The sequence below is a fragment of the Pseudomonas sp. NPDC087358 genome, from assembly GCF_044900785.1.
Classification (GTDB): Bacteria; Pseudomonadota; Gammaproteobacteria; order Pseudomonadales; family Pseudomonadaceae; genus Aquipseudomonas.
In genome coordinates this window covers 264,496-377,918 of the sequence record NZ_JBJDOA010000007.1, presented here as the reverse complement: position 1 = coordinate 377,918, position 113,423 = coordinate 264,496, and the positions used below count along the sequence as shown (strand labels likewise).

General features: G+C 59.5%; 102 protein-coding genes, 2 tRNA genes and 2 pseudogenes (2 of these 106 only partly in view). 53 read left to right on the top strand and 53 right to left on the bottom strand.

The genetic code is table 11. The features are described 5' to 3' along the window. On the bottom strand, positions 1-43 hold the 5' portion of the coding sequence (locus tag ACI2KS_RS18890) for an alpha/beta hydrolase (RefSeq protein WP_404622491.1). Its footprint begins 899 nt before the window's first position; the window shows 43 of its 942 coding nt (coding positions 1-43); it begins with the start codon at positions 41-43; its stop codon lies beyond the left edge, outside the window. A 108-nt stretch (positions 44-151) separates the two neighbouring features. Between ACI2KS_RS18890 and ACI2KS_RS18885 the strand changes: the two genes are divergently transcribed. Continuing rightward, a complete protein-coding gene (locus ACI2KS_RS18885; protein ID WP_404622490.1) occupies positions 152-739 on the top strand; it encodes a DUF6436 domain-containing protein in 588 nt (195 codons plus the stop codon). Between the two features lie 87 nt (positions 740-826). Here the strand turns inward: ACI2KS_RS18885 and ACI2KS_RS18880 are convergent, their stop codons facing one another. After that, positions 827-1,741, bottom strand: a complete 915-nt coding sequence (locus ACI2KS_RS18880; protein ID WP_404622489.1) for a ParB/Srx family N-terminal domain-containing protein — start codon at positions 1,739-1,741, stop codon at positions 827-829. 159 nt (positions 1,742-1,900) lie between these two features. Between ACI2KS_RS18880 and ACI2KS_RS18875 the strand changes: the two genes are divergently transcribed. Then, a complete protein-coding gene (locus ACI2KS_RS18875) occupies positions 1,901-4,288 on the top strand; it encodes a penicillin acylase family protein (RefSeq protein ID WP_404622488.1) in 2,388 nt (795 codons plus the stop codon). 402 nt (positions 4,289-4,690) lie between these two features. On the opposite strand, the gene ACI2KS_RS18870 is transcribed toward ACI2KS_RS18875, so the two are convergent. The 8 genes from ACI2KS_RS18870 to ACI2KS_RS18835 form a co-directional block, all read right to left on the bottom strand. After that, positions 4,691-5,581, bottom strand: a complete 891-nt coding sequence (locus tag ACI2KS_RS18870) for an ABC transporter permease subunit (RefSeq protein WP_404622487.1) — start codon at positions 5,579-5,581, stop codon at positions 4,691-4,693. After that, on the bottom strand, positions 5,578-6,498 hold the full coding sequence (locus tag ACI2KS_RS18865; RefSeq protein ID WP_404622486.1) for an ABC transporter permease subunit: 921 nt from the start codon (positions 6,496-6,498) through the stop codon (positions 5,578-5,580). The genes ACI2KS_RS18870 and ACI2KS_RS18865 overlap by 4 nt, the downstream gene beginning before the upstream one ends. Further along, positions 6,495-7,637 carry a polyamine ABC transporter ATP-binding protein gene (gene potA / locus ACI2KS_RS18860; protein WP_404622485.1) on the bottom strand — a complete coding sequence of 381 codons (1,143 nt, stop codon included), beginning with the start codon at positions 7,635-7,637 and terminating at the stop codon, positions 6,495-6,497. The genes ACI2KS_RS18865 and potA overlap by 4 nt, the downstream gene beginning before the upstream one ends. 56 nt (positions 7,638-7,693) lie before the next feature. Then, positions 7,694-8,788 carry a polyamine ABC transporter substrate-binding protein gene (locus tag ACI2KS_RS18855; protein WP_404622484.1) on the bottom strand — a complete coding sequence of 365 codons (1,095 nt, stop codon included), beginning with the start codon at positions 8,786-8,788 and terminating at the stop codon, positions 7,694-7,696. A gap of 310 nt (positions 8,789-9,098) precedes the next feature. Further along, positions 9,099-10,196, bottom strand: coding sequence for a polyamine ABC transporter substrate-binding protein (locus tag ACI2KS_RS18850; protein ID WP_404622483.1), 1,098 nt, complete (start codon positions 10,194-10,196; stop codon positions 9,099-9,101). A gap of 266 nt (positions 10,197-10,462) precedes the next feature. Next, the gene (locus ACI2KS_RS18845; RefSeq protein ID WP_404622482.1) at positions 10,463-11,827 is read right to left on the bottom strand and encodes an aspartate aminotransferase family protein; all 1,365 of its coding nucleotides are present in this window, start codon (positions 11,825-11,827) and stop codon (positions 10,463-10,465) included. 72 nt (positions 11,828-11,899) lie between these two features. After that, positions 11,900-13,258, bottom strand: a complete 1,359-nt coding sequence (locus ACI2KS_RS18840; protein ID WP_404622481.1) for a glutamine synthetase family protein — start codon at positions 13,256-13,258, stop codon at positions 11,900-11,902. A 48-nt stretch (positions 13,259-13,306) separates the two neighbouring features. After that, complete coding sequence (locus ACI2KS_RS18835; RefSeq protein WP_404622480.1) at positions 13,307-14,095, bottom strand: gamma-glutamyl-gamma-aminobutyrate hydrolase family protein; 789 nt, start codon at positions 14,093-14,095, stop codon at positions 13,307-13,309. A gap of 277 nt (positions 14,096-14,372) precedes the next feature. Between ACI2KS_RS18835 and ACI2KS_RS18830 the strand changes: the two genes are divergently transcribed. Together ACI2KS_RS18830 and ACI2KS_RS18825 are read left to right on the top strand one after the other, a co-directional pair. Further along, positions 14,373-15,749 (top strand): glutamine synthetase family protein, encoded by a 1,377-nt coding sequence (locus ACI2KS_RS18830; protein ID WP_404622479.1) that lies wholly within the window; start codon positions 14,373-14,375, stop codon positions 15,747-15,749. A 254-nt stretch (positions 15,750-16,003) separates the two neighbouring features. After that, complete coding sequence (locus ACI2KS_RS18825; RefSeq protein WP_404622478.1) at positions 16,004-16,642, top strand: TetR/AcrR family transcriptional regulator; 639 nt, start codon at positions 16,004-16,006, stop codon at positions 16,640-16,642. A gap of 33 nt (positions 16,643-16,675) precedes the next feature. Here the strand turns inward: ACI2KS_RS18825 and ACI2KS_RS18820 are convergent, their stop codons facing one another. The 7 genes from ACI2KS_RS18820 to ACI2KS_RS18790 form a co-directional block, all read right to left on the bottom strand. Continuing rightward, the gene (locus ACI2KS_RS18820; RefSeq protein WP_404622477.1) at positions 16,676-17,986 is read right to left on the bottom strand and encodes a hypothetical protein; all 1,311 of its coding nucleotides are present in this window, start codon (positions 17,984-17,986) and stop codon (positions 16,676-16,678) included. A gap of 275 nt (positions 17,987-18,261) precedes the next feature. Beyond that, positions 18,262-18,477, bottom strand: coding sequence for a molybdopterin-binding protein (locus tag ACI2KS_RS18815; RefSeq protein WP_037016233.1), 216 nt, complete (start codon positions 18,475-18,477; stop codon positions 18,262-18,264). Between the two features lie 49 nt (positions 18,478-18,526). Next, the gene (ssuB, locus tag ACI2KS_RS18810) at positions 18,527-19,336 is read right to left on the bottom strand and encodes an aliphatic sulfonates ABC transporter ATP-binding protein (RefSeq protein WP_404622476.1); all 810 of its coding nucleotides are present in this window, start codon (positions 19,334-19,336) and stop codon (positions 18,527-18,529) included. Further along, positions 19,333-20,121 (bottom strand): aliphatic sulfonate ABC transporter permease SsuC, encoded by a 789-nt coding sequence (gene ssuC / locus ACI2KS_RS18805; protein WP_404622475.1) that lies wholly within the window; start codon positions 20,119-20,121, stop codon positions 19,333-19,335. Before ssuC ends, ssuB begins: the two co-directional genes overlap by 4 nt. A gap of 27 nt (positions 20,122-20,148) precedes the next feature. After that, on the bottom strand, positions 20,149-21,114 hold the full coding sequence (locus ACI2KS_RS18800) for a sulfonate ABC transporter substrate-binding protein (protein ID WP_404622474.1): 966 nt from the start codon (positions 21,112-21,114) through the stop codon (positions 20,149-20,151). Between the two features lie 836 nt (positions 21,115-21,950). Then, positions 21,951-22,589 carry a peroxiredoxin gene (locus ACI2KS_RS18795; RefSeq protein ID WP_404622473.1) on the bottom strand — a complete coding sequence of 213 codons (639 nt, stop codon included), beginning with the start codon at positions 22,587-22,589 and terminating at the stop codon, positions 21,951-21,953. A 148-nt stretch (positions 22,590-22,737) separates the two neighbouring features. Further along, a complete protein-coding gene (locus ACI2KS_RS18790; protein WP_404622472.1) occupies positions 22,738-24,108 on the bottom strand; it encodes an OprD family outer membrane porin in 1,371 nt (456 codons plus the stop codon). Between the two features lie 818 nt (positions 24,109-24,926). On the opposite strand from ACI2KS_RS18790, the gene tauA reads away from it, so the two are divergent. From tauA to tauD, 4 genes are all read left to right on the top strand, one after another. Then, positions 24,927-25,904 carry a taurine ABC transporter substrate-binding protein gene (gene tauA / locus ACI2KS_RS18785; RefSeq protein ID WP_404622471.1) on the top strand — a complete coding sequence of 326 codons (978 nt, stop codon included), beginning with the start codon at positions 24,927-24,929 and terminating at the stop codon, positions 25,902-25,904. A 156-nt stretch (positions 25,905-26,060) separates the two neighbouring features. Further along, complete coding sequence (gene tauB / locus ACI2KS_RS18780; protein WP_404622470.1) at positions 26,061-26,852, top strand: taurine ABC transporter ATP-binding subunit; 792 nt, start codon at positions 26,061-26,063, stop codon at positions 26,850-26,852. Between the two features lie 77 nt (positions 26,853-26,929). Further along, complete coding sequence (gene tauC, locus ACI2KS_RS18775) at positions 26,930-27,700, top strand: taurine ABC transporter permease TauC (RefSeq protein WP_404622517.1); 771 nt, start codon at positions 26,930-26,932, stop codon at positions 27,698-27,700. Between the two features lie 64 nt (positions 27,701-27,764). Further along, on the top strand, positions 27,765-28,598 hold the full coding sequence (tauD, locus tag ACI2KS_RS18770; protein WP_404622469.1) for a taurine dioxygenase: 834 nt from the start codon (positions 27,765-27,767) through the stop codon (positions 28,596-28,598). Positions 28,599-28,696: 98 nt separating this feature from the next. Here the strand turns inward: tauD and ACI2KS_RS18765 are convergent, their stop codons facing one another. Next, positions 28,697-34,354, bottom strand: coding sequence for a dermonecrotic toxin domain-containing protein (locus ACI2KS_RS18765; RefSeq protein WP_404622468.1), 5,658 nt, complete (start codon positions 34,352-34,354; stop codon positions 28,697-28,699). Between the two features lie 474 nt (positions 34,355-34,828). Then, positions 34,829-35,269: a hypothetical protein gene (locus tag ACI2KS_RS18760; protein ID WP_404622467.1), complete on the bottom strand. Its 441-nt coding sequence runs from the start codon at positions 35,267-35,269 to the stop codon at positions 34,829-34,831. Between ACI2KS_RS18760 and ACI2KS_RS18755 the strand changes: the two genes are divergently transcribed. Then, entirely contained in the window at positions 35,268-35,723 is a 456-nt protein-coding gene (locus ACI2KS_RS18755) for a tRNA (cytidine(34)-2'-O)-methyltransferase (protein ID WP_404622466.1), read from the top strand. The genes ACI2KS_RS18760 and ACI2KS_RS18755 overlap by 2 nt on opposite strands. A 195-nt stretch (positions 35,724-35,918) precedes the next feature. On the opposite strand, the gene secB is transcribed toward ACI2KS_RS18755, so the two are convergent. The 3 genes from secB to ACI2KS_RS18740 are packed head-to-tail and all read right to left on the bottom strand — an operon-like array spanning position 35,919 to position 37,121. Further along, positions 35,919-36,410 carry a protein-export chaperone SecB gene (gene secB, locus ACI2KS_RS18750; protein ID WP_404622465.1) on the bottom strand — a complete coding sequence of 164 codons (492 nt, stop codon included), beginning with the start codon at positions 36,408-36,410 and terminating at the stop codon, positions 35,919-35,921. 41 nt (positions 36,411-36,451) lie between these two features. Continuing rightward, positions 36,452-36,706 (bottom strand): glutaredoxin 3, encoded by a 255-nt coding sequence (grxC, locus tag ACI2KS_RS18745; protein ID WP_404622464.1) that lies wholly within the window; start codon positions 36,704-36,706, stop codon positions 36,452-36,454. A 1-nt stretch (position 36,707) separates the two neighbouring features. Beyond that, positions 36,708-37,121: a rhodanese-like domain-containing protein gene (locus tag ACI2KS_RS18740; RefSeq protein WP_404622516.1), complete on the bottom strand. Its 414-nt coding sequence runs from the start codon at positions 37,119-37,121 to the stop codon at positions 36,708-36,710. Between the two features lie 145 nt (positions 37,122-37,266). On the opposite strand from ACI2KS_RS18740, the gene gpmI reads away from it, so the two are divergent. From gpmI to ACI2KS_RS18720, 4 genes are all read left to right on the top strand, one after another. After that, positions 37,267-38,802, top strand: coding sequence for a 2,3-bisphosphoglycerate-independent phosphoglycerate mutase (gpmI, locus tag ACI2KS_RS18735; RefSeq protein WP_404622463.1), 1,536 nt, complete (start codon positions 37,267-37,269; stop codon positions 38,800-38,802). 140 nt (positions 38,803-38,942) lie between these two features. Continuing rightward, complete coding sequence (locus ACI2KS_RS18730) at positions 38,943-40,253, top strand: murein hydrolase activator EnvC family protein (RefSeq protein ID WP_404622462.1); 1,311 nt, start codon at positions 38,943-38,945, stop codon at positions 40,251-40,253. A 30-nt stretch (positions 40,254-40,283) separates the two neighbouring features. After that, a complete protein-coding gene (locus ACI2KS_RS18725; protein ID WP_404622461.1) occupies positions 40,284-41,615 on the top strand; it encodes a S41 family peptidase in 1,332 nt (443 codons plus the stop codon). A gap of 1 nt (position 41,616) precedes the next feature. Further along, complete coding sequence (locus ACI2KS_RS18720) at positions 41,617-42,429, top strand: divergent polysaccharide deacetylase family protein (protein WP_404622460.1); 813 nt, start codon at positions 41,617-41,619, stop codon at positions 42,427-42,429. A 210-nt stretch (positions 42,430-42,639) separates the two neighbouring features. On the opposite strand, the gene ACI2KS_RS18715 is transcribed toward ACI2KS_RS18720, so the two are convergent. From ACI2KS_RS18715 to ACI2KS_RS18685, 7 genes are all read right to left on the bottom strand, one after another. Further along, positions 42,640-43,395, bottom strand: a complete 756-nt coding sequence (locus ACI2KS_RS18715) for a substrate-binding periplasmic protein (protein WP_404622459.1) — start codon at positions 43,393-43,395, stop codon at positions 42,640-42,642. A 277-nt stretch (positions 43,396-43,672) separates the two neighbouring features. Continuing rightward, positions 43,673-44,443, bottom strand: coding sequence for an imidazole glycerol phosphate synthase subunit HisF (gene hisF, locus ACI2KS_RS18710; RefSeq protein WP_404622458.1), 771 nt, complete (start codon positions 44,441-44,443; stop codon positions 43,673-43,675). Between the two features lie 172 nt (positions 44,444-44,615). After that, the gene (gene hisA, locus ACI2KS_RS18705) at positions 44,616-45,353 is read right to left on the bottom strand and encodes a 1-(5-phosphoribosyl)-5-[(5-phosphoribosylamino)methylideneamino]imidazole-4-carboxamide isomerase (protein ID WP_404622457.1); all 738 of its coding nucleotides are present in this window, start codon (positions 45,351-45,353) and stop codon (positions 44,616-44,618) included. Positions 45,354-45,456: 103 nt separating this feature from the next. Further along, positions 45,457-45,714 carry a DUF2164 domain-containing protein gene (locus tag ACI2KS_RS18700; RefSeq protein ID WP_404622456.1) on the bottom strand — a complete coding sequence of 86 codons (258 nt, stop codon included), beginning with the start codon at positions 45,712-45,714 and terminating at the stop codon, positions 45,457-45,459. Next, positions 45,714-46,352, bottom strand: a complete 639-nt coding sequence (gene hisH, locus ACI2KS_RS18695) for an imidazole glycerol phosphate synthase subunit HisH (RefSeq protein ID WP_404622455.1) — start codon at positions 46,350-46,352, stop codon at positions 45,714-45,716. Before hisH ends, ACI2KS_RS18700 begins: the two co-directional genes overlap by 1 nt. Then, on the bottom strand, positions 46,352-46,945 hold the full coding sequence (gene hisB / locus ACI2KS_RS18690; protein WP_404622454.1) for an imidazoleglycerol-phosphate dehydratase HisB: 594 nt from the start codon (positions 46,943-46,945) through the stop codon (positions 46,352-46,354). The genes hisH and hisB overlap by 1 nt, the downstream gene beginning before the upstream one ends. 269 nt (positions 46,946-47,214) lie before the next feature. Continuing rightward, the gene (locus tag ACI2KS_RS18685; protein WP_404622453.1) at positions 47,215-48,876 is read right to left on the bottom strand and encodes an OFA family MFS transporter; all 1,662 of its coding nucleotides are present in this window, start codon (positions 48,874-48,876) and stop codon (positions 47,215-47,217) included. A 267-nt stretch (positions 48,877-49,143) separates the two neighbouring features. Between ACI2KS_RS18685 and panM the strand changes: the two genes are divergently transcribed. The 5 genes from panM (at position 49,144) to ACI2KS_RS18660 (ending at position 53,487) form a co-directional block, all read left to right on the top strand. Next, on the top strand, positions 49,144-49,572 hold the full coding sequence (gene panM / locus ACI2KS_RS18680) for an aspartate 1-decarboxylase autocleavage activator PanM (RefSeq protein ID WP_404622452.1): 429 nt from the start codon (positions 49,144-49,146) through the stop codon (positions 49,570-49,572). An 82-nt stretch (positions 49,573-49,654) separates the two neighbouring features. Next, positions 49,655-51,880, top strand: coding sequence for an AsmA family protein (locus ACI2KS_RS18675; RefSeq protein ID WP_404622451.1), 2,226 nt, complete (start codon positions 49,655-49,657; stop codon positions 51,878-51,880). A gap of 92 nt (positions 51,881-51,972) precedes the next feature. After that, the gene (gene mutY / locus ACI2KS_RS18670) at positions 51,973-53,040 is read left to right on the top strand and encodes an A/G-specific adenine glycosylase (protein ID WP_404622450.1); all 1,068 of its coding nucleotides are present in this window, start codon (positions 51,973-51,975) and stop codon (positions 53,038-53,040) included. Next, entirely contained in the window at positions 53,037-53,309 is a 273-nt protein-coding gene (locus ACI2KS_RS18665; protein WP_404622449.1) for an oxidative damage protection protein, read from the top strand. The genes mutY and ACI2KS_RS18665 overlap by 4 nt, the downstream gene beginning before the upstream one ends. Positions 53,310-53,411: 102 nt before the next feature. Then, a tRNA-Phe gene (locus ACI2KS_RS18660) sits at positions 53,412-53,487 on the top strand. Between the two features lie 102 nt (positions 53,488-53,589). Here the strand turns inward: ACI2KS_RS18660 and ACI2KS_RS18655 are convergent. Both ACI2KS_RS18655 and ACI2KS_RS18650 read right to left on the bottom strand, forming a co-directional pair. Next, positions 53,590-53,781 (bottom strand): type II toxin-antitoxin system RelE/ParE family toxin, encoded by a 192-nt coding sequence (locus tag ACI2KS_RS18655; RefSeq protein ID WP_404622515.1) that lies wholly within the window; start codon positions 53,779-53,781, stop codon positions 53,590-53,592. Positions 53,782-53,871: 90 nt separating this feature from the next. Next, positions 53,872-54,117, bottom strand: coding sequence for a type II toxin-antitoxin system ParD family antitoxin (locus ACI2KS_RS18650; RefSeq protein WP_404622448.1), 246 nt, complete (start codon positions 54,115-54,117; stop codon positions 53,872-53,874). 185 nt (positions 54,118-54,302) lie between these two features. Here ACI2KS_RS18650 and ACI2KS_RS18645 point away from each other — a divergent pair, with 185 nt between their 5' ends. The 3 genes from ACI2KS_RS18645 to ACI2KS_RS18635 all read left to right on the top strand — a co-directional run bounded on the left by ACI2KS_RS18645 (position 54,303) and on the right by ACI2KS_RS18635 (position 55,783). Continuing rightward, a complete protein-coding gene (locus ACI2KS_RS18645; protein WP_404622447.1) occupies positions 54,303-54,593 on the top strand; it encodes a hypothetical protein in 291 nt (96 codons plus the stop codon). A gap of 64 nt (positions 54,594-54,657) precedes the next feature. Beyond that, complete coding sequence (locus ACI2KS_RS18640) at positions 54,658-55,149, top strand: hypothetical protein (RefSeq protein ID WP_404622446.1); 492 nt, start codon at positions 54,658-54,660, stop codon at positions 55,147-55,149. A 91-nt stretch (positions 55,150-55,240) separates the two neighbouring features. Then, a complete protein-coding gene (locus ACI2KS_RS18635; RefSeq protein ID WP_404622445.1) occupies positions 55,241-55,783 on the top strand; it encodes a cytochrome b in 543 nt (180 codons plus the stop codon). A 300-nt stretch (positions 55,784-56,083) separates the two neighbouring features. Here the strand turns inward: ACI2KS_RS18635 and gabP are convergent, their stop codons facing one another. Further along, positions 56,084-57,475, bottom strand: coding sequence for a GABA permease (gene gabP / locus ACI2KS_RS18630; protein WP_404622444.1), 1,392 nt, complete (start codon positions 57,473-57,475; stop codon positions 56,084-56,086). Positions 57,476-57,898: 423 nt separating this feature from the next. On the opposite strand from gabP, the gene ACI2KS_RS18625 reads away from it, so the two are divergent. From ACI2KS_RS18625 to ACI2KS_RS18580, 10 genes and pseudogenes are all read left to right on the top strand, one after another. Further along, positions 57,899-58,672 carry an ABC transporter ATP-binding protein gene (locus ACI2KS_RS18625; RefSeq protein WP_404622443.1) on the top strand — a complete coding sequence of 258 codons (774 nt, stop codon included), beginning with the start codon at positions 57,899-57,901 and terminating at the stop codon, positions 58,670-58,672. Positions 58,673-58,685: 13 nt separating this feature from the next. Further along, on the top strand, positions 58,686-59,450 hold the full coding sequence (locus ACI2KS_RS18620; RefSeq protein WP_404622442.1) for an ABC transporter substrate-binding protein: 765 nt from the start codon (positions 58,686-58,688) through the stop codon (positions 59,448-59,450). A gap of 67 nt (positions 59,451-59,517) precedes the next feature. After that, entirely contained in the window at positions 59,518-60,213 is a 696-nt protein-coding gene (locus tag ACI2KS_RS18615; protein ID WP_404622441.1) for an ABC transporter permease, read from the top strand. Further along, the gene (locus tag ACI2KS_RS18610) at positions 60,210-60,899 is read left to right on the top strand and encodes an ABC transporter permease (protein WP_404622440.1); all 690 of its coding nucleotides are present in this window, start codon (positions 60,210-60,212) and stop codon (positions 60,897-60,899) included. Before ACI2KS_RS18615 ends, ACI2KS_RS18610 begins: the two co-directional genes overlap by 4 nt. 63 nt (positions 60,900-60,962) lie before the next feature. After that, positions 60,963-62,234 (top strand): methyltransferase, encoded by a 1,272-nt coding sequence (locus ACI2KS_RS18605; protein WP_404622514.1) that lies wholly within the window; start codon positions 60,963-60,965, stop codon positions 62,232-62,234. A gap of 266 nt (positions 62,235-62,500) precedes the next feature. Continuing rightward, positions 62,501-62,576, top strand: a tRNA-Thr gene (locus tag ACI2KS_RS18600). A gap of 1,699 nt (positions 62,577-64,275) precedes the next feature. Next, a pseudogene (locus tag ACI2KS_RS18595) lies at positions 64,276-65,251 on the top strand (integrase domain-containing protein). Continuing rightward, positions 65,248-65,523 (top strand): annotated as a pseudogene (locus ACI2KS_RS18590) (hypothetical protein). The pseudogenes ACI2KS_RS18595 and ACI2KS_RS18590 overlap by 4 nt, the downstream one beginning before the upstream one ends. Before the next feature lie 250 nt (positions 65,524-65,773). Continuing rightward, a complete protein-coding gene (locus tag ACI2KS_RS18585) occupies positions 65,774-66,280 on the top strand; it encodes a hypothetical protein (protein WP_404622439.1) in 507 nt (168 codons plus the stop codon). 469 nt (positions 66,281-66,749) lie between these two features. Next, entirely contained in the window at positions 66,750-67,496 is a 747-nt protein-coding gene (locus tag ACI2KS_RS18580; protein WP_404622438.1) for an HIRAN domain-containing protein, read from the top strand. Between the two features lie 105 nt (positions 67,497-67,601). Here the strand turns inward: ACI2KS_RS18580 and ACI2KS_RS18575 are convergent, their stop codons facing one another. Further along, complete coding sequence (locus ACI2KS_RS18575; protein WP_404622437.1) at positions 67,602-69,200, bottom strand: hypothetical protein; 1,599 nt, start codon at positions 69,198-69,200, stop codon at positions 67,602-67,604. A gap of 441 nt (positions 69,201-69,641) precedes the next feature. Between ACI2KS_RS18575 and ACI2KS_RS18570 the strand changes: the two genes are divergently transcribed. The 4 genes from ACI2KS_RS18570 to ACI2KS_RS18555 all read left to right on the top strand — a co-directional run bounded on the left by ACI2KS_RS18570 (position 69,642) and on the right by ACI2KS_RS18555 (position 73,137). Further along, on the top strand, positions 69,642-70,238 hold the full coding sequence (locus ACI2KS_RS18570) for a hypothetical protein (RefSeq protein WP_404622436.1): 597 nt from the start codon (positions 69,642-69,644) through the stop codon (positions 70,236-70,238). Between the two features lie 454 nt (positions 70,239-70,692). Then, a complete protein-coding gene (locus ACI2KS_RS18565) occupies positions 70,693-70,998 on the top strand; it encodes a DUF6124 family protein (protein ID WP_404622435.1) in 306 nt (101 codons plus the stop codon). Positions 70,999-71,632: 634 nt separating this feature from the next. After that, complete coding sequence (locus tag ACI2KS_RS18560) at positions 71,633-72,043, top strand: DUF3597 domain-containing protein (protein WP_404622434.1); 411 nt, start codon at positions 71,633-71,635, stop codon at positions 72,041-72,043. A 77-nt stretch (positions 72,044-72,120) separates the two neighbouring features. Continuing rightward, positions 72,121-73,137, top strand: a complete 1,017-nt coding sequence (locus tag ACI2KS_RS18555) for a hypothetical protein (protein ID WP_404622433.1) — start codon at positions 72,121-72,123, stop codon at positions 73,135-73,137. A gap of 651 nt (positions 73,138-73,788) precedes the next feature. Here ACI2KS_RS18555 and ACI2KS_RS18550 read toward each other — a convergent pair. The 5 genes from ACI2KS_RS18550 to ACI2KS_RS18530 all read right to left on the bottom strand — a co-directional run bounded on the left by ACI2KS_RS18550 (position 73,789) and on the right by ACI2KS_RS18530 (position 78,927). After that, on the bottom strand, positions 73,789-75,126 hold the full coding sequence (locus ACI2KS_RS18550) for an MFS transporter (protein ID WP_404622432.1): 1,338 nt from the start codon (positions 75,124-75,126) through the stop codon (positions 73,789-73,791). 193 nt (positions 75,127-75,319) lie between these two features. Continuing rightward, on the bottom strand, positions 75,320-76,249 hold the full coding sequence (locus ACI2KS_RS18545; protein WP_404622431.1) for a hydroxymethylglutaryl-CoA lyase: 930 nt from the start codon (positions 76,247-76,249) through the stop codon (positions 75,320-75,322). After that, positions 76,246-77,439 (bottom strand): CaiB/BaiF CoA transferase family protein, encoded by a 1,194-nt coding sequence (locus ACI2KS_RS18540; RefSeq protein WP_404622430.1) that lies wholly within the window; start codon positions 77,437-77,439, stop codon positions 76,246-76,248. Before ACI2KS_RS18540 ends, ACI2KS_RS18545 begins: the two co-directional genes overlap by 4 nt. 105 nt (positions 77,440-77,544) lie before the next feature. Then, positions 77,545-78,456 carry a LysR family transcriptional regulator gene (locus ACI2KS_RS18535; protein ID WP_404622429.1) on the bottom strand — a complete coding sequence of 304 codons (912 nt, stop codon included), beginning with the start codon at positions 78,454-78,456 and terminating at the stop codon, positions 77,545-77,547. A gap of 141 nt (positions 78,457-78,597) precedes the next feature. Continuing rightward, entirely contained in the window at positions 78,598-78,927 is a 330-nt protein-coding gene (locus ACI2KS_RS18530) for a helix-turn-helix domain-containing protein (RefSeq protein ID WP_404622428.1), read from the bottom strand. Between the two features lie 178 nt (positions 78,928-79,105). On the opposite strand from ACI2KS_RS18530, the gene ACI2KS_RS18525 reads away from it, so the two are divergent. From ACI2KS_RS18525 to ACI2KS_RS18515, 3 genes are all read left to right on the top strand, one after another. Beyond that, complete coding sequence (locus tag ACI2KS_RS18525; protein ID WP_404622427.1) at positions 79,106-79,414, top strand: hypothetical protein; 309 nt, start codon at positions 79,106-79,108, stop codon at positions 79,412-79,414. 278 nt (positions 79,415-79,692) lie between these two features. Continuing rightward, positions 79,693-80,013 (top strand): hypothetical protein, encoded by a 321-nt coding sequence (locus ACI2KS_RS18520; RefSeq protein WP_404622426.1) that lies wholly within the window; start codon positions 79,693-79,695, stop codon positions 80,011-80,013. A 153-nt stretch (positions 80,014-80,166) separates the two neighbouring features. Beyond that, positions 80,167-80,916 carry a substrate-binding periplasmic protein gene (locus ACI2KS_RS18515; protein WP_404622425.1) on the top strand — a complete coding sequence of 250 codons (750 nt, stop codon included), beginning with the start codon at positions 80,167-80,169 and terminating at the stop codon, positions 80,914-80,916. Between the two features lie 337 nt (positions 80,917-81,253). On the opposite strand, the gene ACI2KS_RS18510 is transcribed toward ACI2KS_RS18515, so the two are convergent. The 10 genes from ACI2KS_RS18510 to ACI2KS_RS18465 all read right to left on the bottom strand — a co-directional run bounded on the left by ACI2KS_RS18510 (position 81,254) and on the right by ACI2KS_RS18465 (position 91,824). Continuing rightward, positions 81,254-82,213 carry a zinc-binding alcohol dehydrogenase family protein gene (locus ACI2KS_RS18510; RefSeq protein WP_404622424.1) on the bottom strand — a complete coding sequence of 320 codons (960 nt, stop codon included), beginning with the start codon at positions 82,211-82,213 and terminating at the stop codon, positions 81,254-81,256. Between the two features lie 40 nt (positions 82,214-82,253). Then, positions 82,254-82,427, bottom strand: a complete 174-nt coding sequence (locus ACI2KS_RS18505; protein WP_404622423.1) for a DUF1427 family protein — start codon at positions 82,425-82,427, stop codon at positions 82,254-82,256. Between the two features lie 246 nt (positions 82,428-82,673). Continuing rightward, a complete protein-coding gene (locus tag ACI2KS_RS18500) occupies positions 82,674-83,450 on the bottom strand; it encodes an AraC family transcriptional regulator (RefSeq protein ID WP_404622422.1) in 777 nt (258 codons plus the stop codon). Between the two features lie 70 nt (positions 83,451-83,520). Beyond that, entirely contained in the window at positions 83,521-83,973 is a 453-nt protein-coding gene (locus ACI2KS_RS18495) for a hypothetical protein (RefSeq protein ID WP_404622421.1), read from the bottom strand. After that, positions 83,973-84,557 (bottom strand): Panacea domain-containing protein, encoded by a 585-nt coding sequence (locus ACI2KS_RS18490; protein WP_404622420.1) that lies wholly within the window; start codon positions 84,555-84,557, stop codon positions 83,973-83,975. The genes ACI2KS_RS18495 and ACI2KS_RS18490 overlap by 1 nt, the downstream gene beginning before the upstream one ends. A 201-nt stretch (positions 84,558-84,758) precedes the next feature. After that, on the bottom strand, positions 84,759-86,027 hold the full coding sequence (locus ACI2KS_RS18485; protein ID WP_404622419.1) for an OprD family porin: 1,269 nt from the start codon (positions 86,025-86,027) through the stop codon (positions 84,759-84,761). Between the two features lie 250 nt (positions 86,028-86,277). Further along, positions 86,278-86,460 carry a hypothetical protein gene (locus ACI2KS_RS18480; protein WP_404622418.1) on the bottom strand — a complete coding sequence of 61 codons (183 nt, stop codon included), beginning with the start codon at positions 86,458-86,460 and terminating at the stop codon, positions 86,278-86,280. 201 nt (positions 86,461-86,661) lie between these two features. After that, complete coding sequence (gene aguA, locus ACI2KS_RS18475; protein ID WP_404622417.1) at positions 86,662-87,768, bottom strand: agmatine deiminase; 1,107 nt, start codon at positions 87,766-87,768, stop codon at positions 86,662-86,664. 5 nt (positions 87,769-87,773) lie between these two features. Continuing rightward, positions 87,774-88,652 carry an N-carbamoylputrescine amidase gene (gene aguB, locus ACI2KS_RS18470; RefSeq protein WP_404622416.1) on the bottom strand — a complete coding sequence of 293 codons (879 nt, stop codon included), beginning with the start codon at positions 88,650-88,652 and terminating at the stop codon, positions 87,774-87,776. Between the two features lie 253 nt (positions 88,653-88,905). Next, positions 88,906-91,824 carry an aminotransferase gene (locus ACI2KS_RS18465; protein WP_404622415.1) on the bottom strand — a complete coding sequence of 973 codons (2,919 nt, stop codon included), beginning with the start codon at positions 91,822-91,824 and terminating at the stop codon, positions 88,906-88,908. A gap of 281 nt (positions 91,825-92,105) precedes the next feature. Here ACI2KS_RS18465 and rfbB point away from each other — a divergent pair, with 281 nt between their 5' ends. From rfbB to ACI2KS_RS18430, 7 genes are all read left to right on the top strand, one after another. Continuing rightward, positions 92,106-93,185 carry a dTDP-glucose 4,6-dehydratase gene (gene rfbB / locus ACI2KS_RS18460; RefSeq protein ID WP_404622414.1) on the top strand — a complete coding sequence of 360 codons (1,080 nt, stop codon included), beginning with the start codon at positions 92,106-92,108 and terminating at the stop codon, positions 93,183-93,185. Further along, entirely contained in the window at positions 93,182-94,057 is an 876-nt protein-coding gene (rfbA, locus tag ACI2KS_RS18455) for a glucose-1-phosphate thymidylyltransferase RfbA (RefSeq protein WP_404622413.1), read from the top strand. Before rfbB ends, rfbA begins: the two co-directional genes overlap by 4 nt. After that, positions 94,054-94,599 carry a dTDP-4-dehydrorhamnose 3,5-epimerase gene (rfbC, locus tag ACI2KS_RS18450; protein WP_404622412.1) on the top strand — a complete coding sequence of 182 codons (546 nt, stop codon included), beginning with the start codon at positions 94,054-94,056 and terminating at the stop codon, positions 94,597-94,599. The genes rfbA and rfbC overlap by 4 nt, the downstream gene beginning before the upstream one ends. Next, the gene (gene rfbD / locus ACI2KS_RS18445; RefSeq protein ID WP_404622411.1) at positions 94,596-95,477 is read left to right on the top strand and encodes a dTDP-4-dehydrorhamnose reductase; all 882 of its coding nucleotides are present in this window, start codon (positions 94,596-94,598) and stop codon (positions 95,475-95,477) included. The genes rfbC and rfbD overlap by 4 nt, the downstream gene beginning before the upstream one ends. A 44-nt stretch (positions 95,478-95,521) precedes the next feature. Beyond that, on the top strand, positions 95,522-97,333 hold the full coding sequence (locus ACI2KS_RS18440) for an ATP-binding protein (protein ID WP_404622410.1): 1,812 nt from the start codon (positions 95,522-95,524) through the stop codon (positions 97,331-97,333). Next, positions 97,330-98,709: a sigma-54-dependent transcriptional regulator gene (locus ACI2KS_RS18435; RefSeq protein ID WP_404622409.1), complete on the top strand. Its 1,380-nt coding sequence runs from the start codon at positions 97,330-97,332 to the stop codon at positions 98,707-98,709. The genes ACI2KS_RS18440 and ACI2KS_RS18435 overlap by 4 nt, the downstream gene beginning before the upstream one ends. Positions 98,710-98,841: 132 nt before the next feature. Beyond that, the gene (locus ACI2KS_RS18430; RefSeq protein WP_404622408.1) at positions 98,842-99,303 is read left to right on the top strand and encodes a YiiD C-terminal domain-containing protein; all 462 of its coding nucleotides are present in this window, start codon (positions 98,842-98,844) and stop codon (positions 99,301-99,303) included. A 463-nt stretch (positions 99,304-99,766) separates the two neighbouring features. On the opposite strand, the gene cysQ is transcribed toward ACI2KS_RS18430, so the two are convergent. Then, positions 99,767-100,618, bottom strand: coding sequence for a 3'(2'),5'-bisphosphate nucleotidase CysQ (cysQ, locus tag ACI2KS_RS18425; RefSeq protein ID WP_404622407.1), 852 nt, complete (start codon positions 100,616-100,618; stop codon positions 99,767-99,769). Next, the gene (gene nudE / locus ACI2KS_RS18420; protein WP_404622406.1) at positions 100,615-101,181 is read right to left on the bottom strand and encodes an ADP compounds hydrolase NudE; all 567 of its coding nucleotides are present in this window, start codon (positions 101,179-101,181) and stop codon (positions 100,615-100,617) included. The genes cysQ and nudE overlap by 4 nt, the downstream gene beginning before the upstream one ends. An 89-nt stretch (positions 101,182-101,270) precedes the next feature. Here nudE and yrfG point away from each other — a divergent pair, with 89 nt between their 5' ends. From yrfG to ACI2KS_RS18395, 5 genes are all read left to right on the top strand, one after another. Further along, a complete protein-coding gene (gene yrfG, locus ACI2KS_RS18415; protein WP_404622405.1) occupies positions 101,271-101,933 on the top strand; it encodes a GMP/IMP nucleotidase in 663 nt (220 codons plus the stop codon). 172 nt (positions 101,934-102,105) lie between these two features. Beyond that, entirely contained in the window at positions 102,106-102,993 is an 888-nt protein-coding gene (locus tag ACI2KS_RS18410; RefSeq protein ID WP_404622404.1) for a LysR family transcriptional regulator, read from the top strand. A gap of 95 nt (positions 102,994-103,088) precedes the next feature. Further along, positions 103,089-103,922, top strand: a complete 834-nt coding sequence (fdhD, locus tag ACI2KS_RS18405; RefSeq protein ID WP_404622403.1) for a formate dehydrogenase accessory sulfurtransferase FdhD — start codon at positions 103,089-103,091, stop codon at positions 103,920-103,922. 8 nt (positions 103,923-103,930) lie between these two features. Further along, positions 103,931-106,261 (top strand): FdhF/YdeP family oxidoreductase, encoded by a 2,331-nt coding sequence (locus ACI2KS_RS18400; RefSeq protein ID WP_404622513.1) that lies wholly within the window; start codon positions 103,931-103,933, stop codon positions 106,259-106,261. 360 nt (positions 106,262-106,621) lie between these two features. Next, the gene (locus tag ACI2KS_RS18395; RefSeq protein ID WP_404622402.1) at positions 106,622-107,095 is read left to right on the top strand and encodes a glycine zipper domain-containing protein; all 474 of its coding nucleotides are present in this window, start codon (positions 106,622-106,624) and stop codon (positions 107,093-107,095) included. Between the two features lie 60 nt (positions 107,096-107,155). Here ACI2KS_RS18395 and ACI2KS_RS18390 read toward each other — a convergent pair whose 3' ends face one another. Next, positions 107,156-107,584 carry an acyl-CoA thioesterase gene (locus ACI2KS_RS18390; protein WP_404622401.1) on the bottom strand — a complete coding sequence of 143 codons (429 nt, stop codon included), beginning with the start codon at positions 107,582-107,584 and terminating at the stop codon, positions 107,156-107,158. Between the two features lie 278 nt (positions 107,585-107,862). Between ACI2KS_RS18390 and ACI2KS_RS18385 the strand changes: the two genes are divergently transcribed. Then, positions 107,863-107,946 (top strand): transposase, encoded by an 84-nt coding sequence (locus ACI2KS_RS18385; protein WP_404622512.1) that lies wholly within the window; start codon positions 107,863-107,865, stop codon positions 107,944-107,946. A gap of 205 nt (positions 107,947-108,151) precedes the next feature. Here ACI2KS_RS18385 and ACI2KS_RS18380 read toward each other — a convergent pair whose 3' ends face one another. After that, on the bottom strand, positions 108,152-109,117 hold the full coding sequence (locus ACI2KS_RS18380) for an alpha/beta hydrolase family protein (RefSeq protein ID WP_404622400.1): 966 nt from the start codon (positions 109,115-109,117) through the stop codon (positions 108,152-108,154). 101 nt (positions 109,118-109,218) lie between these two features. Here ACI2KS_RS18380 and ACI2KS_RS18375 point away from each other — a divergent pair, with 101 nt between their 5' ends. Continuing rightward, entirely contained in the window at positions 109,219-110,124 is a 906-nt protein-coding gene (locus tag ACI2KS_RS18375) for an AraC family transcriptional regulator (RefSeq protein WP_404622399.1), read from the top strand. A 506-nt stretch (positions 110,125-110,630) separates the two neighbouring features. On the opposite strand, the gene ACI2KS_RS18370 is transcribed toward ACI2KS_RS18375, so the two are convergent. Then, positions 110,631-112,577, bottom strand: coding sequence for an ATP-dependent DNA helicase RecQ (locus ACI2KS_RS18370; protein ID WP_404622398.1), 1,947 nt, complete (start codon positions 112,575-112,577; stop codon positions 110,631-110,633). 234 nt (positions 112,578-112,811) lie between these two features. Here ACI2KS_RS18370 and ACI2KS_RS18365 point away from each other — a divergent pair, with 234 nt between their 5' ends. Then, positions 112,812-113,423, top strand: the 5' portion of a protein-coding gene (locus ACI2KS_RS18365; protein ID WP_404622397.1) for a hypothetical protein. 198 nt of this gene lie beyond the right edge of the window; 612 of the gene's 810 nt are visible here — the first part of the coding sequence; the start codon lies at positions 112,812-112,814; its stop codon lies off the right edge, out of view.

Sequence of the window (113,423 nt, the reverse complement as noted above, 5' to 3'; positions counted from 1 at the left end):
GCAGACCGGCGCGCAGGTGATCAGGGTCGAACGTGTTGGACATCGGTGTTCCACATCAGGCCAATAAGAATTCAAAACGTGACGCATGCCTGCGAGTTTCTTCTGTCCTCTCAGGCGTGGCAAGCTACGTCACCCAAATCGAAGCCGCCCCATGACTGCTCATTCACGCGCTGGAAATCGCACTGCTGTGTTAGCGCTGATCGCTTTGCTCTGCGCGGCAGGCCTGTGGCTCGGCTACAAGTGGTTTGAGGGGCGTTACGTGCGAGCGTTCAGTGATCAGACCGCGCTATTTGCAGGCGACGTGCTGAGCCTGCCAACCGAGCTGGCAGGGCCTGGGCGTATCCGGGTGGTGCACTTCTGGGACCCGGCCTGCCCCTGCAACGTAGGCAATCAACAGCATCTGAGTGAATTGGTCGCGCATTTTGCCGGGGACAATGGCGTGGACTTTTACGCCGTGCAACGACCAGGCAGCCATGCACCGCTCCCCTCCACGCTCAGCGCCATCAAACCCTTGAGCAGCCTGCCCGGTGCCGAGCGCATCACGGTGAGCCCGGCTGTGGCGATCTGGGATAGGCAAGGCAAGCTGGCCTACTTCGGGCCATACAGCGAAGGGCTGGTGTGCAATTCACAAAACAGTTTCATCGAACCGATCCTGCAAGCACTGAAGGCCGATCGCTCGGTCAGCGTCACGCGCACCATGGCGGTCGGTTGCTATTGCCCCTGGGCGGGCGCTGACTGAGAAATCCTTGCAGCAGTGCGGCTGCACGGCGCTGCCCTCGAAACCGCGACCGCCGACACGCCGTGCTGCTACAGGGCTGCAATCTGTTCAGTGAGTGGCCTTGTAGTCGAGCACGTATGGCAGCTTCTCGTCGGCCACTTTGGTCAGGGCCTTGCGCTTGACCGATTTGAAGCCGCCCAGCTCTCTGGCCGTCAGCCCGCCGCCCACTGCTTTGCTCGATGGCGGCTTGACCATCAGATCGCTGGCCGCCTGCAGCGCCCGGTGATACCCGCTGCGCTCGCTGAGGTTGTAATCGGCCAGCTTCATGCGTGCTCGCAGCCAGTCGGCCCAATAGAACTCCAGGAACTCCGGCGACACCTCTCCTGCGTCTGGCTTGTCGTACGCCGCACCGCGGACGAAATACACGATGCTGCGCATGATGTCGTTGTGCATCGATTGCAGGCCGACGTGAGCGGGCAATTGATCAGGCGAGATGCCCTGCCCGTTGCCGTCCTTGAGCCAGACCTTGTGCGCGGTTTGCATACGTTTCCAGAACGTCGCCATGTCGGCGCTGTCGCTGAAATCATCGGTAACGCGAACTTTCATCTTCATCTGCGGCCCGGCGCCGGGTTGTTCCCACAGGGTGCTGAAGGTGTGATGCCCATCGGTGAGGTAAAGCTGCCCCCCGGGGCCTGCCACCACGGTCTTCATCTCCTGCGGATGCTCGTTCGGCTGATCCTTGCAGCTGAAGCTCTCAGGTTTGAGCGGGTCGGCGCTGCCCTCGACCGGCTTCGCTTGATCCTGGCCATTGCTCTCACAGATCTCATCGAACAGCTTTTGCCGATTTCTGGCAAAGCGCTCGAGCTTGTAATACACCTGGTCGAAGCCGATGACGGCCTGGGTCGGGTGAAGCTGTTCGAGGCTGACTTCGACGACGTCACCCGCCTTGGGACCGGTGAAGGCGAGCGCCTGAGTGCAGAGCAGCGCCAGCAGCAAGGTCAGGGCGCAGGATTGAATTCGCATGATTTTCAACTCAGGGAGGCGTGGATAGCAGCGTAATCGAAATGATCCGCTTCTGCCCAAGGCATGGAAGCGCACTCTCATTCAGTCCACTGGCCCTTCTACCCAGCCATGGGACAAATCTGTAGCCTTGCCGCTTCTCTACCGTTTTGAGCCCCCCGGATGAAACGCAGCCTTTGCGTCATTGCCCTCCTGATCATCCTGATCGCAGGCGGCGGCACCTGGTATGTCCACAGTAAACAACCGCTACGCAATGGCGAAATGAGCCTGGCGAACCTGCAGGCCCCCGTCAGCGTGCGTTATGACGAGCGCGGTGTGCCGCATATCAAGGCCGAGAATCAGGACGATCTGTATCGCGCCCTGGGCTATGTGCATGCTCAGGACCGGCTGTTCCAGATGGAAATACTGCGCAGGCTGGCCCGTGGCGAGCTGGCCGAAATTCTCGGACCCAAGCTTGCGAACACCGACAAGCTGTTCCGCAGCCTGCGCATTCGTGAACACGCCGACCAGTACGTGGCGCGCCAGGACAAGAACACTCCGGCGTGGAAGGCCCTGCAAGCTTATCTGGATGGCGTGAACCAGTTTCAGGCGTCTCATCCCAAGCCAGTCGAATTCGACGTGCTGGGCATCGACAAGCGCCCGTTCACCGCCCAGGACACACTGAGTATCGGCGGCTATCTGGCCTACAGTTTCGCCGCCGCGTTTCGCACCGAACCGCTGCTGACCTATGTGCGCGATCAACTGGGCGCCGATTATCTGAAGGTGTTTGATCTGGACTGGCAAGCGCAAGGTGCGTTGGCGCAGACACCGACCCTGAGCAGCCGCGACTGGAAAGGCCTCAACGACCTGGCATTGCTCAGCCAGCAGGCGCTGCAAGACGCTGGCCTGCCGCAGTTCGAAGGCAGCAACGCCTGGGCGGTCTCGGGCAGTCGCACGCAGAGTGGCAAACCGTTGCTCGCCGGTGATCCGCACATACGCTTCTCGGTGCCAGCGGTCTGGTACGAAGCCCAGCTGTCAGCGCCCGGTTTCGAACTGTATGGGCACTTTCAGGCGCTCAATCCCTTCGCCCTGCTTGGCCATAACCTGGATTTCGGCTGGAGCCTGACCATGTTCCAGAACGACGACCTGGACCTGATCGCCGAAAAGACCAACCCCGAGAACCCCAATCAGGTCTGGTACCACGGCGCCTGGACCGACATGACCTCACGCCCCGAACAGATCAAGGTCAAAGGCGAGCCACCGATCACCTTCACCCTGCGCCAATCGCCTCACGGCCCCATCGTCAACGATGCGCTTGGAGACAACGCGGGCAGCACACCCATTGCCATGTGGTGGTCGTTTCTGGAGTCGGAGAACCCCATTCTGCAGGGCTTTTATGAGGCCAACCGTGCCAACACGCTGGACAAGATGCGCAGCGCCGCCGAGAAGATCCAGTCGCCCGGCCTGAACCTGGTGTACGCCAATGCCAAGGGTGACATCGGCTGGTGGGCCGCTGCGCAATTGCCCAAACGCCCGGCCGGGGTGAATCCGGCCTTTATCCTCGATGGCAGTACCGAGCAGGCGGACAAGCAGGGGTTTTACCCGTTCAGCGCCAACCCGCAGGAAGAAAACCCGGCACGCGGGTACATTGTTTCGGCCAACTTCCAGCCGGTGTCGCCCACCGGGATGGAGATTCCCGGTTATTACAACCTCGCTGAGCGCGGTCGCCAGCTCAACAGGCAACTGAGCGACAACAGCGTGAAATGGAACCTGGAGAACAGCAAGGCGCTGCAACTGGGGACACAGACTGACTACGCTGCGCAGATTCTCAAGCCGCTGATCCCGGTGTTGCGCCGGGTCATCAGCGACCCTGAAGAACATGATCTGATCGAACGCCTGGCCGCCTGGAAAGGTGACTACCCCGTCAATTCAGTCGGCGCGACGTTGTTCAACCAGTTCCTCTACAACCTGACCGTGCAAACCTTCCGTGATGAACTGGGCGACGGACTGTTCGCCACCTTGTTGTCCACGCGGGAGATCGACATGGCCCTGCCCCGCCTGGCCGCCGATGCAGCGTCGCCCTGGTGGAACAACCGTAACTCTCCAGAACCCGAAAGCCGCGACAACACGGTCAAGGTCGCCTGGCATGCCACGGTCTCGCACTTGAAGTCGCTGTATGGGCTTAACCCGGATGAATGGCTCTGGGGCAAGGCCCACACCCTCACCCACGAGCACCCGCTGGGCCGCCAGCCGCCGTTGGACATGCTGTTCAATGTCGGCTCCTTCGCCGCGCCCGGCACCCACGAAGTGCCGAATAACCTGTCGGCAGGCATCGGCACTGCGCCGTGGCCGGTGAGCTATGGCCCCTCCACACGACGCCTGATCGACTTCGCCGACCCTGCCCATGCGCTTGGCATAAACCCGGTCGGGCAGAGCGGTGTGCTGTTCGACGAACACTACGCCGATCAGGCGCAGCGCTACATCAACGGCCAGTACCTGCCAGAGCGGTTCAGTGAGGGGGATGTAGCGGAGCACAGCAAGGAGACATTGAGGTTGGTGCCAGGCAGTTGAGCGCCGGATTGCGATCTGCTTTTGGTTCTGGCCGAAGGCCTGGGAGCGCAGGACAACTCGCTGTTGATTCTGGCCGAAGGCCGTGGGAGCGCGACTTGTCCGCGATCTGCCGGGAACCGGCGGTAGAAACAGACGACCCGGCTCTGTCAGACAGGACCAGATAACTGGATTCACTGCCGGTTCCCGGCAGAGCGTCGGCAGGCCGGACTCCTACGCCATTCGGGCAGAAGCGAAACGATTGGGCCTACAGAATGCTGATCGTCCCCACGCTCCGCGTGGGGATGCCGCCCGGGACGCTCAGCGTCCGATTTGTCGCGACGCAGAGCGTCGGCGTATGCGTTCCCACGCAGAGCGCGGGAACGATCAGAGTGGTGGGCGCGATCAGATGCAGTCAGCGGGAAATCAAACCGACTCAACCACCTTCGCACGGCGTACATCCGGCTGTTTCCAGCCATCGGCTGCCGCTTCTTCGATGGCCAGTTGAATGGCCTTTTTGCGATTGTTTTCGGCGCGGCGGCTGAAGAACCAGACCAGGAAGGTCGCGATCGAGACCGCCAGCAGGATCAGGCTGGCAATCGCGTTGATCTCAGGCTTCACGCCCAGACGCACCGCCGAGAACACTTCCATCGGCAAGGTCGTGGAACCTGGGCCAGACACGAAGCTCGCCAGCACCAGGTCATCCAGCGACAGGGCGAAGGACATCATCGCGCCCGCTGCCAATGATGGCGCGATCATCGGAATGGTGATCAGGAAAAACACCTTCCACGGTCGCGCACCCAGGTCCATCGCAGCTTCCTCGATAGACATGTCCAGCTCGCGCAGGCGTGCCGACACCACCACCGCCACATAGGCCGCACAGAACGTCGTGTGGGCGATCCAGATGGTGACGATGCCACGCTCCTGCGGCCAGCCGATCAGCTGTGCCATGGCCACGAACAGCAGCAACAGCGACAGACCGGTGATCACCTCAGGCATGACCAGCGGCGCCGTCACCAGGCCGCCGAAGAAGGTCTTGCCATTGAAACGCGTGATGCGGGTCAGCACAAAGGCCGCCATGGTGCCCAGCGCCACTGCGGCGACCGAGGTGTACAGGGCGATTTCCAGCGAGCGCATGACGGCGCTCATCAGTTGCGTGTTGTCGAGCAGGCCGACGTACCACTTCACCGACCAGCCGCCCCAGACGGTCACAAGCTTGGAGGCGTTGAACGAATAGATCACCAGGATGACCATGGGCGCGTAGATGAAAACCAGGCCCAGTACCAACATCAGGTTCGAGAATCGGAAGCCTCTCATGCCTTGCCCTCCAGTTCTTTGGACTGACTGCGGTTGAACAGAATGATCGGCACGATGAGGATCAGCAGCATCACCACCGCCAGCGCGGACGCCACCGGCCAGTCGCGGTTGTTGAAGAACTCTTGCCACAGGACCTTACCGATCATCAGCGTCTCCGGGCCGCCCAGCAGTTCAGGAATGACGAACTCGCCGACCACCGGAATGAACACCAGCATGCAGCCGGCGATGACGCCGTTCTTGGACAGCGGCACGGTGATTTTCCAGAAGCTGTTGAAGGTGCTGGAACCCAGGTCCGACGCCGCTTCCAGCAGGCTCTGGTCATGCTTCACCAGGTTGGCGTACAGCGGCAGGATCATGAACGGCAGATACGAGTACACGACCCCGATATAAACCGCCAGGTTGGTGTTGAGGATCTGCAACGGCTCATTGATCACCCCCAGCCACATCAGGAAGGCATTGAGCAGGCCGTTGTTGCTGAGAATACCCATCCAGGCATAGACCCGGATCAGGATCGCGGTCCAGGTCGGCATCATGATCAGCAGCAACAGCACCGTCTGCATCTCCTTGCGGGCGATGGAGATGCCGTAAGCCATCGGATAGCCGATCAGCAGACACAGCAGGGTGCTGAAGAAGGCCATCTTCAATGAGCCCAGGTACGCCGAGATATACAGGTCGTCCCCGGTCAACAACGCGTAGTTGGCGAAGTTGAGCACGATGTCGAGCTTCTGCTCGGCGTAAGTGAAGATCTCGGTGTACGGCGGAATCGCGACGTCCGCTTCAGCGAAACTGATCTTGATGACGATCAGAAACGGCAGCGCGAAGAACAGAAACAGCCAGAGGAAGGGAACCCCGATGACCGCCTGACGGCCATTGGGCGTTATTCGATTGAGCGCACGTTTGATTTTGCGGATTTTCATGAGCGCAATACCACGCCGCTGTCGTCTTCCCACCAGACGAAGACTTCATCGTCCCAGGTAGGCCGCGCACCGCGGCGTTCGGCGTTGGCCACGAACGACTGCACCAGCTTGCCGCAGGCCAGTTGCACGTAGAACACCGAGTGACCACCCAGATACGCGATGTCATGCACCTTGCCGCGCGACCAGTTGTATTCCTGAGCCGGCTGCTCGGTGGTGATCAAAAGCTTTTCCGGGCGGATGGCGTAGGTGATGTGCTTGTCTTCCACCGAGGTACTGATGCCGTGGCCGACGTAGATATTGCGTTCAAGCTCGGGGCTGCGGATCAGCGCGTGGCCTTCCATGTCTTCGATGACTTCACCGTCGAACAGGTTGACGTTGCCAATGAACTCGCACACCAGGCGGCTGGTGGGCGTCTCGTAGATATCCACCGGGCTGCCGATCTGGGCGATCCAGCCCAGGTGCATGATCGCGATGCGCTGGGCCATGGTCATGGCCTCTTCCTGGTCGTGGGTCACCATCACGCAGGTCACGCCCACGCGCTCGATGATCTCCACCAGTTCCAGCTGCATTTGCGAGCGTAGCTTCTTGTCCAGTGCACCCATCGGCTCATCGAGCAGCAACAGCTTCGGCTTCTTGGCCAACGAACGGGCCAGGGCCACACGCTGGCGCTGGCCGCCGGATAACTGATGCGGCTTGCGCTTGGCGTACTGAGTCATCTGCACCAGCTTGAGCATCTCGGCTACGCGAGCCTCGACCTCAGACTTGGCCAATTTGTCCTGCTGCAAACCGAAGGCAATGTTTTGCGCCACGGTCATGTGCGGAAACAACGCGTAGGACTGGAACATCATGTTGATCGGACGTTCGTACGGCGGCATGTCGGTGATGTCGACGCCATCGAGGAAAATACGGCCCTCGGTCGGTCGCTCGAAACCGGCAAGCATGCGCAGCAGCGTGGACTTGCCTGAGCCGGAACCGCCGAGCAAGGCGAAGATCTCGCCCTTGTTGATCTGCAGAGACACATCGTCCACAGCAACCGTCTCGTCGAACTTTTTCGTGACCCGATCGATTTTGACCAGCACCTGTTTAGGTTGCTGACCACCCTCAAGGGCTTTTTTGTAGGCGCCGGAGGCAACTGCCATGGGTGAAACTCCCAACTGTTTTTGCGCCCGGCCAATACGGCCGGGCGCCAAGGTCTTTATTTACCGGTTTTGATCTTGGTCCAGCTGCGCGTCATCACGCGCTGAATCTTCGGTGGCAACTCGGAGTTGACGTACAGGCGGTCCTGGACGTCCTTGGGCGGATAAACCGACTCGTCGTTGCGAATGTCCTTATCCATAAGTTTGTCCGAACCGGGGTTCGGGTTCGCATAACCCACCTGGTCACTGACCTTGGCGATCACGTCGGGCTTGAGGATGTAGTTGATGAAGGCGTGGGCGGCCTTGGTGTCCGGTGCGTCAGCCGGAATCGCCAGCATGTCGAACCACAGGTTGCCGCCTTCCTTGGGAATCGAGTAGGCGATGTTCACGCCCTTGCCGGCTTCTTCGGCACGCGCCTTGGCCTGGAACACATCACCGGAGAAGCCGGCCGCGATGCAGATGTCGCCGTTGGCCAGGTCCGTGATGTATTTCGAGGAGTTGAAGTAGGTCACGTAAGGGCGGACCTTCAGCAGCTTCGCTTCAGCCTTTTTGTAGTCTTCCGGATTGGTGCTGTTCGGGCTCAGGCCCATGTAGTTCAGCACCGCCGGGAGCATTTCGTCAGCCGAATCGAGGAAGGCGACACCGCACTTCTGCAGCTTTTTGATGTTCTCGGGCTCGAACAGCACGGCCCAGGAATCGATGGTATCGACGCCCAGCACTTGCTTGATCTTGTCGACGTTGTAGCCGATGCCGTTGGTGCCCCACAGATACGGCACGGCGTACTGATTGCCCGGGTCGTTTTTATCCAGGCGCTTCATCAGTTCGGGATCGAGGTTGGAGTAGTTGGGGAGTTGCGACTTGTCGAGTTTCTGAAACGCACCGGCCTTGATCTGTTTACCAAGGAAGTGGTTGGAAGGCACTACCACGTCATAACCGGTGTGACCGGCCAGCAGCTTGCCTTCCAGGGTCTCGTTGGAATCGAACACGTCGTATTTGGTCTTGATCCCGGTGGTGGACTCAAAGTCGGCCAACGTCGTGGTGCCGATGTAATCGGACCAGTTATAAATGCGGACGGTGGACTCCGCGAAGGCACCGACGGCGAACGTCAGGCCGGCTCCGAGCAGCAAGCCTTTGGAAAATAAAGAAATAGACACAATTGCAGTCCTTTTTAGTAGGTGGGCCAGTTGCCTGTGCCGACGACAGTAACGACTGCCTATGACAAATCCGGCGCGCAACTTACCTTCGATAAACCCTTCTCGCAAAAAAACTTTGTATTACGGGTGCGTCCTGACTGCTGACACAGGATGCCGGGACATCAATCGACATCCGCCAGCCCCCGATTTTGTAGAAGTGAGCTTGCTCGCGATTGCGGTGTGTCAGTCGACCTATTCGTTTGAAAGACCGCTATCGCGAGCAAGCTCACCCCTACAGTTCGGGTAAGGGCAACGCCCCACCCAGCCAGGCTTATTTGCCCGATTTGATGTTGGTCCAGCTGCGGGTCATGAGGCGCTGAGTCGCTGACGGCAAGTCGGCAATCGCGTACAACTTGGCCAGGACGTCTGCAGGCGGATAAACACCTGGGTCGGACGTGATGTCCTTGTCGACGAACTCGGTTGCAGCCTTGTTGCCGTTCGGGAAGTGAACGGAGTTGGTGATTTCGGCCATGACTTTAGGTTGCAGGATGAAGTTCATGAACTTGTAGGCGCCTTCGACGTTTTCGGCGTCTTTAGGGATGGCGACCATGTCATAGAAGCTGCCGGCACCTTCTTTGGGAATGTTGTAGCTGACCTTGATCTTGCCGCCTGCTTCTTCAGCGCGCGCCTTGGCCTGGTAGACGTCACCCGAATAACCCACGGCTACGCAGATGTTGCCGTTGGCCAGGTCCGAAATGTACTTGGAAGAGTGGAAGTAGGTGACCGAAGGACGAATCTTCTTGAACAGATCTTCGGCTTTCTGGATGTCTTCTTTCTTCTGGCTGTCGGTTGGCAGGCCCAGGTAATGCAGCGCAACCGGCAGCATCTCGGTCGGCGAATCAAGGAAGCTGATACCGCAGGACTTCAGCTTGGCAGCGTTTTCAGGCTTGAACAGCAGATCCCAGGAATTGACCGGAGCGTCGGCGCCCAGGGCTGCCTTGACTTTCTCGGCGTTGAAACCGATACCGATCGAACCCCACATGTACGGGAATGCGTGCTTGTTGTCCGGGTCGCTGATCGACACCGCCTTGAGCAAGGCAGGGTCGAGGTTTTTGTAATTGGACAGCTTGGACTTGTCCAGCTCCTGATAGACACCGGCCTTGATCTGTTTGGCCAGGAAGTTGTTGGACGGTACGACGATGTCATAGCCCGACTTGCCAGCCAGCAGCTTGGCTTCCAGCGTCTCGTTGCTGTCGAAGACGTCGTACACCACTTTGATGCCCGACTCTTTTTCGAAGTCGGCAATGGTGTTGGGTGCGATGTAATCGGACCAGTTGTACACGTGCAGAACTTTGTCATCAGCGTGTGCAGCTGCAGCCACTGCGCCCATCAGGGACAAGGCGAGGAGGGTTTTGCCAAATTTCTTCATTCGTACAGCTCCAATGTTTTATGTTAGCGGCGACTAAAACAACCGTTAGTCTGGCAATTTCCTGGGCTGGCTTACAAGCAGAGCGGCCTGCCATGTTGCATAACTTTCAAAGATTTCATCTGCACGCAAATGCCCTCGCCTTTTGTAGGAGTGAGCTTGCTCGCGATGGCATCGGTACATCCACCACATGGGTGACCGCCACAACGCCATCGCGAGCAAGCTCACTCCTACAGGGATGATGGTTTATCCCACGATCACCCCAACCTCTAGTTCTGCAACGCCTCAAGGGTCAGGTCCAGGCATTTACGTGCTTTTTCCACCAACTCATCGATCTCGGCGAAGCTGATAACCAGCGGCGGCGAGATGATCATCGTGTCGCCCACTGCGCGCATGATCAGCCCGTTGTCGAAGCAGAACGTGCGGCAGATCATGCCTACACCCAGACCGGTATAACGCTCGCGAGTTGCCTTGTCCTTCACCAGTTCGATAGCGCCGAGCATGCCGACGCCGCGAACTTCACCCACCAACGGATGATCGTTCAACTCACGCAAACGCTTTTGCAAATATGGTGCCGTTTCCGATTTCACCCGCTCGACAATCTTCTCGTCACGCAGGATGCGGATGTTTTCAAGGCCTACGGCGGCGGCAACCGGGTGACCGGAATAGGTGAAGCCGTGGTTGAAATCACCGCCGTCGTTGAGCACCTTGACTACTTCGTCACGTACGATCACGCCGCCCATGGGGATGTAGCCCGACGTCAGGCCCTTGGCGATGGTCATCAGGTCAGGCTTGAGGTCGTAGAAATCGCTACCGAACCACTCACCGGTCCGGCCGAAGCCACAAATCACCTCATCGGCCACGAACAGGATGTCGTATCGGGCGAGGATTTCCTTGATCTTCGGCCAGTAGGTGTCCGGCGGAACGATTACGCCGCCTGCACCCTGGATAGGCTCGGCGATGAATGCGCCGACATTGTCCTCACCCACTTCGAGGATTTTCTTTTCCAGTTGCTCGGCAGCCCAGACACCGAACTCATCCGGGGTCATGTCGCCGCCTTCACCGAACCAGTAAGGCTGCGGGATATGCACGATGCCCGGAATCGGCAAGTCGCCCTGCTCATGCATATAGGTCATGCCGCCCAGGCTGGCGCCCGCAACGGTCGAACCGTGATAGCCGTTGATGCGGCTGATGATGACTTTCTTGTTCGGCTGGCCTTTGACCGCCCAGTAATGACGGACCATGCGCAGCACGGTGTCGTTGCCTTCGGAACCTGAGCCGGTGAAGAACACATGGTCCATGCCTTGCGGCGCGATTTCGGAAATCGCCTTGGCCAGCTGCAACGCCGGCGGGTGAGCGGTCTGGAAGAATAGATTGTAATAAGGCAGCTCGCGCATCTGCTTGCTGGCGGCATCGGCCAGTTCGTCACGGCCGTAACCCACCGCGACGCACCACAGGCCGGCCATGCCGTCGAGGATCTTGTTGCCTTCGCTGTCCCACAGGTAAACGCCCTTGGCGTTGGTGATGATGCGCGGGCCTTTCTCTTTGAGCTGCTTGAAGTCGCTGAATGGCGCCAGGTGATGCTCTCTGCTGAGGGCCTGCCATTCGCGGGTCTGTGGATTGTTGGAACTCATGAATCACTCCATTGGCTGGTATCGCGTGTCGGGCGCTGCTGGCCGGATCGGGCCGAGCCGCGCGCGGATTCGTCAGACGGCAAAGAGCAGGAATTCGCGCTCCCACGAACTGATCACACGCTTGAAGTTTTCGTGCTCGGCGCGCTTGACCGCGACGTAACCGGTGATGAATTTCTCACCGAGGTATTTCTCGACGGTCTTGCTGTTTTCCATCCGCTCCAGGGCGTCCTCGATGGTCAGCGGCAAGCGCAGGTTGCGGCGCTCATAACCACGGCCAACCACCGGCGCGCTCGGGTTGAGACCCTCGACCATGCCGATGAAACCGCACAAAAGGCTCGCGGCAATGGCCAGATAGGGGTTGGCATCGGCCCCTGGCAGGCGGTTTTCCACGCGGCGGTTCTGCGGGCCGGCATCCGGGACACGCAGGCCGACGGTGCGGTTCTCTTCGCCCCACTCCACGTTCACTGGCGCCGAGGTGTCCGGCAGGAAGCGGCGGAACGAGTTGACGTTGGGCGCGAACAGCGGCAACAACTCGGGAATCAGCTTCTGCAGGCCGCCAATGTGCTGCAGAAACAGCTGGCTCATGGTCCCGTCTTCATTGGAGAAGATGTTCTTGCCGGTCTCCATGTCGATGATGCTCTGGTGCAGGTGCATGGCACTGCCGGGCTCGCCGGTCATGGGCTTGGCCATGAAGGTCGCGGCCACGTCATGCTTGAGCGCCGCTTCACGCATGGTGCGCTTGAACACCAGAATCTGGTCGGCCAGCGACAGCGCGTCACCGTGACGGAAGTTGATTTCCATCTGCGCGGTGCCGTCTTCATGGATCAGCGTGTCCAGGTCCAGGTTCTGCAGCTCGCACCAGTCGTAGACGTCTTCGAACAGCGGATCGAATTCGTTGGCCGCTTCAATGGAGAAGGACTGACGGCCGGTTTCCGGACGCCCTGAACGGCCAACCGGCGGTTGCAACGGATAGTCTGGGTCGTCGCTGCGCTTGGTCAGGTAGAACTCCATCTCCGGCGCCACGATCGGCTGCCAGCCTTGATCGGCGTAGAGCTTGAGGACTTTCTTGAGCACGTTGCGCGGCGACAGCTCGATAGGGTTGCCCTGCTTGTCGTAGGTGTCGTGAATCACCTGCGCAGTGGGCTCGATGGCCCAGGGCACCAGATACACCGCGTTCTGGTCTGGACGGCAGAACATGTCGATGTCCGCCGGGTCCAGCAACTCGTAATAGATGTCGTCTTCGACGTAGTCGCCGGTCACGGTCTGCAGCAATACGCTTTCCGGCAAGCGCATGCCTTTTTCGGCAATGAACTTGTTGGTCGGAGAGATCTTGCCTCGGGTGATACCGGTGAGGTCGGAGATCATGCACTCGACTTCGGTAATCCTGTGTTCTTTCAACCAATCGGTGAGCTGGTCGAGGTTGGTACTCATAAATACCTCAGGGTTTGGATGTCCTGCGCCCATCGGTGGGCTCAGGCGTTATCTGGACGCGTGTGCGTCGCGTTGTATTGCACGTTTTCGACAGGCATCGCCAAATGCCCGGAAGATTGAAAGATAGTCGGGGTTTTGCATGACCTGCCACTCCGGATGCCATTGAACGCCGAGTGCGAATACATCAGATGAAGCAAAAGCCGCGCCCGAGGGTACCGAAATCGCTTCAATCAGGCCGTCAGGGGCGCTGGCTTCGACGCGCAAACCGGGCGCCAGGTGCTCGATGCCCTGACCATGAATTGAATTGACACGAATTTCCTGTGCCAGTCCCAATCCCGCCAGAACGCCACCGGGCTGGATATGCATCGGGTGGCTGGGAGCGTATTGAATTTCAACGGATTCGTTATCCGGCTCACGGTGGTCCATGAAGGTTCCGGTCTCGTGAACTTTCTGGTGCAAACTGCCGCCAAACGCCACATTGAGCTCCTGAAACCCGCGGCAGATGCCCAGCACCGGTACTCCCGCGGCCACAGCGGCGCGAATAAGGGGTAAGGTGGTGTGGTCGCGTGCAGGATCATGAGCAGTACCCGGCGCGCTGGCAGGACCACTATAGTGATAGGGTTCGACGTTGGATGGAGAGCCGGTGAAGAGCAGACCATCGACCACCGAGAGTATGTCGGCAGGATCGATAAGCTCTGCCAGTGACGGCAGAATCAGCGGCAGGCCCTTGGCAGCAATGGCGACTGCGCGGACGTATTTGTCACCACTGATGTGATAGGCATGCGAGCCAATTTGCTGAGTGCAGGCGGTGACGCCGATCAGCGGAAGGCGAGACATGTGACCCCCGGTATTATTGCTGTTTTGGGTTGCGACCGAGCTTAGCCTTGTTCATTTTTTTACACAACAGGGCCGTAAAAAATAAAATACGCCCCGCTCAAGATCGCAGTCTTCGACGCCTCCAACGCCTTAAATCCGCCCTAAAGTGCGGCAAAAATGGCCATATGGCGCTTTTTTAGGGCAAAACAGGCCTCTCTTGACTTCATCAAGGGTTTCGGATTGACTGAAACCCGTAATGCTCGATGATTGATATTTTCAACAACAAAGGTGTTGCATCATGTCGGTACCCCCGCGTGCCGTTCAGCTCAACGAAGCGAACGCGTTCCTTAAGGAACATCCTGAGGTTCTATACGTTGACCTTCTGATTGCAGATATGAATGGAGTGGTGCGCGGCAAGCGCATCGAACGCACCAGCCTCCATAAGGTTTACGAAAAAGGCATCAACCTCCCTGCTTCTCTTTTCGCACTGGATATCAATGGCTCGACGGTGGAAAGCACCGGCCTGGGTCTGGACATCGGTGACGCTGACCGAATCTGTTATCCAATTCCCGACACTCTGTGCAATGAACCCTGGCAGAAGCGTCCTACCGCACAACTCTTGATGACCATGCACGAACTGGAAGGCGCGCCGTTTTTCGCCGATCCACGTGAAGTGCTGCGCCAGGTGGTGGCCAAGTTCGATGAAATGGGCCTGACCATCTGCGCTGCGTTCGAGCTGGAGTTCTACCTGATCGATCAGGAGAACGTGAACGGTCGTCCACAACCGCCACGCTCGCCGATTTCCGGCAAACGTCCGCACTCGACACAGGTCTACCTGATCGATGACCTGGACGAATACGTCGACTGCCTCCAGGACATTCTGGAAGGCGCCAAAGAGCAAGGCATCCCTGCCGACGCGATCGTCAAGGAAAGTGCCCCGGCGCAGTTCGAAGTGAACCTGCACCACACCGCTGACGCTCTGAAAGCCTGCGACTACGCTGTTCTGCTCAAGCGATTGATCAAGAACATCGCCTACGACCATGAGATGGACACCACCTTCATGGCCAAGCCGTATCCGGGTCAGGCGGGTAATGGTCTGCACGTCCACATCTCGATCCTGGATCGCGATGGCAAAAACATCTTCACCAGTGAGGATCCCGAGCAGAACGCCGCATTACGTCATGCGATCGGCGGTGTGCTCGAGACCCTACCGGCGCAGATGGCGTTCCTTTGCCCGAACGTCAACTCGTATCGCCGTTTCGGCCCGCTGTTCTATACGCCCAACTCGCCGTGCTGGGGTCTGGACAACCGGACAGTAGCCGTGCGCGTGCCCACCGGCTCCGCCGATGCGGTGCGTATCGAGCACCGTGTTGCCGGCGCAGATGCCAACCCGTATCTGTTGATGGCGTCGGTTCTGGCCGGTATTCACCACGGTCTGACCAATGAGATCGAGCCTGGCCCGCCCGTGGAAGGCAACTCCTACGAGCAGAATGAGCAGAGCCTGCCAAACAACTTGCGCGATGCCCTGCGTGAGCTGGACGACAGCGAAGTCATGGCCAAGTACATCGATCCCAAGTACATCGATATCTTCGTCGCCTGCAAGGAAAGTGAGCTGGAGGAGTTCGAGCACTCCATCTCCGACCTTGAGTACAACTGGTATCTGCACACCGTCTGACGGCTGTGTGAAATAAAAAGAACGCCCCCAATCCCTGCGGTTGGGGGCGTTTTTTATATTAGACGGACAGGGCTTGTGCTGACTGGCCGGCCCCATCGCGAGCGAGCTCACTCCTACAGTGGTCGGTGTCAGCCCTGAAGCCGGGTGTTGCAGGGGTGAGCGTGCTCGCGATAGGGGGGGGTGTGCATCAGCTCAGACACTACAACGCCATGCCTCGCGTACAATGCGCCAGACTTCAACGCCGAGACGCTTCGATGACCCGCCCCGCCACCTCCCGCAAACCCCGCGCACGCAGCCAGGCTCGGATCGATTCGATCCTCGATGCTGCACGTACGTTGCTGGCGTCCGACGGGGTGGCGAGCCTGTCGATCTACAGCGTGGCAGAACGCGCAGAGATCCCGCCGTCTTCGGTCTATCACTTCTTTGCCAGCGTTCCAGCCCTGCTCGAAGCGCTGACCGCCGACGTTCACGCAGCCTTTCGCGAAAGCCTGCAGCAGCCCATCGATCACGCCCGTCTGAACCAATGGCACGATCTGTCGCGGCTGGTCGAGACGCGCATGCTGACGATCTACAGCGAAGACGCCGCCGCCCGCCAGCTGATCCTCGCTCAACATGGCCTCACCGAGGTGACCCAGGCCGACCGCCAGCATGACGTCGAACTGGGCAACCTGATGCATGAGCTGTTCGCCCGGCACTTTGAACTGCCAGTCCTGCCCGATGATGTCGAGGTGTTCGCCCTGGCGCTCGAACTCGCCGACCGCGTCTATGCGCGCTCCGTCCAGCTGCACGATGCGATCACCCCGCGCATGGCCGAAGAAGGCAGGCGAGTGTTCGATGCCTATCTGGGGCTGTATCTGCCGCCGTACCTGCCCAAGCGCTCACACAACGTTTAGCTTCACCGATTGCAGGAGCGCACGACGGCAAGCTCAAGCGAGCTGTACGACAAACCCTCTCTGAGAACCGACGTTGTTGTCGTTGCCACCATCCCCGGCCACGACAATGCTGTCTGCTTCAGTTACAGCCAGACTATAGAGATAACTTACCCCGTTGCCAAAGGGCTTATATTTAAAATAACCCTCAGGAGCGAAACTTTTATCGAGCGATCCATCCGGATTAAAACGAACCACCAATAATTCCCGTGTATAACCGGAAGACCTGTAAGTCACGCCTCCTGCCACTACAATTTTCCCGTCCGCCTGTTGAGCTATGCCGCCAAACAGAAAGTCCGTCTCGGTTGAGTCTGGAACTTCAAACAACAGCGGTTTTCCATTATTGAAAGATTCGAGTAGCTTGCCGTGGGCATCCACACACGCTACCAGGCCATGGCTCTTCGTAGGTTTTATAGTCAACAAAGATCCACACGCCGCAAAGCCGCCACCTGCCAGGCGTGTTACATGATTGAATTCCATCTGAAACATTTCACCAACCGGATCACCCGGCGACTCTGAATCAAATACGCTGAATCCGCTGTCACCAAAACTCCGATCCAACGCCCCACTACGATCATATCGGGCGAGGAAGCCAGCAAAGCGAGTGCTGCCACCCCTGAGCGTGCCGGCAGCCACCACCCCGCCATCTGCGGTAGACACCAGTGCCACGCCATGCGCTGTTCGATCGGGATAAGTGATCGTCACGATGCCGCCAGCGAACTCCCTGTTCAGCTGCCCGTCATGCTTGCAACTTATCAGCGCAGATGGACCCGATAAACGCTGACCCACGATGCCGTAAAACCCGCCGTCCTCAGTCGCTACAATAGCCTGCGCTGCGGATTGACCGGCTTCGTGGACCGGCAATTCTTTGTCTGTCAGCCCGGGGGCTCTCTGGATGTAACGCTTTACTGTGTCCGCGTCCGGGTCGAATTGGTGGACAATCTTTCCGTCTTTGCCGAATGACGTGTCCAGCTGTCCATCTTCTTTAAAAGCAACCAGGCCCAACTGCGTCGCATTGGCCAGGGCCGCCACTCCGCCTCCGTCCTTCACAACCAGAAAACCTGCTGCGGTTGAGTTTGCATCGACTTCCAGAGACTCCGCGTGATAGCCATTCTCGCCAAAATTCTCATCAAGGTCGCCCTGACTGTTTACTCGAACGACAACAAGGACGTTCGCTTCGCTGTCCACCAGAAAACGACGATCAGCAGGAGCGAGCGTCACCGTTGTATGATGCTTCTTGGTTTGTGGTTCCGGAAAAGGAACGTTGTATTGATATTTAATTTGCGCTGTATCTGTTTTGCCTGCCATGACAATGATCTCCTTTACTTGGAAAACTTCAGTTCCTCGTTACCGACATGAGCATCAGACAAGTTTCATCTTCGGCTTCGAGACAGATGCAGGTTAGGCGCTATTTTTCGAGTTGCCTACTGTCATAAATGACAGTAGGCAACTCGCCATTAATATGGAAAATCTGAACGGAAACAGAAAGTAATCCCCAGCATTAAAGCGAAGGGAACCCAATCCCAGGGCACAAAAAAACCCCGAAGGGCTCGCACCCTGCGGGGTCGGTCACAGCGCATCGATCACAACTTGGCGATCGACACCTCGGTGGATTTCACGAAGGCAATCACTTCGCTGCCCACGACCAGTTCAAGTTCCTTGACCGAGCGAGTGGTGATGACGGAGGTGACGACACCCGAGGCGGTCTGGACGTCGATTTCGGACAGCACGTCGCCGGTGACGATTTCCTTGATGGTGCCTTTGAACTGGTTGCGGACGTTGATGGCTTTGATAGTCATGGTGTGGCTTCCTGTGTGAGATCAGTTCCGAACGCAGCATGCGCCCGGATCAATTGGCCCAACGCAACTGCGTGGGCAGGGGTGATGACGGTTCGGGTTCAGGCGGGCTGCCGGGTAGCGACAGCACGCGGTTGAGGACTTCGGTTTCCAGCGCTGCCAGTCGATACGAGCCGCGAGCACGTGGCCTGGCCAGGTCGACGTGCAGATCCAGGCCGATGCGGCCCTCTTCGATCAGCAAGACACGGTCGGCGATGGCGACGGCTTCGCTGACGTCATGGGTGACCAGCAATACGGTAAATCCATGCTTGCGCCACAAGCTCTCGATCAATTGCTGCATCTCGATGCGCGTCAGGGCATCCAGCGCCCCCAGCGGCTCGTCCAGCAACAACAGGCGTGGCTGGTGAATCAACGCACGGGCCAGGGCCACGCGCTGCTTCTGCCCACCGGACAACGCCGCCGGCCATTCGTTGGCCCGCTCGGCCAGGCCCACGGCTTCCAGGGCTTCCAGCGCCTTGCCGCGCCAATCGCCACTCAGGCCCAGGCCGACGTTGTCGATGATCTTTTTCCACGGCAGCAGTCGTGCTTCCTGAAACATCAGACGGGTGTCTTCGCGCGCATCGGCCAGCGCTGCGGAGCCTGCCAGCAGCTGCCCGCTGGAGGGCTTGTCGAGACCGGCCAGCAGCCGCAGCAAGGTGCTTTTGCCGCAACCGCTGCGCCCCACCACCGCGACGAACTGGCCGGCCGGAATGTGCAGATCGATGTCTTTCAACACTTCCCGCGAGCCGAAGGTTTTCTTCAGCTTGCGCACTTGTAGGGGGATCCCGCGCAACAGGTTTGCCGGTTGTTGGAGATTGCTCATTGCACGCCACCTTTAGCCACTTGATACGCCGGGTGCCAACGCAGGCAGATCCGTTCCAGACCGCGTGCTGCCAGGTCCGCCAGCTTGCCGAGCACGGCGTACAGAACGATCGCCAGCACCACGACGTCGGTCTGCAGAAACTCCCGGGCATTCATCGCCAGATAGCCGATGCCGGAGCTGGCCGAGATGGTTTCGGCGACGATCAGCGTCAGCCACATGAACCCCAGCGCGAAACGCACGCCGACCAGAATCGAAGGCATGGCGCCCGGCAGGATCACGTGACGAAACAGCGCAAAACCGGACAACCCGTAGCTGCGCGACATCTCCACCAGCGCCGGGTCGATGTTGCGGATGCCGTGATAGGTGTTCAGGTAAATCGGGAACAAGGTGCCCAGCGCCACCAGGAATATCTTGGCGCTCTCGTCGATGCCGAACCACAGGATCACCAGCGGAATCAGCGCCAGATGCGGCACGTTGCGGATCATCTGCACGGAACTGTCGAGCAGGCGTTCGCCCCATTTCGACAGGCCGGTGATGAAACCCAGTGCCAGGCCTATGCCGCCGCCAATGGCGAAACCGATACCGGCGCGCCAGCCACTGATTGCCAGGTGGGTCCAGATTTCGCCGCTGCGCACCAAGGTCACACCGGCTTCGATGACGGCGCTGGGTGCCGGCAGGATTCGCGTCGACAGCCAGCCAGCGCTGACCGCCAGTTGCCAGATCGCCAGCAACAAGACCGGTAGCAGCCAGGGCGCCAGTCTGTGAGTGATTTTTTCCACGCTCATGGAGTTGTCTCCTCTCAAGGCCGGTGCTTACTGTGCTTTGGCAACAGCAGCAGGTGGCGTCCAGATCACATCGGCGATGCTGAGCGGTTTGGGGATCAACTTGAGTTGATAGAAGGTGTCAGCGATTTTCTGCTGCGCGGCGATGGTTTCAGGGGTGATGAACAGCGCCCCGTAGCCCTGGCGCTTGACCGAAATGCGCGTGATGTCTTCAGGCAACCCAAGCAGCGGGGCGACCTGTTGGGTGACCTCCTCCGGATTGGCCTTGGACCACTCGCCCACTGCGCGCACTTGCTCGACCAGGGTCTGGATCACTTTCGGATGCTGCTGTGCGTAGGGTTTGGTCGCCAGATAGAACTGGTTGTTGTCGACGATGCCCTTGCCATCACGCAAGGTGCGCGCTTGCAGTTGCTGCTCGGCAGCAGCCTGGTAGGGGTCCCAGATCACCCAGGCATCGACGCTGCCGCGCTCGAACGCCGCGCGGGCATCGGCTGGCGGCAGGAACACGGTCTGGATATCGGTGTACTTCAGGCCGGCTTCTTCCAACGCACGCACCAACAGGTAATGAACGTTGGAACCCTTGTTGAGCACGACTTTCTTGCCCTTGAGGTCCTTGACCGAGGTGATCGGTGAATCCTTGGGCACCAGGATCGCTTCACTGGTCGGCGCAGGCGGCTCGGAGGCGACATACAGCAGGTCGGCACCTGCGGCTTGAGCGAACACCGGCGGGGTTTCGCCGGTCACGCCGAAGTCGATAGAGCCGACGTTCAGCCCTTCAAGCAGCTGCGGGCCACCAGGGAATTCGGTCCATTGCACCTGCACGCCCTGCTCCGCCAGTTTCTTCTCCAGCGTGCCTTTGGCCTTGAGCAGCACCAGCGTGCCGTATTTCTGATAACCGATACGCAGGGTATCGGCTTGAACTTGACTGATAACGCCGAAGGACACCGCCGCAGCAAACAGAGCGACCAGGCCTTGACGCAAAATGACAGTGCGCATGGCACGCTCCTTTGCTTGTAGCTGACAGGTGGCACCTGCTCGTCCGATAGCGAACCAGTAAGGTGTTCTTGGGATTCATTGCCGGCTATGGCGCCGGGACGAAGAGACCTTAACAGGGCTTTGTTATTCTCTAAAATCATATTTATTCATTTGGTTAGCACCAAATAGAATATGCCTGACAGGGGTCGCTTTAATGGGCGGGCAGTGCCCTATCAGTTGACGGCAAACCCTTTTATAGAAGCCGGCGTTCTGGCGACTGCGGTGGGTCAGCCAAGGGGTTGTTGACTGGCCTGCCGCGTTCGCCAGCAAGCTGGCTCCTACAGGGTTTGCGGCGTTTCGGTGATCTGCGTCTGGACGCGGCTGGCCACAGTCACCGCCGGCTTTTTGCTTCTAGCCGCAGGCCGTGAGCCGCTCCAGCCGTGCGATGGCTTACCTGGTGCTTCTGGCCGCAGGCCGTGGGATGTCTTGCCTGGTGCTTCTGGCCGCAGGTCGTGGGATGTCTTGCCTGGTGCTTCTGGCCGCAAGCCGTGGGATGTCTTGCCAGGTGCTTCTGGCCGCAAGCCGTGGGAGCGTGGCTTGCCCGCGATCTGCCGGGCACCGGCAGCAAAATCAGGCGGCTCGGTGGGTCAGGTACATCGTGGGCGCATGTTTGCTGGCGCGGATCGTCGGCAAGCCGCAGCGCCACCCCGGCGGACTCCCACGCCCTCCGGGCAGAAGCGATCGACCTTTATTACGCCGCCTGCTTTTGCTACTGGCCGCGGCCCTACAATCAGGACTGGCTGAGTCAAAAAAAGGGCCGATGAATCGGCCCGAACGTCGTGGTTGAAAGCGCTGTGTCAGCGGTTGGGCTGGGGCGTCAGGCGCAGGTAGGGCGTGACGGCGGTGTAGCCTTTGGGAAAGCGTTGTTTTATCTCTTCTTCATCCTTGATCGACGGCACGATCACCACGTCATCTCCGTCCTTCCAGTTCGCTGGCGTCGCAACCTTGTGGCTGTCGGTCAACTGCAGTGAGTCGATGACCCGCAGGATCTCGTGAAAGTTGCGGCCGGTGCTGGCCGGATAGGTGATGGTCAGGCGCACCTTCTTGTTCGGGTCGATCACGAACAGGGAGCGCACCGTCAACGTCTCGCTGGCGTTGGGATGAATCAGGTCATACAGGTCCGACACCTTGCGATCGGCATCCGCCAGGATCGGGAAATTCACGATGGTGTTCTGCGTGGAATTGATGTCTTCGATCCATTTCACGTGCGACTCGGCAGAGTCCACTGAAAGTGCGATGGCCTTGACGTTGCGCTTGTCGAACTCGTCCTTGAGTTTCGCCGTGAAGCCAAGCTCGGTGGTGCACACCGGGGTGAAGTCCGCAGGGTGGGAGAACAAGACGCCCCATTTATCCCCTAGCCATTGGTGAAACCTGATCGGCCCCTGGCTGGATTGCTGTTCGAAGTCGGGGGCGATGTCGCCGAGTTTCAAGCCCATACAGTCCTGCTCCTTTGGTTCTGAGTTATCGCCCTACTGTGCATGCCGCCGTTTGAAAACAGAAAGAACGAATGGTCATGGCCTGCGTTCTTTCAGGCATAAAAAAACCCCGCCGAAGTGGGGTTTTTTTCAACTCTACAACCCGGGCTTATTTGAAAGCGTAGGTGTAGTTGAAGATCAGACGAGTCTGATCCTGGTCAGCAATGTGGCTGTTCTGCGCGTTGGTGCCAGAGAAGTCGCCACGGTAGTTGGCGCGACGCAGGGTAGCGCCGAAGCCTTTCAGAGGACCTTCCTGGAACACGTAGTCGATACGCATGTCACGTTCCCACTCCGAGCTGTCGCCCAGATTGCCACGTTGGGATTTGATGTTGCTGCCTTTCAGGTAAGCGAATGCAGCTTTCAGACCTGGAACGCCCAGACGTGCGAAGTCGTAGGAGTATTGACCGAAGTTGGTGGTTTCACCGGCACGGGCAAACTGGTTGATCATCGAGTCAGTGAACAGGTAGAAGCTGGAACCGCCTTCACCGTCCGGACGGCCACGGCCGTCAGCCACGTTACCGTTGCTCATCCATACGAAACCGCCGTCGTCGCCCACGTCCTGGTGACCGAGCATCAGAGCATGGCCGCCGAGGGTGTAGGTGAACATGGCTGTCCAGGTTTTGTTGTCAACTTCGCCGACGTGCTTGGCATAGCCGCCGTTGTTGTTGAACAGGTAGCCTGTTTCGCCGTTCTTGCCATCGGAGCTGCTGTCGAAGTAACGCAGGTCAGTCTTGAACGACTGGTCGTCAGCGATCGGCAGGATGTGCACCAGGCCGAAGAAGTTCTGCTTGTAGTAGTCTTCAAGCTCGGAGTGGTAGGCCTGCAAGGTCAGATCTTTGGTGGCCTTGTAGTCGACACCGGCGAACATGAAGCTGTTGGAGCCTTTAGTGCCGCCAGCAGTCGCCATACCGGCGTAGTTGCTCGATGCACGGCTGGCCGCCTGAGTGAACTTACCTGCGTTGAAGGTAAAGTTATCGAGATCTTTGGACTGGATAGTCCCACCCTGGAAAGTCTGTGGCAGCAGACGACCGTCGTTCGCGACGAGGATCGGCAGGTTAGGCTGCAGCGCAGTACCTACTTTCACTTCGGTCTTGGAGACCTTGGCTTTCAGGTTGGCACCGGTACGCGACCAGCTGTCAACCGAAGAACCGTCGGTGTCAGTCGGGAAGAAGGTGTTGGAAGTGCCGGTGCCGTGGTGAGTGATACCACCGCCCAAGTGGATACCGACCATGCTCTGCACGTCCAGGCCGAAACCTACGGTACCTGGGGTGTAGCCAGAGATGAAGTTGAACAACAGGCCTTCAGCGGTTTCGCGCTGATCCGATGCTTTGGCAGTACCGAACTGTTCACGGTTGTCGTTTTCGAAATACATGGTGCGGGAACTGACGGTCGCTTTGCTGTCGTCAAAAAAACCGGCTGCACCAGCCTGAGTGGCCAACACGCTTACAGATACGGCCAAGGCCAGGGTGGACTTCTTCATTGTGTATCGCTCCTCTTGAATCTAATTTTTGTAGTTCCCCGGCCTTGAGATCGAAGGCTCAAGACCGCGGATGCGCGATTAGCGCTGGACCCGACTCAGTGAGTCAATGGCCCCAAGACTAATTGACTAGACCGCGTTTACAGCTGGCTGCAAGGTAAGGGAAATCCTTTAAACCTAAAAAGACTTTGTAACGCTGCTTTTATGCCAAGCAGTTATATGTCACAAGCCGTTTCAGCCGTCCGTTGCGGAGTGTATCGGCCTCGCCACGTAATTCCCAAAAAATATTTCCAGGCCGTTCGTCAGATCGTTATGTTTTGCCACATCGTACGACCGGAACCAGACCGCTCAGTCACGGTCGTGGTGTGAAACAAGATGAGGATCAATAGCCTAACCTTCTGAAATCGAAGGTTTTTGCACCCTGCTAGACGCAACTGGTGCACTTGTCATCCGTGAAAGCACAATTTTTGTTGAAAATTCCAGGCTCGGCTCATCAGTTGACTGGTGATAGGCACTCGAGCAGCGAAACCCCCTGAAAAAACTGCCTGACAGGCTGGGTATCTGCCCGGCGCAGCAGCGCCCATGCACCCTGCGTAAACCTGTATCGGCCGAGAACCTTCGGCATCCTATTTACAATTTGTGACATTTCGATGAACGGTCATCCTGTGCCCCCATATTTCCACATCTGCGCTTCACGACAGGATCAGCCGTCGCGCTTTCCTCTCTAAGCTCATGCGAAAAGGTTATTTATTTCGGGTTTCTTAGATCAATTAATCTGCGCAGCATTCAGCCCTCGGCCTGCCATGACTCGGAGCGTCACCATGAAACTGTTCAATCCTCTTCGCCTGTTGGCAGCACTTTCGCTGGCAGGCTCGGCGCTGCTAGCCCAGGCGGCTGATTTCACCGTTGCTTACCAGACCACCGTGGACCCGGCGAAGGTTGCACAGGCCGATGGAGCATATGAAAAAGCCACCGGCTCGAAGATTGCCTGGCGCAAGTTTGAAAATGGCGCAGACGTCATCACCGCCATCGCATCGGGCGACGTGCAGATCGGCTACCTGGGTTCCAGCCCGCTGACTGCGGCGGCCACCCGCAAGCTGCCGGTGGAAACCTTCCTGATCGCCACCCAGATCGGCGCCGCCGAAGCACTGGTTGCAAGGAACGGCTCGGGCATCAACGGCCCACAGGATTTGATCGGCAAGAAAATCGCAGTGCCGTTCGTCTCTACCGGCCACTACAGCCTGCTGGCGGCGCTCAAGCACTGGAATATCGATCCGGCCAAGGTGACCATCCTCAATCTGGCCCCGCCGGCCATCGCTGCAGCCTGGAAGCGTGGCGACATCGACGCGACGTATGTCTGGGACCCTGCGCTGGGCGTGGCCAAGGAAACCGGCAAGGTGCTGATCACTTCCGGCGAACTGGCCAAAGTCGGCGCGCCGACATTCGACGCCTGGATCGTGCGCAAGGATTTCGCCGACAAGCACCCGGAAATCGTCAAGGCCTTCGCCAAGACCACCCTTGACGCTTACGCCGACTACCGCAAGGACCCGGCCGCCTGGGTAAGCAACAGCAGCAACGTCGACAAGCTGGTGAAACTCTCAGGCGCCAAGGCCTCTGATATTCCCGGTCTGCTGCAAGGCAACGTTTACCCGCTGGCCGCCGATCAAGTGACCGAATTGGGCGCCCCGACCACCGAGGCGATCGGCAAGACCGCAGCGTTCCTCAAGGAGCAGGGCAAGGTCGACGCGGTACTGGCCGACTACACGCCGTACGTCAGCGCCAAGTTCATCACTCAATAATCGAAACACACCTGCAGGCGCCGGCTTGCTGGCGAACGCGGTGGGTCAGCGCTCCGTGAGTGGCTGCCCTCCCCGGTACGCCAGCAAGCCGGCCCCGACAATACGCGTCGGCCTTGCCACACCTTGCACATCCAACAGAGAAGCGGAGTCATCGCCATGGCCTTGTTACAGCTGGAGCGTATAAGCGCACAGTATCCCGGTGCGGCCGAGCCGGTGCTGTCGGATATTTCCCTGAGCCTGGGCCCGCAGCAGTTGCTGGTGGCGCTCGGCCCGTCCGGCAGTGGCAAGACTTCGCTGCTGAACCTGATCGCAGGTTTCGTCGAGCCCAGTGCCGGCCTGATCACCCTTGACGACGTGCCGGTCAAAGGGCCGGGCGCTGAGCGTGGCGTGGTCTTTCAGGACGACGCCCTGTTGCCCTGGCAGGACGTGCTGGCCAATGTCGGCTTCGGCCTGGAGTTGGCCGGTGTGCCCCGCGCACAACGTGAAGCCAAGGCAAGGGAGATGCTGGCACTGGTGGATCTGGCCGGTTTTGAAAAGCGCCGTATCTGGCAGCTGTCGGGCGGGCAGAAGCAGCGCGTCGGACTGGCCCGCGCCCTCGCCGCCGACCCTCGCGTACTGCTGATGGACGAGCCCTTCGGTGCGCTGGATGCCTTTACCCGTGAACAGATGCAGGAGCTGCTGTTGCAGGTCTGGCAGCGCAGCGCCAAGCCGGTGTTTCTGATCACCCATGACATCGAAGAAGCGGTCTTCCTGGCCACCGACCTGATCTTGCTGGCGCCCAATCCGGGCCGAGTCGTCGAGCACCTGAAGCTGGATTTTGGCCAACGCTACAGCGCAGGTGAATCGGCGCGGGCGATCAAGTCCGATCCGCGGTTCATCGAAACCCGTGAGCACGTGCTGGCCAGGGTGTTTTCCCAGCGCCAGATTATTGCGGAGCAACGGGCATGAGCCATTTTCAAACATCTCCCGCGTCGCTCGCCCAACCTTCGGCGCCGGTCAATGCATCGCCAAAGCCGACCGAGCGTCTGTACCTGAGCACCCGCGCGATCAGCGTGCTGACGCTCGCCGCGTTACTGGCCGCGTGGTGGCTGGTCACGGCATTTGAATGGGTCGAACCTTTATTCCTGCCGCCGCCTTCGGCAGTGCTGGACAAGGCCTGGTTGCTGATGACCAAGGGCTACATGGAATCCACCCTCTGGCAACACCTGGGTGCAAGCCTGCAGCGTATTGGCCTGGCGTTGGGCTTCGCGGTGCTGACCGCGATTCCGGTGGGCATTGCCATCGGCCATAACCGCATCGCCCGTGGCATCTTCGACCCGCTGATCGAGTTCTACCGTCCCATTCCGCCTCTGGCCTACCTGCCGCTGATCGTCATCTGGTGCGGCATCGGCGAATTCTCCAAGGTGCTGCTGATTTATCTGGCGATCTTCGCACCCATCGCGATAGCCACCGCCACCGGCGTGCGCACGGTCGACAGCGCCAAACTGCGCGCCGCGCAATCGTTGGGGGCCAGCCGCTGGCAGCTGATTCGCCATGTGATCCTGCCCAGCGCCCTGCCGGACATTCTCACCGGCGTGCGTATCGGTCTGGGGGTGGGCTGGTCGACGCTGGTGGCCGCCGAACTGATCGCTGCCACCAGCGGCCTGGGCTTCATGGTGCAGTCGGCCGCGCAGTTTCTGGTCACCGATGTCGTGGTGCTGGGGATTCTGGTCATCGCATTGATTGCCTTCGCGCTGGAGATGGGGCTGCGCGCCCTGCAACGCAAGCTGGTGCCCTGGGATGGCCAGAACCATTGATCCAGCAACCCGCGACAGACACTGACTACGCCGACAGCTCGGCGCCGAACCAGCGAGAACTATCATGAGCCTTCACATTACCCCGCTCAGTTGGGCATTGGGCGCCCAGATCAGCGGTATCGACCTGCGCCGGGACCTGACTGCCGATCAGCGCAATGCCCTCGAACAGGCACTGCTCACGCATCAGGTGCTGTTCTTTCGCGAGCAGCCCGTCACGCCGCAACAGCAGGCGCGCTTCGCTGCCAACTTCGGCGACCTGCACATTCATCCGATCTACCCCAACGTGCCGGAACAGCCGCAAGTGCTGGTGCTGGACACCGCCGTGACCGACGTTCGCGACAACGCCATCTGGCACACCGACGTGACCTTCCTGCCAACTCCTGCGCTTGGCGCGGTGCTCAGTGCCAAACAGCTTCCGGCGTACGGCGGCGACACCTTGTGGGCCAGCGGCATCGCGGCCTTCGAGGCGCTGTCCGGCCCCATGCAGGCCCTGCTCGATGGCTTGAGCGCCACCCACGATTTCACCCTCTCCTTCCCGCTGGAGCGCTTTGGCAATACCGCGCAAGATCTCGCCCGATGGGAGGAAACCCGACGCAACAATCCGCCGCTGTCGCATCCGGTGATCCGCACGCATCCGGTCAGCGGGCGCAAGGCGCTGTTCGTCAACGAGGGTTTCACCACGCGCATCAATGAACTGGAGCCTGCCGAAAGTGAGGCCATTCTGAAGATGCTGTTTGCCCATGCGACGCGACCGGAGTTCACCATCCGTTGGCGCTGGCAGGAAAATGACGTGGCGATGTGGGACAACCGCGTGACCCAGCATTACGCCGTGGATGACTATCGGCCGCAGCGCCGGGTGATGCACCGGGCGACGATTGTGGGGGACGTGCCGTTCTGATCGGCGCCGCGCATTTGCCTGCGCGACTCAAGGCCCCTCGCAAAGCAGCCCACTGACCGGCAGCAACAGCCGGCCAGCGGGCAAGGTCTGCGAAACGATCAGCCCTGTTCGAACTCTGCGATATAGGTCAATTCGCGAATCAGCTTGAGCTCTTGCGCCTCGAACGCTCGCTCCAAGGTCGCGTACTCCTCACCCAGCTCGTCGATGGCCCGCCCCGGAAAGCGGTCCGGCAAGGCCACGACGCGTGCCAGATAGTCTTGCTTGAGTGCATCGAAGCGTTCTGCATAGACCTCGCGCAGGTACTGGACCCAGAAGTCGCGCTGTGCCGCGTAGCGCATGAACGGCTCGCTGTATTCACCCAATTGCACCCGCGCAAGGGCGGCATCCAGCTCACCGGGGCGGATGCTGGCATGCACCTGATAGAGCATGTTGCTGGGCGGCAGCGGCAGATCCAGCTCGGACGCCCAGCGCAAGCGATAGGCCAGGCGTACTTCCGCCTCATCGCGACCGCCTGCCTTTTCACGGGCAACGGCGTCCAGTTCATGCAACCGATACAGGCGCCGGGTCAAGCGCAACAAGGTTTGCCCGCGCAGGGTCGCAGGAACATCGCTGACGGACTGGGCGATGAACATCTGGATTTCAATCTGGTTGAACACCAGCCACGCACCGTCGTGACAGGTCTGAAACCCGGTATCAGGCTGCACCAGTGCCTCCTGAGCGATGCCGTTGTACAGCAGGCGACGTTCCTGGTTCTGATCCGCAGCTTCCAGCACTCGCCATACCCGTTCGGCAAAATCGATACGGGTATTTTCCGTGCGATAGGGCGCCGCCTGGGTCAGACGCCCTATCAAGGCCATCAGGTCCGGGGCATCGGCCGCTTGTTCAAGACGTTGCCACAGCTCGCGGTGCGCCTGGTTTTCTTCCACTGAGGCCAGCAGCCATGGCTCGACGTCGGCAGCCTGGTGAGGGGAAGGCGCACGCGGACTGTGCAAAGCCCCGGAAGAATCCGAGTCAGACAGATCAACGTAGGAATCAGAGTCGGAGTAATGGCGCTCCGGCGACATCGCGGCGATGTCGTCGGGCAAATCCAGGGCGAAGCTATAGGCGCTGTGGTAGTGCTCGGACAGGTGAGCCCGGCGCAGCGTTTCGTAGGTCAAGGGGTTGCCGCGCACGGCAATCTCGGTTTGTGCGTGGTCATTACGCGGATTGTGCAGGATATGCTCGGGCAGTTCAGTCAGCTGGTTGTTATCCAGCATCAGCCCCTCCAGTGGCATCAAACCTTCCACCCATTGCGGCCAGTGATCCAGCCCGGTGCTGTTCAGGCACAGCCAACGCAGAGTGCCTGGCATAGCCGACACATCCGTTATGGCCATCAGTCGGTTGCCGGTCAGGTCCAATGTTTCGAGGTGACGCAGCCGCGCGAAAAAATCCATCGCCTGTTGATCGATGTTGCGCCCCTGATCCGTCAGGCCAAGGCTGGTGAGACCTGGCAGCTCCGCCAGGGCCGACGGCAGGTCCGGCATAGGTTGGGTTCGGCCGACTATTTCCAGGCTGGTCAGTTGCCGAAAGTTGGCCAGCAACCGGTTCAATTGCGCGGTATCAGCCCTGACGTGAGCCAGTTGCAGGCCACGAACGCGCAGGTAGAAAAACGCGGGCAGCTGGCGGGGAAAATCGTCCAGGGAAATGCGCTCCAGCATCAGCACCGCATAGGTCTGGCCCTCGCTGTAGGCGCGCCAGTAATCGATAAGGGTCTGGCCGATCAGCCGTCTGACCTCGACAGTCGCCTCGCTCAACGGCCTGGATGAACTGGAGGCTTGAGCCCAACTGTCGATGGCCTCTTGCAGTTGCGTGTGCTCCTGCCTCAGCAGGTCGATCTGGGCTTGCAGACTGGGTGCGATATCCAGATCGAAATGAAAACGGCTGTCGGGCCTTTGGTTCAGGCGCATTCTGATGAGCGCCACGCGCGACAGCGGGTTGCCCTGCAACGATACCCGGGTCGCTGGGTGGGCCGTCGGCGGATTGACCAGAATATCCCAGGGTATCTCGGTGATGCGATTGTGCCGCAGCGACAACTCCTCGATCTGCGCCGAGGGCAGACCGTCAAGCCAGGACGGCCAGGCATCAAGCCCTATGCTGTCCAGACCCAGATAGCGCAAGCGCAGGTTGATCAGGTTGGCGGGCGTGATGAAGCTGGCCTCGTTGCCGCTCAGGTCCAGCCATTGCAGATGCTCGAGTGTGCTCAACGACTGCACCTCTAGCGCGCTGATCCAGATGCGTTGGTTGATCAAGCGCAAGGTGCGCAGTGCCGGAAAGCTGTGCGCCACCAGATAAGGCAATTGAAAGACCAACGGCTCGACGACGGCGGTCGACAAAGCAGTGCGGTTTATCTCAAGCGAAGTAATGTGCGGGAATTGCGTGAAGAACTCGCCCAGGGCCAGCCGATCCTCCACCGCCTGGGAAATGGGCGCAGGCGTGGTGGTGGAGGATCGGCTGATGGAGACGTCAACCAACTCCAATCCACTGACACGCTGCAGGAAAAAGTCAGGCAAGGCTTGCGGAAAATCGCTCAGGACAATGTTCTGCAGGCGCAAAGGAGACAGGGTCGGGGCCATTTCGGGCAAGGTGTTTTCCGACCAGTGTCGCCAGATGGCGTCGTGAATGCCGTTGCGGCTGGCCAGGCGCAGGTTCAGATCGATCATCGCCTCGGAGTCGTCACCCCAGGCATTCATGCTGTGGTCCAGCGCCATGCGCTCATCCAGCACCTGAATCAATCGCTGATGAATCTGCTGGCGATGCATACCTGCACCCTCAAGGGTGGTCAGGATCTGTTCTGGCGACATGTCAGCGCGGGCCACGCCAACGTGGCGGATCATGTCCAGCAAGGTCTCGCGGGCGATGAATCCCTGCATCGCTCCCCTGCCGCTCAGGGGATAACCGGCGCGACCATCGCCCAGACGCATGGGCGATTTCTGTCCAGGCGCAGGCGGTTGCATCTTCAACACGGTGCGCAGGGTTTGTCGTGGCAGCAGTGGACCGTCCTCCACCGCCCGTTTGAGCTTCGGGCCGTCCCAGGTACCGGGAAAGCCCAGGGCAACGCGTGACGCGTCGGGCAATGCATGCAACACCGATGCATAGATATCGTCGCGGCCATGCAAGCCGACGCCTTGCTCGTCGAGGGTTTCATAGCCGTCGGGGTATTTGACCAGGGTCTTGCGCACGGCGGCGTCTGCAGGTCCGAGCGCATCGATCAGGGCTCCTTGAAACCAACCCTCCCGCACTTCCAGACGAAGCGTGGAAGGCCAACCCGCAAGGCGTTCAAGGCTGTGCAGGATCAGCAGGTCGGTGTCCGGATTGTTCACCGAATCAAGGAACAGCCCCTCGTAGGCCCGCGCCAACCTGACCTGCTGCTGATACACGCGTATCTCCTCTGCCACCGGCAACGGCACACGACCTTGAACCAGTTTCGCGAGCTGCGCCGGGGACGCCTGGCGGACCAGCTCATCCACCACCACCGTCGGCAGGCCCGGATAGCTGCGGGTTATCGTCATGCCGCCGGGTTGCTGAATGTGCGACGCCGCGCGATAGCGCGCATCGAATAAAGCTGCATTACCCGCGGCGGTCGCACCGGGCTGAGGGTTGCGCTGGATCTGCTGATCCAGACCAAAGCGCTGCAGGGTGTCGTCCAGCAACGCGGGCGGACGTTGGTTTTCAACCAGCATCTTTCGCAAGACAGCTTCACGGGTATCACTGACCTGCAGGATGCGCCGCGCTGCCACATCAGAAAACTCGGCAGCGGTGTGCCCAAGGCGTCGGAATAATTTGAGCCCTTCCCACTCCAGCGGCTGATCGACGGGATGCAGCCAGGCGCCGGCCCCATTGTGGCGCAGCGCTGGTTGGTAGCTCAGCGCATCCGTCGGGTGCTGCATACGGAACTGGCCGTCGGAAGGTGTCTGCATGACCGAATACACCTGGCCCTCGACCGAGATCCAGGTTTTTTCCTGGTAGTGATAAAGGCCGAATTCATCGGGCTTCAACCCTTCGGGTAGCACCGTATCGTGGGCGAAGGGCGCGACGTCGGGCTTCCACAGGCGAGTTCTTCCGTCGGGCAGCTCGACCTCTTCGAGCGCCTCGATGAACGAAGGTGTTTCGACGCTGATCTTTTCCCGCGCCGGGGTTGCGCCACTTTGATGGGCAGCGCCAAGCGCGGCCATCAGCGCCATGTTCTCCACCACATCCATCAGGTAACCCCAGCCCTGCTCCCATTCGCCACGGGTCCAGCTGTCGATCCCTTCGAACACCTCGGTGGTCAGCTGAGCGGCGGTCACGGCCATCATCACCGCGCCTACCTGCGGCACAACGAAACCCAGCAGGTTCAATGCCTGCATGGCCAGGCTTGCGAAGTAGTGGATTCGTTCGGCAGCGGTTTTCTGATTTTCATCCGCGGTCGGCACGGCATGAAACAACGCATCATCCCTGAGCACGCTGGCTTTTTGCTCGGTAATGGCGGTCAGAAGCCCGGTGGCAAGCGGGCGCTCGCGCAGGTGGAGTCTGGCTTGCGGGTCGACTTGCTGCTCATACCAGCCCATGTCCTTGTTCCAGACACGGGGTCGCAGGCACTGGTCCAGCCGTGCGAACAATTCGGCGCGATGGCGGGCCGGGACGAAGCGCTGAAAAAAATCCAGATAACCGTCGATCAACATCCTGTCGCGCAGCGCCCGTGTGAATGCCGCGCTGGACTCGTATTCCTTGAGCGGGCACACCGGATCATCAGGGATGTAAACGACGACCCGTTGCACGCTGTCCGACGCTTCCCGCGCCTTGCCGATGGCCACGATGCCGGTCAGATCAGTCTCCCACAGGCGCAGCAAACCACAGGTGACGGGCTGGCCGTCCAGCTTGCTGTCGGTGCCATTGCGCGCGACGTCCAGCAAGACCGTGTATAGGCTCTCGCTGATGTCGCGCTTCATATAAGCCAGATGAACCTGGACCGCGAAAGCCGATTGTTCGACCCGCTTGAAAAGCCCTCGGCGATTGAATGTCGCGGCATCAGCGGCGTCGCCGGGACTCGAAGGCGGATCAAGGAAGGCGTCGACCCGCTGCTGGTACTTGCCGCCCAGGTCCAGCTCGCGACACAGGGTTGCGAAAGCGTGGGGCGCAATCTCCAGGGCCGTTCCCGTCACGCCGACCCCGACGACGGGATAACGGTCATAGACAGCGGCCTTCTGGCGCTCACCCAGGTCCAGTGCGCCGGAGACGGTTTCCCACTCCTCGAAGTTCTGCAAGGCAGCGTGCAACAGGGTTTGAGTTGCGGCCTTGAGCGACTTTTCAAGCTCGACCAGCGGATCCCGGGAGGCAGCGGCAAATGAATCATCGACATGAACTCTGCTGGCATGGAACAGCCATGTCTTGCGCACATCCAGTTGCAGGTTGAATCGCTGTTTTATGGCCTCGACCAGTAAGGGTTCGGCGAACGCCTCAAGGGCCGGAAACTCTGCCTGAAGCGCGTGGAGCTTTTGCTCGTTGGACTGATGCAGCAGCCAGTCCTGCTGCAAGGCTTGCGCAACATGGGGCATAGACCGCCGGGCCTGTTCGAACCAGGGCAGCCGTTTGCCCCCCGCGCGACGGAGGGCGCCATGGACATCCGGCGAGGCGTTGATCAGCCAGCCAGGGATCTTGTTTTTGACAGAAGTGAAATGCCCGCTGGATTCGATGGGCACACGCAGGGAATTTAATGAAGGCACGAGTGGCGCAGACATGGACGAAAGCCTTGAAACTTTGAATGGGCAATCAAGCTTATTCAGAAAGCCGCCCACTAAAAGCTCAAATAACTAATGCCAAAAGGCCTGAATTCGTCAGGATTTATAATAGATAAAATATATAGATACCACCCTAACCATAGCTTTAATGATTGCGGCGGCACAGAACAGATGATGAGGGCAGCCATCGCGGCTGAAAACGGGCAGTGCATCACTTTGGCGATTTAATACAGAAAACGCACAAAGACCGTGCAGCGAAAATGCAGGGTCAAGAACCCCAACCGAGCCCACTTAACCGGTGAAACTTCATAAGACAAACAGGTCGCGAGCCCGAAAGTCCCGGCCAGCGCGGGTTTAAAGCATGTTGTGGATTTATTTGGCAGCTGTCGATCAAAACTGGCACGCGCTCTGCAATAGCTTACATATCACCAGTTTTGGGGACCTTGGTACAGGCAGGCCGGGGATTCCCCTCTTTTATTCCTCTCGCAGACTCACCTCGAGTCTCCAGCGCCCGTCCTGAGTTGCACCGCGCCAGTCGCCGTGTAATGGACGGGCCGCCAGCAGGTTCAGCAACAACCCCCTATCGCTTCTTTGCAGCCTCCAGCGCACATCCTTGCCGTTGAGCTTCAGCTCGCCGCGTTGTGCCTGGCCCTGGGCATTGAACAGCAAGGCCACGGCGCCGTCGACCATCTCCCCATGCATCTGCGGTTCCCGGTTGAACCACACCGCGACGCCATCGGGCAAGACTTCGATCTGTTGCAGTTCAATCGGGTCCGGGGTGGTCAGCCGGCCGATCATCAGCCCCACCATGACGCCGACAATCGCCACAGACCCTAAAAACCGTGGCCACAGCTTCGGTCTCGGGTCCTCTTCAGGGGTAGAATGCATCCCGTCCTTTCGTTCGGAGCCGTGCATGTTTCACGTCATCCTTTTTCAACCAGAAATTCCGCCGAATACCGGCAATATCATCAGGCTCTGCGCCAACAGTGGCTGCAACCTGCATTTGATCGAGCCGTTGGGCTTCGAGCTGGATGACAAGCGCCTGCGCAGGGCGGGCCTGGATTACCACGAGTACGCCACGCTGCACCGTCACGCCGACCTCGCCAGCTGCCTGGAGAGCATCGGCCATCCGCGGCTGTTTGCTTTTACCACAAAGGGCTCACGGGTTTTTCATGACGCCGCTTTCGAGCCAGGCGACGCCTTCCTGTTCGGCCCTGAAAGCCGCGGCCTGCCGCCCGAGGTGCTGGACTCGCTGTCGAGCGACCAACGCCTGCGCCTGCCAATGCGCGAAGGTTGCCGCAGTTTGAACCTGTCGAACACCGTCGCCGTTGCCGTGTATGAGGGCTGGCGACAGTTGGGGTTCAAGTAGATCCGAGACGCTCGCCGCCCTGTAGGAGTGAGCTTGCTGCGATGGGTCCGACCAGACACCGAAGGGTGACTGACATACCGCGATCGCGAGCAAGCTCACGCCTACACTGCCCGGCCCATTCGCCAGCAAGGGATTGCCGGCCAGTCCAAAAAAAAGCGCCCATCACAGGCGCTTTTTTCATTCAGCCAGCCATGCTTACTGAACGGTAGGCGTTGGCGTCTCGCCAGCTTCCTGCATGCGCTGCAGCTCTTGGGCGTACAGGGCATCGAAGTTCACCGGAGCCAGCATCAGCGCAGGGAACGAGCCGCGGACAACCAGGCTGTCGATGGTTTCGCGAGCGTAAGGGAACAGGATGTTCGGGCAGAAAGCGCCCAGGGTGTGGCTCATGGACGCGGCGTCGAGACCCTTGATCAGGAAGATACCGGCTTGCTGGACTTCAGCGATGAAGGCGATTTCGTCGCCGTTCTTCACTTCGACCGACAGGGTCAGCACGACTTCGTAGAAGTCATTTTCCAACTGCTTCTGACGGGTGTTCAGGTCCAGGCCAACGCTCGGCGTCCACTCCTGACGGAAGATCGCCGGGCTTTTTGGCGCTTCGAAGGACAAGTCGCGCACGTAGATACGCTGCAGGGAAAACTGTGGGCCTTCTTCGTTGGAAGTGGCGCCGTTATTCGCTTGATCGGTCATCTCAGATCCTTCTTACTTTTGAGGTCTAGCAGGGTTCGAATTCAGGCTTTGAGCAGCGCGTCGAGCTTGCCGGCGCGCTCCAGAGCGAAGAGGTCGTCGCAGCCGCCGACATGGACCGAACCGATCCATATCTGCGGGACCGACGTGCGCCCGGCCTTTTTGGTCATTTCAGCGCGAATCTGTGGCTTGCCGTCGACGATGATCTCTTCGAAGTCGACGTTCTTGCTCTCCAGCAAATACTTGGCGCGGGAGCAATAAGGGCAATAATCGCTGGAGTAGACGACGACTTGGGCCATTTCACTTCACCAGCGGCAGGTTGTCACCGCGCCACGACGAAACACCGCCGGACAGCTTGGCGGCGGTGAAGCCGGCCTTGAGCAGTTCGCGGGCAACGTGACCGGCGTGCTGACCGGCGGCATCGACGATGATCAGGGTCTTTGGCTTGTACTTTTCAAGCTCGGCCGTGCGCGTCATCACCTTGTCCTGGGGGAAGTTCAGCGCGCCGACGATGTGGCCGCCGGCGTAGTCCTTCTTGGGGCGCACGTCGATGACGACCGCTTCATCGCGGTTGACCAGTGCGGTCAGCTCACCGGTGCTCAGGCTGCGGCCGCCTTTGCTAAGCTCCGTTGCAATCAACAGCGCCAGCAGGATGACAAAAGCGCCAGCCAGTAAATAGTGGTTCGTGGCAAATTCAATCAGGTGAGCAACCATCATCAGGTTCCAGGGCGTTAAAATGTCGGCCAGTATACACAGCACCCAAGGTCGGCCAAAGCCCGTACGGCAGTGACGCCGTTTGAACTTGTACCTAAACTGTCGATCTTTTTTCTACTTCACCTATTAGCCAAGAGTGGGATTCATGACTACCACGCCTAAACCTCTGGTTCTGATCATCCTTGATGGCTTCGGTCACAGCGACAGCCACGACGGCAACGCGGTCTACGAAGCGAAGATGCCGGTCTTCGATCGCCTGTACAAGACCATGCCCAACGGCCTGATCTCCGGTTCCGGGATGGATGTCGGTCTCCCCGACGGGCAGATGGGCAACTCCGAAGTCGGCCACATGAACCTGGGGGCCGGGCGCGTGGTGTATCAGGACTTCACTCGCGTGACCAAGGCGATCCGCGACGGCGAGTTCTTCACCAACCCGACCATCTGCGCAGCAGTGGACAAGGCTGTCGGCGCCGGCAAGGCAGTGCACATCATGGGCCTGCTGTCCGACGGTGGCGTGCACAGCCATGAAGATCACCTGGTGGCGATGGTCGAACTGGCCGCCAGACAAGGCGCCGAGAAGATCTACCTGCACGCATTCCTCGATGGCCGCGACACGCCGCCACGCAGCGCGCACAAATACCTCGACACCATGGAGACCGCCTACAAGCGTCTGGGCAAAGGCCGCACTGCAACGGTCGTCGGTCGCTACTTCGCCATGGACCGCGATAACCGCTGGGACCGCGTCGAATCCGCCTACAACCTGATCGTCGACGGCAAGTCCGAGTTTCACGCCGACAGCGCCAAGGCCGCGCTGGACGCCGCCTACGAGCGTGGCGAGAACGACGAGTTCGTCAAAGCCACCAGCATTGGCGAGAAAATCCAGGTCCAGGACGGCGACGCCGTGGTGTTCATGAACTTCCGCGCCGACCGTGCCCGCGAGCTGACCCGGGTGTTCGTCGAAGACGACTTCAAGGATTTCGCCCGCGCTCGCCAGCCGAAACTGGCCGGCTTCGTGATGCTGACGCAGTACGCCGCAAGCATCCCGGCACCCGCCGCCTTCGTCAAAGGCAGCCTGAATAACGTGCTGGGCGAATACCTGTCGAACAACGGCAAGACCCAGCTGCGTATCGCCGAAACCGAAAAATACGCCCACGTGACCTTCTTTTTCTCCGGCGGCCGCGAAGAGCCATTCCCGGGCGAGGAGCGCATCCTGATTCCATCGCCCAAGGTCGCAACCTACGACCTGCAGCCCGAGATGAGCGCGCCGGAAGTCACCGACAAGATCGTCGACGCCATCGAAAACCAGCGTTTCGACGTGATCGTGGTCAACTATGCCAACGGCGACATGGTCGGCCACAGCGGCATCATGGAAGCGGCGATCAAGGCCGTTGAATGCCTGGACGTGTGCGTCGGTCGCATCACCCAGGCGCTGGAGAAGGTCGGCGGCGAAGCCCTGATCACCGCCGACCACGGCAACGTCGAGCAGATGACTGACGACAAGACCCATCAGCCGCACACCGCGCACACCACCGAGCCGGTACCGTTCGTCTACGTCGGCAAGCGTGACCTGAAGGTCCGCGACGGCGGCGTGCTGGCAGACGTGGCGCCGACCATGCTGATGCTGTTGGGCATGGAAGTACCGGAGGAAATGACCGGCAAATCGATTCTGGTTGCCAAATAAGTCGCGACAACCGGCCCACCAATGCCTGACGGGCCGGTTTTTTGTATGAAATGTCTGAAAGCGGCGCCCTATGAGCGTTTTTTTTGCAGCCTTCGGCGGGCATACTAAGCCCGTCTTCACTCCTGGTATCGCCCAACCCCATGCTTCGCGCCCTGATCGCCTTTGCTTTGATGTGTCTGCTCAATCCGGCTTTCGCCGACGATGAGCGCGCACAGACCCAAAAACAGCTGGATGCCACGCGTCAGGACATTACCGAGCTGAAGAAGGCGCTTGGTCAGTTGCAGGAAGAGAAATCCGGCGTCCAGAAAGATCTGCGCTCCACTGAAACGCAAATGGGCAAGCTGGAAAAGCAGGTGGAGGCCCTGCAAAAAGAACTAAAAAAGAGTGAAAGCGAGCTTCAACGGCTCGACGGTGAGAAAAAAAAACTCCAGAGCGCACGCGTTGAACAGCAACGACTGATCGCGATCCAGGCCCGCGCCGCCTACCAGAATGGCCGCCAGGAATACCTCAAGCTGCTGCTCAACCAGCAGAACCCGGAAAAATTCGCCCGCACCCTTACCTATTACGACTATCTGAGCCAGGCCCGCCTGGAGCAGCTACGCAACTTCAACGAAACCCTGCGCCAGCTGGCCGAAGTCGAGAAAGACATCGACCTGCAGCAAGCGCAATTGCTGGTGCAGAAAAGCTCGCTCGATGACCAGAAAGCCCAGCTTGATACCGTGCGCCAGGAGCGCCAGGTCGCGCTCGCCAAGCTGAACGTGGACTACAAGGCTCGCGATCAGAAGCTACAGGCTCGCCAGCAAGATCAGACAGATCTGACTAAAGTCCTCAAAACCATCGAAGAAACCCTTGCCCGTCAGGCGCGGGAAGCCGAAGAAGCGCGTCAGAAAGCGCTGCTGGCCCAGCAGGAAGCCGAGAAACGCCAACGTGAGCAAGAGGCTCTGGCCAAAAGCCGCAGCAAGGACGACAGCGATGAAGCCCCGCGCAGGCCGGTCAAAGCCCCTGGCGCCATGGTTTCCAGCGCTGGACAGTCCTACGGCGGACCTTTTGAGCAAGCAAAGGGAAAACTTCCTTGGCCTGTCGATGGTCGATTGTTGGCACGTTTCGGTGAAACCCGCGGCGACGACGAGCGAACCAAGTGGGATGGCGTGATGATCAGCGCTGCCGCAGGCAGTCAGGTACACGCTGTGCATGGTGGTCGGGTGGTCTTCGCCGACTGGTTGCGAGGAGCCGGGCTTCTGGTCATTCTCGACCACGGCAACGGTTATTTGAGTCTGTACGGTCACAACCAGAGTCTGTTGAAGGAAGCTGGGGACATTGTAAAAGCCGGGGAAGCGATCTCCACTGTGGGCAACAGTGGTGGCGGTCAGGACACTCCGGCGCTGTATTTCGCTATTCGTCAGCAGGGTCGCCCTAGTGATCCGGCCCAATGGTGTCGCACTCAAGGATAAGTCGACACCTCACTCAGGAGTTCGTAAGACATGCTGTTTTCGTCCCGCCTCACCTCGCTGGCCCTGACTATCGCCGTGATTATTGGCGCCCCGCAGGTATTGGCCGCCGGTGCCGCCCCTGCTCCGACGCCGGCAGCTTCGGCACCCGCCAACGCCGCGAACGTCAAGGCTCCGCTGCCGCTCGACGAGCTGCGCACCTTTGCCGAGGTGATGGACCGGATCAAAGCCGCCTATGTCGAGCCGGTGGATGACAAGACGCTGCTGGAAAATGCCATCAAGGGCATGCTCAGCAACCTCGATCCGCACTCCGCCTACCTGGGCCCGGAAGACTTCCAGGAGCTGCAGGAAAGCACCAGCGGCGAGTTCGGCGGTCTGGGTATCGAAGTGGGCGTGGAAGACGGCTTCATCAAGGTGGTATCGCCCATCGACGACACTCCGGCCTCCAAGGCAGGGGTTGAGGCAGGCGATCTGATCGTCAAGATCAACGGCACGCCGACGCAAGGTCAGACCATGCAGGAAGCGGTCGACAAGATGCGCGGCAAGATCGGCGAGAAGATCACCCTGACGCTGGTGCGCGACGGCGGCAACCCGTTCGACGTGACGCTGGCGCGCGCGACCATTCAGGTCAAGAGCGTCAAGGCGCAGATGATCGAGCCGGGCTACGGCTACATCCGCATCACCCAGTTTCAGGTCAAGACCGGCGAAGAAGTCGGCAAGGCACTGGCCAAACTGCGCAAAGACAACGGCAAGAAGATGAGCGGCCTGATCCTCGACCTGCGCAACAACCCCGGCGGCGTGCTGCAATCGGCGGTTGAGGTAGCCGACCACTTCCTGACCAAGGGCCTGATCGTCTACACCAAAGGCCGCATCGCCAACTCCGAACTGCGCTTCTCGGCAGACCCGGCCGACGCCAGCGAAGGCGCGCCATTGGTGGTGCTGATCAACGGTGGCAGCGCCTCGGCGTCGGAGATTGTCGCAGGTGCCCTGCAAGACCAGAAACGCGGGATCCTGATGGGCACCGACTCGTTCGGCAAAGGCTCGGTGCAGACCGTTCTGCCGCTGGCCAACGACCGGGCACTGAAGATCACCACGGCGCTGTACTACACGCCGAACGGTCGCTCGATTCAGGCCCAGGGCATCAACCCGGACATCGAAGTCAAACGCGCCAAGGTCACCACCGAAGCCGATGGCGAGAACTACAAAGAGGCCGACCTGCTCGGCCACCTGGGCAACGGCAACGGCGGCGCGGACAAACCGACCACCAAGTCCAAGGCTGGCAAGGCGCGTCCTCAAGACGACGATTACCAGCTGAACCAGGCCCTCAGCTTGCTCAAGGGATTGAGTGTGACTCGCGGCAACTGATATGCGCTTTTGGTTGACCGGGCTCGTCTGGGCCCTTGCAGGTATGACAGTGGCTCTGGCGGGTGCCGCACACGCGGCACCCGCCGAATCCTCGCAGACTGACGGCAAGTCGCTGAAGGTCGCTTATCTGAGCCTGATCATCGACGATCTGGGGCAAAGCCCGGAGAAGGACAGTCGCGCGCTGGCCCTGCCGGGTCCGGTGACCCTGGCGATCATGCCGGACACCCCGCACGCCACCGACTTTGCCCGCCAGGCGCACAAGGCCGGCAAAACGGTGATGCTGCACATGCCGATGGACCCAGCCACCGGGCCTTATGCCTGGCATCCCGAGTTGCCCCTGCCTGAGCTGGAATCACGCCTGAACGCGGCGTTGCTGAAAGTCCCCTACGCCGCGGGCATCAACAACCACATGGGCAGCCGCATGACTGCCGAACCGGTGGCGATGACCTGGCTGGTGGCTGAGTTGCAGCGTCGGCACCTGTTTCTGGTGGACAGTCGCACCAGCGCCCGGACCGTCGCCGCGGCCGAGGCACAGAAGATCGGTCTGGCCAGCGTTTCGCGGGATGTCTTCCTCGATGACGACCGCACCGCCGAAGCGATCAACGGGCAGTTGCAGACAGCCATAAAGCTGGCGCACAAGCAGGGTTCGGCGGTAATGATCGGCCACCCTTACCCAGTGACCATGGATGTGCTGGAGCGCGAGCTGCCCAGGCTCAAGGCCCAGGGTATCGAGTGGGTAGAGCTGCGCCACATGATCAGCATCCGCGGCAATCAGGCGATGGCCGGGCACGGCAAGAATGGGGTTTATCGGTAGATTTGCGGCACGCGGTGTTTTGATTCTGGCCGCAGGCCGTGGCAGCCTGGCTTGCCGGCGATCGGCTGCGAAGCAGTCGCCAACCCAGACACCCCGCTCCTCCAGCCATATCTCGCCCGCTGGCTTTGCTGCCGGTGCCCGGCAGATCGTCGGCAAGGTGGAGCGCCACTCCGGCGGACTCCCACGCCCTGCGGGCAGAAACGAGTTGTGTCAGAGATACTTGCCCAGAATCCCGTCGACGACCCCTTCCTTGCGCAACTGATCGAGCGCGGTTTGCAGCTTCTTCACCACCTCGTCAGGGGTGTCTTTGTTCAGCGCCAGGAACAGTTCCGCGCTGTTGAAGCGCAATACGGTCTTGAGCCCGGTCACGCCTTCCTGACGCGCCAGATAGCGGCCAGCCGGATCGCCCGTGGCCCACAGGTCGATCTGTCCGTCGACCAGCTTCTTGGCGTTGTCCTTGTCACTGAGCACGGTGATCGGGTTCATGCCCTGGCGTCCCAGCTCTTCGGCGATGGCATCGCCCTTGTAGGCACCGATCCGGTATTGCCGAGCCTCTTCCAGGGTATTGAGCTGAATCGGGCTGTCGGCACGCGCCAGCATGATCCAGTCATCCGGGCCGATGGGGCCGACCCACTTGAAGAGCTTTTCGCGCTCGGGCAGACGCGCCGTCACGAATACGCCGTAGCCGGGTTTTTCCAGAGCGAGTTTGTAGATGCGGTCCCACGGGAAACGCAGCGTCATGTTGTAGCCGATGCCGGCACGCTTGAAGGTGTCGCGCACGATTTCGACGGCAATGCCCTGGATATTGCTTTCCTGGGCGAAATTCTTGCCGTCGGTGGCCATGTTGTAGGGCGGGAAGTTTTCGGTCAGAAGCACCATCGAATAGGCCGGTGCATCATCGGCCCGGACGGTTCCTGACAGCAACGTAACCACGCTGATCAGCGCAAGAAAAACACCTTTGAACATATCCCTGGCACCCGATCCTGACGACGGCAAGAGAGTGCCGGTAACGCTGGGCGTTGTCCAGTTCGAGAGTGAGCAAGGGTCGTTTTCAGGACAGAGGTATCTGCAAGCGTCTGCGGCAGGTGATGCAGGGGCGATCAGTACAGCTCTGGCGTTGATCGTTCCAACGCTCCGCGTGGGAATGCAGTACCGGACGCTCCGCGTCCCAGTGACGCGGAGCGTCACGCGAGCTGCTCCCATGCAGAGCATGGGAGCGATCAGTACAGGTCTGGCGTGCGATTCAACGAACCACAATCCCCTTGCTGGCCATATACGCCTTGGCCTCGGGCACGGTGTATTCGCCAAAGTGGAAAATGCTCGCGGCCAGGACGGCGCTGGCGTGACCTTCAAGGACACCGGCCGCCAGATGCTCCAGATTGCCGACACCGCCGGAGGCGATCACCGGAATACCCAGCGCATCGCTGATCGCCCGAGTGACGCCTAGATCGAAGCCGTTCTTCATGCCGTCCTGATCCATGCTGGTCAGGAGAATCTCACCGGCGCCCAGGCCTTCCATCTTCTTGGCCCACATTACGGCATCCAGGCCGGTCGGCTTGCGCCCGCCATGGGTGAAGATCTCCCAGCGCGGCTCCTCGCCGGGGCCCGAGACCTTTTTGGCATCAATGGCGACAACGATGCACTGCGATCCGAAGCGTGCAGCCGCTTCCCCCACGAACTCGGGGTTGAACACCGCTGCGGTGTTGATCGACACCTTGTCGGCGCCGGCGTTGAGCAGGTTACGGATGTCTTGTACGGTGCGCACGCCCCCGCCCACGGTCAGCGGGATAAAGACCTGGCTGGCCATGCGCTCGACGGTATGCAACGTGGTGTCGCGACCGTCGACGCTGGCGGTGATGTCGAGAAAGGTAATCTCGTCGGCGCCCTGCTCGTCATAACGACGGGCGATCTCCACCGGGTCTCCGGCGTCGCGAATGTTCTCGAACTTCACGCCCTTGACCACGCGACCGTTGTCGACGTCGAGGCAAGGGATGATGCGCTTGGCGAGGGCCATGGGCCTAATCTCCGAAAACGGTTGGGAATCTGCCCAACAACACAACATTCAATTTGCACCCGATCCCTGTAGGAGTGAGCTTGCTCGCGATTGCTTTACGGCAGGCAGTTACCTGCTGACTGGCATACCGCTATCGCGAGCAAGCTCACTCCTACAAGGGGGCGGTTCGCTATCAGCCTTTGTACGAATCACAGAACGCCTGGGCTTCGGCGACGTCCAGCGTGCCTTCGTAGATCGCGCGGCCGGTGATGGCACCGATGATGCCCGGCGCCTTGGCGTCCAGCAGCGCCTTGATGTCACCCAGGTTGTGGATGCCGCCGGACGCGATGACCGGGATCTTCGTCGCCGCAGCCAGCGCCGCGGTGAACGGCACATTGCAGCCTTGCATCATGCCGTCTTTGGCGATGTCGGTATAAACGATGGCCGAGACGCCGTCTGCTTCGAAGCGCCTGGCCAGGTCGATCACCTGAACCGAGCTGACTTCAGCCCAGCCGTCGGTGGCGACGAAGCCATCCTTGGCGTCCAGGCCGACGATCACCTTGCCCGGAAACGCGCGGCAGGCTTCGGCCACGAACTCAGGCTGCTTGACCGCCTTGGTGCCGATGATCACGTAGCTGACACCGGCCTTGACGTAGTGCTCGATGGTTTCCAGCGAACGAATGCCGCCGCCGATCTGGATCGGCAGGTTCGGATAGCGTTTGGCGATGGCCGTCACTACGTCGCCGTTGACCGGCTGGCCTTCGAACGCGCCGTTCAGATCGACCAGATGCAGACGACGGCAACCGCCTTCAACCCACTTGGCGGCCATGCTCACCGGATCGTCGGAGAACACCGTGGAATCTTCCATGCGACCCTGACGCAGACGCACACAGGCGCCGTCCTTGAGGTCGATAGCGGGAATAATCAGCATGAGCTTTTCCTTCGTCAAAGAGCTGCGAGCTGCAAGCGGTAAGCTGCAAGCAGGTACGCGTAAATCATTGTTGCAGCTTGAAGCTTGGCGCTTGTCACTGCTTTTAATTCTTTTCGAGCGCCCAAACGTCGCTTTCGATGCTTTCGAACCGCTCTTTCAGGTGCGTCTGAACATCAAAGATCGCCCGGTTGTAATAGTGCGGAGCAATTTCGCGGGTGAACAATTCAAGGATTTCCCCCGCCTCGAACGAACCCAGGTCCAGTTCGAAACGGTCCTCCATGAACCGCTTGATCTTGTGACACGCCTCGCTTTCCTGTTCGGCAGTGAGGGTCAGGATCGGCGGCTTGTTCTTCTTGCTCATTACCAGCGACCGTCCCACGCAGCGAAGTTCTGCAGCAATTGCAGGCCATGGGTGTGGCTCTTCTCGGGGTGGAACTGCACCGCAAAGCGCGAGCCGTCAGCCAGCGCGGCGGCGAAATCGTGACCGTAATGACCACGGCCGACGATCTGCCGAGGGTTCGGCGATTCGATGTAGTAGCTGTGCACGAAGTAGAACCGCGCCATGTCGGCGATGTTGTGCCACAACGGGTGGTCGACTGCCTGCGCGACTTCGTTCCAGCCCATGTGCGGGACTTTCAGGTGCTGGCCGTCTTCGTGCAGATCCTTGCCGAAAAACCGCACCTGACCTGGAAACACGCCGATGCAGTCCACGCCATCGTTTTCTTCGCTGCGGTCCATCAGCGCCTGCATGCCGACGCAGATGCCGAGGAACGGGCGATCCTGGCTGACTTCACGCACCAGGCTGTCGAAGCCCAGACGACGGATTTCAGCCATGCAATCGCGGATCGCGCCGACACCGGGGAAGACGATGCGGTCCGCTTCACGAATCACATCGGCGTCACTGGTGATCAGCACACGGCCGGCGCCCACGTGTTCGAGGGCCTTGGCCACCGAGTGCAGGTTGCCCATGCCATAGTCGATAACGGCGACGGTCTGCATTACAGGACGCCCTTGGTCGACGGCATCTGGCCAGCCATGCGGTCGTCCAGCTCAACGGCCATGCGCAGGGCGCGGCCGAATGCCTTGAACACGGTCTCGATCTGGTGGTGGGTGTTGTGCCCACGCAGGTTGTCGATGTGCAGGGTGACATTGGCGTGGTTGACGAAGCCCTGGAAGAACTCCTGGAACAGGTCCACGTCGAAGCCGCCGACGGTCGCGCGGGTATACGGCACGTGCATCTGCAGGCCGGGACGACCGGAGAAATCGATGACCACACGCGACAGCGCTTCATCCAGCGGGACATAGGCGTGGCCGTAGCGACGGATACCCTTTTTGTCGCCAATGGCTTTGCTGAAGGCCTGACCGAGGGTGATACCGACGTCTTCCACGGTGTGGTGGTCGTCGATATGCAGGTCGCCCTTGCTTTCGATATCCAGATCGAACAACCCGTGACGGGCGATCTGGTCGAGCATGTGTTCAAGAAAAGGAACGCCGATATCGAATCGGGCCTTTCCGGTGCCATCCAGGTTGATCGAGGCTTTGATCTGGGTTTCCAGGGTGTCGCGCTCGACGAACGCCTTACGTTCGGCCATCACCAGCTCCGCAAAATCATTGGGCGAAAAGGCGGCCATTATAGGCGTGTGGCGGGGAAACAGAAACATGAAGGGTGATATGACTGACGGACTGAAGGCCACATGCCGAAGATGTACATGTCTGTACAAATGGCCTGTAGGCCTTCGCTTGCTCGCGATTACGGCCTGACACTCAACATCATGGTGACTGTCAAAACGCTATCGCGAGCAAGCTCACTCCTGCATAACCGGCGTCGGCGTGAGATTTTCAGGCCGACGTCGATCAAGGTTTAGTGAAACAACACCGCCGTCTTCTGCAGGGTGATCCACACACCCCACGCCAACGGAATGCCCACGGCCAGCCATGCGAGGATCGCCAGAGGCTTGGTGCCTGCGTCGGCTTTCCACTCCAGCGAGGTGCTGTGGTCGGCGCCAGCATCGTGACCGATAGCCTGCTCGGCCTTGAGCTGGGCGTCGGTCATGAAGTACTTGTCGGCCACCGGGCGCACCAGCATGTTGCAGATAAAACCGAGCACCAGCAGGCCGGCGAGGATGTACAGGGTGATGTCGTAAGCATCGGCGCGCGCAACGCCGTGGCTCAGCTGATACTCACGCAGGTAGTTCACCAGCACCGGACCCAGCACGCCAGCAGCGGCCCAGGCGGTCAGCAGACGACCGTGGATGGCGCCGACCATCTGCGTACCGAACAGGTCGGCCAGGTATGCCGGAACGGTCGCGAAACCGCCGCCGTACATCGACAGCACCACACAGAAAGCCGCCACGAACAGCGCAACACTGCCCAGGTGACCCAGGGTCGGTACCGACGCATAGAGCAAAAAGCCCAGCGCGAAGAACACGAAGTAGGTGGCTTTACGGCCGATGTAATCGGAGAACGAGGCCCAGAAGAAACGACCGCCGATGTTGAACAGGCTCAGCAGACCGGTGAAGCCTGCGGCAATGGCTGCGATGGCCGCCAGTTGCGAAGCGTCGAGTTGGCCGAACGCCTGGTCACTGCCCAGCAGTTTGCCGCCGAACACTTCCTGCAGCAGCGGCGAAGCCATGCCGAGGATGCCGATACCCGCCGAAACGTTCAGGCACAGCACCAGCCAGACCAGACGGAATTGCGGGGTCTTCCATGCCACACTGACGTGCACGTGACGGTTGGTGATCATCGCGCTGTTGTTTTTCTTCGCCGGCGCGGTCCAGCCTTCAGGTTTCCAGCCGGTTGGCGGAACGCGGTACGCCAGGGCGCCACCGATCATGAAGACGAAGTAGATCGCGGCCATGGCCACGAAGCTCTGCCATACGCCAACGCTGTCAGGTGTGGCGAAGTGGCTCATCAGCGCAGTGGCCAGCGGAGCACCGACCATCGCACCACCACCGAAACCCATGATCGCCATGCCGGTGGCCATGCCGCGCTTGTCCGGGAACCACTTGATCAGCGTCGATACCGGCGAGATGTAACCCAGGCCAAGACCGATACCGCCGATCACGCCCGAACCCACCCACATCAGCCAGATCTGGTGGGTATAGACGCCCAGCGCCGAAATCAGCAGACCGCCACACCAGCACAGTGCCGAAACCACACCGGCCTTGCGTGGGCCTGCGTGTTCCAGCCAGCCGCCCCAGATGGCTGCCGAGCAACCCAGGAAGATGAAGAACAGCGTGTAGATCCAGCCGAGCATGGAGATCGGCCAGTCGCAGCTGGAGGAAACCACCTGCTCGAAGAAACCCATGTCAGGTGCGCAGGCAACGGCGCTCTTGATACCGACGGCCTTGGACAGCGGCAGCCAGAATACCGAGAAGCCGTAGGCCATGCCGATACACAGATGGATGGCCAGTGCAGCAGGTGGAACCAGCCAGCGATTGAAGCCACGCTTGGCGATAATGCGTTCTTTGGACAAGAACGCAGGCTGAGCGACAGATCCGCCCAGAGCAGTGCTCGTAGTCATTATGTTTGCCCCTATTTATAGTTGTGTCCCGCAAGAACAGCGACATCGTTTCCGCCACCCCTCTTGATGCACGCAAGCATCGGGAGTTTTATCGGCAGAAAGTCTCGTTACGCGACAATTGGACGCAGCATGAGCCGCGAACGGCGAAAGATTACCATTTGGCGCGGCACAGAAAGCATTCTGCTACTACCTTTTTCGTGCCGTCTGTCATGGTGTGGGACGGTTTGCGCTGTCACCCCCGCCAAACCCATCAGCCAAGGAATCCCAATGCCCATCGTCGTCGAGCAACTGCAATCATTCACGGCTCAAGACCGGCAAGACCTGGCAAAGATTTATCACGACGCACCTGCTGAACTGTTCGTCCCCTTCGCCGATGCCCATGCCTTGATCGAAAACGGCCTGAGCGAGAAAACCCTGATTGCCGCGCGTTTCAACGATCGCCTGCTGGGCGCTGCGCAGCTGATCCGCGATGACCGGCAGTGGCGACTGACCCACCTGTGCGTGCGCAAAGCCACCCGCCGCCGCGGCGTGGCCGAGCGGTTGCTGAGGGAAGCGCTCAAACTGGCTGATGCGGCCGAATGCCAGCTACGCTTGCAGGCATTCATGTCGTCGCCGGCAGCCTGTGCGCTGGCGACCAAGCTTGAGGTGCAACTGGAAAGGCTGGCGTCCACGCAAATACCCAAGGCCAGCGCGTAAGGCTATCCAAGGCCCTGCGCCTGTGTGAGAACGCTATACTCGCGGGCTAAATTTTGAACGACTCGATTACAAGGACTCGCCCATGAAAGCGTTCGGCAAAATCCTGGGACTATTCATTCTCGGGCTGTTGCTGATCATCGTGGCTCTTGGCTTTGCCTTGACCCATCTGTTTGATCCCAACGACTACAAAGACGAGATTCGTAAACTGGTCCGCGACAGGGCCCACGTCGAACTGACCCTCAACGGTGATATTGGCTGGAGCCTTTTCCCCTGGCTGGGACTGGAGCTGCATGACGCCAGCGTCGCCACCCTGAGCGAGCCGACCAAGCCGTTCGCCGACCTGCAGATGCTCGGCCTGTCGGTGCGTGTGCTGCCCCTGCTGCGCAAGGAAGTGCAGATGAGCGACGTGCGGGTCGAGGGCCTGAACCTGATGCTGACCCGCGACGAAAGCGGCCACGGCAATTGGGAAGACATCGGCAAGGCCCCCGCCACCGCCGGCAACCCGGCGCAGCCACCGGCCGCCACCGAGGCCACGCCTGCGGCCGCCGACAAACCGGAAAAAGCCTGGCAGCCGCTCAAGCTGGACATCGACAGCCTGACCGTGAACAACGCCCGTGTTGAGTTCAACGATATTCCCAAGGCCCGGCAGTTCACCGCCGAGAGTATTCAGCTGAGCACCGGGCCGGTGCACAACGCCACCGACATCCCGATAAAACTCACGGCATTTCTGAGCACCAATCAGCCCGTGGTGCGGACCAAGACCGAGCTGACCGGCAAGCTGCGCTTCGACCGTGCGCTCAAGCGTTACCAGCTTGATGACATGCGTTTCTCGGGCGAAGCGGCGGGCGATCCGCTGCAAGGCAAGACCCTGACCTTCGCCGCGCAGGGTCAACTGCTGGTGGACATGTCGGCCAACGTTGCCGAGTGGACCAACCTCAAGCTGTCCGCCAATCAGCTGCGGGCGCTGGGCGAGCTGCATGTGCGGGATCTGGACAAGACCCCGCAACTGAGCGGTGGCCTGTCCATTGCCCAGCTCAACCTGCGCGATTTTCTCGACAACATCGCCCAGCCTGCGCCGGCGATGGGCGACGGCAGCCTGAACCGGTTCGAGATGGTCACCCGCATCGCCGCCAGCCCCAGCAGCGTAGCGCTGGATGATCTGACGTTGAAACTCGATGACAGCACCTTCACCGGCCGCGTTGCGGTGGAAGATTTCGCCAAACAGTCCCTGCGCGTGCAGCTGAAAGCCGACACGTTCGATGCCGACCGTTATCGCCCGCCACAGAGCGACCAGGCGAAAAGCGCCGGGGCCGCACGCAAGTCCGAAGTGCAGGGTTCGGAGGCCGATGCCCTGGCCGCATCCGGCACCTCACCGCTGCCCAATCAGCCCACCCAGGGCGCATGGAGCGATGCCCGGCTGTTGCCGCTGGAGCGCATGCGCAAGCTGGACATCGACGCCGACCTGAGCTTCGGCAAGCTGACCCTGGAAAAACTGCCGATCCAGAATGCCGCCCTGAAAACCTCTGCGCTGGACGGTGTGGTCAAGCTCGACAGCCTGCGTGGCGATCTCTACAACGGCAATTTTGAAGTCAAAGGCAACCTGGACGTGCGCCCGGAGGTGCCGTTGGCCAGCGTGCAAACGCGCATCGCCAAAGTGCCGGTCGAGCATTTCATCCAGAGCCAGGGCACCACGCCGCCGCTGCGGGGCCTGCTGAACCTCAACAGCAATGTCACCGCCAAGGGCAACAGCGAGAAAGCGCTGGTGGAAAGCCTCAACGGCACGGCCAGCTTCGCCTTGAACGACGGGGTGCTGGTCAACGCCAACCTCGAACAGCAACTGTGCCGGGGTATCTCGACGCTCAACCGCAAGACCCTGAGCGGCGACCCGCGCGGCAAGGACACGCCTTTCCAGCAACTCAACGGCAATCTGGTGTTTCACAATGGCGTGGCAAGCAACCCGGACCTGAAGGTGCGCACGCCCGGCCTGACCGTCAACGGCGACGGCGACATCGACCTGCGGGTGATGGGCATGAACTACCGCGTCGGCGTGATCATCGAAGGCGACAAGAGCGACATGCCAGACCCTGCCTGCGAAGTGAACCCGCGCTTCGTCGGCATCGAATGGCCAATCCTCTGCCGCGGCCCGCTGGAACTGGGCGCCAAGGCCTGCCGCCTGGACAACGAAGGTCTGGGCAAGGTCGCCGCCAAGCTCGCCACCGATCGCATTGGCGACAAGATCGACGAAAAGCTGGGGGACAAGGTCAGTCCCGAGCTCAAGGATGCAATCAAGGGATTGTTCAAGCGATAACCGTGCTGCCGATCAAGAATCGGCAGCACGACACACATCTGAGGATCGGGGGCGACCCCGTCAAACCCCTTTCCCTGAACCCCGGAACCACGATGCAACCTGAGCAGTTTTCCTCCGCCGTCCTCGACTGGTACGACCGTCACGGCCGGCACGATCTCCCTTGGCAACACGACATCACGCCCTATCGCGTCTGGGTGTCGGAAATCATGCTGCAGCAGACTCAGGTCAGCACCGTGCTGGGTTATTTCGACCGCTTCATGGAAGCCCTGCCGACCGTCCAGGCATTGGCCGATGCCCCGGAAGACGAAGTGCTGCACCTGTGGACCGGCCTTGGCTACTACACCCGCGCCCGCAACCTGCACAAAGCGGCGAAGATTGTCGTCGCCGACTATGCCGGCGAATTTCCTCGCGACGTTGAAAAGCTCATCGAACTGCCGGGTATCGGCCTGTCCACCGCTGGCGCAATTGCCAGCATCAGCATGGGCCTGCGCGCGCCGATCCTCGATGGCAACGTCAAACGTGTGCTGGCGCGTTTCACGGCCCAAGAGGGGTATCCGGGTGAGCCTAAGGTAGCGAAGCAGATGTGGGCGACCGCAGAGCGTTTCACGCCGCACAGCCGGGTCAATCACTACACTCAGGCGATGATGGACCTGGGCGCCACGCTCTGCACCCGCAGCAAGCCCAGTTGCCTGCTATGCCCGCTGGAGCGCGGTTGCGAGGCGCACATGCTGGGCCAGGAAACCCGCTATCCGATTCCCAAGCCGCGCAAGACCGTGCCGCAGAAACGCACGCTGATGCCTCTGTTCGCCAACCACGAGGGCGAGATTCTGCTTTATCGGCGTCCCTCCACCGGGTTGTGGGGCGGGCTGTGGAGCCTGCCGGAACTCGACGACTTCGACGACATGCAGCATCTGGCCGATCAGCACGCGCTGGAACTGGGCAAGCATCAGGCAATGCCAGGGCTGGTGCACACCTTCAGCCACTTTCAGCTGACCATCGAACCCTGGCTGGTGCGGGTCGAGGCCGGCGCCCATCACGTGGCCGAGGACGACTGGCTCTGGTATAACCTCGCCACCCCGCCGCGCCTGGGCCTCGCCGCCCCGGTGAAGAAACTGCTGAAAAACGCAGCCGACGTATTGAACGCAGGAGAATCGTCATGACCCGCACCGTAATGTGCCGCAAATACAAAGAACAACTGCCAGGCCTGGAGCGCCCACCCTACCCGGGCGCCAAGGGCGAAGACATCTACAACCACGTCTCGCAGAAAGCCTGGGCCGACTGGCAGAAACACCAGACGCTGCTGATCAACGAGCGCCGCCTGAACATGATGAACGCCGAAGACCGCAAATTCCTGCAGGCCGAGATGGACAAGTACCTGTCGGGCGAGGAATACGCCCAGGCCGAAGGCTACGTGCCGCCGTCCGAATAACCCTTTGCAGACGGTGTTAATCGTAAGCGGAGGAAATAATTCAAATTTTTTTCAACAACACGCTTGACGACCTCCTGAAAAACACGTCTAATGCGCCCCGTTGCCCAGATAGCTCAGTCGGTAGAGCAGGGGATTGAAAATCCCCGTGTCGGCGGTTCGATTCCGTCTCTGGGCACCAAAATACCGAAAACCCCCGCATCGAAAGATGCGGGGGTTTTTTATTGGGCCCGAGAAAAGCGGGGCTCGTCTCAGGGCCCTGTCAGTCGCGACGTGGCTGTAATCAAATGGAGCGCGGCACATCCATTCGATCGTGCAGAACGCGAATGATCGCTATGCCGTAGGCCGTGATGCGAAAGTAAACGATGTGTCGCTCAACGCTGCGACGACGATACCCGGACCGTATGTGATCGCACGCAGGTGCTGTTCGGGGTGACTGCGCCAACTCCGCGAAAGCCGTTGTCATACGGTCGATATAACGATCGGCCTACCCCTCATCCCACTCCTGCACGGTATAGGTCCAGATCGCTTCAAGGTCGCGCTCGGCGGCGGGAGTAAGACGGTATCAGCCATGCGCTCTCGACATCCTGCGCTTGAACTCCTCGGCATTGAACGCAAGAGGCTCCCCGCTTGCTTCACCTTCGATCAGCGCCTGGCGTATCGCTTCGATTTCGCTGCTTCGCGCTTGCTCACGGCGGATCAGGTCGCGAATGTATTCGCTGTCGTTGGTGTAGCCGCCTGCTTGAATTTGCGCTTTGATCCAGGTGTCTTGCTGGTCCGTCACTGTGATGGTCTTACGCACGGTTCCCATGGTAGAACCTCTGTTGGTAGGAGACAGCGCGCAGTTTGTCATACTTTTGATGCGCGACCGAACACGGCGTGGCGAGGGACAGAAAGGTTTTTCGGGTATCAATCCAGTGCATGCGACGTGGCTATTTTGCACCTCGAAGTCGCAGGGCTTTTTTATTGGGCGCAATTCATTACCATTGCAGGCCCATGCAAAAAACCAGCGAGCCCCGCCATGGCTTCCGCAAACAAGCAACACAAACGCGCGAAGCGCGCCTCTACGACATCGACTTCGCCAACTATGTCGAGATTCTCATGAGCACGCTGGGGGCTTACTGGATGTGGGCCCATGGCCTTGACGAACACGCTGCCAGAGCCCGCATCGACAACGAGGATTTCTTCGAGGCGTTTCGTGACGCACTTGGCGAAATCGAAGACGAAGCGGTGTTGCGCACCTACACGACCGCCGGCAACAAACCAGACGAACCCGCTCAAGACTGAATACAATGTGCGCCCGATAATTCCGGGCCATGAAAATGGCTGCACCGAAAAGGAAACTGCCTCCATGGCCTCTCCAGACAAACAGCAAAAACGCGCCCAACGAGCCAAAGCCAAGGCCAAGCAGAACCGTTCGGGCAAGGGCAAGCCCGCCGCCGTCCATCCGGTGCTCAATCATCCGTCCGTCAATGAGCCGTTCGATGACGTTTTCCTCGACCTGAGCAAATTCGACTTTAACGACATCATGGAGAACGGCTTCGAGCCCGCCGATTACGACGACCTGTTCCAGGCCATGAAAGCCGCCGAGTCCATCAGCCTGCTGGCGATGTGCGTGGTCTTCCTGCAATACCCGGTGCTGGAACTGGTCATCGCCGAGGAGGAAGAGGACCCGGCCACCGATTTCCTGATGGCCTTGCTAATCGTCTATCGCGGCATCTTCCATGACGAAGAGGAAGACGTCACCGTCGAGTGGCTGGGCAGCGATACGTTCCAGGATGCTTACAACGAGGCGTCGGACATCCTGCAGCGCAAAAACGCGCGCGACGCAGGCCGCCGGTAATACAGCGCTTTCGATTTGCATGACACCGGTCAAGACGGTAGCTTTGCGCCATCAAGAGAATGAAACTCTTTCTCAATAAAGGCTGACCGTTTTGACACACCTCCACTCCCCTTCGTCCGCGCCTGCAGCGCACGAAGCGAGCGCCTACTCCAAACCGCGAATTGTCCTGCATTGGTTGTCCGCCGCGGTGATCCTCTGGGCGACCTTCAGCGGCTTTGGCGTGGCGCTGCTGGATTCAAGTGACCCGTTTCGACAATGGGTCGAATCATTCAATCCACAGCTGACGAGCCTGTTCATCCCGTTCTTCGGCTGGCGACTGTGGCTGGCGATCAAGTCTTGGCCAAGCCACCTGCGCAGCACCCCCCAGGAACGCCTCGCCAACGTCGCCCACAAGGCGATCTACGCGGCGGCGTCAGGTGTGTTGATCACCGGCGTGTTGATGATGAGCCATCCGGTCACGCTGCTGGCGCTTGTGCCGCTACCTCAGCTGATTCATTCGAAAATGGCGCTACTGCAACTGCATGAGCTGCATCACGTGCTGTGCGCGATTCTGGCGGGATTGGTGGCGCTGCACCTGGCGGCAGTGGTGCTGCATTCGCTGCGTGGGAAGTCGGTATTGGGGAGGATGTTCTAGCCCTGAACTACCCGCTATCGCCGACGAGCCGACAAGTCAGAAAAGATGCGCCGTAAGCCTAAATCGCGAGCAAGCTCACTCCTACCGTTTTTTTGCAGGCCAGAAATCTGCGACGCTACCGATCCCCTGTAGCAGTCCGGCTTGAGTGTCAGCTCTGCGCACCAGCAATGGGCCTGTCCGAAGCAGGGGCAGAATCAGATTTCAGCCACGCCCTGCAAACGCTGGGGATAAAAAAACGGCCACCATCACCCCTGATGGCAGCCGCTCTCTTTAAGCTGACAAAGCCCGCTCAATCACCCATCAATTAAGCACAACCTTTCCTGCTTTCACCGCCTTGCGGCGATTCGAAACGATCAGCCCTGCCGCCACCACTAGAATGCTCAGCAGGCCGGTGGCGATGATTTCCATGCGGTGGCCTTCCTGGAACAGCATGATGGTCAGCACCGCGACGATGAACACGATTACAGCCCAGGTCAGGCCCGGGAACAGCCACATGCGGAAGTCGATCGACTCGCCGGCGGACTCGCGCTTGCGGCGCATGCGCAGTTGCGAGATGGCAATCACCAGGTACACCAGCAGCGCGATGGCGCCGGAGCTGGCGAGCAGGAAGTCGAACACCGCAGCCGGGGCGACGTAGTTGGCGAACACTGCTGCAAACGCTGCGGCGGTGGACAGCAACACGGCCCAGTAAGGAGTGCCGGCCTTGGTGGTGCGCTGGGAAACAGCCGGTGCGTCGCCACGTTTGCCCAAGGAGAAAAGCATGCGCGAGGCAGTGTAGAGCGCCGAGTTCAGGCAGCTGGTCACGGCGACCAGAACCACCAGATCGACGATCAGCTTGGCGTTGGGGATACCCATCAGATCGAGCACGGTCTGGTAGGAGCCCACTTCAGCCAGACGGCTGTCGTTCCAGGGCACCAGTGCGACCACCAGGAAGATCGAGACCAGATAGAACAGGCAGATCCGCCAGATCACCGAGTTGGTGGCCTTGGTGATTTGCTTGCCTGGATCTTTGGATTCCGCCGCGGCGATGGTGACGATCTCGGTACCCATGAACGAGAACATGGTGGTCAGCATGGCCGCCAGCACCGCACCCATGCCGTTAGGCAGGAAGCCCTGAGTGTCGTACAGATGGCTGACGCCGCTGACCTGGCTGTTGGGCAGCAGGCCGAACATTGCCGCAACACCCAGGATCACGAAACCAATGATCGCCAGCACCTTGATCAAGGCGAACCAGAACTCGAACTCGCCGTAGTTCTTGACGCTGAACAGGTTGGTCGCGGTCAGCAGCAAGGTGATGATCAGCGTGAATGCCCAGATCGCCACGTTGGGGAACCAGGCATGAAGGATGGTGGCGGCAGCGTTGGCCTCCAGCGGAATGACCAGCACCCAGAACCACCAGTACAGCCACCCGATGGTGAACCCGGCCCAGTGACCGATCGCACGGTCGGCGTAGGTGGAGAAAGAACCGGTATCGGGCGAGGCGACGGCCATCTCGGCCAGCATGCGCATCACCAACACCACCAGCGTACCGGCGGCAGCGTAGGCCATCAGAACCGCAGGGCCGGCTTCGGCGATGGCGTGGCCGGAGCCGACGAACAGGCCGGCACCGATCACACCTGCAATCGACAGCATGGTGATATGCCGCGACTTGAGCCCCTGATTGAGGTTTGAAGAATTTGGGGTACTGCTCATGGAAGCAACCTTTAGGATTTTTTATACGGATCAGGGCAGGTTTTGGCTTTTCGTAAAAAGATCAGAACGGCCCTGTTATTTATTTTTTACGCAAGAAGTACGCCAAAATAATGCAAAAGCGACGTCGTGCGTGGATACGACCGTTGCAGAGGCGTTCGGTAAGTGCCTGAGAGAAATAGCATTTAGCCATTTCTGTAAGGAGGTGTTACCGAGCGCAACAGGATAGAGACGTTTGCTCGCACCGAAAATACACACAGGCGACGCAATGGCACCAAATCAGCGCACTTTGGCGACCTTTGATCGCACAGATGGCCGAAACACCCTTCCCCACGGCGTTTAAAGCTGGCACCATCGCGCCCTTTTTGCGCAGGCGCTGGCCCACGGCTCCGCGTGATGCGCAACCCGAACACATGAGGACCGCACATGGCCGAGGCCACGCCCGCCCTGGAAATCCGCAACCTGCACAAACGCTACGATCAGCTGGAGGTGCTCAAGGGCATCTCGCTGACTGCGCGCGAAGGCGACGTGATTTCAATTCTGGGCTCATCCGGCTCGGGCAAATCCACGCTGCTGCGTTGCATCAACCTGCTGGAAAATCCGCACAAGGGTGAAATCCTCGTGGCCGGTGAAGCGCTCAAACTCAAAACCACGCGCAAGGGAGAACTGATCGCCGCCGACAACCGTCAGATCAACCGCTTGCGCAGCGAGATCGGATTCGTCTTTCAGAACTTCAACCTGTGGCCGCACATGACCGTGCTCGATAACCTTACCGAGGCGCCGCGCCGGGTACTGGGGCAAAGCAAGGCCGAAGCGATCGAGGTCGCCGAGGCGCTGTTGGCCAAGGTCGGGATTGCCGATAAACGCCACGTGTATCCTGCGCAGCTGTCGGGCGGCCAACAACAGCGCGCGGCCATCGCACGAACACTGGCGATGCAACCTAAAGTCATTCTGTTCGATGAGCCGACTTCCGCGCTGGACCCAGAGATGGTGCAAGAAGTGCTTAATGTCATTCGTGGTCTGGCAGAAGAAGGCCGGACCATGCTGATGGTCACTCATGAAATGAATTTCGCCCGGCAGGTGTCCAGTGAAGTGGTCTTCCTGCATCAAGGGCTGGTAGAAGAACAAGGATCGCCGCAGCAGGTCTTCGATGACCCGCAATCGGCACGCTGCAAACAATTCATGTCCAGCAATCGCTAACGGAGCAACATCGATGCAGACCCTGAAACATTTCCTGCTGGCCGCTGTTGCCACACTGGCAGTGACCACCGGCGCCTTTGCTGCCGACACCCTGAAAATGGGCATCGAAGGTGCGTACCCGCCTTTCAACAACAAGGATGCCAGCGGCCAGGTGGTGGGCTTCGACGTCGAAATCGGCCACGCCCTGTGCGCCAAGATGAAAGTCACCTGCGAAACCGTCACCTCCGACTGGGACGGCATCATCCCGGCCCTCAACGCGCAGAAGTTCGACTTCATCATCTCGTCGATGTCGATCACTGAAGAACGCAAGCAGGCAGTGGACTTCACCAACCCGTACTACTCCAACAAGCTGCAGTTCATCGCACCGAAATCGACCAACCTGAGCGGCGACGCTGCAGCCATCAAGCAAGTCCTGAACGGCAAGTCCATTGGCGCACAGCGTGCGACCCTGTCCGGCACCTGGCTGGAAGACAACTGGGGCGACGACGTCACCGTCAAGCTCTACGACTCCCAGGAAAACGCCTTTCTGGACCTGACCTCCGGCCGTCTCGACGCGGTGCTTGGCGACAAATACGCCAGCTACGAGTGGCTGAAAAGCGAAGCCGGCAAGAACTATGAATTCAAAGGCGAGCCGATGTTTGGCGACGACAAGATCGGCATCGCCGTGCGCAAGGACGACCCGCTGCGCGAGAAGCTCAACGCCGCGCTGAAGGAAATCATCGAAGACGGCACCTACAAGAAGATCAACGACAAGTACTTCCCGTTCAGCATCCTCTGACCCGCCTGACCGACGCCGCCGCTTGCAGACCTGGGCGGCGGCGTCCTTCATCTGACCAAGCAAAGCCATGAACCTCGACCTCCACGGATTCGGCCCGGCACTGGCTGCCGGTGTGCTGATGACCATCCAACTGGCGTTGTCCGCCCTGTGCCTGGGGCTGATCCTCGGCCTGCTCGGCGCGCTGGCGAAAACCTCGCCCAGGCCTGCCCTGCAATGGCTGGGCGGCACCTATTCGACCCTGGTGCGCGGCATCCCGGAATTGCTCTGGGTGTTGCTGATCTACTTCGGCACGGTCAACGCCATGCGCGCCATTGGCCAGCTTTTCGGCCTGCCCAATCTTTCGCTCAGCGCCTTTGCCGCCGGGGTGATCGCCTTGGGCCTGTGCTTCGGTGCCTACGCCACGGAGGTGTTTCGCGGCGCCATCCTGTCGATCCCCAAGGGCCATCGCGAAGCCGGGCTGGCGCTGGGCATGTCGCGCTCACGGATCTTCATCAAGCTGGTGATGCCGCAGATGTGGCGCATCGCCCTGCCGGGCTTGGGCAACCTGTTCATGATCCTGATGAAGGACACCGCACTGGTCTCGGTGATCGGCCTGGAAGAAGTCATGCGCCATGCGCAGATCGCCGTGACCGACACCAAACAACCGTTCACCTTTTATATGGTCGCCGCCTTGCTGTATCTGGGCATGACCGCGTTGTCGATGATCGGCCTGGCATGGCTGGAACGGCGCGCATCGACAGGATTCGTGAGGAGCGCTTCATGAGCTGGGAGTTTGCCCTCAAATGGCTGCCCAAATTGCTGCAGGGTGCGACGCTGACCCTGGAGCTGGTGGCCATCGCCGTGTTCGCCGGCCTGATGCTGGCGATTCCCCTGGGCATTGCCCGGGCATCGCGCAACGCCTATGTGCGCGCCCTGCCCTACGCCTACATCTTCTTCTTTCGCGGCACGCCGTTGCTGGTCCAGCTGTTCCTGGTCTATTACGGTCTGGCGCAGTTCGACCTCATCACCAAAGGCCCGCTGTGGCCTTACTTGCGCGAGCCGTTTTTCTGCGCGGCGCTGACCATGACTCTGCACACCACCGCCTACATCGCCGAGATCCTGCGCGGGGCGATCCAGGCCGTACCACCGGGTGAAATCGAGGCCGCTCGCGCACTGGGCATGTCCAGAGGCAAGGCGCTGCTCTACATCATCCTGCCCCGCGCTGCGCGTATCGGCCTGCCGGCATACAGCAACGAAGTCATCCTCATGCTCAAGGCCAGCGCCCTGGCCAGCACCGTGACCCTGCTCGACATCACCGGCGTGGCCCGCACCATCAACGCCCGTACCTACATGCCGGAACAGAGCTTTTTTCTGGCCGGGATGATCTACCTGCTGATGTCGTTCGTGCTGGTGCAAGGCTTCAAACTGCTGGAGCGGTACCTGCGTGTGGATGCCAGTCAGGGGCGATAGACGACGCCGGACTTGCTCCGGCCACGCCTCCCTGCAGGCGTGAGCTTGCTCGCGATTCACCGTATGCTGCAGCGCATACCCCAACTGCCGTACCCCCCGATGCCTCTACACGCCGCCGCACTCCAAGACCGCTTCCTCGCGCTCGACGCCTTCCTGCTCGCGCACCAGGACCTGTGGCGGCCAAAACCCTTCACCCAGCGCCATCTGCCTTGGGAAGCGCAAAACCCGCTGCTCTCCATCTGGCTGCGGCAACGCTCGCTGGAACAAGCCGAAGCCGCTCACAACCATCCTGAACAGCTCCAGGCGCCGGAGCCCTTCGCCCAACTCGCCCGGCAATCCACAACCCTGAGTGACGTCGGCCGCCTGCCCAGCCACCCGCTCACTGCCATCTCCCCACGCATGAGCGTCGACGTGCCCGGCCGCAAGTGGCAACAGATAGAAGCGTTCGCCAGCAGCCTGAGCTTTGAGCACAGCCCGACTCACTGGCTGGATTGGTGCGCCGGCAAAGGCCACCTCGGTCGCCGCCTCGCCCACGATGGACAAGCGCTGACCTGCCTCGAACACGATGCAGCATTGGTAGACACGGGGCGCCAGCTCAGCGACAAACTCGGCATCCGGGCCGCTCATCTGCAGCAAGACGTCATGGCCGACGACATCGCCGCAAGGCTGCAAGCCCATCACACCCCGGTGGCCCTGCACGCCTGCGGCGACCTCCACGTGCGCCTCATGCAGGTGGCCAGCGCCGCCCAGTGCCAACACATGGCCATCGCCCCGTGCTGCTACAACCGCATCGCCAGCGACCACTACCAAGCGCTGTCGAACCCAGGCCGGGCGTCCGCCCTCACACTGTCCCTCGACGACCTCGGCCTGCCGCTCAGCGAAACCGTCACCGCCGGCGCCCGCGTGCGTCGCCAGCGCGACACCTCCATGGCCCGCCGCCTGGCCTTCGACCTGCTGCAACGACAACTGCGCGGCCTCGACGACTACCTGCCGACCCCCTCGCTGCCCAGCGCCTGGCTCGACAAACCCTTCGCCGACTACTGCCGCGACCTCGCCGAACTCAAACAACTGCCCGCCCCCGGCCACCAGGATTGGCCATCACTGGAAGCCGCTGGCTGGCAACGCCTGGCCCAGGTGCGCAACCTCGAACTGCTGCGCAACCTCTTCCGCCGCCCCCTCGAACTCTGGCTCATCCTCGACCGCGCCCTCTACCTGCAACAACGCGGATACAGCGTAAGCTTCGGCACCTTCTGCGACAGCCACATCACCCCACGCAACCTGCTCATCCTGGGTGAACGAAAACGTTCCACTTCGAGCGTCCTGCCCTGTGGATAACTCTGTTGACGAAATTCCCGACAACGCCCAGAAACCCTGCCTCGCAAACGATTTCCCGAATTGATCACTTTTTGTACAGGTGTTAAATTTCCGAAAAAACAGTAGCTTGCGAACGAATGAGAAGAGTTCCGCAAAATCGACATTGCGCCGCGCACCGAGTCGACAATTGTGAATAACGCTAATCGCTGACGGACATAAGCCCTGCAAAAAAACTTCAATTAGGGCTTTACTCGGCAAATCAAATCCCTATAATCAGCGCCCATCACGCCGGTATAGCTCAGTTGGTAGAGCAACTGACTTGTAATCAGTAGGTCCCGGGTTCGACTCCTGGTGCCGGCACCAAGACTTAACAAAAAAGGCTCACCGAAAGGTGGGCCTTTTTTGTTTGCGTTGTCTGCAGCCGCCGATCATCCCACCCCGGTCTGACGCCGCCAATCGTGTGGGGGCAAGGCTTGCCCGCGGAGAGGCCCCTGCGCGTCACCGCCACGCCTCGATCCATCCACAAATCCAAGGCAAAAAAAATCCGCCTCGGTAAGGAGACGGATTTTCTCGACAACAGCGGTTAGTAGCCTCTGTTGCCCCAGCTCATTGGGCACGACAACAGCCGCCAAGTTAGCGCCCACACAAGCACATGTCAATATTGACGGCATAGGGATGCAAATATCCCCAATAGCATGCTAGTTGAAACAAAAACTTACATAAGACACAACTAGTAACTCAACATAGAAGCACTACGGACGGGGAGGCGCTACCATCGCCGCGCTCACCTGAAGTCGACCATGACGTGAACAGGTTAAAGCATAGATTTCAGCCCCTCTACCACGGGCTAGTAATCCGTGCCGGATTCCGCGTAGCGGGTCATCAACCTGGCCATCTCATTGGGTACGACAACAGGTATCCGAAGGCGTGCATGTTCCGGTAAGCACGCTGGAGGCTTGGCCGCTCTGATCGGAGGCCAAGGTATGTGGAAAGTATTTCTACGCATACTGAGCTTTCTGTGGGCTGCCTCCCGTGCGATACATGCATGGGAGCTCCTGCGGGACAGCATTGACGAACTGCTGTAACTAAGTGTCAGGCTTGCTCTTGATATCTATTGAGGGCAAGCTTTTTGAAGATGCCAATTAAACAAAACTAAACGACATCATCTCAAATGAACAAACTACCGGCCCTTCCTGTCATCGAAATCATCAAAACTGGTAAGACATTCAAGGTGGACTGGGATTATCAAACGGCGCCTGAGAGCAGAGTTCTCGGCGATCGCGAACCGTACTTGCGCCCCTACATAGATGGCGTGATGAGTGCGCTAGACATTCCCCTTAAATCCATCCGATGCGCTTCTGGCAGCACTGGAACCGTGGTCAAGCTCGACGAAGCTACTGCTCGGAAATTAGCCAAATTTAGAAGATTTGCTTTTCCCAATCGTTTCGCGCGAGCACAAGCGCCTGAAACGAGAAGCCAAGCTACCGCCTCACCTACGCGCCGAAGCCCACCAATGTGGATGAGTAAACTTCGGCTGCGGCAACCCCCTTTCTGGCTGCCCAGCAGCAACCTATTCATTTGGCGAAATTCCCTGCGCTACCCGTTGACCGTCTCTTGCTCCGGAAAGAGACGGGCGCTCCTACTATTGCTGCAGCCAATATAGAACGTGGCCTTGCCGCAATCCTCCTCGTGACAATCGGCGTGACAAACACCGAAGTCACCAGCAACAGCGACGTAGATGATGGTGCCGCAGACCAAGGATTGGACTGCACCTGGCTGACAGCCAGGCATGCCCCTGTCATCACATAGCTGCCTTCACCCGACTCAGGATCTCGCGGCGCTGGTTTCGTCAGCCAACGCAGCCTCCACCCGCCCACCGGTAACGGTGCTCAGGAGGCCAGATCATGAGATGCCCATGCTCCCGGACGTAAGGAGCCGCAAGTCCCGCGTAGTGGACATTCTCCACAGGTCGCAGGGGCCTTGATCCCTGATAACACTCAACATTCTTGGCGGGATGACGTGGGGAAAGTTTCAAAGATTTGGCTTCGACAGGAGTTTGATCATGGCATTGGTAGGTAGACGGGATAGGCGCAATTTTGGCTATGGACGGCAACTGAGTTATGCGGGCCGCAAGCGCTGAAAGATCTGTTTGGCGGTGGGCATTACGGGACGGTCAAAGCGCACAGTGATCGCTGGCAGGCGTTTGTTCGGTGGTGTCGGTCGGAGGATGGACCAGGATTTAACGATGCGCAGTAGATTGATCGGCAGACCTTACTGGATTACGCAGGACACTTACGCCAGCAGGGTGCACAAGGAGCTATCGGCATCGCGACCGCGCAAAACCGATTGTCCAGCGTGAACCTAACCATGGCCGCGCTTCGCGGTGATCAGTCCGTGAAAGTACCGAGCCCAAGCAAGGCGTTGGAAATGCAGCGGGCCAGTGTTCGTCGCTCAGTGCCGCAAGGCCAAGACCGCGAACAGGTGAAGCGAATCATCGACGCGCTCTGCGAACAGAATCCCCATGCCGCAGCCGTTATCCAGTTGGCACGTGCCACTGGCATGCGATTGCGCGAGGCGATTCTGGCCGACATACCACGCCTCATGCGCGAAGCCAAACATTACGGCAAGATCAATATCCAGGATGGCACCAAGGGGGCCGCTCAGGTGCCTCGGCACCTCGCTAGATCAGGGCGGATGATCATATTCGCGAGGCGCTGAGATTCGCCGAACAGGTCTCACCCGACGATAGCCGCAACCTACTTGCACCGAACGGAAGCTACCTCGATTTCCAACGGGGAATCGCCCGTCCTGCACGGGACATCCTCCATCAGTACAACCTCAAAGGCTTCCACGAATTGCCGGTAGCCTATGCGTGCAAACGCTATGAGCAAATCACCCACCATCCCGCCCCCATCAACGGTGGCCATTGCTATCAGCTCGACCGACGTCTCGATCAGGAAGCCCGAGTACAAATCAGCTATGAGCTGGGACACAACCGTATCGTCGTGGTGGCCGCTTACATTGGTGGTCGGGTATGAGCAAGGTATTCGATATGGAACTATTCCTGTCAGGCGTCCTAACCGGATCGCACACCACGCGCCAACGCCACCTGCGCCAGGCGAAGGCCATTCAAACAGCGGTCGCTGAGCACTGGCAACGCGCCAACCCATAGACTTGGCAGAGAAAACACCTTGCGTGATTTTTGAATCACCACCTAAACCAGAACACTCAATCGACGTGCTATTACTATTTGCTGACCATGCGATTAGTCACTCGTCGCTTGGGGAAATCTTGGCAGTTCAACTTCTAAACGAAGGTCGGAAAACGGCCATGTCCTGACATTCGTAGCAGGCATAAAACCTCCTGCGTGACTTGCTTCGGTTGCAGATTCCTGCCCTGAGAAATGGCGAGCGTCCCTCCTGTATGAGTTTGGTGCATGCTAGACTCAGTGACACCATGAAGAAGCACCTTTTAGGAGTAACCGATGTTGATCGTAACCGCTTACTAGGCCTCTTGCAGTATTTGAAATACTAGGCTATCCACGTGGACTGGGGCAAGCTATGCAATATGAGGTGTTTGACATTTCAAGCTTCAAACATGAAGAGTTTGAGCCGCTAGGAACAAAAGCAAAATACTGGTGCTCTGATAAATTTGGTAATGACTATCTTTTTAAGTCTATAGAAACTCATGATTCTAAAAACAACACGGTATCACGCGATGGTGAAGACTGGTCAGAAAAAATATCTTGCGAAATTGCAAAAGCACTATTGATTCCATGTGCTGATTATGAATTAGCGCACGATAGAGAAACACGAGGCGTAATCACAAATAATTTCATTACAAGAGATAATGCTTATCTCGTTACGGGTAATGAAATCCTAAAAAACTACAGCGCACCGATAAATATCGAAAACACAAAAAAAACTGAAAAACAAAATATCATGCATGTTTATATTATTCTTCGAAGAATAATTAGAAACAAACCTTTAGGTTTCAATAGCCGTCCCCACATCAAAAGTGCAGCTGATTTTTTTACCGGCTATTTGATGCTCGATGCGCTTGTATAAAATCAAGACCGACATAGCGAAAACTGGGGTTTAATCGTAACGGGGAAAGGACGATTTCATCTTGCCCCATCTTTCGATCATGCAGCTGGTCTTGGTAGAAATGAATCGGACGAAACGAAGACAAACAGGCTCAATTCAACCGATAAGGGCCAGCAGATCACAACTTATGTTCAAAGGGCGAAATCATATTTCTACCTCAGGGAAAAAAGGCTTAGAACTATTAAAGCATTTGAATACTTTGGAATACTTAATCCGAAAGCTGCGCTGAGCTGGATTGAACAACTCGATGGATTGACTGCGGAGATAATGCAAGCTATTATCGCGCCAATACCTGTGGAAATAATGAGCCATGTGTCTAAAAGATTTGCCCTCGAAATGCTTATTTGCAACAGGTCGAATATGATGAAACTTGTACCTTTTTTCAGGGATAACTTGGATCCATCATTTAGAAAGCGGCAGATTAAAACATATGAATAGTGCATTCGTCATTTGGCAAGACCCTGAAACCACAATGTGGGAACCAGTTGCCAAACTGACAGAGTTACATGGCGTTTATATTTTTTCCTACACGCGTGGAGCTCTCCACAAAAATTTTGTGCCTTTTCCACGTATGAGTATTCTGGAAAAAGAATATATCTCCCATGAGTTATTTCCATTTTTTCAGAATCGTATCATTCCAGAACGGCGCCCCGAATATTACACCATGCTTTCTTGGCTCGATATGATGCCTGGCGCTCATGACCCGCTAGAAATTTTAGGTGCATCTGGAGGTTCTAAAAAGACAGACAATTTTAGAATTATCAAGGTGCCGAGAAGAACATTAGGCAATGAATATAGATTGAAATTTTTTATCAGCGGCATTGCTTACATCTCTGATGCAGCGAAGCGAGATCTAATCAGCCTAGATTCGCGAACATTGTTATCTTGTGTAATTGAAGATAAAAACAAAGCAGACTCGAACGCTATTGCCGTTACTAATCCAGCATCTGGACAACGGCTAGGTTATTACCCCCGCTACCTAAATGAAGACTTAATTCGAGCGAACCGCTTGCTAGGAGTGACTGGCAGTGAGTTAGTCACACAGATCCCGGTACTCAAGGTAAACCTCAATGCTCCTGAACAGTACCGTGTGTTTTGTGAGTCAGTTACTCCCTGGCCCGATGGGTTCCGACCATTTGAATCCGACAAGTATAAATCATTAGCCACTTCAGAATGATATTAAACTTGCCATTTAGTCTAAGTGCAAAAAAAATGCTCGGTAAGCTCTAAAAATCCTTCGCGCTCGATATCGCGGAGGATTAATAGTAGAAGCTATGGAGCTTTAAAAATCCAGATGCTTTCCGCAGTGGCCTATGACGATTTTCCTGTCTTTAGCCACCCAATCAAAATGAACTCTTAATGTCTCCGCTAAACTATCTTTAACTCCATGTTTAAGATGTCTTTCCATCAATATTTCATGGCCCCTATAGCTAAACGTCCGACGTTTTTTTCCTTCGTTACTCATGCCCGCCTCGTTCGCAGTAAACGAAGATCCGAACACATTCTTCGCTTGTTGATCCCCTAATCCGTCAGCCATAACTTGCCAATACGAAGAGACTAAACGCGTAAGTAAGTCATAAGCTTTAGTAGTGTGATTGAATCCAGCTTTGTCGGATTCGGCGGCTGACGAGAAAGCTGTTTCCAGCACTACCAACCTATCAGCGTATAAAATACTTACAAGCCTTAATGCATCTTCAACCTTCGCACATCCTGATTTTAGAGCGGTTAAAGTATTTCTGATGCCGTAAAAAACCTCGCCTAGATCATCTTCCTCATACTCATGAGATTGGTGACCAGATATTTTGTGCTTTAACGCTTCGATGGTAGCCTGAGATTTCCGTGCTTCTGCTTCCATTTCTTCTAATTGTTGGTTCAGTGTTTCAAGCTCGTTGCCCTTTGCGAGCAGCTCTCTGTCAGCTTCATCTAGCAAATCAGCAAAATACTTTATTTCATCCGAGCTCTCAGTACTCTTAGCTTGTGCTGCCGCATGGCTTAGTTTGGATCTCAAAACCTCGAAACGTACTGCTTCGAGCGAAACATGCCTTCTTGATAGGGGGATATTGCTTCTGTGGGTAATAGCTGCTAACACCTCAGACTCAATGGTTACATCTTCTCTACCTTTTCCGGGGAAATTATCTGGCATAAAAATGGCTGTTTCGCAATAAACGCCATTCACATTAGGCCGCCCCGGAAATATGAGCCTAGTGGCACCAGCGAAAGCTATAAATCTTCGACCCACAATCTCTTCGAGTCTAAATGTGTCAGCGTTGGGTGGAATAATCACCACCTGAGCTAGCCCTAATACTTGCCGTCTCAGCACTTCAGGATCAGTGAAGAATTCACCATCTTTAGAACTTATCAAAACAATGGGGCTTTTTCGAGAGGGCTTTTCTATTTCTTGCAGAAATGCATCGGCACTTTCCTCAGTAAGATTTTTGAGAAATAGCCCGGGCGTGCCATTGGTTGGTCTACACTTTTCCACTAGCTCAGCCACAAGCTTAGGCCTTGTAACTTTTATAGGTGCAATCACCTTTGCACTAACTTCATCCGTCTTCAGTAAAATCGAGCAATCAACCACTCCCCCGTCTTCAGACTGATGCACACCTACTTCGGTTATCCACTGCCTACCTTTAATGATCTCATCTTGGTGCACAAGTCGGAAACTAAATAGAAAAGGAAAAGCCGCCTGCTTATCCGCGCCCACCGTTGACCACGAACTTATTGAGAAGTCCTTTATCGTAAGACTATTTATTCCTCGCATCAACTTTGCAGGATCGACATATCCTCTTGCTTTGCGCCCCGTCCAGCTCGCGATGATTTTAATTAACTGCTCGACACCCTCTTCGGGCTCAAATTCAAATCTATTTGCATACACAAGCATTTTTTACATCTCCATATGTAGAGCGAAGATGGCATTATGCCTTCATGGGGATGCGCGGGTAAAGATGCGAAAATTCTCCTTTGCTGGCCACGTTTTCTACCTATGCATACGTTTGTGGAGGACGGCCTTGTCACGCATTTAGCCAGACAGCACTTCAGCACTTTTAAAGCTGTCGGCCGGAGCCTGGAGGAGCAATTTCGGGGGGTAGGTCGGCTCATGTGGCGTTTCAACATATAACTGCCCTGTAGGGCTTGCGCTGTTGCAATAAATATCAGGGTTGACGACGTACAGAGAAAGCTAATCACACCCTTGAGCGAGTACTAATAGTGGCTCCTTTTGGCCGGAAGCGTTCCAAAGCGGCCCTACGCGCTGCGTTCGGTCTATAGGTAGAATCCCAACTTCTAACCAGTACGCGCCAGGCGCAGGGAAAGGGAGAACGCCTTGAGTGTGAAGAATAGCTTCGACAATGAGCTGGCAGTTGCCAGCGTCCCGCTGACCGATTGGGCTCCGCCGCTAGTCGAACACCTAGGGCGCTACTTTGAGGTCAGCGAGGGCATACTTCAGCTGGACTATGCCCACCTGTCTGCCGAGAACACCAGCAATACGTCCAGTTGGCTAGGGATAACACTAACCGGTTGTGAGAACTTTACGCTCGAATTCGAATACGCTGCACGGCTGGGCCCCATAGGACTGACCCTCTCAATCCTCGGGCACGGATCTACCGGGATCAAGGGTTCATCGTCCATCCTGGACGAGAAAGCCTATGGGTCTGCTGAGGAGGCCTTCAGGAAGGACGTGCTTCAAGGCGACTCCCGGGCCTTGCGCGAAACCATCATGGCGGCGATCGCGCCCCGTGAGATATGGATGGGTTGCTTGCTTGACGCCCATTCATCTGACCGGTCTCTGTGGTGCTGCGAGGCGTTCGCGGAGGATCGCGATAAAGGGCTGGCGCATGAATTCGAAAGGGCTGACGCCGTGTTGTTCCGGTTCAAGATCCGTACGCGCTTTTGGGTGATTGTCGAGCGGGACGTTGGTTGACGGAATGAAATGGCGCTCCGGGTAATAACAAAGGCGTTTACCGTGACGAAAAAATCCTCGTTTGGACAATCCGCCAAATAACGCTTTTGGCTATCTCAAGACCGGCTCGACGTTTTACAGACACATTCCCCGACAAAACAAACCAGTTCCTGTAGGACGCTTCTGAAATTAAGGGATATCCTCCCGACCGCGTTGCGGCTCTGTGGATCACGGCTTACCCTCTTTCGCGTCGTTGATTCCAGCGACCGGTTTTGACAGACCGTATTCATTAAGACGCAACAATCGCTATCCCGCTGGTGGGTCTTGTATCTGCAGGCGGGGATATGGCGGCTGTCGCGGGGCACACTCGTGTGCGCCAGGTTTCTTGATGACTGGTCTGTCAACCCGTGTACAGCCGCCACCCTTCTTGTTTGACAGCTGGGGGCGGGGGCTTAACTCATCAAGAAGGTTCCCAATGATCCGTTCCACACCGCATCCCCCCGAAACACCCGTCACTCAATCCATCGCCTTCGGCATCAACACTGGCAGCCAGAATCTGTTCACGGTGCAGCAGGGCATCAAGGTCGAAGATGCCTTGGTGCTGGTTTCCGAATACCTGGCGTGCGCAGCTGCCACGGCTTATGAGTCCGCAGACAACACCCCTGCCGAGTTTCGGCCGTTGGCCAGGGCCGTGGTGTTTCAGATCGATGCTGCAAAGGCACTGGTGGAGGCCTCGATTGCTGGTCTCGGCGGCGCACCACGTATGGTGGTCGCCGATTAGCCGCTCTTGCGCTTGAGGACTTCCCGAGGCGTCGTATTCATGCGGCGTCTTTAACGCTTCCCCCCCCCTGTCCGCTGATGCCCTGCGCTGATCTTCACACTCCCCCGCCATCTCCCTCCCGCACCCGCTGCCTGTGCGACAAGCAGGTTTGAAATCCCGGCCGCATCGAATTCCAGCGTGAGTACCGCTCGTCAGTTTTGCGCCGTTGCTCAACATTGCTCGGAACTGTCGCGCGCGAAGGCCACTCAAGTGAGTAGCGGCACGGATTGATTCAAGGTCACCGATGTTATGGACAGCATTAGCACACAAGGTAGTGGCGATCCCATTCCAGGTCTGGAAGTAGTTGCGACCGTCTCCCTGCACCAGCACTGCTGGTGTCATTAGCGTCGAAGACGAGTTCTGTTTTCGAACGTGTTTATTGTCCGATGAACATTGGCTGGATAAGTCTTCTCGCAGGGTCGAGGAAGTTGTGTGCGAGCACGCTTCCAGCCTGGGGAAACTGTCTGTGGCGTTGTTTGCCGCGTTGATGTTGTTGCTCTGACTGATAACTCGGTAAGCAAACGGCCGTCTGCCTGTGTGACTACTCCGGCTAGCGAAACCGAACACCACTACGATTGAAAAAAAGGAATTTGCCATGAGCGTCTTAAGCAAAATTTTAGCGGGCCTTGGGATCGGAGAGACCAAAGCAGATACAACCGCCACCCCGACCACAGCCGATACCTCCGCGAATGCCGGCGTCGGTGGCGCATCGACCGCGCCCGTTTCGTCGTCGCCGCCGTCGACTGGCGCACCGGTGGATATCAATGAAAAGCTCGAGAAAATGGCCGAGAAACATCCCGGAACCAACTGGAAGATTTCAATCGTCGACCTGCTCAAGGTTCTGGACATCGACAGCAGCCTGACCAACCGCCAAAACCTCGCCAAAGAACTCAACTACACCGGCTCTACGGATGATTCAGCCACCATGAACGTCTGGCTGCACAAAGCCGTGCTGAAAAAGGTGTCCGAGAACGGCGGGCAAGTTCCAGCCGACCTGCGCGACTGATTCTGTTAATCCAAAGGAGCTGCGCCTGAGTCAGGCGCGGCATGCAAAACCAGGGAGCTATACCCGAGGAGTTACCCATGATTACAGACGAACGCACCGGCCCAGTGGTTTACCACGACACCCCCGTCACCACGGCCCCGCTGCTCAAACGCATTTCCTGGAGCGCCATCTTTGCAGGCGTCGCGCTTGCGATGGTGGTGTCGCTGATTCTCAACCTGCTGGGTACCGCGATTGGTTCGGCCAGCATCGATCCGCTGCAGGAGGGTAACCCGCTCGATGGTCTGGGCAAGGGCACCGCGATCTGGGTGGTGGTCAGCGGGATTATCTCGCTGTTTGTCGGTGGCTGGATTGCCGGTCGCCTGGCCCAGCGTGAAGGGGCCTTGCATGGCCTGCTGGTCTGGGCGACCACCTCGCTGGTGACCTTGTATCTGGTGTCGAGCGCGGTGAGCGGCATCGTCAGCAGCGGGCTCAACCTGGCGGGCAGTGGTCTGTCCGCGGTCGGCAGCGGTATTTCGCAGATGGCGCCACGCCTTGGCGATACGGTTCAGGACCAACTGCGCAAACAGGGCATCGACTTTAATCTGGATGACATCAAGGGCGAGCTGGAAACAGCGATGCGGCAGACGGGCAAGCCTGAACTGAATCCGGACAACGTCGCCAACGAAGCTCGAGCGACCGGCGACGATGCGAAGAATACCGCGCAAAACAGTGCGCAGAACCCGCAGTCGGCTGATCAACAGCTCAGCGGGCTGATGGATCGGATCAAGGCCAAGGGCGACAAGGCCTGGGATGCCGCTGATCGTCAGGCCTTGGTCAATCTGATCAAGGCGCGCACCGGCAAGACGGATGCCGAAGCCAACAAGATGGTCGACGAGGCTCAGCAGGCTTATCAGCAGGCGTACGCCAAGTATCAGGAACTGAAAGCCGATGCCGAGCGTAAGGCGCGGGAAGCGGCCGATGTCGCTGCCAAGCGAGTCTCGCAGGCAAGCTGGCTGCTGCTGATCACGCTGATTATCTCCGGCGTTGTCGCTGCCGGCGCAGGCATGTTGGGTCGCCGCACCCAGCCTGAGGCCAAGGTGGTCACCACGGTGTAATCCGAGCTGCGCAAGCAAACGCCCCAACGATTTGGGGCGTTTTTTTTTGTCTCCAGTATCGTGCCTGGGCGTGTTCATTTCGCGGTGACGCAGAACATCAGGCCATGCGTTACCACCCGCAGCGTGGGAACAACCATCTGACAGGCAGCACCGGACAAAAAGAAGCCTGCACGGTGGCAGGCTCAAAGGGATTGCGGTGGATCAATTCAGAGGTGCGGCACCGACGCCACCGCCAGTGCGGTTGAAAGCCAGGCCATGGCAAGAAAAAAGAACAGACGGCAGTATTGTTGGTTGGTCATTTTCTATCTCCCTTTGATGGTCAATCTAATCGAGCGTCGAAGTCCGGAAAATATTCAATGGTGATTAGTACTTTCAGGCCTCGGGACCTCTGTACGTTCATCATTGGCTGCTGTTCAACGCATAAGGGAACAAAGACAAACCCACTCAAAAGGTAGGCTTTCAAGGCTATCGGGGGTGTCGGCGGGATCTTGAAGAAAGGAGGATGTTGTTCGTCGGTTCGATCGGGGCGAGGCGCGGCGTCGGGGGTTGTTTACCCGGCTGAGGATGGAAGCCATCAAGGCAGTTATCGCAGCCCGGCTTGCCGACGGTGGCGCTATCGGAAGCGCCACCGCAGGCAGCGGGTGAAGGGGTTTAACCTTCGCTTTTATCCAGCGTGCGCAATTTTTCGGGCAGCGCCCACATCAACAATCCCGCGGCGATCACACTGGTCACTCCGATCACGTAGAGCGCGGGGGTAGTGCTGCCGGTGAGGTCCTTGATACTGCCGACCATCACCGGGCTGATGATGCCGCCGAACTGGCCGAGGGTGTTGATCAGGGCGATCCCTCCGGCGGCACCTGCGCCCGCCCCGGCGAGAAGCTTGGGTGGCAAGGTCCAGAAGGCCGGGATCGAGGCGACGATGCCGCCGCCCAGCATGGCCAGGGAAAGGATCAGCATGCTGGTGTGCTGGGCGAAGATGCCGGCGCTGAAGAAGCCGATGGCGCCCAGTACCACCAGGCCGCAGACGAACTTGCGACGCTCGCCGCTGGCATCGGACAGGCGGCCGATGACCACCATGCTGATCGCTCCGCAGATGTACGGAATGGCGGTGAGCAAGCCGATGATGACCGGGCTTTCGACGCCTGCGCTGCGAATCAGCTGCGGCGCCCAGAAGTTCAGGCCATAGGACGCCACCTGGATCAGGAAGTAGATCAGGCCGAGCATCAGGAAGCCGGGCATTTTCAGCGCGGTGAGCAGCGAGCCGCCGTGTTTGTTGGGCTCATGCTGGGCGATGCGGCTGGTCAGGTAGGTTTTCTCGGCGTCGGTCAGCCAGTGTGCGTCGGCGATGCGGTCCTTGAGGATCATCAACACCGCAACCCCCAGTGCGATGCAAGGCAAGCCACCGAGCAGGAACAGCCAGTGCCAGCCGCGCATCTGCATCACGCCGTCCATGTGGCTGAGCACCAACCCGGAGATCGGCGCCCCGAGCAGCCCGGCGAACGCTGAGGCCAGAAACAGAATGGAGGTGATGCGGCCGCGGTAGGTTTGCGGGAACCACAGCGTCAGGTAATACAACACGCCAGGTGCGAAACCGGCTTCCATGGCGCCAATGATGAAACGCAGCCCATAGAACTGCCACTCGGCGTTGACGAACACCATCAGGGCCGTCGCCACACCCCAGGACATCATGATGCGGGCGATCCAGCGGCGCGCGCCGACCTTGTACAGCATGATGTTGCTGGGTACCTCGAACAGCACGTAGCCGACCACGAACAGACCGGCGCCCAGCCCGTAGGCCGTGTCGCTCAGGCTGAGGTCCGCCTGCAGCTGGAACTTGGCGAAGCTGATGTTGATGCGGTCGAAGAAGGCAAACAGGTAGCAGACCATGATCAACGGCATCAGGCGCCAGGCGACCTTGCGGATCAGCGCCTTTTCGGCACTTACCACCTCGGCGATGCTGCTGTCCGGGTTCAGAACAGAGATAGTCATTGCGGTTACTCCAGTTGGACTTCCCAGGGGGAGCCCTATTGTTTTTGTTGTCTGGACGGACACGCGGTGTGGCGTGTTCGTACGTGTTCAACCCTGTAGGCCTTCGCTTGCTCGCGATGCACTTTGGCGGTAGCGGCAGTGATGCCTGACACACCTGGATCGCTAGCAAGCTCACGACTACAGAGGTGGGGCTTTAGCTGACAGGCGCTGGGTGCAGATCGCAATTGCGTCCGGCCTTGGCCACTTGCCCGGGCATCTCGTGGCCGAGCAACGCGGGCAGACGACGGGACAGCATCAGCAGGTGCGGCAAATCGATGCCGGTGTCGATGCCCATTTCATCGCACATATTCACCAGGTCTTCGGTGCAGATGTTGCCCGATGCGCCCGGCGCGAACGGGCAGCCGCCGAGGCCGCCGAGCGAGGCATCGAAACGCCGTGCGCCAGCTTCATAGGCCGCCAGCACGTTGCTCAATCCCAGGCCCCGGGTGTTGTGAAAGTGCAGGGTCAGCGCCGACGCCGGGATGCGTGTCAGCACCCGTTGCACCAGCCGGTGAACCTGACGCGGGTTGGCCATGCCGGTGGTGTCGGCCAGGGAGATACCCTGCATGCCCAGCTCCAGATAGGCGTCGATGATCTGCAGCACGCGGTCCTCGTCGATCCTGCCTTCGAACGGGCAACCGAAGGTGGTGGCGATGGAGCCATTGAGGCTCAGCGAGCTGCCCGACACCAGTGACACAACGTCGGCGAACGCGCTAAGCGATTGCTCGCAGCGCATGCGCATGTTCGCCAGGTTGTGGGTCTGGCTGGCGGACATCACCAGGTTCAGCTCATCGGCCCCGGCCTCCATGGCCCGCTGCGCGCCCTTGAGATTGGGGATCAGCGCCACATAGGTCACACCGGGTTGGCGGGCGATGCCACGAAACACTTCGTCACCGTCGCGCAGGGCCGGGATGGCTTTGGGCGAGACAAAAGAGCCGGCTTCGATACGGCTGAAACCGGCGAGAGAAAGCTGGTCGATCAATGCGATCTTGTCAGCGGTTTCAACCCAGGTCGGCTCGATCTGAAGACCGTCCCGTGGCGAAACTTCCTGGACGATCAGGCGCTCGGAAAAGTCGGTAATCATTGCACCACCCCGTCGGTCTTGAGTTGCGCGATATCGGCGGCAGTCAGCCCCAGATCACTGAGTACGCTGTCGGTGTGCTGACCCAGTGTCGGCCCTTGCCAGTTGATCGAGCCGGGTGTTTCCGAAAGCTTGGGCACGATGCCCGGCATCTTGATGGTCGTGCCGCCGGGCAGCTGTGCATCGAGAATCATCTCGCGGGCCTGGTAATGCGGATCGGCGACGATATCGGCGACGTTGTAGATGCGCCCTGCCGGCACTTCGGCCTGTTCCAGCGCCTGTAATACCTCGTCGATCGGCAGGCTGGACGACCAGGCACTGATCGCCGCATCGAGCATTTCGCTCTGCGCGGCGCGGCCATCGTTGTGGGCGAACTCAGGGTTGTCAGCCAGGTCGGGGCGGCCGATGGTCTGCATCAGGCGCTTGTAAATCGGATCGCTGTTGCCGGCAATCACCACGTAGCCGCCATCGCCGGTCGGGTAGGTGTTGGACGGCGCAATGCCCGGCAAGGCGCCGCCGCTGCGTTCGCGGACGTGGCCAAGCATGTCGTACTCGGGCACCAGGCTTTCCATGACGTTGAAGACGCTCTCGACCAGCGACACGTCGACGACCTGGCCATCGCCCTGCCCGGTCTTGACCCGCAGCACTGACATCAGCGCGCCCATGACCGCATGCATCGAGGCCAGTGAATCGCCCAGGCTCACCCCGACCCGGGCCGGTGGCGATCCGGGGGTGCCGGTGGTGTAGCGGATGCCGCCCATGGCCTCGCCGATGGCACCAAAGCCTGGGCGATCACGGTAAGGACCGGACTGGCCGTAGCCGGAGATGCGCACCAGGGTCAGCTTGGGATTCAAGGCGTGCAGCACGTCCCAGCCCAGGCCGAGTTTTTCCAGCGCGCCAGGGCGCAGGTTTTCGATCAGCACGTCGGCGTTCTCGGCCAGGCGCTTGACGATCTCGATGCCTTCGGCAGATTTGAGGTTCAGCGACAGGGATTTCTTGTTGCGCGACTGCAGGTACCACCACAGCGAGGTGCCTTCGTGCAGCTTTCGCCATTTACGAAGAGGGTCACCCTGCCCCATCGATTCGATCTTGATCACCTCGGCGCCGAACTCGCCCATCAGGCGTGCGGCGAAGGGCGCGGCGATCAGTGTGCCGATTTCAATTACGCGCACACCGTTCAGGGGGCCTGTCATAGCGGATACCTCAAGTGTTTCTTGGAATTTGCAACCAAGACTAGAGGACCGGGGTTTGGCAAATCCAACCGTATGTTGGCAAGACTCGTTCGCGAAACGCGAAGGCTAGTGATTGTGCTGCTGGAGATGCTCGAACAACAGCAGGCTGACCGGCGATAGCGCGTGCTTGTCGCGCACCACCAGAATCAGCGTGCGCTGCGCCCAGGGGTCACTCAAGGAGACGGCCGTCAGCCCCAGCGGCGTGCCGAGCAGCTCGAAGGCCTTGCGCGGCAAGACGCCGATCCCCATGTTGGCCTGGACCATCCGACACATGGCGTCGAACCCCGGCACATGAATACGCACCCGCAACGGCTTGCCATGGGACCGGGCGGCGGTGTGGGTGCGCATGTTGATGGAGCTGGCGGCGTGCAAGCCGATATGGTCGCTGCCAAGGGTGTCTTCGAACGCCACCTGGTCACGCCTGGCCAGCGGATGGTCGGGACGCATGACCACCACCAGCTCGTCCCGGCGGTAAGGCACGCTGTGCAGGCCTTGGGCGTCAGTGTCTTCGGAGCAGATACCGATGTCCGCGACACCGTCGATCAACCCTTGGACCACGCCGTTGCTGGGCCGCTCTTCAAGGTCGATCTTGACCCGTTCATGGCTGCTGGTGAACTCGTGCAGGTCTTCGGGCAGAAACTGGATGATCGCCGACAGGTTGGCCAGCATGCGCACATAACCGCGCATGCCTTGCAGGTGCTCGTCTAGCTCAAGGCCCATCTTTTCCAGATCGAAGAGCATGCGCCGGGCGTGGTGCAACAGGGTTTCGCCCGCCGCCGTCAGCAGCATGCCCTTGGCGTTGCGCACGAACAGACCAATGCCGAGCACTTCCTCCAGCTCCATCAGGCGCTTGCTCGCGGCTGACACAGCAATCGCCTCACGCGCCGCAGCGCGGGTCAGGGTGCCTTCTTCATGCACTGCAACAAACAGCTTGAGGGTGATCAGATCGAGGCGACGAATGAGATTTTTATGCAACATGGGAAGCTCTCGGCCACTGGGCGAGGGCAAGAATACACGCAAAGCGGGAGGGGGACTTTTCAGTGCCTGGGGAGTGTTTTCACGGCGCGCGGTTTTTATACCGTGTGAGCGGGGCTGTGCACTTGAGTGCTGACAACATGGTTAGCGCTTGATGGGCACAATAGCAATCAAGCCGTGCAATTCAACGGCCAGGGTCAGTATCTGTTTTTTGCCGGGAGAATCGAGCCGATAGAACAGCACCAGCATTCTGGCTTCTTCGTCGTTGGCGCTATAAAAATAGGCAGGGGGAAGATTCAGGGCGGCGGCAATCTGGATGATGGTCAATGAGTTAGGCGTGTGCTTATTGTTCTCGTACTGATTCATCCGCGCGCTGGCGGAGGCTGGATCGATCCCCGATTCGATACCCAGACGCTCCTGGGACAGCCCCGATGCCGTGCGGGCTTCCTTCAATCTCTTACTGAAAACGCTCATTGATCAGCCGCTAAAAGGCTAAGAGACTCTTGGATTCAGCGCGCCCTCATACTAAGACATGCTTAGGATCCAAGAGAAACTGGGCTATGCTCTCCGGCGGATGCCGTTGCGGTAGGCGTAACGTCACACACCACCCTTCCAGTAAGCGGTGGTACTCACGGATCAGAGTGCGCTTGTTATGAATATCGAAGTACAGCTCGCCAGTCTGCAAGACTCGCTCGGTGCAAGTCTGGAGAACGAGACGACTGTGCCGGCAGCGACAGTCCGCAAGTGGCTGAACGAAGTCGATGCAATGAATGTGCAGTTCAGCGAGCTGAGTTCAGCCTTTCAGCGAATTTCCAACGTCAACGCAGCGCTTGCCCTGATGGTGCAGCTGCTCGACTCGGCACATGCCGAAAAATTCGACGCCGACCAGATGTTCTGTCTGATCGACCCACTGCGGGAACGACTCGAACAGGCCATTGATGAGGTACAACTGGCTATTTAGATAGCACGGTTAGCCTGGCGGATGTCGATTCATTCCGGTGCACGGATGAATTCCGCCAGACGGTGCACCCTGCCCGCGCTCGCCTTTGCGCAGCCTCACTTGCACGCAAAAATGCTGTCTGACAAACACAGCATCACGCCGCTCAGACACATTGCTCCAAGCCCGCCCCTTCCTCGACGACGCTGCCTTCAAGTAACGTATAGGCTTATCCGATGGACCATCACCTTTTTACAAGGTGACAGCGCCCCGCAAATCGAAACACGAGAGAAGGTCCAACCGTGCACAAAGTCCGATTGATCAAATACGTCTGGACGCATCCGACACCCGAGATTTCCTCCGAATGGTCGAAGCTGCTGTACGAGGTGGAGTTGCCATTCGTACCGTTTCATAACCTGAACATTCAACTGCCCGACCAACTCGCCTGGCGCATCCGCGACGTTGAATGGAACGTCGAAGAACAGACTTTCCGCTGCCATATCGAAGACCAGTTCATGAATCTGCTGGATGTTGACGACTCCTACGAGGGCTGGCTCGAAATGCTGCTCGAATGCGGCTGGGAACTGAGTGGCCGTTACGCCAACGAGAACAACAAGACCTGACAGTGGAGCATCGCGTCGTGATCCTGACTGCAGAGTCTGATGCGGCAGGCTCGAACGCCCCGGGCAACGTCATGGACCTGTGCAACACTGATTCATGAGCCAGGCAAGAGGCCTGCACCGACAGGCCCTGTATTTACCTTGAGCACTGCTGCCATGAAATGGATTTCCCGCTGTATTCGCTATGCGTCAGGCGCGTTGCTGGCGTGGTCGTCGATCACGCTTGCCGCCCCTACGGTTGATTTTTACTTCCCCGAGGCCCCGCCGCTGACCATGGGCAACCAGGGCGAACAGCACGGCATCGCGGGGGACATCGCCCTCCAGGCCATGGCGATGGCCGGGTATTCCACGCACTTCCTCTCTCCACCCTGGCCTCGGGCGCAGCGTGACGTAGCCGCCGGTAAGGACATGCTCATCGCGCCGCTGACGCGTACCCAGAGTCGGGAAAACAGCTTCACCTGGATCGCCCCGCTGCTCACGATGGACCGGACTTTTTTCAGTCTGGACAAACGTGTCGAAAGCTTCGATGAGGCCAGGAGAACCTTCAAGCTGATCGCCGTGGGTATCGGCTCCGCACAGGAAATGCGCCTGCGTGAAGAAGGCTTCCCTGCCGCGCAGATCTATCCGCTGAAGATCGGCGACAACCCGGCGCAGATGCTGCTCAAGGGGCGCGTTGATGCCTGGTTCAACGGGGTACCCGAGACCCGCTACATCTGGAAGCAGCTCAGCGACCGCCCCCTGGTCATGAGCCGCGTGCTGATGACGGCAAACATCTACCTTGCGTGTTCAAAGGACTGCGATCCGCAACTGGTGGAAGGTTTACGATCAGCGATCGATACGCTGCAGGCGAACGGATCGGCTGGCGGGATCGAAGCGGGGTATCTGAAGGGACTTCCGGTCTGGTGATGGCGTTCACCGGGTCTGCTGGCGCTTCGCGCCAGATCGTCGGCAAGCCGGACTCCCACGCCCTCCGGGCAGAAGCGATCGACATTTATCGCCGCGTGCTTTTGATTCTGGCCAGAGGCCGTGGGAGCTGCCGGGGTGGCGCTCCACCTTGCCAGCGATCTGCCGGGTACCGGCCGTAGAATCAGGCCACCTGGTGTGTCAGGTTCATGCCATTCACAGGGTGTGGATCGTCGGCAAGGTGGAGCGCCACCCCGGCGGACTCCCACGCCCTGCGGGCAGAAGCGGTCGACATCTGTCGCGCTGCGTGCTTTTGATTGGGACCCTGGTTTGCAGCTGATCAGGGCAGCAAAATCACCTTATCGGCCCCACCCTGATTGACCTCGGCATAACGGGCAAGACCCTCCTCCAACGGTGATTCCAGCAGGCCGCTGGGCAGTGGCACGCTTGCATCATCGAACAACTTACCGAATTGCTCCAGCATCCGCGCGCATGCCTCGACGCCGTACAGCAGCGAGTTGATGCCGACCACCGAGCCGCCCTTGCGGTACAACGCCAGCGCTGGCAACTGCACATGGCCATCGACCGGCGCGGCAATGATAGCGATACGGCCGAACGGGGCCAGAGCGGACACAGCGCCAGGCAGCCAGAAGCCTGTGGTATCGAAGATCACGTCAGCGCCGCCGGCAAACACCGCGTTCACTTGCGCGCTCAAGCCTTCAGGCTCGCCCAGCTGGATGGCATTGAATCCTCGTTGCTGCAAGGCCTCGACCTGCTCGGAGCGACGTACCGCCGCCAGCACCTGCGCGCCACGCACCTTGGCCAGGTTGATCGCCGCCGTCCCGACAGCGCCGTTGGCGCCAATCACCAGCAAGCGAGTACCAGCAACGACCAGACTGCGCTCCAGCGCATCCCACGCGGTGGTGTAGGGCACACCAAGGCTGGCGGCCTGGGCAAAGCTCAGCGACGTCGGCTTCAGCGCCACGCCCTTGGCTGAAAGGGTGATGTACTGGGCGTGAGAGCCATCGCGCAGAAAGCCGATCTCCTTGCCGGTGCCCCAGACTTCCTTGCCCACCAGCTCTGCCGGGCCCTGAACCACGACCCCTGCAAAATCCCGCCCGGGCACCCGTGGCAGCGTGGTGTAGGGGAAGCGACCGAGCACATTCTTGACGTCGCTGGGGTTCAGGCCGGCGGCCTTGATCTGTACCAGAACCTCACCTTGAGCAGGGACGGGCGTCGGCAGATCGACGACTTGCAGCGCAGCCAGGTCGCCGGTTCGGGAAAATTGCAGTGCTTTCATGATGTTCTTATCCACAGTCAATAAACGGAAACGGGTCGAATCAGGAGGTCAGGTTGGCGATCAGTTGGCGGCCCATCGGCCAGAGCTGCTCGCCGGCCTGCATGCCCAGCAGACCGACCAGAGCGACCAACGGCGGCGCTGGCGAACGGAAGTCCAGGGCGCCGTACAACAGGCCAACGGCGATACCGATTGCGAGGGAAATGATGTAGCTCATGATGAACTCCGGGGCTTGGCGCAGTGCGGCGAGACTGGGGCACGGCGGCGTTAAGCGATGACCAGAGTGTAAGGACCGGGCGCAGAAGCTACCGGCCAAGTACTTCTGAATTTCGGACAGTGATCAGGGCCTGGTATTTCCGAGTGCTGAAAAACGCCGACTTGTAGCAGTCCGGCTCGCCGGCGGTAGCGATCTCAGGGACTCCAGCGCCGGCAAGCCGTGCTGCTGCACAGACGCGTGACGGGTTCAGCCGGCTTGTTCGCCTAGCGGGTATTGCGAGGGCGCCATGCCCAGTTCGCGGCGGAACATGTCGCTGAAGCTGCTGGGTGAATAGCCCATGGAGCGGGCGATGCTGCTGACCGGCACGCCCTGGATGATTTCCGCCACCGCAGTCGCCAATTGCACCTGCCGCCGCCACTCGGCGAAGCCCATGCCGAGCACTGCCTGAAACAGCCGCGAGAGCGTGCGTACGCTGGCGCCAGCGTTCTCCGCGTGCTGCTCGAACGGCACGTCGATGGAAGGCTCGACCATCACCGCCTGACAGACATTGATCAGGCGCCGGTCGCTGCCGTCAGGCATCGGGACTTTCAGCAGCGAGCGCTTGGCGCGCTTGAGTTCGAGCAACGCCAGGCCCACCAGAGCAGCGTAGTAATCCGATTCCTTGTCCTGCTCGTCCACCAGATTGACGATCAGCTCGCACAACAAGCGGCCCACTTCAAACACCTGAACCGTGGTTTCCAGCGTTTGAGCCAACGCCGGACGCAGATAGATGTTGCGCATCTGCAAGTCAGACACCACGCGTATACCGTGGGGTACGCCCGGCGGCAACCAGACCGCACGCTGCGGTGGCACCACCAGCGCCTCATTGGGCGTCTCGACCCACATTACCCCGGACATCGCATACAACACCTGCCCCCAGTCATGCTCGTGCGGCTCGATATACAGGCCACGCGGATACGTCCGGGACAACGGCCGGACCGCAACGGCGGTGTCGGAAAGATCGGGAGGGGCGGCAAGGGCCATGGGGTGACCGGTCAGGGACTGGAGCCGGCAATGTTACCCAGCTCGTCCAGATGTCGCTACAGATACGGCGTCACGAGCAACCAAGGGCCGCGGCGGTGTCGCCAATCCAGCGTGTTTGCCGCTGGGAGATATCCGGCGACTGCAGGACGCACCTTAGTACCGCACAAAACATCGGGGCCGACAGACGTTGATCGATCAGACGTTTACGACCGCTGCTGGCATGGATAATCAGATCGTCGATATCCAGCGTATCGACGCTGCTGAACTCCACCCAGCTTTCCAGCGGCAGGCTTTCTCCCGCGATGCCTACGTAATATCCAGCACGCGGCGGTCCGAGAGAACATGTAGGGTCGTCGGCAAGGCCATGAGACTTTGAAGTGAAGACGGCGGTGACCAGATCCTGCGACCTCGGGTCCACTGCTAGCACGAGCATGAATTTACGTTTGCACTCCCCTGTGACCTGATCGAAGTAGTAACAATCATCCCGCCAGATTTGCCCGGCCTCAGGCGTAACCGTTGCCATCAGCTACCCGCGTTGATGCGCGCAGCTTCCAGCGCCGACTGATACATCGCCTGCTGCGCTGCTACTTTCAGAAAGGCTGCGCGATCTTGCGCGTCATCGGCAATGGATAAGGCATAGGGGATGACTTCGTGGCTGCCGTGACCGCCCTGCCACACCTTGTCCCATGCACCGTTCTGCTCGTGGGTGACGTCGATCATGCGTGGTGAATAGATGCTTTTGTAGCGATCGGCCAAGGCCTGCATGATCGAAAGCTGGCGCGTGGTGAAGTCATCGGAATCGAATTCGACGCCAGGCAACACCTCGACCTGCATGCGCTCGAAGTCGACAACCCGCTGGGGGACAATCTGCACGGCCCGGGCAAGGTCAGGCCCCAGGTCTTCCCACTCCTCCATCAGGTCCACCGGCACCGGACCGAACTTCCATGCCTGATACTCAAAGCCCGTGACGCTCTTGCCAGTCTGTTTGAAATGTTCGAAATCAAGCAGATAAAGCAGCTTGAACAGTTTGATCTTGCCGCAGCACTCCGTGTTCTCGGCAAAGAAAACAATGGCGTTGATCAGGCGATTACGCGTGGCTTTGGACATGGATATTGGTTTCTGTCTCGGGAAGTCTGGAGCATAGACGGTGCGAGCGGCATTGTACCCCCATCAGCGGGCCGTGCAGGCAATACCCCAATACCACCCGTAACTGGATTTATTGATCACCTGGCATCTCTCCCAAACAAAAACGCCCCGATCTCTGGACCGGGGCGCTCTTTGCAGCTTCAACTCAACAGCCGTCGAACATCAGAAGACGTTGATCGGGTAGTCGACGAAGATGCGGGTTTCATTGCCGCCGACGTTGTACTGGTCAACGTCGTTGGACACACGCAGGAAGGAGTTGCGCAGGCGCACGGACAGGTCTTTGGCCGGGCCGCTTTGAACGACGTAGGTCAGTTGGCTGAACCACTCGCGTTCTTCGCCACGGCCACGGTCGGTGCCGTCGTCGATGTTGTCGCCGCGCACGTACGCCACCTTGTAGCTCAGGCCCGGGGTAACGACGGTGGACAGGTTGACGCCGTAACCCAGCTGCCAGGAGCGCTCGTCCTTGCCGTTGAAGTCCGACCAGTAGGAGTTGGCCAGGTAGATGGAGTTGCCGCCATCACTGGTGCCGCCGTTGTTGCGATAACCACCGTAGACATACCCGGTTTCACCGGTGCTGCGCTGGTGCGCGATGGTGAAGGAGTGGATGCCCACAGCCCATGTCGCCGCCAGGCTCCAGATCTTGTTGTCGCGTGCGTCGTCGACGGCGAAGTCCTTGTCCAGCTTGGTCTTGTAGCCGTTGAAGTCGAACGTCAGCGACTGATCCTCTGGCAGGGCCCAGACGTAGTTCAGGTTCAGGTATTGCTTCTTGAGCACGTCTTGATCATCGGACGCATAGAACGCACCGCTGAAGGCGTCGGTGAATTTATACGCTGCGCCGTAGACGTTGATGCTCTTGAGGTCGCCACTGTCGCGGCCTTCGGCGCTCTTGCGGGTCTGGGCCGTGAAACGGCCAGCCACCAGCTTGAGGTCCTTGATCTCTTCGGAGGTGATCATGGTGCCGGTGTAGCTCTCAGGCAGCAGGCGCGAGTTGTCGTAACTCAACACCGGCAGCTCCGGCATCATGTCGCCGTATTTGAGTACGGTGTTGGATACGCGGAATTTCACCGCGCCGCCGAAGCGCGACAGATCGTCAGCCGCGTTGCCGCTGTCGCCCTGCTTGAAGAAGTCGATACCACCGGCGCCGCTCTTGCCTTTACCGCCGTCCAGACGCGCAGCGTACAGGCCGAACGCATCCACGCCGACACCGACAGTGCCCTGGGTGAAGCCGGACGAATAGTTGGCCATGAACGCCTGGCCCCATTCGGAGCGGTCCTGAGGGCCGTTCTTGTAGTCGCGGTTGATGTAGGCGTTACGAAGGTTGACCTTCAGGCTGCTGTCTTCGACGAAGCCTTTGGAGTCCGCTTGCCCGTCAGCCATTGCGTGACTGGCGGCCAGGATGCCCAGGGCGAGCAGGCCGATACGCTGTTTCATCTTGTTGTCCTTGTAAGCAGATTGATCGCGCGCTGTGGCAAATACCGGACAGGTAATTGCGTCCTGCGAGGCGGTGAAAACGCCCCGCAAGCCCGCACGAAATCATCGCAGTGGACTACTGATGCACGTACATGGCGCTAGGCCACAGGCGGTGGAGGCGCGAATGCTATCCGCGGCCCAGGGGTGTGTCAATTTGATGAACCCCGAATCAACATGCGGCAACAACTCTGCAAACGGCGCCAAAGCGCCTCTATCCATTGTGGATGATGCCCAGCAACGCCTCCATTTCCGCGTCGTTGATCAGACCTGCCGGGTAGCGCCGGGTCAGCATCGCCCGGTAATCGGGCATTTCAATTCTTGGGGCCTGGGTAGTCCTTAACCAGTCCGCCACTATCTGCCGTGCTTCATTGCTCGCAGACAAACCTCGAGTCACACGCGACTCCTGACCTGCGTTCATAGGGACAACCTCTTGCGTCTTGAGCGGCGGAATCTACGGCGCTTTTGTTACAGACGAACGAAGCCGGGAAAGCTTGAGCAGACCCCGCGCGCACGTTCGCCTGGCAAACGAGCAATCGTCAGCCACAAAAAAGCCCATCCTCCGATGGGCTTTGAAGACAGCAAGAAGCGAACCAACTCAGCGGCGATGCGGTGCCGGTTGTTGCTGGGTCAGGCAGTGAATGTTGCCGCCGCCCAGCAATAGCTCACGCCCCGGCACCATCACCACTTCGTGCTCGGGGAACAATTGCTGAAGAATCTGCCGCGCGCTTTCGTCCAGCGGATCGTCGAAACTCGGCGCGATGATCCCGCCATTGACGATCAGAAAGTTCACGTAGGAGCCGGCAAGACGCACCGAAGGGTTGCGTTCCTGGCTGCCGTGCACCTGATCAACGCCCGCGCATTCTTCTTCGGTGGCGAACAAGGGACCCGGGATCGGCATTTTATGCACAATCAATGCTCGGCCTTTGGCGTCTCGCGCGTTTTCCAGCACGCCCATGGCCGCCTGACAGCGCGGATAGTTGGGGTCTTTCGGGTCATCGGTCCAGGCCAGCAGTACCTCGCCCGGTCTTACGTAGCAGCAGAAGTTATCCACATGACCGTCGGTTTCGTCGTTGTACAGGCCGTCCGGCAGCCAGATGATCTTCTCCACCGAGAGATGATCACGCAGCACCGCTTCGATATCTTCGCGGGACAGATGCGGGTTGCGGTTGCGATTGAGCAGGCATTCTTCGGTGGTGATCAGCGTGCCTTCGCCGTCGACATGGATCGAGCCGCCCTCGAGCACGAAACCTGGCGTCACGTAACGCGGGCAACGCTCGATTTCCAGCACCTTGCTCGCCAGCGCCTCATCCAGATTCCACGGCGCGTACAAGCCGCCATCGAAACCGCCCCAGGCGTTGAACCCCCAGTCCACGCCGCGCACTTCGCCCGCATCGTTGATGACGAAAGTCGGGCCGGTGTCGCGTACCCAGGCGTCGTCGTTGCTGATTTCGACGACCCGAATGTTGGGCACGTCGAGGCGGGCGCGAGCGTTGTCGTATTGGGCTGCCGATACCGCCACGGTCACCGGCTCGAACCGGGCTACCGCCTTGGCCACGGCCACGTGCGCGGTCTGCACCGGCTTGCCGCCCAGGCGCCAGTTGTCCGGACGCTCGGGCCAGACCATCCAGGTCTGGGTCTGCGGCGCCCATTCGGCTGGCATGTAGAAGCCGTCGGCGCGCGGTGTGCTGTTGAGGGTGGTCATGCTAATCAAGACTCCAGTGAACCGTCGAGGGTTTTCAATGCGCCATACAGGTTGGGACGACGGTCACGGAAAGAGCCCCAGGCGCTGCGGATGTGTTCCAGCTCGTCGAGGTCGAAGCTGTGCACGAGCACGCCCTCTTCGGTCTGGTTGAGTTCTTCGACTTTTTCGCCAAACTGATTGGCGATGAACGATGAACCGTAAAAAGTGATGTCGTAGCCGTCCTGCTCTTCGTTGCCGATGCGATTGCTGGCAATCAGCGGCATCAGGTTAGCGCCAGCGTGGCCCTGTTGCACGCGCTGCCAGTGATCGCGGGAGCTGATGGTCTTGTCGTGAGGCTCGCTGCCGATGGCGGTCGGGTAGAGCAGGATCTCTGCGCCCTGCAACGCCATGCTGCGCGCGCATTCGGGAAACCACTGGTCCCAGCAGATGCCCACGCCGATCTTCGCGTAGCGGGTGTTCCAGACCTTGAAGCCCGTGTCGCCGGGGTTGAAGTAGTACTTTTCGTGATAGCCGGGACCGTCCGGGATATGGCTCTTGCGGTAGACCCCCAGGTTGCTGCCGTCGGCATCGATGATCGCGATGCTGTTGAAACGCGCACGCCCGGCAAGTTCGAAAAAACTGATCGGCAGCACCACCTGCAATTCTCTGGCGACCTTCTGGAAATGCGCGATTGCAACGTTGGTCTCGGTCGGCGTCGCCAGTTGCAGATAGTCCGGATCAGGTTTCTGGCAGAAGTACGGCGCTTCGAACAACTCCTGAATGAGGATGATCTGAGCACCCTTGGCAGCAGCCTCGCGGACCAGCCTTTCAGCGGTCTCGATGTTGGCCTCCAGATCCCACGAACAGGCCATTTGAGTAGCAGCGACGGTAACGATACGGCTCACGAAAATTCCTCCGGCAGCAGATGCGAAAGGCAGTCAGCGCAAAGACGAACGATGACAATGTGAGCGCCTTTATAGCCGATAAAAATCGGCTTTAGAAGTATCAATCAGTCAAAGCTAGAAAATATAGAGAATTAATACCGATATTAATCCATATAAATCCCCGTAGCAGTCCGGTATGCCGGCGGCAGCGGCCAGGAGATCGCTACCGCCGGCAAACCGGACTGCTGCAGGGGATATGTCGCAATCAAACCAATCACCCCTCCAGCTCACCCAACACCTTCGACACGTTATCAACGAAGAAGTCCACGCTACGGCGGGTGGTGACCATCGGCGGCTTGATCTTGAGAATGTTCAGATGGTCCCCGGTCGGTTGCATGAAAATTCCCAGCTCACGCAGTCGATCACACAGGTAGGCGGTTTCTTCGGTCGCAGGTTCCAGGGACTGACGATCACGGACCAGCTCCAGCCCCAGATAAAAGCCCGAGCCGTGCGCTGCACCCACCAACGGATGTTTATCGATCAGCGCCAGCAAGCGGTCCTTGAAGTAGCCACCGACACGCTGGGCGTTTTCCCACAGCTGCTCTTCTTGCATGACATCCAGCACCGCCATGCCGATGCGGCAACTGACCGGACTGCCGCCCGATGAGGAGAAGAAATAGCCCTCAGCCTCCAGCGCCTCGGCGATCTCGCGGCGAGTGATGACCGCGCCCAGCGGGTGACCGTTGCCCATGCCCTTGGCCATGGTAATGATGTCCGGCACCACACCCTGCTCCTCGAAACCCCAGAAATACTCGCCCAGACGTCCATATCCGACCTGCACCTCGTCGGCGATGCACACCCCGCCTTGGGCACGCACCCGGGCATAGACCTGTTGCAGGTAACCCGGCGGCAGCGAGATTCCGCCCGCATTGCCGTAGACCGGCTCACAGATGAATCCGGCCAGCTGCCGGCCTTGCGCCTGCAAGCGAGCCAGATGCGCCTCGACGCTTTGCAGGTAGAAAGGCGTACTGTCCGCGCCGCGCGCCTCCCCTCGATAGGTATTGGGCGCCGTCACCGGATGCACCCAGTCCGGTCGCGTGCTGAGGGCTTGCGGGTTGTCGGCGATGGAGGTGGAAATGGCATCGGTGGCGACCGACCAGCCGTGATAGGCCTCGAGCACACTCAAGACATCGCGACCGCCGCTGTAGGCCCATGCCAGACGAATCGCCAGATCATTGGCTTCGGTGCCGCTGTTGACCAGAAACACCCGGTCCATGCCTTCAGGCGCCAGCGTGAGCAAGCGCTCGGAGAACTCGGCAATGGCCGCGTAATGAAAACGCGAGTTGGTATTGAGCAGCGACCATTGCTTTGCCGCGACCTGCGCCATGCGTGGATGGCCATGGCCGAGCACCGCAACGTTGTTGAGCATGTCCAGGTAGGAACGGCCCTGCATGTCGATCAGGTGATTGCGCCAGCCGCGCTCGATCTGCGGTGGCGCCTGATAGTAGTGCTTTTGCGAGCGGGCAAAGCTGGCGTCGCGGCGGGCCAGCAGCTGCGCGGCATCTTCAAGCGCCGGCGCATCGCAATCAAAGCCCAGCAGTGATCCGGGCGACGGGCACAGCGCTCGCCAGGCTGGCGCCCGCGAAGGCGTGACAAACAGCGGCGGGCTGACTTCAGGCTCCAGACACAACTGCACGATCAACGAGCCACCACCCTGGCCGATCACATCGCCAGCACCAAACTCGACCCCGGAATCGAAGTCCGAGCGCACCCCCCACAGGCGCAGATTCGACCGCGCGCCGACCAGCATCAGGGCGCCGTCTGCGGTATGCCGCAAGGTCCCGTGAAAGGGCGCGTGGACGGCGGTGCCATGGGGTATCAGCAGTTCGACATGCAGTGCAAAGGTGTCTGGCTCGCGGGCGCTGTCTGGCAACGTTCTCGACAGGCGGTATTCACCGTAGCGACTGGCGGCCAGACCATGCCTATAGGCGGCTTCCTTGAGCAAGTGCTCATCGATGCCGGCTTGCTCCCAGTTGCCGGCGTCGAGATGCTCGCTGAGCACCCCCAGGTCCACAAGCGTGAACGCCTGCCCGCTCAAGCTTGGCAACAAGGGCGAGTACGACTCGGCGACCGCCTGCCCTGTCGCCTGCCCGACGGCGTTGAGAATCGCCGCTTCCATCAGCGCCATCGGCACCGAAGTCGCTACGTCGAAGATGTTCCATTCGCTGTCCAGGTTGGCCTGAATGTAAGCGTTGTCGGGCTCGATGCTGGCCTGCTGCTCGCTGCTGAGCACCAGTACCGCCGAACGCGCAACGATCAGTGGCCACAGCGCCTGCAGCTCTTGGGGCAACAACGGATTGATCGCGTGGTAGGCCTGGATCGCCGGCAGGATGCACAGCGGGTCCCCCTGGGCATGGTGCAACAGCGCCGCGCAGGTTACCGACAGATCGGCAATGCGCCAGGTGCGCACCAGATCACCGAAGTCGATCAGTCCTTGCAGTTGCCACATCGCGTGATCGTCCCGGCTCCAGACCACGTTGTACTCGGTGATGTCCATGTGGATCGCCTGTACCGGCAACGCAGCGATCAACGGCAACAAGCGCGCGTGGGCCAGATCCGCCGCCTTGGCGATGCAGGCACGTTCCTCGGGGTTTTCGATCACCGGCAGCAGATGTTTAATCAATGCGCTGGCATGACGAGGGTCCCATTGCAGGATGCGTTCGAGGCCGGGGTGTTCGAAGTTCGCCAGTGCCACATCGACCCGCGCGCAGAGCCGGGCAAGGCCTGTCACCACCTGCTGGCTCAAATGCTCCACATGCGCCAGCGATCGACCATCGATGAACTCCAGCAACCGCACATGCACCGCGTGACCCGCTACCTCGAGCGACAGCAGGTCCTGCCCGTCGAAGGCTGGCATTACGCTCGGCACGCGCACATCGGACTGATCGCGCAGATGTCGCAACGCCGCATGTTGGGCAGCCAGTTCGATCGGCGAATAATCTCCGTGGCAGATCTTCAGGACGAAGCGCCGGCCATCGCCACAGTCGAGCAGGAAGTTGCGATCCTGATGACTGCCCAGCTCTTTGAGCGAGCCCGCCAGAGCGTAGTGAATCGACAGCAACTCGGCGGCCTGGTCAGTGCTGACCTCAGGGCAAGGCAGACTGGATCGACGAATCAGCGTGGCGAGCGGCATGTCAGAGGTCCCGGCGGGCAAGGTTGGACGCCCAATATCGCCAGTACAGACGAGGTTAAGCAACCCTGCGCGTTATCAGAGTAAAGATTTCGCTTTGCTGATCGATAGATAGCGAGGGCGTTACACCGATGAAACACTCGCGGCGGTTTTATGACGCTTCAGAGGCTCGGCCATCAATTAATTTCATGGCCTCTGGGCACATTGCGCCTTGCGCCGGTCACCGCCCGCCCACAAGCTATGCTTCGTAATCTTGACGTCCATCCAGGGAAGAAGGTTTAGCCATGCGAATACTTGTCACCGGTGGCGCCGGTTTTATCGGTTCTGCGCTGATCCGCCATTTGATCAACAACACCGAACATGACGTACTGAATTTCGACAAACTGACCTACGCTGGCAACCTTGAATCGCTGCAAAGTATCGTGACCAACACCCGGTACGAATTCGTGCAGCAGGATATCGTCGATCAGGCCGCCGTCAGTAAGGTGCTGGAGCGTTTCGCGCCTGATGCGATCATGCACCTGGCCGCGGAGTCGCATGTCGACCGTTCCATCGATGGCCCGTCGGAATTCATCCAGACCAACATCGTCGGCACCTACAGTCTGCTGGAAGCCACGCGTGGCTACTGGCAGGCATTGCCGGACGCCGAGCGGGCTGCGTTCCGCTTCCACCATATCTCTACCGACGAGGTGTATGGCGACCTGCACGGCGTCGATGACCTGTTCACCGAAACCACGCCCTATGCGCCAAGCTCGCCGTACTCGGCCAGCAAGGCCGCATCCGACCACCTGGTCCGCGCCTGGCAGCGCACCTACGGCCTGCCGGTGGTGATCACCAACTGCTCGAACAACTATGGGCCGTTCCACTTCCCGGAGAAACTCATCCCGCTGGTGATCCTCAACGCATTGGCGGGTAAAAAGCTGCCGGTGTATGGCAATGGCCTGCAAGTGCGTGACTGGCTGTTCGTCGAGGACCATGCCCGCGCCTTGTACAAGGTGGTCACCGAGGGCAAGGTCGGCGAGACCTACAACATTGGCGGCCACAACGAGCAGAAGAACATCGACGTCGTGCGTGGTATCTGCGCACTGCTCGAAGAGCTGGCGCCGGAACAACGCAAGGGCGTGGCCAACTATGCCGAGCTGATCACCTACGTGACCGACCGCCCCGGCCATGACATGCGCTACGCCATCGACGCCAGCAAGATCGAACGCGAGCTGGGCTGGAAGCCGCAAGAGACATTCGAATCGGGACTGCGCAAAACCGTGCAGTGGTATCTGGATAACCTTGAGTGGTGCCGCAACGTGCAGGACGGCAGCTACCAGGGCGAACGCTTGGGCACCCACGTGAAGGATTTGATCGCATGACTAAAGGAATCGTATTGGCCGGTGGCTCTGGCACACGCCTGCACCCGATCACGCTCGGCGTATCCAAACAACTGCTGCCGATCTACGACAAACCGATGATCTACTACCCGATCTCGGTGTTGATGCTCGCTGGCATCAAGGAAATCCTGGTCATTTCCACGCCGCTGGACCTCCCGCAGTACAAGGCATTGCTCGGTGACGGCAGCCAGTTCGGCGTGCACTTTCACTACGCCGAGCAACCCAGGCCCGACGGCCTGGCCCAGGCGTTCCTGATCGGCGAAGAGTTCATCGGCGATGACTCGGTGTGCCTGATTCTGGGCGATAACATCTTCCACGGTCAGCACTTCAGCGATCAGCTCAAACGCGCCGCCAACCATGCCGCCGGGGCCACCGTGTTCGGTTACTGGGTCAAGGATCCCGAGCGTTTCGGTGTGATCGATTTCGATGAAGCAGGCCATGCGCTGTCCATCGAAGAAAAACCCAAGGCGCCGAAGTCCAGCTATGCCGTAACCGGTCTGTATTTCTACGACAACGAAGTCATCCAGATCGCCAAGGACGTCAAACCCTCCCCTCGTGGCGAGCTCGAAATCACCGACGTCAACAACGCCTATCTGGAACGTGGCGACCTGCGTGTCGAACGCTTCGGACGCGGCTTTGCCTGGCTGGATACCGGCACCCACGACAGCCTGCTCGATGCCTCGCAGTACGTGCAGACCATCGAGCACCGCCAAGGCTTGAAGGTTGCCTGCCTTGAAGAAATTGCCTTCCAGAACGGCTGGATCGACCGCGCGCACCTGCTGAGCAGGGCTGATTATTTCGGCAAGACCGGTTACGGTCAGTACCTGTTCAAGATTGCGGGGGAAAATCAGTGAAAGTCATCAAGAGCGAGTTGCCTGAAGTGCTGGTCATCGAACCCAAGGTGTTCGGCGATGAGCGCGGGTTCTTTTACGAGAGCTTCAACGCCCAGGCGTTCGCCGAGGCAACAGGGGTCAACACGCCTTTCGTGCAGGACAACCATTCACGCTCGCAAAAGGGCGTGTTGCGCGGCCTGCACTATCAGATCGAAAACGCCCAAGGCAAGCTGGTGCGCGTCACTGCGGGCAGCGTGCTGGACATCGCCGTGGATATCCGTCGCAGCTCGCCGAACTTCGGCAAATGGTTCGGCCTGGAGCTGTCGGCAGAAAACGCGAAACAGCTCTGGATTCCGCCAGGCTTCGCCCATGGTTTCCTGGTGCTGAGTGATTACGCCGAGTTCCTCTACAAGACCACCGACTACTACACACCGTCCGCCGAACGCTGCATCCGCTGGAATGATCCCGAACTTGCCATCGACTGGGGCCTGACCGAGGAGCCCAGGCTCTCGGCCAAGGATCAGGTCGGCAAGCCCCTGGCAGACGCGGACCTGTTCGAATGAGTAGGCCGCCGCGGATTCTGATCAGCGGTCAGCACGGCCAGGTGTCGCAGGCCTTGCAACAGAGCCTGAAGGATCTTGGCGAATTGATCGTGCTGGGCCGCGAGCGGCTGGACCTCAGCCAGCCGGAGTCGATCCGCGCAGTGGTGCGAGAGGTCAAACCGGACCTGATCATCAATGCCGCCGCTCACACGGCGGTGGATCAGGCGCAGAGCGAGCCCGAACTGGCGTTGGCGATCAATGGCACTTCCCCGGGAATTTTCGCCGAGGAAGCCGCCGCGCTGGGGATTCCGTTCATCCACTACTCCACCGACTACGTGTTCGATGGCAGCAAGGATGGAATGTGGAATGAGGCGGACGCGCCCAATCCGCTAGGGGTCTACGGCAGCAGCAAACTGGCCGGTGAGCAGGCAATTGCCGCAGCCGGCGGGCAGTATCTGGTATTGCGCACCAGCTGGGTCTACTCCCTGACCGGTCGCAACTTTCTGCTGACCATGCAGCGCCTGCTGCAAGAGCGCGAAAAACTGAGCATCGTTGCCGATCAGATCGGCGCGCCTACCTGGGCAGGCACCATCGCCCAGAGCACGCGTGAGCTGATCGAACGCTGGCGCGACAGCACGCCGGGCGCCTGGGGTGTCTACCACCTCACCGCCAGTGGCCAGACCTCATGGTTCGGTTTTGCCCAGGCCATTGGCGAGCAACTGACCAAGGCCGGCAAGCCTTGCGCGACCCTGGAGCCCATCCCGTCCAGCGCCTATCCGACCCCGGCGCTGCGCCCGCTCAACTCGCGGCTGGACTGCAGCCTGCTGCAACGCCAATGGGGTGTCACCCAGCCGGACTGGCATGACGCATTGCTGGAGTGCTTAGCACAGCAGCGGTAGGCATAATGCGGCGTACATCCGATATGAACCGGCGTACGCCACCGATGACTTCTTCCGCTCTCCCTCGTCGCCCCCGCTGGCGCAGCCTTGCATTGCTGGCCTTGATCCTGGCGCCGCTGCTGTGGCCGCTCGAACGTCTGGCCGAGCACTACTATCGCAACGAACTGCTGAGCCAGAATCGTCAGACCCTGGACCTGTACGTCGCCAACCTGCTCGGTACCCTGCACCGCTATGAGGTCCTGCCGCAGATCCTCGGCGACCTGCCCGGCCTGCGCGCCACCCTGGCCAACCCCCAGGACACCTCGACCCAGAACAACGCCAATCAGTTGCTGATGAATATCGCCAGCCAGACCGGCGCGGAAGTCATCTACCTGATGGCCCCCAATGGCGACACCCTGGCCGCCTCCAATTGGGACAAGCGCGACAGTTTCGTGGGCCGCAACTTTGCCTTTCGGCCCTACTTCAGCAACGCCATGGCCGGTAATCTCGGACGCTTCTTCGGTTTGGGCACCACCTCGGCCAAGCGCGGTTATTTCTTTGCCGCCGCCGTGCGCGACGGCAACACGGTGATCGGCGTACTGGTGGTCAAGGTCGACCTGGACCTGACCGAGACCCTGTGGGGCAAGACCCCGGAGCAGCTGCTGGTCACCGACCATAACGGCGTGGTCATCCTCACCTCCAACCCTGCCTGGCGTTTTCGCGCGACCCGGCCGCTGAGCGAGGAAGAAAAGCAGGCCATCATTACCGTCATGCCCTACCCGACCCGCGATCCACGGCCGTTGCAGCTGGACCAAAACGGCTGGCTGACGCAGACCCAGCAAATCGATGAGACGGGCTGGAGCGTGAATATCCTGGCGCCCAAGGTGCTGGTCTCCCGGCCCGTGCGCACCGTCGTGGCAATTGGCGGCGCCACCTTGCTGGTGGTGATGCTGCTGTTGGGCATCATGATGCAACGCCGCCGTCATTATCTGGACCGCATCAACTTCGAAGGCGAGGCACGGCGCGAGCTGGAGGTGCGAGTGGTCGAGCGCACCAGTGACCTGGAAGGCCTGAACCGGCGATTGCGCCAGGAAGTGCTGGAGCGCGAACACGCGCAACAGGAGCTGTTCCGGGCACAGGATGAGCTGGTTCAGGCGGGCAAGCTTTCAGCCCTAGGGACGATGTCGGCCAGTATCAGCCATGAACTCAATCAGCCACTGGCAGCCATCCGCAGCTACGCAGAGAACGCCGAGGTGCTGCTCGATCATCAGCGCACCGACGATGCGCGCGGTAATTTGAAGTTGATCAGCGAACTGACCGGGCGCATGGCCTCGATCATCGCGCATCTGCGTGCCTTCGCCCGCCGTGATCGCCACGCACCGGAAAGCGTTGCGCTGCAACCGGCACTGGATGACGCGCTGGCGTTGCTGGCCAAACGCCGACGCGCCATGGAAGTCGAGCTGATACGCGATCTGCCGGATGCCACGCTGTGGGTCCAGGCCGGTGAAACCCGTCTGCGCCAGGTGCTGGGCAATCTGCTGGCCAATGCGCTGGATGCGCTGACCGAGAAAGGTCCGCCGCGCAAACTGTGGATCAGTGCCGAGCACAGCGCCGAGGGCGTCAACCTGTACATTCGCGACAACGGTCCGGGGTTTTCCCGGGAAGCGCTGGAGCATGCCCGCGAGCCGTTCTTCACCACCAAGACCCGTACTCAAGGATTGGGCCTGGGCCTTGCGATCTGCGATACCCTGATGCTCGCACTGGGCGGCGAGCTGCTGTTCGCCAACCACCCGCAAGGCGGCGCGCTGCTCACCCTGCGCATGCGCGCCGGGGCATCGGGAGTCAGCCTTCAACCGCCAGAGGATCTATCTGCATGACCACGGACACCGCCATCGACAGCAGGATTGAGGTTGTGCTGATCGACGACGACCCGCATCTGCGTCAGGCACTGACCCAGACCCTGGATCTGGCCGGTCTGAAAATCCTGCCGTTGGGCGATGCCAAAGGCCTGCAAGCGCGTATCGAGCGCGATTGGCCGGGGGTCATCGTCAGCGACATTCGCATGCCGGGCATCGACGGCCTTGAACTGCTGAACCAGTTGCACGCTCAGGATCCGGACTTGCCGGTGCTGCTGATCACCGGCCACGGCGACGTGCCGCTGGCGGTACAGGCCATGCGCGCGGGGGCCTATGATTTCCTCGAAAAACCGTTCGCCAGCGATGCCCTGCTCGACAGCGTGCGCCGAGCGCTGGCCTTGCGTCGACTGGTGCTGGACAACCGCAGCCTGCGCCTGGAACTGAGCGATCGCCAGCAGTTGAGTACGCGGCTGGTGGGCCTGTCGGCGCCGATGCTGCGTCTGCGCGATCAGATCGGCGCGCTGGCCGCGACCAAGGCCGACGTGTTGATTCTGGGAGAAACCGGCGCCGGTAAGGAGGTCGTCGCCCGGGCACTGCATGACCTGTCCAATCGGCGCAGCGGCCCGTTCGTGGCGATCAACGCCGGGGCACTGGCCGAATCGGTCGTGGAAAGCGAGCTGTTCGGTCATGAGCCGGGCGCCTTCACCGGAGCGCAGAAGCGGCGCATCGGCAAGTTCGAGTTCGCCAACGGCGGTACGCTGTTTCTCGATGAGATCGAGAGTATGAGCATGGACGTGCAGGTCAAGCTGTTGCGTCTATTGCAGGAGCGGGTGGTCGAGCGTCTGGGTGGCAATCAACAGATTGCGCTGGATATCCGGGTCATCGCTGCGACCAAGGAAGACCTGCGCCAGGCCGCCGATCAGGGCCGCTTCCGGGCTGACTTGTATTACCGGCTGAACGTCGCGCCCCTGCGAATCCCGCCACTGCGCGAACGCGGCGAGGATGCGCTGGTGCTGTTCCAGCATTTTGCCGACGCCGCCAGCCTGCGCCACGGCCTGCCTCGTCACGAGCTGCAACCGGGGCAGCGGGCGATGTTGCTGCGTCATAACTGGCCGGGTAACGTACGCGAACTGCAAAACGCCGCGGAGCGCTTCGCCCTGGGCCTTGAGCTGGAGCTCGAAGGTGCTGCACAACAGGACATGCCATCGACCGGTGGTGGCCTCAGTGAACAGGTCGAGGCCTTCGAACGGGCCTTGATCGCCGCCGAACTGACTCGCCCTCACAGTTCGGTACGCAGCCTGGCCGAAGCCCTGGGCGTGCCGCGCAAGACCCTGCACGACAAGCTGCGCAAGCATGGCCTGAACTTCAGCGGCAGCGGTTCCGATGACAATGATTGAGCAAGCACCACACTCACCTGTCGCAACACGACTTGCCGGCGGTGGCGATTTTACCCACCTCACCGCCGGCAAGCCGGACCGCTACAGGTATTGGTGTGTTGGCGAGGTCAGGTACACGACAGAGATAACACCATGACCGAACCCGGTGCCATCCAGACTTTGCAAGCCGTCCTGCATCAGGACATTCCGCTGACCCGGGACATGGGCGTGACGGTCCTTGCCTGGCACGATCACCAGTTGCGCCTGCACCTGCCGCTGGCGCAGAACATCAACCACAAAAGCACGTTGTTCGGCGGCAGCCTCTATTGCGGCGCCGTTCTGGCGGGCTGGGGCTGGCTGTATCTGCGGCTCAAAGAGGCGGGGATCGACGACGGTCATATCGTGATCCAGGAGGGTCAGATCAGCTATCCCCTGCCGGTCAAGCGCGACGGCGTGGCCATCTGTGACGCACCGGACGATGCGACCTGGGACAGGTTCCTGAAGACGTACCAGCGCCGTGGACGGGCGCGGCTGGTGCTGAAGACGCGAATCGTGGCCGAGGGTTCGGACGATTCGGCGGTGGAGTTCGAGGGGCAGTATGTGTTGCATCGTTGACTGCCACCCGCTTCTGCCCGCAGGGCGTGGGGCCTGACCTGCTGGCGACGCAGTTGTAAATGTGAGACCTGGGTTTTTGCCTGACACACCCCGCTGGCTACATTTACTGCCGCTGCGCGCCAGATCGTCTGGCAAGCCAGACTCCCACGCCCTGCGGGCAGAATCATAAGCACGCGGCGCTATGGAGGGATCGTCCCCACGCTCCGCGTGGGAATGCAGCCCGTGACGCTCTGCGTCACCCACAGGCGACGCGGGGCGTCTGGCGAGGTGCTACCGCGCGGAGCGTGGGAGCGATCAAGCACGCGGCGCTATGGAGGGATCGTTCCCACGCTCCGCGTGGGAATGCAGCCCGTGACGCTCTGCGTCACCCACAGGCGACGCGGAGCGTCTGGCGAGGTGCTACCGCGCGGAGCGTGGGAGCGATCGAGGGTCGGTAATCCTGGCTCGCAAGCTCGCCCGTGTGTTATTCCTGCTCCTGCCTTGCCAACTGGATCAGGGCATCACGCCAGGACGCCTCGGCGGGAAGCGCCAGAAAAAACGAATTGAGCAGCGACTCCCGGGCCGGATAGTCGAACGTCTCGCCAGCCAGATTCAACACCACCCCGCCCGCACCCTCGAGCACTCCCTGAGCGGCGGCGGTGTCCCATTGCGAGGTCGGCGCCAGGCGCGGGTAGCAATCGGCAGCGCCTTCAGCCAGCAGACAGAACTTCAGCGAGCTGCCGATGGTGGTCAGCTGCAACTCACCCACCACCGTCGACAAACCGGCGAGCAACGCCTGCTGCTGCGCACTGGAATGGCGCCGGCTGGCAACCACGGTGAATGACTCTCCCGCAGCGGGCTGGTTGCGCACCTTGATGGGCTCGATGTGATCAGCATCGTCACTGCGCCATGCGCCCAACCCCGCACCACCGAAATAACAACGATTGTTGGTCGGCATCGACACCACACCGAACACCACGCGGCCGTTCTCGATCAGCGCGACATTGACGGTGAACTCCTCACTGCCGGAAATGAACTCCTTGGTGCCATCCAGCGGGTCGACCAGCCACCATCGCTGCCATTGACTGCGCTCGCTCAGCGCGATGTCGGCGTCTTCCTCGGACAGAATCCGAATCTGCGCATCCAGCGCTTTCAACCCTGCAACCAGCAATTCATGAGCCGCGAGGTCGGCGGCCGTCACAGGTGAGTCATCGGACTTGGTCGTGACTTCCACGCCTGCTCGCCAGAACGGCAGGATGACGTCGCCTGCACGCCGGCACAGATCGATCACCGGAGCCAGCAACGGATGCGGCAAATCAGCAAAGGTCCGCGTCATGGCTGAAAGGCTCCGCGTTGCGTCAGCAGGTCGCGCGCCAGGTACAGCGCGGCCAGTGCGCGGCCTTCGGAAAACTGAGGGTGTTGCACCAGGCTCGCAAGCTCTCGCAGGTTGATCTTGTCGACACGCATCGGCTCGGGCTCATCGCCCGGCAGGCGCTCTTCGTACAGATCGGTGGCCAACACCACCTGGATTTTCTGGCTCATGTAGCCGGGCGAAAGGGACAGTTCGGTGAGGTGCTCCAACTGCCGCGCGCCGTAGCCCGCCTCCTCCTTGAGCTCACGATTTGCCGCCGCCAGTATGTCTTCGCCGGGCTCGACCAGGCCTTTGGGCAACGACACTTCGTATTCGTCAGTGCCGCCGCAGTATTCCTCCACCAGCACCGCATGCTCGGCGTCGAGCATGGCCACGATCATCACCGCGCCATAGCCATTACCGCGTCCGACCAGACGTTCGTAGACACGTTCGACGCCGTTGGAGAAGCGCAACTGCACTTCCTCGACTCGGAACAGGCGGCTGCTCGCGACGATTTCACGGGCGAGGACGGTGGGTTTCTGGCGCATGACGAGCTCCTTGGCGTAGACGGGGTACTATACCGTGGCTTTTCCGAATGTCTTTGTCGGAAAGAACCCATAAACGCCGAGAGATCCGTATGCCTTCTTTGCCCTGGCGCGATATCGACACCGTTCTGCTGGATATGGACGGCACGCTACTGGACCTGCACTTCGACAATCATTTCTGGCTTGAACACTTACCCCAGCGCTACGCCGAACTGCATGGGGTCAGCCGGGCCATGGCTGAAATGGAGCTGCTGCCGCTGTTCGAAAAGAATGCAGGCACGCTGAACTGGTATTGCACTGATTTCTGGAGCGCCGAGCTGAAACTGTCGGTCAAGGACCTGAAAGTCGAGATCGCCCATCTGATCGCCCTGCGGCCTGACGCCCAGACCTTTCTGGCGGCGCTCAAGCAGGCGGGCAAGCGCGTGATCATGATCACCAACGCCCACCGTGACTCACTGTCGCTGAAGATGGAACGCCTGCAACTGGCGCCGTACTTCGAGCGGCTGATCAGCTCTCACGACTACGGATATCCCAAGGAAAACCCGCAGTTCTGGGACGCCCTGCACGCCGAGATCGACTTTGACCCGGCACGCAGCCTGTTCATCGATGACACCCTGCCGATCCTGCGCAGCGCCGGGCGTTATGGTGTGAAGCACTTGCTGGCAGTGCGCGAGCCGGACAGCCGCAAAGGCCCGAAAGACACCGAGGAGTTTGCCGCGCTCGAGGATTATCGGGCGTTGATAGAGGGGTTGTGACCCGCGATCCAATGTAGAAGTGAGCTTGCTCGCGAGCGGCCAGTACATTCGCTGCATCGCTGTCAGATGTAAAAACATATCGCGAGCAAGCTCACTCCTGCAGTTCAGCACCCCGTGCGACATCCTGTCGCGTTAGAATCGCCGGGCCAGCCCAGTGCCTTGCGGAGTGACAATGGACATCAAACAGCTGAAATTCCTGATCGCCCTCGACGAAACCCGTCACTTCGGGCAGGCCGCTGCGCGGTGTCACATCACTCAGCCAACCTTGTCCATGCGCTTGCGCAGCCTTGAGGAAGAGCTGGATCTGCCGCTGGTCAATCGCGGCCAACGCTTCGAAGGTTTCACCGCTCCCGGCGAGCGCGTGCTGGCCTGGGCGCGCACGGTACTGGCCGCTTATGACGGCTTGCAGGCCGAGGCTGCGGCCTGTCGTGGGCATCTGGTCGGCACCTTGAGACTGGGCGTGGTGCCGCTGTCGAACTTCGACCCGCTGCCATTGCTGCAACGCCTGCACAGCATTCACCCGAACATGCGTTTCGAACTGTCGTCGCTCAGTTCCGAGCAGATCCTCGATCAGCTGGCGAGCAACCGCCTGGATCTGGGCGTGTCGTACCTCGACCGGCTGGACACAGACCGTTTCGACTCGCTGCAGCTGGCCGAAACGCGCATGGGGCTGATGTACGACCGGCGTCACTTCAGTTTTGGCGCTGAGCCGCTGAGTTGGCAAAGCCTGATCGAACTGCCGTTGGGCATGCTCACCAGCGGCATGCACTTTCGCCAGTCCATCGACCATAACTTCCACAGCCGTGGCCTGCAGCCCCAGCCACTGATCCAGACAGACGCCGTGCACCAGCTGTTGCAGGCGGTGCATGGCGGATTCTGCTGCGCGATCATGCCGCTCGACGGCGGGCTGGAAACCCTGACCGAGCATCTGCGCCTGCAGCCTATCGAACAGGCTCAGACGCTCGCGCGACTGGGCTTGATCATGCGCCGCACGGCTCCACGTTCAGCATTGGCGGAGGCGTGCTTTGGCGTGTATCAGAAAATGATCGAGCCATCTTGATCGACGTCATCTATCAAGACATCAGTACTAGCGATTAGACGTTATTCGAGCGCAGGCCTAGGCTTAAGGCCTGAATACTCTGCCGGTACTTCCCGATGCGTGCCAAGCCCACGGAGAGCACGACGCCCGCAAGACAACTGCCCGCGCCTGCCGCAAGCCAGTCTTACAGCTACTCGAACCTGGAACACGATACCTCTGAGCCCAACGTGCTCGCCGAAGAGGTGGCGCTGGCCATTGCCTATAACGGCATCAGCCAGGCTGTGATGCTGGTCACGCCCACCGATCTGGAAGACTTCATCGTCGGGTTCAGCATCGGCAGCGGCATTATCGAGTCGCCCGACGAGATCTACGACATCAAGCTCGGTGGCTGTGGCTCTGCACAAACGGCAGAGGTGGAAATTGCCAGTCGCGCGTTCTGGAACCTCAAGACCCAGCGCCGACAGCTGGCGGGCACCAGCGGCTGCGGACTGTGCGGCGTGGAAGCGGTCGAACAGGCCTTGCCCGAGCTTAAGGTGCTGGCCGGTGCCCCGCTGCCACCAGCCGAATGGCTCAACGGCTTGCGTGAGCGCATGAGCGAGTTCCAGCCGCTGGGCGAGCACTGCGGCGCGGTCCATGCCGCGATGTTCATGAACGCTCAGGGTCAGTTGCTGATGGGCCGCGAAGACATCGGCCGACACAACGCCCTGGACAAGCTGATCGGCGCGCTGATTCGCCAGAACATCCCGGCCACCGGCGGCTTGGCGGTGGTCACCAGCCGCTGCAGCCTGGAGCTGATTCAAAAGGTCCTGCGTGCCGGTATTCAGACCCTGGTCAGCCTGTCCTCGCCCACCGGCCTGGCGCTGCAATGGGCACGCCGTCACAACCTCAATCTCATTCATTTGCCAAAACACAGTGCGCCGCGGGTCTACAGTCCTGCCTTGGAGAATTAAGCGTGAGCATGCACAAACAAGCCGACAAGACCCCCGTTCCTCGCTACAAGCCTTACAAAGGTCCGGCGGGGGGATGGGGCGCCCTGATCAGCGTGACCCAGGCATGGCTGACCAGCGACAACGCGCTGAAAAACCTGCGCATGATGCTCAAGACCAACCAGAACGGCGGTTTCGACTGCCCGGGTTGCGCCTGGGGCGACTCGCCGGAAAGCGGCATGGTCAAGTTCTGTGAGAACGGCGCCAAGGCGGTCAACTGGGAGGCCACCAAGCGCCGCGTCGATCCGTCCTTTTTCGCCCGTTACAGCGTCAGCGCCCTGCTCGAGCAAAGCGACTACTGGCTCGAATACCAGGGCCGCCTGACCGAGCCGATGGTCTATGACGCCGAGTCCGACCGTTACAAGCCCATCGCCTGGGACGATGCTTTCGCGCTGATCGCCAAACACCTGAACAACCTGCCAAGCCCGAACATGGCCGAGTTCTACACCTCCGGCCGGGCCAGCAACGAAGCGGCGTATCTGTATCAGCTGTTCGTCCGCGCCTATGGCACCAACAACTTTCCCGATTGCTCGAACATGTGCCACGAAGCCAGTGGCGTTGCCTTGTCGCAAAGCGTGGGCGTTGGCAAAGGCACTGTAACGTTCGACGATTTCGAACACGCGGACGCGATTTTCGTCCTTGGCCAGAACCCCGGCACCAATCACCCGCGCATGCTGGAACCCCTGCGCGAGGCGGTTCAGCGTGGTGCTCAGGTGGTCTGCGTCAACCCGCTCAAAGAGCGTGGCCTGGAGCGCTTCCAGCATCCGCAACATCCGCTGGAAATGCTCAGCAATGGCTCCGAGCCCACCAACACCGCTTACTTCCGCCCAGCCCTGGGCGGCGACATGGCGCTGTTGCGCGGCATGGCCAAATTCGTACTGCAGTGGGAACGTGATGCCCAGGCCAAGGGCGAGGCGGCCGTGTTCGACCACGCCTTCCTCAATGAACACACCCAGGGCGTGCTGGAATACCTGAACGCTATCGACGATACCTCCTGGGAGTTCATCGTCGAGCAATCGGGGCTGCCGCTGGTCGACATCGAGCGCGCAGCGCGCATGTACGTCAAAGGCAAGAACGTGATCATGTGCTGGGCGATGGGGATCACCCAGCATCGCCATTCGGTGCCGACCATTCAGGAAGTCGCCAACCTGATGCTGCTGCGCGGCAACATCGGACGCCCGGGTGCCGGACTGTGTCCGGTGCGTGGCCACAGCAACGTGCAGGGCGACCGCACCATGGGCATCAACGAGCGCCCACCGGCGTTCTTCCTGGATGCTCTGGAAAAACGTTTCCAGTTCAAGGTTCCGCGCGACAACGGCCACAACGTGGTCGAAGCGATTCATGCAATGCTCGAAGGCCGTTCAAAAGTGTTCATCGGCCTGGGCGGCAACTTCGCGCAGGCAACGCCGGACAGCCCGCGTACGTTTGAAGCGCTGCGCAACTGCGACCTGACCGTACAGATCAGCACCAAGCTCAACCGCAGCCACCTCACCCACGGCAAGGACGCGCTGATCCTGCCGTGCTATGGCCGCACCGACATCGACATCCAGGCTCAGGGCCCGCAAGCGGTGACCGTGGAAGACTCGTTCAGCATGGTCCACGCCTCCAATGGCCAGCTCAAGCCGCTGTCGCGCCATATGCGTTCAGAGCCTGCGATTCTGGCGGGGATCGCCAACGCAACGCTGGGCAAGCAGCCGGTCGACTGGCTGTGGCTGGTGGAAGACTACAGCCGCATCCGTGACCTGATTGCCGACACCATTCCGTCGTTCAAGGACTTCAACGAGAAGATCAAGCACCCGGGCGGGTTCTATCTGGGCAATACCGCGGCTACACGTCGCTGGAATACGCCGAGCGCTCGCGCCAACTTCAAGCCCAACCAACTGCCGGTCGATCTGGTGCACGAGAGCATTCGCGGGACTGGCATCGTGCCGGATCTGATCATGCAGTCGATGCGCTCCCACGATCAGTACAACACCACCATCTATGGCCTGGACGACCGTTATCGCGGGGTCAAGGGTCAGCGAGACGTGATCTTCCTCAACGAGGCCGACATCATTCGCCTGGGCTTCGTACCGGGGCAGAAAGCCGACATCGTGTCGATCTGGGGCGACGATATCGTGCGGCGGGTCAAGGGCTTCACCCTGCTGCCGTTCGATATTCCAGCCGGTCAGGCCGCCGCATACTACCCGGAGGTCAATCCGCTGGTGCCGCTGGAAAGCGTTGGGGACGGCAGCCACACACCGACCTCAAAGTTCGTGGCGATCAAGCTGGAGCGGCACAGCGAAGTGGCGCGGATTATTTGATTAACACCAGACAAAAGCCTGGACCTTCAGGCCTTTGCTCACTATCCAAAGCCCCCCTGTAGGCGTGAGCTTGCTCGCGATGGCGGCATTTCAGGCAACCTTGTCGTCTGACGTATCGCTATCTCGAGCAAGCTCACTCCTACCGATTGTGCGGCAATAATTCCAGGCCACAAAAAAGGCCCGAATCGCATGATTCGGGCCTGTGTGAAGTTATTTATGACTCACCAAACCCACTTAAGTTCCCATTCAAAAACAGTAACTTAGCGTTTTGTATACAAGTCGTGTTATTCGTCGGATTTAGATTGTGACATTTTCTACATAATTGCAGGATCGCGCCGTCATCCCTACGAGCATCCATACATGAAGTATTCCTCGATTCTGTTGTTGACTCTCTCCCTGGCCAGCGGTATCGCCTCAGCTGGCGACAACGTGACGGCTGGTGTAGGCGGCGCATTGGGTGGGGTACTGGGTTCTGTCGTTGGCCAACAAATCGGTGGCAGCACCGGCTCTGCAATTGGTGCAGGCCTGGGTGGTGCGGCCGGTGGCGCAGTGGGTGCGAACAAGCACAACCGCGCTGAAGCGGCCATTGGCGGTGGTCTCGGCGCCGCAGGTGGTAACGTCATCGGCCGCAGCGTCGGTGGCAGCACAGGCAGCCTGATCGGCGCAGCCGCAGGTGGCGGCGCCGGTGGCGCACTGGGTAACTACATGGGCGAGCAGAGTCGTCGTGACGACGATAACCGCCGTGGCTATCGTGGCGATCGCCGTGACTATCACCACGGTCGTGGCCACGCCTATGGTCACCGCAAGCATGGTCGCGACTGGCACCACCGCTGAGTCCAGCCTGCTTCTTCCGAATCAAACTACCGGCCGCCGATAACGCGGCCGGTTGTCGTTTCAGACCATCAACCGTTCCATCGCCAGACGCAGGTCGGCGGGAATCGACACCGGCTGATTCGATGCCCGCTCCACAAACACATGCACGAACCGTCCGGCCGCGCACGCCTGCTCCTCGCCTGCCTTGAACACCGCCAATTCGTACTGCACCGAGCTGTTACCCAGCTTGCCGACCCGCAGACCGATTTCGATCAGGTCCGGGTAGGCAATCGACGCAAAGTAGTCGCAGGATGAACTGACCACAAACCCCACCACCTCGCCGTCGTGGATGTCCAGGCCGCCATGCTCGATCAGGTAGCTGTTCACGGCGCTGTCGAAAAAGCTGTAATAGGTGACATTGTTCACGTGCCCATAGATGTCATTGTCATGCCAGCGCGTGGTGATGGGATGGAAATGGCGATAGTCGTTGCGTGGGTGGGTCTGACTCATGTTGCCTCCTGGCTGCTTCTGATCCTGGTCTGACGACACGTCGCTTACGGACGTGCATGTCCTTTGTCACTGCGCCTATCTCTGTACTTGGCCTTGTTCCTGCCCCTGTAGCAGTCCGGCTGTAACCGTCCGGCAAAGTCACCTACCCGATCCTCACAATAAGGGCGATGTTCTCCACTTAAAAGTACCTGGACACCATTGCCCTTATCTTCAGGATTGCCCTGCGCCAAAGAACCTCTTACCCCAACCCCCTTAAAGCCCAGATTGTCTAGGAATGCCTGCAACCCGGCGCAACCCTAGCCAGCGTTGCCCAGCGCCACGGCATCAACGCCAACTTGGTTCGAAAGTGGATACCTGTTTAACGCGATTCCCTGGCGCCGACGCTGCCCGCTTTCGTTCCGATGAAACTACCATCCCCAGCAAGGCCCGATCAGCAAAATCGATGGGTGCCTGACTGATCGGTGCAATTTATGGCCGCTAGCCGCTTACCGACGAGGAGCGGGTCTCGGTCAACTTCGGAACAACGTCAGTCCCGATCGGCCAGAAGCATCCATTCTATTTCAATAACTAGCGGTGTTCGATGTGCCCCAACGCACTAGCGTGCAGGGCCAACGCTGTGCATGCCGACTGCCACGCTGAATCGTCGCTGTACAGCTCAGAGCGTAGATACGCCCATGCTAGGCGTTGCACAGCTGCCAGACGATCAGGGTTTTCGTCTTGGGTCTCCGCAGCGTCGTAGCCAGCAATCCCCCCCAGTCCGTGCTTACCATCAATCAGTGTCAGCAAGCTTTTGGTTCCCGGACTCCGGTGATAGGGATCGGCATGCCAGTCGGCACCGCGGATAGTTAAGTGCGGGGAGACGTCATTATCCCCCACTACGACCAACGCGGACGTATGCATATGCGCGAAATCAAGGCCCAACGCTGGATAGTGCGCTGCGGCAAACTCGCTTAGATCCTTCCCGCCGCTACCCGGAGGGGCAAGTAATACACCCGCCTTGATACGACGATCACTCATGTCAGTGCCCGCGCCATCAATCTCAGGGTCGCTCACTCGTGCCCCTAACAGCAGACCTATAGTATGACCGCCCAACGAGTGACCTACTGCGCCAACCTTACTGTGATCAATGCGCCCGGCAAGGAACGGCACCTGCGTTTCGATATCGTCTAGACGATCCAGGATGAGCGTCATATCTTCAGTCCGTGAGCGCCAGAACAATGGCCCTCCGGGTGCTTCGGCATCCAGCCCAGCAACCTTGGAATTCAAATGGGTAGGTTGGATGACAACGAAGCCGTGCTCGGCAAGGAAGTTGACCAGCGGGCCATAGCCATCCTTGGAGGGCAAGTAAAGTGATGGGCCATGCCCATGGGAGAGAAGGATGACAGCTAGACCATCGCCAGTAATGGGGGCCGTCACCCGCAACTCAAGAGGAAGTAAGCGAGTATCCGAGGGTAGCGTGACTTGGCTAATGGAAACCGCTGGTACGGTCTGATTGACGGGGATATGGCGGGCCATATTTATCAGGTTGTTCATAAACTCACTCCACACATACGAATTGACAGTGGGCCAAGATATACGCGCGGCTCTGGACTGACTATCATAGTGAGTCCACATAAAATCTCCCATAGTCCAAAATGACCGATCCCCTGGCCGAACTCGTCTCCCTGCTACAACCTTCAATCGCTTACTCAAAGATGATCACCGCCGCCGGCGCATGGCGGGTCAGCCGCTCCGAATCCGGACAGCCATTTTATTGCGCAGTGCTAGCCGGCGAGTGCTGGCTGGCGGTGGAGGGGTACGCTCCCAAATTGCTGCAACGCGACGATTTTGTACTTATTCCTGCGGCATACGACTTCAGGATGTACAGCATGGAACCGGTCTCGGTCGATGCTGTGGACACTGTGCCCGTCGAGCTGCGGCCCAGTGAGTACCACCTCGGCCCTGAGGGGGCCACTGTCGCCTTACGTATGGTGGTTGGTCACTGCTCATTTGCTTCCGCTGATGCGGATCTACTGGTATCGCTGCTACCTCAGGTGCTGCACGTGCGCGCAAATCCCAGGCTTGCCATCGTGGTGCAACTGGTAGGTGATGAGTTCTCTGAGTTGCGTCCGGTTCGTCATACTGTATTGGCAAGACTTATGGATGTGATTTTCATTGAAGCCCTGCGTTCCACAGTCATAAGCACGTACGCGCCGGGATTTCTGTGCGGCTTGGGTGACGAGCGCGTGGCCATGGCCCTGCGCAAATTACACGAAGACCCGGCACGGGCTTGGTCGGTGGCGCAACTGGCAAAAGAGGCTGCACTCTCCCGATCAGGTTTTTTCGAGCGCTTCAACCGTGTGATGGGTGTATCGCCCATGGCTTACCTCTTGACTTGGCGCATGGCGCTGGCCAAACAGTGGTTATGTCAAGGCAAAATGGCTGTTAGCGAGGTGGCGCAGCGTACAGGTTATGGTTCGTCGAGCACCTTTACCGTTGCGTTCATTCGACATACGGGGGTTTCACCGACTAGGTATGGGAGAACGAAGGCGCAGTTATAGCGGCTGGGTAGCTTGATGGTTCGTTCCTCCTGGCGCATCTGTGTAGCGATGCGAAGTCTCGATGTCCGGTGGGATCCCCTACCGATGCTCCATCCGGTAGCGGCACGCCCTCTACCCAAAATGTCTGCAACTCTAAAATTGACAGCGAGCGACTGCTCGAAGCGTGAGCAGATACCGGACGGAGCCGATGCAGAGCAACGGCGAGCTTCCACCATAGGAGGTCGCGGAGTAGATCCAAAACGTTAGGAGATACTACGCGCAGGTTCCTACGGTTGATTGGGTTGCGGTCAACACTGCGTTACCACCTAGGGGAGGCACCCGAATACCTCAGGGACGTGCTGACCCGGATGCCGATGCCAGTTCTAATTTTGCCGATAAGTGGCATTGAACAGTTGCTACCGCATAACCGGCGCCAACTAACCATGCAAGGTGGGTTCGTCTGACGCTTACGTCCGGCTTGCCAGCGGTAGCGGTTCAGAACTCGCCATCCCCGGCATGTCGTGCAGCTACTGATGCGCGAGCGGGTCGCCATGGCGCTGGACCCATTCGCGTACCTCTGCGTACCGATAATCCTCAAGCGCTGCAAAGCCTGCGATATTCCGCGCCTTGAGTTTGGTGAACAACGGCACGCTGATCCCGCAGAGAAACCGGGTCAGGCATTCGGCGCTGGGCTCAGCGCCACGGGCTTGGCGATGTTTGTTGATGAACTCACCGCACATCCCGTCGAAGTCCTGTTGATCGAGCGCAACCAGCGCAGGCGCTTCAGGCAGATGCGCAACCTGGCCGGAGCATACCGAACAGTGTCCACAGCGCTCAGGAGCCCGGTTATCGCCGAAGTACTGCGCCAGCCGGTGGCTCAGGCACTGCTCGCTAGCAAACAGAGCCAGCATGGCGTGAATGCGCGCTACCTCGGTGGTCTCGTGGTGCACAAAGTAATCGTGCAGCTCCTCGCTTAAAGCCTGCGGATCGAAATCCGTCGCCTGCAAGCTGTACACCTCAGTCATCTGCTTGCTTTCAAGCTCGATCCAGCCCTTCTCCTGAAAGAAATCCAGCGCCGTCACTACACGCGCACGTTCAGCCTGATATAGCTGGTACATCGCCTCGAAGTTGACCGTGGCCCAGGTTCTCGCGCGGCTGGAAGTCTCGACCAACGCCTGCACGAATTGTTGACGCTCGCCCTGGAATTGCTGCACCAGCGTTTGCGGCTCTATCAGGTATTTGAAGCGATATTCGGCAAAGTACGAATAACGCGGGGCGATGATCCCGCGCAGCTCAAGCTGCACCAGCAGGGTCTTGAGCGGCAGTTGGCGAATGTTGCTCAAGTCCGAAAGCGGCAACAGCAGAAACTCCCACTGCCCCTCGCTGCGAGCGCCGAGCAGATCATCGAGCACCCGGCGAATGCCTTCGCACTCCGGCGTGTCGCCATACACGAAGTTCTCCAGGACGTTGAGGCTGTCACGGTTGGCCAGCACCAGACACTGCGAAACGGCACCGTCGCGTCCCGCCCGACCGATCTCCTGGCTGTAGTTTTCGATGGATTTGGGCAGGTCGAAATGCACGACGTTGCGGATATCGCTCTTGTCGATGCCCATGCCGAACGCGATGGTGGCGACGATGCAGTTCAGTCGCCCGTCCATGAACTGGCGCTGAATCGACTCGCGCTTATCGTGAGGCAGACCCGCGTGATAGGCCTGGGCCGGCAGTCCGTTTTGCGCCAGGTGTGCGGCGACGAACTCCGCCGTTTTCTGCAGCGTGACATACACAATGCTCGGCTGGCCGGCGCGCTCGCCAAGCCACTGCACCAGACGGCGACGCTTGTCACGGCCCGGCGTGGGCTCGACCAGCAGCGTAAGGTTTGGCCGATAAAAGCCTGTGGTCACCACATCGTGCGGGGCAATGGCGAACTTGCTCTGCATGTCGGCGATCACCTGCGGCGTGGCGGTGGCCGTCAGCAACAATGCTTGTGGGATATTAAACTCGCGCTGGTAGTCCGGAAGCTTGAGGTAATCCGGCCGGAAGTTATGCCCCCACTCGGAGATACAGTGCGCCTCATCGACCACCAGCAAGGAAATCGGCACCTGAGTGATGAAATGCCGGAAGCGTTCATTTTTCAGGCGCTCGACCGAAATCATCAGGATTTTCAACTCGCCCGAACGCGCGCGGGCCATGACGTCGGCGACATCCTCGCGGCTTTGCGCTGAATCTATGCTGGCGGCAGCGATGCCATGACGTTGCAGGAACGCCAGTTGGTCCTGGATGAGTGCCAATAACGGCGAAACCACCAGCGTCAGATGCGGCAGCAACAACGCTGGCAGTTGGTAGCACAGCGACTTGCCGGAGCCTGTCGGAAAAATCGCTGCTGCGGACCGGCCCGCCAGAACCGCGCTGATCGCGGCCTCTTGTCCGAGACGAAACTGCCGATAACCGAAAACCTGCTCAAGAGTTTGATGCATTGGCTGCCACTCCATGGGCCGTCGAAAGGTGCTGACCTTAACGCGGCGGGTTCGGGCGCAATACCCCTGAACCATTACAGAAATGCCAAACAGCATACATCCCGGACACGGTATCGATACGCAGTACTAGCAAAACAGCATTGCGGCGTTTAACCTCGCCGCCCGATACATCCACGCCCCCCCTCCGGACACACCCAAGAACGTCCGAGAACCGCGGCAGGCCAAGGAGAGGCAATGCAATCCACACAACCGCCCAAGGACGACGGGCAAATCGTCATGCAACGTCTGACACCCGATCAGTTTGACGTCGTACTCGGCTCGCATCCCGCCAAACGAAATGTCCCACCGTCTACAAAGAGCTGGCCCCTCAGCAGTGTGGTCATTTGTCTGGCGCTGCTGGCGACGATTATCTATCTCGCGTTTCAGATGTTTCATACGCCAAAGATCGCCCAGGTTTCCATCGCCCCGCCGCCGGTCATTGAAACCATCAGCGAGCAACCGACCCTGAGCCCTGTACCCGACATTCGCACGACGGAACAGGTGGTCTACGTTGCACCCAAGCTGGAAACAGCCCAGCCAGTGGCCGCCAAACCGCTGGATGACTGCCTGAAAGAAGGCAACGTAATCGATCGCGAGGTCATCGACTGCCGCTTCGGCGAAGCCCAGCCGGCGGACTACAACGCCCCTCGCCCGCAAGGCATGGTATCCGACCGCTATATGGCGCAATACAAATCAACCGCCCCCCGACCCAAGGCCGAAACTGGCCGGCGCTATGAAGTGGCCGGAGTGTTCATCCGCGAAATCGACGGCCGCAACCGCTACGAAGCCCGCTACCGGATCTACAAC

What these genes read in the sequence shown, in the direction of transcription:
- ACI2KS_RS18885 (WP_404622490.1), top strand. Translation starts at nt 152, where the DNA reads ATGACTGCTCATTCACGCGCTGGAAATCGCACTGCTGTGTTAGCGCTG.
- ACI2KS_RS18880 (WP_404622489.1), bottom strand. Translation starts at nt 1,741, where the DNA reads ATGCGAATTCAATCCTGCGCCCTGACCTTGCTGCTGGCGCTGCTCTGC.
- ACI2KS_RS18875 (WP_404622488.1), top strand. Translation starts at nt 1,901, where the DNA reads ATGAAACGCAGCCTTTGCGTCATTGCCCTCCTGATCATCCTGATCGCA.
- ACI2KS_RS18870 (WP_404622487.1), bottom strand. Translation starts at nt 5,581, where the DNA reads ATGAGAGGCTTCCGATTCTCGAACCTGATGTTGGTACTGGGCCTGGTT.
- ACI2KS_RS18865 (WP_404622486.1), bottom strand. Translation starts at nt 6,498, where the DNA reads ATGAAAATCCGCAAAATCAAACGTGCGCTCAATCGAATAACGCCCAAT.
- potA (WP_404622485.1), bottom strand. Translation starts at nt 7,637, where the DNA reads ATGGCAGTTGCCTCCGGCGCCTACAAAAAAGCCCTTGAGGGTGGTCAG.
- ACI2KS_RS18850 (WP_404622483.1), bottom strand. Translation starts at nt 10,196, where the DNA reads ATGAAGAAATTTGGCAAAACCCTCCTCGCCTTGTCCCTGATGGGCGCA.
- ACI2KS_RS18845 (WP_404622482.1), bottom strand. Translation starts at nt 11,827, where the DNA reads ATGAGTTCCAACAATCCACAGACCCGCGAATGGCAGGCCCTCAGCAGA.
- ACI2KS_RS18840 (WP_404622481.1), bottom strand. Translation starts at nt 13,258, where the DNA reads ATGAGTACCAACCTCGACCAGCTCACCGATTGGTTGAAAGAACACAGG.
- ACI2KS_RS18835 (WP_404622480.1), bottom strand. Translation starts at nt 14,095, where the DNA reads ATGTCTCGCCTTCCGCTGATCGGCGTCACCGCCTGCACTCAGCAAATT.
- ACI2KS_RS18830 (WP_404622479.1), top strand. Translation starts at nt 14,373, where the DNA reads ATGTCGGTACCCCCGCGTGCCGTTCAGCTCAACGAAGCGAACGCGTTC.
- ACI2KS_RS18825 (WP_404622478.1), top strand. Translation starts at nt 16,004, where the DNA reads ATGACCCGCCCCGCCACCTCCCGCAAACCCCGCGCACGCAGCCAGGCT.
- ACI2KS_RS18820 (WP_404622477.1), bottom strand. Translation starts at nt 17,986, where the DNA reads ATGGCAGGCAAAACAGATACAGCGCAAATTAAATATCAATACAACGTT.
- ACI2KS_RS18815 (WP_037016233.1), bottom strand. Translation starts at nt 18,477, where the DNA reads ATGACTATCAAAGCCATCAACGTCCGCAACCAGTTCAAAGGCACCATC.
- ssuB (WP_404622476.1), bottom strand. Translation starts at nt 19,336, where the DNA reads ATGAGCAATCTCCAACAACCGGCAAACCTGTTGCGCGGGATCCCCCTA.
- ssuC (WP_404622475.1), bottom strand. Translation starts at nt 20,121, where the DNA reads ATGAGCGTGGAAAAAATCACTCACAGACTGGCGCCCTGGCTGCTACCG.
- ACI2KS_RS18800 (WP_404622474.1), bottom strand. Translation starts at nt 21,114, where the DNA reads ATGCGCACTGTCATTTTGCGTCAAGGCCTGGTCGCTCTGTTTGCTGCG.
- ACI2KS_RS18795 (WP_404622473.1), bottom strand. Translation starts at nt 22,589, where the DNA reads ATGGGCTTGAAACTCGGCGACATCGCCCCCGACTTCGAACAGCAATCC.
- ACI2KS_RS18790 (WP_404622472.1), bottom strand. Translation starts at nt 24,108, where the DNA reads ATGAAGAAGTCCACCCTGGCCTTGGCCGTATCTGTAAGCGTGTTGGCC.
- tauA (WP_404622471.1), top strand. Translation starts at nt 24,927, where the DNA reads ATGAAACTGTTCAATCCTCTTCGCCTGTTGGCAGCACTTTCGCTGGCA.
- tauB (WP_404622470.1), top strand. Translation starts at nt 26,061, where the DNA reads ATGGCCTTGTTACAGCTGGAGCGTATAAGCGCACAGTATCCCGGTGCG.
- tauD (WP_404622469.1), top strand. Translation starts at nt 27,765, where the DNA reads ATGAGCCTTCACATTACCCCGCTCAGTTGGGCATTGGGCGCCCAGATC.
- ACI2KS_RS18765 (WP_404622468.1), bottom strand. Translation starts at nt 34,354, where the DNA reads ATGTCTGCGCCACTCGTGCCTTCATTAAATTCCCTGCGTGTGCCCATC.
- ACI2KS_RS18755 (WP_404622466.1), top strand. Translation starts at nt 35,268, where the DNA reads ATGTTTCACGTCATCCTTTTTCAACCAGAAATTCCGCCGAATACCGGC.
- ACI2KS_RS18760 (WP_404622467.1), bottom strand. Translation starts at nt 35,269, where the DNA reads ATGCACGGCTCCGAACGAAAGGACGGGATGCATTCTACCCCTGAAGAG.
- secB (WP_404622465.1), bottom strand. Translation starts at nt 36,410, where the DNA reads ATGACCGATCAAGCGAATAACGGCGCCACTTCCAACGAAGAAGGCCCA.
- grxC (WP_404622464.1), bottom strand. Translation starts at nt 36,706, where the DNA reads ATGGCCCAAGTCGTCGTCTACTCCAGCGATTATTGCCCTTATTGCTCC.
- ACI2KS_RS18740 (WP_404622516.1), bottom strand. Translation starts at nt 37,121, where the DNA reads ATGGTTGCTCACCTGATTGAATTTGCCACGAACCACTATTTACTGGCT.
- gpmI (WP_404622463.1), top strand. Translation starts at nt 37,267, where the DNA reads ATGACTACCACGCCTAAACCTCTGGTTCTGATCATCCTTGATGGCTTC.
- ACI2KS_RS18730 (WP_404622462.1), top strand. Translation starts at nt 38,943, where the DNA reads ATGCTTCGCGCCCTGATCGCCTTTGCTTTGATGTGTCTGCTCAATCCG.
- ACI2KS_RS18725 (WP_404622461.1), top strand. Translation starts at nt 40,284, where the DNA reads ATGCTGTTTTCGTCCCGCCTCACCTCGCTGGCCCTGACTATCGCCGTG.
- ACI2KS_RS18720 (WP_404622460.1), top strand. Translation starts at nt 41,617, where the DNA reads ATGCGCTTTTGGTTGACCGGGCTCGTCTGGGCCCTTGCAGGTATGACA.
- ACI2KS_RS18715 (WP_404622459.1), bottom strand. Translation starts at nt 43,395, where the DNA reads ATGTTCAAAGGTGTTTTTCTTGCGCTGATCAGCGTGGTTACGTTGCTG.
- hisF (WP_404622458.1), bottom strand. Translation starts at nt 44,443, where the DNA reads ATGGCCCTCGCCAAGCGCATCATCCCTTGCCTCGACGTCGACAACGGT.
- hisA (WP_404622457.1), bottom strand. Translation starts at nt 45,353, where the DNA reads ATGCTGATTATTCCCGCTATCGACCTCAAGGACGGCGCCTGTGTGCGT.
- ACI2KS_RS18700 (WP_404622456.1), bottom strand. Translation starts at nt 45,714, where the DNA reads ATGAGCAAGAAGAACAAGCCGCCGATCCTGACCCTCACTGCCGAACAG.
- hisH (WP_404622455.1), bottom strand. Translation starts at nt 46,352, where the DNA reads ATGCAGACCGTCGCCGTTATCGACTATGGCATGGGCAACCTGCACTCG.
- hisB (WP_404622454.1), bottom strand. Translation starts at nt 46,945, where the DNA reads ATGGCCGAACGTAAGGCGTTCGTCGAGCGCGACACCCTGGAAACCCAG.
- ACI2KS_RS18685 (WP_404622453.1), bottom strand. Translation starts at nt 48,876, where the DNA reads ATGACTACGAGCACTGCTCTGGGCGGATCTGTCGCTCAGCCTGCGTTC.
- panM (WP_404622452.1), top strand. Translation starts at nt 49,144, where the DNA reads ATGCCCATCGTCGTCGAGCAACTGCAATCATTCACGGCTCAAGACCGG.
- ACI2KS_RS18675 (WP_404622451.1), top strand. Translation starts at nt 49,655, where the DNA reads ATGAAAGCGTTCGGCAAAATCCTGGGACTATTCATTCTCGGGCTGTTG.
- mutY (WP_404622450.1), top strand. Translation starts at nt 51,973, where the DNA reads ATGCAACCTGAGCAGTTTTCCTCCGCCGTCCTCGACTGGTACGACCGT.
- ACI2KS_RS18665 (WP_404622449.1), top strand. Translation starts at nt 53,037, where the DNA reads ATGACCCGCACCGTAATGTGCCGCAAATACAAAGAACAACTGCCAGGC.
- ACI2KS_RS18650 (WP_404622448.1), bottom strand. Translation starts at nt 54,117, where the DNA reads ATGGGAACCGTGCGTAAGACCATCACAGTGACGGACCAGCAAGACACC.
- ACI2KS_RS18645 (WP_404622447.1), top strand. Translation starts at nt 54,303, where the DNA reads ATGCAAAAAACCAGCGAGCCCCGCCATGGCTTCCGCAAACAAGCAACA.
- ACI2KS_RS18640 (WP_404622446.1), top strand. Translation starts at nt 54,658, where the DNA reads ATGGCCTCTCCAGACAAACAGCAAAAACGCGCCCAACGAGCCAAAGCC.
- gabP (WP_404622444.1), bottom strand. Translation starts at nt 57,475, where the DNA reads ATGAGCAGTACCCCAAATTCTTCAAACCTCAATCAGGGGCTCAAGTCG.
- ACI2KS_RS18625 (WP_404622443.1), top strand. Translation starts at nt 57,899, where the DNA reads ATGGCCGAGGCCACGCCCGCCCTGGAAATCCGCAACCTGCACAAACGC.
- ACI2KS_RS18620 (WP_404622442.1), top strand. Translation starts at nt 58,686, where the DNA reads ATGCAGACCCTGAAACATTTCCTGCTGGCCGCTGTTGCCACACTGGCA.
- ACI2KS_RS18615 (WP_404622441.1), top strand. Translation starts at nt 59,518, where the DNA reads ATGAACCTCGACCTCCACGGATTCGGCCCGGCACTGGCTGCCGGTGTG.
- ACI2KS_RS18610 (WP_404622440.1), top strand. Translation starts at nt 60,210, where the DNA reads ATGAGCTGGGAGTTTGCCCTCAAATGGCTGCCCAAATTGCTGCAGGGT.
- ACI2KS_RS18605 (WP_404622514.1), top strand. Translation starts at nt 60,963, where the DNA reads ATGCTGCAGCGCATACCCCAACTGCCGTACCCCCCGATGCCTCTACAC.
- ACI2KS_RS18585 (WP_404622439.1), top strand. Translation starts at nt 65,774, where the DNA reads ATGCAATATGAGGTGTTTGACATTTCAAGCTTCAAACATGAAGAGTTT.
- ACI2KS_RS18580 (WP_404622438.1), top strand. Translation starts at nt 66,750, where the DNA reads ATGAATAGTGCATTCGTCATTTGGCAAGACCCTGAAACCACAATGTGG.
- ACI2KS_RS18575 (WP_404622437.1), bottom strand. Translation starts at nt 69,200, where the DNA reads ATGCTTGTGTATGCAAATAGATTTGAATTTGAGCCCGAAGAGGGTGTC.
- ACI2KS_RS18565 (WP_404622435.1), top strand. Translation starts at nt 70,693, where the DNA reads ATGATCCGTTCCACACCGCATCCCCCCGAAACACCCGTCACTCAATCC.
- ACI2KS_RS18560 (WP_404622434.1), top strand. Translation starts at nt 71,633, where the DNA reads ATGAGCGTCTTAAGCAAAATTTTAGCGGGCCTTGGGATCGGAGAGACC.
- ACI2KS_RS18555 (WP_404622433.1), top strand. Translation starts at nt 72,121, where the DNA reads ATGATTACAGACGAACGCACCGGCCCAGTGGTTTACCACGACACCCCC.
- ACI2KS_RS18550 (WP_404622432.1), bottom strand. Translation starts at nt 75,126, where the DNA reads ATGACTATCTCTGTTCTGAACCCGGACAGCAGCATCGCCGAGGTGGTA.
- ACI2KS_RS18545 (WP_404622431.1), bottom strand. Translation starts at nt 76,249, where the DNA reads ATGATTACCGACTTTTCCGAGCGCCTGATCGTCCAGGAAGTTTCGCCA.
- ACI2KS_RS18540 (WP_404622430.1), bottom strand. Translation starts at nt 77,439, where the DNA reads ATGACAGGCCCCCTGAACGGTGTGCGCGTAATTGAAATCGGCACACTG.
- ACI2KS_RS18535 (WP_404622429.1), bottom strand. Translation starts at nt 78,456, where the DNA reads ATGTTGCATAAAAATCTCATTCGTCGCCTCGATCTGATCACCCTCAAG.
- ACI2KS_RS18530 (WP_404622428.1), bottom strand. Translation starts at nt 78,927, where the DNA reads ATGAGCGTTTTCAGTAAGAGATTGAAGGAAGCCCGCACGGCATCGGGG.
- ACI2KS_RS18525 (WP_404622427.1), top strand. Translation starts at nt 79,106, where the DNA reads ATGAATATCGAAGTACAGCTCGCCAGTCTGCAAGACTCGCTCGGTGCA.
- ACI2KS_RS18515 (WP_404622425.1), top strand. Translation starts at nt 80,167, where the DNA reads ATGAAATGGATTTCCCGCTGTATTCGCTATGCGTCAGGCGCGTTGCTG.
- ACI2KS_RS18510 (WP_404622424.1), bottom strand. Translation starts at nt 82,213, where the DNA reads ATGAAAGCACTGCAATTTTCCCGAACCGGCGACCTGGCTGCGCTGCAA.
- ACI2KS_RS18505 (WP_404622423.1), bottom strand. Translation starts at nt 82,427, where the DNA reads ATGAGCTACATCATTTCCCTCGCAATCGGTATCGCCGTTGGCCTGTTG.
- ACI2KS_RS18500 (WP_404622422.1), bottom strand. Translation starts at nt 83,450, where the DNA reads ATGGCCCTTGCCGCCCCTCCCGATCTTTCCGACACCGCCGTTGCGGTC.
- ACI2KS_RS18495 (WP_404622421.1), bottom strand. Translation starts at nt 83,973, where the DNA reads ATGGCAACGGTTACGCCTGAGGCCGGGCAAATCTGGCGGGATGATTGT.
- ACI2KS_RS18490 (WP_404622420.1), bottom strand. Translation starts at nt 84,557, where the DNA reads ATGTCCAAAGCCACGCGTAATCGCCTGATCAACGCCATTGTTTTCTTT.
- ACI2KS_RS18485 (WP_404622419.1), bottom strand. Translation starts at nt 86,027, where the DNA reads ATGAAACAGCGTATCGGCCTGCTCGCCCTGGGCATCCTGGCCGCCAGT.
- aguA (WP_404622417.1), bottom strand. Translation starts at nt 87,768, where the DNA reads ATGACCACCCTCAACAGCACACCGCGCGCCGACGGCTTCTACATGCCA.
- ACI2KS_RS18465 (WP_404622415.1), bottom strand. Translation starts at nt 91,824, where the DNA reads ATGCCGCTCGCCACGCTGATTCGTCGATCCAGTCTGCCTTGCCCTGAG.
- rfbB (WP_404622414.1), top strand. Translation starts at nt 92,106, where the DNA reads ATGCGAATACTTGTCACCGGTGGCGCCGGTTTTATCGGTTCTGCGCTG.
- rfbA (WP_404622413.1), top strand. Translation starts at nt 93,182, where the DNA reads ATGACTAAAGGAATCGTATTGGCCGGTGGCTCTGGCACACGCCTGCAC.
- rfbD (WP_404622411.1), top strand. Translation starts at nt 94,596, where the DNA reads ATGAGTAGGCCGCCGCGGATTCTGATCAGCGGTCAGCACGGCCAGGTG.
- ACI2KS_RS18440 (WP_404622410.1), top strand. Translation starts at nt 95,522, where the DNA reads ATGACTTCTTCCGCTCTCCCTCGTCGCCCCCGCTGGCGCAGCCTTGCA.
- ACI2KS_RS18435 (WP_404622409.1), top strand. Translation starts at nt 97,330, where the DNA reads ATGACCACGGACACCGCCATCGACAGCAGGATTGAGGTTGTGCTGATC.
- ACI2KS_RS18430 (WP_404622408.1), top strand. Translation starts at nt 98,842, where the DNA reads ATGACCGAACCCGGTGCCATCCAGACTTTGCAAGCCGTCCTGCATCAG.
- cysQ (WP_404622407.1), bottom strand. Translation starts at nt 100,618, where the DNA reads ATGACGCGGACCTTTGCTGATTTGCCGCATCCGTTGCTGGCTCCGGTG.
- nudE (WP_404622406.1), bottom strand. Translation starts at nt 101,181, where the DNA reads ATGCGCCAGAAACCCACCGTCCTCGCCCGTGAAATCGTCGCGAGCAGC.
- yrfG (WP_404622405.1), top strand. Translation starts at nt 101,271, where the DNA reads ATGCCTTCTTTGCCCTGGCGCGATATCGACACCGTTCTGCTGGATATG.
- ACI2KS_RS18410 (WP_404622404.1), top strand. Translation starts at nt 102,106, where the DNA reads ATGGACATCAAACAGCTGAAATTCCTGATCGCCCTCGACGAAACCCGT.
- fdhD (WP_404622403.1), top strand. Translation starts at nt 103,089, where the DNA reads ATGCGTGCCAAGCCCACGGAGAGCACGACGCCCGCAAGACAACTGCCC.
- ACI2KS_RS18400 (WP_404622513.1), top strand. Translation starts at nt 103,931, where the DNA reads ATGCACAAACAAGCCGACAAGACCCCCGTTCCTCGCTACAAGCCTTAC.
- ACI2KS_RS18395 (WP_404622402.1), top strand. Translation starts at nt 106,622, where the DNA reads ATGAAGTATTCCTCGATTCTGTTGTTGACTCTCTCCCTGGCCAGCGGT.
- ACI2KS_RS18390 (WP_404622401.1), bottom strand. Translation starts at nt 107,584, where the DNA reads ATGAGTCAGACCCACCCACGCAACGACTATCGCCATTTCCATCCCATC.
- ACI2KS_RS18380 (WP_404622400.1), bottom strand. Translation starts at nt 109,117, where the DNA reads ATGAACAACCTGATAAATATGGCCCGCCATATCCCCGTCAATCAGACC.
- ACI2KS_RS18375 (WP_404622399.1), top strand. Translation starts at nt 109,219, where the DNA reads ATGACCGATCCCCTGGCCGAACTCGTCTCCCTGCTACAACCTTCAATC.
- ACI2KS_RS18370 (WP_404622398.1), bottom strand. Translation starts at nt 112,577, where the DNA reads ATGCATCAAACTCTTGAGCAGGTTTTCGGTTATCGGCAGTTTCGTCTC.